The sequence below is a fragment of the Pseudomonas sp. W2Oct36 genome (genome assembly GCF_041060465.1).
Classification (GTDB): domain Bacteria; phylum Pseudomonadota; class Gammaproteobacteria; order Pseudomonadales; family Pseudomonadaceae; genus Aquipseudomonas; species Aquipseudomonas graminis_B.
Genome location: NZ_JAUERW010000005.1, coordinates 229,075 through 327,087, shown reverse-complemented (window position 1 = coordinate 327,087; position 98,013 = coordinate 229,075). Strand labels below are relative to the sequence as shown.

Annotated in this window: 87 protein-coding genes, 4 tRNA genes and 1 riboswitch (1 of these 92 only partly in view); of the genes, 54 read left to right on the top strand and 37 right to left on the bottom strand. The window is 61.0% G+C overall.

What is annotated here, in order from left to right; genetic code table 11:
• Positions 1-430 precede the first annotated feature (430 nt).
• Positions 431-718 (top strand): hypothetical protein, encoded by a 288-nt coding sequence (locus QWI18_RS10750; protein WP_065986884.1) that lies wholly within the window; start codon positions 431-433, stop codon positions 716-718.
• Positions 719-1,116: 398 nt separating this feature from the next.
• On the opposite strand, the gene QWI18_RS10745 is transcribed toward QWI18_RS10750, so the two are convergent.
• Entirely contained in the window at positions 1,117-1,275 is a 159-nt protein-coding gene (locus QWI18_RS10745) for a DUF3309 family protein (protein WP_092410703.1), read from the bottom strand.
• Positions 1,276-1,722: 447 nt separating this feature from the next.
• On the opposite strand from QWI18_RS10745, the gene QWI18_RS10740 reads away from it, so the two are divergent.
• From QWI18_RS10740 to csrA (QWI18_RS10730), 3 genes are all read left to right on the top strand, one after another.
• Positions 1,723-2,535 carry an SDR family oxidoreductase gene (locus tag QWI18_RS10740; RefSeq protein ID WP_369318808.1) on the top strand — a complete coding sequence of 271 codons (813 nt, stop codon included), beginning with the start codon at positions 1,723-1,725 and terminating at the stop codon, positions 2,533-2,535.
• Positions 2,536-2,607: 72 nt separating this feature from the next.
• Positions 2,608-2,940: a YnfA family protein gene (locus tag QWI18_RS10735; protein WP_074890245.1), complete on the top strand. Its 333-nt coding sequence runs from the start codon at positions 2,608-2,610 to the stop codon at positions 2,938-2,940.
• Positions 2,941-3,141: 201 nt separating this feature from the next.
• Positions 3,142-3,339, top strand: coding sequence for a carbon storage regulator CsrA (gene csrA / locus QWI18_RS10730; protein ID WP_065986888.1), 198 nt, complete (start codon positions 3,142-3,144; stop codon positions 3,337-3,339).
• A 1-nt stretch (position 3,340) separates the two neighbouring features.
• Here the strand turns inward: csrA (QWI18_RS10730) and QWI18_RS10725 are convergent, their stop codons facing one another.
• From QWI18_RS10725 to mnmC, 9 genes are all read right to left on the bottom strand, one after another.
• The gene (locus QWI18_RS10725; RefSeq protein WP_192135470.1) at positions 3,341-3,571 is read right to left on the bottom strand and encodes a YheU family protein; all 231 of its coding nucleotides are present in this window, start codon (positions 3,569-3,571) and stop codon (positions 3,341-3,343) included.
• Positions 3,572-3,635: 64 nt separating this feature from the next.
• Complete coding sequence (locus tag QWI18_RS10720; protein WP_065986892.1) at positions 3,636-4,820, bottom strand: osmoprotectant NAGGN system M42 family peptidase; 1,185 nt, start codon at positions 4,818-4,820, stop codon at positions 3,636-3,638.
• Positions 4,821-4,912: 92 nt separating this feature from the next.
• On the bottom strand, positions 4,913-6,661 hold the full coding sequence (ngg, locus tag QWI18_RS10715) for an N-acetylglutaminylglutamine synthetase (RefSeq protein ID WP_192135468.1): 1,749 nt from the start codon (positions 6,659-6,661) through the stop codon (positions 4,913-4,915).
• Between the two features lie 3 nt (positions 6,662-6,664).
• The gene (locus tag QWI18_RS10710) at positions 6,665-8,437 is read right to left on the bottom strand and encodes an N-acetylglutaminylglutamine amidotransferase (RefSeq protein WP_065986895.1); all 1,773 of its coding nucleotides are present in this window, start codon (positions 8,435-8,437) and stop codon (positions 6,665-6,667) included.
• Positions 8,438-8,871: 434 nt separating this feature from the next.
• Complete coding sequence (locus QWI18_RS10705; protein WP_065986897.1) at positions 8,872-9,099, bottom strand: hypothetical protein; 228 nt, start codon at positions 9,097-9,099, stop codon at positions 8,872-8,874.
• 135 nt (positions 9,100-9,234) lie between these two features.
• Complete coding sequence (locus QWI18_RS10700) at positions 9,235-10,353, bottom strand: lipocalin-like domain-containing protein (RefSeq protein WP_192135466.1); 1,119 nt, start codon at positions 10,351-10,353, stop codon at positions 9,235-9,237.
• Complete coding sequence (locus QWI18_RS10695) at positions 10,343-12,823, bottom strand: FtsX-like permease family protein (RefSeq protein ID WP_192135464.1); 2,481 nt, start codon at positions 12,821-12,823, stop codon at positions 10,343-10,345. Before QWI18_RS10695 ends, QWI18_RS10700 begins: the two co-directional genes overlap by 11 nt.
• A 1-nt stretch (position 12,824) precedes the next feature.
• Positions 12,825-13,493 carry an ABC transporter ATP-binding protein gene (locus QWI18_RS10690; RefSeq protein WP_065986903.1) on the bottom strand — a complete coding sequence of 223 codons (669 nt, stop codon included), beginning with the start codon at positions 13,491-13,493 and terminating at the stop codon, positions 12,825-12,827.
• Between the two features lie 148 nt (positions 13,494-13,641).
• Positions 13,642-15,657, bottom strand: a complete 2,016-nt coding sequence (gene mnmC / locus QWI18_RS10685; protein ID WP_296306108.1) for a bifunctional tRNA (5-methylaminomethyl-2-thiouridine)(34)-methyltransferase MnmD/FAD-dependent 5-carboxymethylaminomethyl-2-thiouridine(34) oxidoreductase MnmC — start codon at positions 15,655-15,657, stop codon at positions 13,642-13,644.
• A gap of 136 nt (positions 15,658-15,793) precedes the next feature.
• On the opposite strand from mnmC, the gene QWI18_RS10680 reads away from it, so the two are divergent.
• Entirely contained in the window at positions 15,794-20,092 is a 4,299-nt protein-coding gene (locus QWI18_RS10680; RefSeq protein ID WP_369318807.1) for a DUF6543 domain-containing protein, read from the top strand.
• A gap of 157 nt (positions 20,093-20,249) precedes the next feature.
• Complete coding sequence (gene pap, locus QWI18_RS10675; RefSeq protein ID WP_065986909.1) at positions 20,250-21,752, top strand: polyphosphate:AMP phosphotransferase; 1,503 nt, start codon at positions 20,250-20,252, stop codon at positions 21,750-21,752.
• A 75-nt stretch (positions 21,753-21,827) separates the two neighbouring features.
• On the opposite strand, the gene QWI18_RS10670 is transcribed toward pap, so the two are convergent.
• On the bottom strand, positions 21,828-22,415 hold the full coding sequence (locus QWI18_RS10670; RefSeq protein WP_192135458.1) for a YecA family protein: 588 nt from the start codon (positions 22,413-22,415) through the stop codon (positions 21,828-21,830).
• A 210-nt stretch (positions 22,416-22,625) separates the two neighbouring features.
• Between QWI18_RS10670 and recQ the strand changes: the two genes are divergently transcribed.
• The 5 genes from recQ to QWI18_RS10645 all read left to right on the top strand — a co-directional run bounded on the left by recQ (position 22,626) and on the right by QWI18_RS10645 (position 29,091).
• The gene (gene recQ / locus QWI18_RS10665; protein WP_192135456.1) at positions 22,626-24,752 is read left to right on the top strand and encodes a DNA helicase RecQ; all 2,127 of its coding nucleotides are present in this window, start codon (positions 22,626-22,628) and stop codon (positions 24,750-24,752) included.
• A 182-nt stretch (positions 24,753-24,934) separates the two neighbouring features.
• A complete protein-coding gene (locus tag QWI18_RS10660) occupies positions 24,935-25,369 on the top strand; it encodes a MarR family transcriptional regulator (RefSeq protein WP_065986915.1) in 435 nt (144 codons plus the stop codon).
• Positions 25,370-25,512: 143 nt separating this feature from the next.
• Positions 25,513-27,852: a FimV/HubP family polar landmark protein gene (locus tag QWI18_RS10655; RefSeq protein ID WP_369318806.1), complete on the top strand. Its 2,340-nt coding sequence runs from the start codon at positions 25,513-25,515 to the stop codon at positions 27,850-27,852.
• A 3-nt stretch (positions 27,853-27,855) separates the two neighbouring features.
• Positions 27,856-28,152 (top strand): SelT/SelW/SelH family protein, encoded by a 297-nt coding sequence (locus QWI18_RS10650; RefSeq protein ID WP_065986919.1) that lies wholly within the window; start codon positions 27,856-27,858, stop codon positions 28,150-28,152.
• Between the two features lie 120 nt (positions 28,153-28,272).
• Positions 28,273-29,091, top strand: coding sequence for a UDP-2,3-diacylglucosamine diphosphatase (locus tag QWI18_RS10645; protein ID WP_065986920.1), 819 nt, complete (start codon positions 28,273-28,275; stop codon positions 29,089-29,091).
• A 64-nt stretch (positions 29,092-29,155) separates the two neighbouring features.
• On the opposite strand, the gene QWI18_RS10640 is transcribed toward QWI18_RS10645, so the two are convergent.
• The gene (locus tag QWI18_RS10640) at positions 29,156-29,467 is read right to left on the bottom strand and encodes an Mpo1-like protein (protein WP_369318805.1); all 312 of its coding nucleotides are present in this window, start codon (positions 29,465-29,467) and stop codon (positions 29,156-29,158) included.
• A gap of 106 nt (positions 29,468-29,573) precedes the next feature.
• Positions 29,574-31,028 carry a TrkH family potassium uptake protein gene (locus tag QWI18_RS10635; protein ID WP_065986924.1) on the bottom strand — a complete coding sequence of 485 codons (1,455 nt, stop codon included), beginning with the start codon at positions 31,026-31,028 and terminating at the stop codon, positions 29,574-29,576.
• Between the two features lie 174 nt (positions 31,029-31,202).
• Between QWI18_RS10635 and QWI18_RS10630 the strand changes: the two genes are divergently transcribed.
• Positions 31,203-31,763, top strand: a complete 561-nt coding sequence (locus QWI18_RS10630) for an NAD(P)H nitroreductase (RefSeq protein WP_065986926.1) — start codon at positions 31,203-31,205, stop codon at positions 31,761-31,763.
• A gap of 175 nt (positions 31,764-31,938) precedes the next feature.
• Here QWI18_RS10630 and QWI18_RS10625 read toward each other — a convergent pair whose 3' ends face one another.
• From QWI18_RS10625 to QWI18_RS10605, 5 genes are all read right to left on the bottom strand, one after another.
• Positions 31,939-33,276 (bottom strand): HAMP domain-containing sensor histidine kinase, encoded by a 1,338-nt coding sequence (locus QWI18_RS10625; protein WP_192135451.1) that lies wholly within the window; start codon positions 33,274-33,276, stop codon positions 31,939-31,941.
• A 93-nt stretch (positions 33,277-33,369) separates the two neighbouring features.
• Positions 33,370-33,813, bottom strand: coding sequence for a Spy/CpxP family protein refolding chaperone (locus QWI18_RS10620; protein WP_369318804.1), 444 nt, complete (start codon positions 33,811-33,813; stop codon positions 33,370-33,372).
• A gap of 255 nt (positions 33,814-34,068) precedes the next feature.
• Entirely contained in the window at positions 34,069-34,746 is a 678-nt protein-coding gene (locus QWI18_RS10615; protein WP_065986934.1) for a response regulator transcription factor, read from the bottom strand.
• 271 nt (positions 34,747-35,017) lie between these two features.
• Positions 35,018-35,317 carry a YciI family protein gene (locus QWI18_RS10610; protein WP_192135447.1) on the bottom strand — a complete coding sequence of 100 codons (300 nt, stop codon included), beginning with the start codon at positions 35,315-35,317 and terminating at the stop codon, positions 35,018-35,020.
• A 1-nt stretch (position 35,318) separates the two neighbouring features.
• Positions 35,319-35,927, bottom strand: coding sequence for a septation protein A (locus tag QWI18_RS10605; RefSeq protein ID WP_192135445.1), 609 nt, complete (start codon positions 35,925-35,927; stop codon positions 35,319-35,321).
• A 65-nt stretch (positions 35,928-35,992) separates the two neighbouring features.
• Here QWI18_RS10605 and QWI18_RS10600 point away from each other — a divergent pair, with 65 nt between their 5' ends.
• The 6 genes from QWI18_RS10600 (at position 35,993) to rluB (ending at position 40,851) form a co-directional block, all read left to right on the top strand.
• Positions 35,993-36,853: a PHP domain-containing protein gene (locus tag QWI18_RS10600; protein WP_192135444.1), complete on the top strand. Its 861-nt coding sequence runs from the start codon at positions 35,993-35,995 to the stop codon at positions 36,851-36,853.
• Between the two features lie 13 nt (positions 36,854-36,866).
• Positions 36,867-37,499, top strand: a complete 633-nt coding sequence (locus QWI18_RS10595; RefSeq protein ID WP_108121457.1) for an L-threonylcarbamoyladenylate synthase — start codon at positions 36,867-36,869, stop codon at positions 37,497-37,499.
• Between the two features lie 140 nt (positions 37,500-37,639).
• A complete protein-coding gene (locus QWI18_RS10590) occupies positions 37,640-38,338 on the top strand; it encodes a ScpA family protein (protein ID WP_163022142.1) in 699 nt (232 codons plus the stop codon).
• Between the two features lie 17 nt (positions 38,339-38,355).
• Complete coding sequence (gene scpB / locus QWI18_RS10585) at positions 38,356-39,147, top strand: SMC-Scp complex subunit ScpB (RefSeq protein WP_369318803.1); 792 nt, start codon at positions 38,356-38,358, stop codon at positions 39,145-39,147.
• Between the two features lie 54 nt (positions 39,148-39,201).
• A complete protein-coding gene (locus QWI18_RS10580) occupies positions 39,202-39,396 on the top strand; it encodes a DUF1289 domain-containing protein (protein WP_065986946.1) in 195 nt (64 codons plus the stop codon).
• A 207-nt stretch (positions 39,397-39,603) separates the two neighbouring features.
• Positions 39,604-40,851 carry a 23S rRNA pseudouridine(2605) synthase RluB gene (gene rluB, locus QWI18_RS10575; protein WP_065986948.1) on the top strand — a complete coding sequence of 416 codons (1,248 nt, stop codon included), beginning with the start codon at positions 39,604-39,606 and terminating at the stop codon, positions 40,849-40,851.
• Between the two features lie 83 nt (positions 40,852-40,934).
• Here the strand turns inward: rluB and QWI18_RS10570 are convergent, their stop codons facing one another.
• Positions 40,935-41,903 carry a leucyl aminopeptidase gene (locus QWI18_RS10570; protein WP_296306113.1) on the bottom strand — a complete coding sequence of 323 codons (969 nt, stop codon included), beginning with the start codon at positions 41,901-41,903 and terminating at the stop codon, positions 40,935-40,937.
• Positions 41,904-41,973: 70 nt separating this feature from the next.
• Positions 41,974-42,111 (bottom strand): hypothetical protein, encoded by a 138-nt coding sequence (locus QWI18_RS10565; protein ID WP_163022139.1) that lies wholly within the window; start codon positions 42,109-42,111, stop codon positions 41,974-41,976.
• 516 nt (positions 42,112-42,627) lie between these two features.
• Here QWI18_RS10565 and QWI18_RS10560 point away from each other — a divergent pair.
• Together QWI18_RS10560 and arfB are read left to right on the top strand one after the other, a co-directional pair.
• Positions 42,628-44,052 carry an amino acid permease gene (locus tag QWI18_RS10560; RefSeq protein WP_369318802.1) on the top strand — a complete coding sequence of 475 codons (1,425 nt, stop codon included), beginning with the start codon at positions 42,628-42,630 and terminating at the stop codon, positions 44,050-44,052.
• A gap of 52 nt (positions 44,053-44,104) precedes the next feature.
• Positions 44,105-44,518 (top strand): alternative ribosome rescue aminoacyl-tRNA hydrolase ArfB, encoded by a 414-nt coding sequence (gene arfB / locus QWI18_RS10555; RefSeq protein WP_065986956.1) that lies wholly within the window; start codon positions 44,105-44,107, stop codon positions 44,516-44,518.
• A 15-nt stretch (positions 44,519-44,533) separates the two neighbouring features.
• On the opposite strand, the gene QWI18_RS10550 is transcribed toward arfB, so the two are convergent.
• From QWI18_RS10550 to phhA, 5 genes are all read right to left on the bottom strand, one after another.
• Complete coding sequence (locus tag QWI18_RS10550; protein ID WP_369318801.1) at positions 44,534-45,748, bottom strand: MFS transporter; 1,215 nt, start codon at positions 45,746-45,748, stop codon at positions 44,534-44,536.
• Between the two features lie 263 nt (positions 45,749-46,011).
• Positions 46,012-46,149: a hypothetical protein gene (locus tag QWI18_RS10545; RefSeq protein WP_166650518.1), complete on the bottom strand. Its 138-nt coding sequence runs from the start codon at positions 46,147-46,149 to the stop codon at positions 46,012-46,014.
• 180 nt (positions 46,150-46,329) lie between these two features.
• Complete coding sequence (locus tag QWI18_RS10540) at positions 46,330-47,526, bottom strand: amino acid aminotransferase (RefSeq protein ID WP_369318800.1); 1,197 nt, start codon at positions 47,524-47,526, stop codon at positions 46,330-46,332.
• A gap of 1 nt (position 47,527) precedes the next feature.
• Positions 47,528-47,884 (bottom strand): 4a-hydroxytetrahydrobiopterin dehydratase, encoded by a 357-nt coding sequence (locus tag QWI18_RS10535; protein ID WP_065986962.1) that lies wholly within the window; start codon positions 47,882-47,884, stop codon positions 47,528-47,530.
• Between the two features lie 52 nt (positions 47,885-47,936).
• Complete coding sequence (phhA, locus tag QWI18_RS10530; RefSeq protein ID WP_369318799.1) at positions 47,937-48,725, bottom strand: phenylalanine 4-monooxygenase; 789 nt, start codon at positions 48,723-48,725, stop codon at positions 47,937-47,939.
• 272 nt (positions 48,726-48,997) lie between these two features.
• Between phhA and QWI18_RS10525 the strand changes: the two genes are divergently transcribed.
• Positions 48,998-50,551, top strand: coding sequence for a sigma-54-dependent transcriptional regulator (locus tag QWI18_RS10525; RefSeq protein WP_369318798.1), 1,554 nt, complete (start codon positions 48,998-49,000; stop codon positions 50,549-50,551).
• Positions 50,552-50,715: 164 nt separating this feature from the next.
• Here the strand turns inward: QWI18_RS10525 and QWI18_RS10520 are convergent, their stop codons facing one another.
• Positions 50,716-50,982, bottom strand: coding sequence for a DUF2790 domain-containing protein (locus QWI18_RS10520; protein ID WP_065986968.1), 267 nt, complete (start codon positions 50,980-50,982; stop codon positions 50,716-50,718).
• A 447-nt stretch (positions 50,983-51,429) separates the two neighbouring features.
• Here QWI18_RS10520 and acs point away from each other — a divergent pair, with 447 nt between their 5' ends.
• The 14 genes from acs (at position 51,430) to astE (ending at position 68,098) form a co-directional block, all read left to right on the top strand.
• On the top strand, positions 51,430-53,385 hold the full coding sequence (gene acs, locus QWI18_RS10515) for an acetate--CoA ligase (RefSeq protein WP_065986974.1): 1,956 nt from the start codon (positions 51,430-51,432) through the stop codon (positions 53,383-53,385).
• A gap of 1,311 nt (positions 53,386-54,696) precedes the next feature.
• The gene (locus QWI18_RS10510) at positions 54,697-55,473 is read left to right on the top strand and encodes an ABC transporter substrate-binding protein (protein ID WP_065986206.1); all 777 of its coding nucleotides are present in this window, start codon (positions 54,697-54,699) and stop codon (positions 55,471-55,473) included.
• Positions 55,474-55,564: 91 nt separating this feature from the next.
• Entirely contained in the window at positions 55,565-56,254 is a 690-nt protein-coding gene (locus tag QWI18_RS10505; RefSeq protein ID WP_065986205.1) for an ABC transporter permease, read from the top strand.
• Entirely contained in the window at positions 56,251-56,949 is a 699-nt protein-coding gene (locus QWI18_RS10500; RefSeq protein ID WP_065986204.1) for an ABC transporter permease, read from the top strand. The genes QWI18_RS10505 and QWI18_RS10500 overlap by 4 nt, the downstream gene beginning before the upstream one ends.
• Before the next feature lies 1 nt (position 56,950).
• Complete coding sequence (locus QWI18_RS10495; protein ID WP_369318797.1) at positions 56,951-58,063, top strand: succinylglutamate desuccinylase/aspartoacylase family protein; 1,113 nt, start codon at positions 56,951-56,953, stop codon at positions 58,061-58,063.
• Between the two features lie 21 nt (positions 58,064-58,084).
• Entirely contained in the window at positions 58,085-58,849 is a 765-nt protein-coding gene (locus tag QWI18_RS10490) for an ABC transporter ATP-binding protein (protein WP_074890334.1), read from the top strand.
• A gap of 149 nt (positions 58,850-58,998) precedes the next feature.
• Positions 58,999-59,982 carry a transcriptional regulator ArgR gene (gene argR, locus QWI18_RS10485; protein ID WP_369318796.1) on the top strand — a complete coding sequence of 328 codons (984 nt, stop codon included), beginning with the start codon at positions 58,999-59,001 and terminating at the stop codon, positions 59,980-59,982.
• 224 nt (positions 59,983-60,206) lie between these two features.
• A complete protein-coding gene (locus tag QWI18_RS10480) occupies positions 60,207-61,427 on the top strand; it encodes an aspartate aminotransferase family protein (RefSeq protein ID WP_369318795.1) in 1,221 nt (406 codons plus the stop codon).
• 209 nt (positions 61,428-61,636) lie between these two features.
• A complete protein-coding gene (gene aruF, locus QWI18_RS10475; protein ID WP_065986199.1) occupies positions 61,637-62,668 on the top strand; it encodes an arginine/ornithine succinyltransferase subunit alpha in 1,032 nt (343 codons plus the stop codon).
• A 123-nt stretch (positions 62,669-62,791) separates the two neighbouring features.
• Entirely contained in the window at positions 62,792-63,817 is a 1,026-nt protein-coding gene (gene astA / locus QWI18_RS10470) for an arginine N-succinyltransferase (protein WP_369318794.1), read from the top strand.
• Positions 63,814-65,283, top strand: coding sequence for a succinylglutamate-semialdehyde dehydrogenase (gene astD / locus QWI18_RS10465; RefSeq protein ID WP_369318793.1), 1,470 nt, complete (start codon positions 63,814-63,816; stop codon positions 65,281-65,283). Before astA ends, astD begins: the two co-directional genes overlap by 4 nt.
• 70 nt (positions 65,284-65,353) lie before the next feature.
• Positions 65,354-66,700: an N-succinylarginine dihydrolase gene (gene astB / locus QWI18_RS10460; RefSeq protein ID WP_369318792.1), complete on the top strand. Its 1,347-nt coding sequence runs from the start codon at positions 65,354-65,356 to the stop codon at positions 66,698-66,700.
• A 76-nt stretch (positions 66,701-66,776) separates the two neighbouring features.
• The gene (locus QWI18_RS10455) at positions 66,777-67,070 is read left to right on the top strand and encodes a topoisomerase II (protein ID WP_065986195.1); all 294 of its coding nucleotides are present in this window, start codon (positions 66,777-66,779) and stop codon (positions 67,068-67,070) included.
• Positions 67,071-67,090: 20 nt separating this feature from the next.
• A complete protein-coding gene (astE, locus tag QWI18_RS10450; RefSeq protein WP_369318791.1) occupies positions 67,091-68,098 on the top strand; it encodes a succinylglutamate desuccinylase in 1,008 nt (335 codons plus the stop codon).
• Positions 68,099-68,283: 185 nt separating this feature from the next.
• On the opposite strand, the gene QWI18_RS10445 is transcribed toward astE, so the two are convergent.
• Positions 68,284-68,778 carry a 6,7-dimethyl-8-ribityllumazine synthase gene (locus QWI18_RS10445; protein ID WP_065986193.1) on the bottom strand — a complete coding sequence of 165 codons (495 nt, stop codon included), beginning with the start codon at positions 68,776-68,778 and terminating at the stop codon, positions 68,284-68,286.
• Positions 68,779-68,903: 125 nt separating this feature from the next.
• Positions 68,904-69,063: riboswitch (FMN riboswitch) on the bottom strand.
• A gap of 183 nt (positions 69,064-69,246) precedes the next feature.
• Here QWI18_RS10445 and ltaE point away from each other — a divergent pair.
• The 7 genes from ltaE (at position 69,247) to QWI18_RS10410 (ending at position 75,261) form a co-directional block, all read left to right on the top strand.
• Complete coding sequence (ltaE, locus tag QWI18_RS10440) at positions 69,247-70,251, top strand: low-specificity L-threonine aldolase (protein ID WP_369318790.1); 1,005 nt, start codon at positions 69,247-69,249, stop codon at positions 70,249-70,251.
• A 142-nt stretch (positions 70,252-70,393) separates the two neighbouring features.
• A complete protein-coding gene (gene alaS, locus QWI18_RS10435) occupies positions 70,394-73,015 on the top strand; it encodes an alanine--tRNA ligase (protein WP_369318789.1) in 2,622 nt (873 codons plus the stop codon).
• 90 nt (positions 73,016-73,105) lie between these two features.
• Positions 73,106-74,338: an aspartate kinase gene (locus QWI18_RS10430; protein WP_065986190.1), complete on the top strand. Its 1,233-nt coding sequence runs from the start codon at positions 73,106-73,108 to the stop codon at positions 74,336-74,338.
• A gap of 181 nt (positions 74,339-74,519) precedes the next feature.
• A complete protein-coding gene (gene csrA / locus QWI18_RS10425; protein ID WP_037013733.1) occupies positions 74,520-74,708 on the top strand; it encodes a carbon storage regulator CsrA in 189 nt (62 codons plus the stop codon).
• A gap of 62 nt (positions 74,709-74,770) precedes the next feature.
• Positions 74,771-74,861: transfer RNA gene (locus QWI18_RS10420), tRNA-Ser, on the top strand.
• A 107-nt stretch (positions 74,862-74,968) separates the two neighbouring features.
• Positions 74,969-75,045 (top strand) — tRNA-Arg (locus QWI18_RS10415).
• Positions 75,046-75,184: 139 nt separating this feature from the next.
• Positions 75,185-75,261 (top strand) — tRNA-Arg (locus tag QWI18_RS10410).
• A gap of 41 nt (positions 75,262-75,302) precedes the next feature.
• Here QWI18_RS10410 and QWI18_RS10405 read toward each other — a convergent pair.
• Positions 75,303-75,788: a cell envelope protein SmpA gene (locus QWI18_RS10405; protein ID WP_369318788.1), complete on the bottom strand. Its 486-nt coding sequence runs from the start codon at positions 75,786-75,788 to the stop codon at positions 75,303-75,305.
• 320 nt (positions 75,789-76,108) lie between these two features.
• Between QWI18_RS10405 and mgtE the strand changes: the two genes are divergently transcribed.
• Complete coding sequence (mgtE, locus tag QWI18_RS10400; protein ID WP_065986188.1) at positions 76,109-77,551, top strand: magnesium transporter; 1,443 nt, start codon at positions 76,109-76,111, stop codon at positions 77,549-77,551.
• Between the two features lie 146 nt (positions 77,552-77,697).
• On the opposite strand, the gene QWI18_RS10395 is transcribed toward mgtE, so the two are convergent.
• The 3 genes from QWI18_RS10395 to QWI18_RS10385 all read right to left on the bottom strand — a co-directional run bounded on the left by QWI18_RS10395 (position 77,698) and on the right by QWI18_RS10385 (position 78,987).
• The gene (locus QWI18_RS10395; RefSeq protein WP_065986187.1) at positions 77,698-78,024 is read right to left on the bottom strand and encodes an Arc family DNA-binding protein; all 327 of its coding nucleotides are present in this window, start codon (positions 78,022-78,024) and stop codon (positions 77,698-77,700) included.
• Positions 78,025-78,477: 453 nt separating this feature from the next.
• Positions 78,478-78,663: a PA3371 family protein gene (locus QWI18_RS10390; protein ID WP_192135415.1), complete on the bottom strand. Its 186-nt coding sequence runs from the start codon at positions 78,661-78,663 to the stop codon at positions 78,478-78,480.
• 75 nt (positions 78,664-78,738) lie between these two features.
• Positions 78,739-78,987: a hypothetical protein gene (locus QWI18_RS10385; RefSeq protein WP_369318787.1), complete on the bottom strand. Its 249-nt coding sequence runs from the start codon at positions 78,985-78,987 to the stop codon at positions 78,739-78,741.
• A gap of 285 nt (positions 78,988-79,272) precedes the next feature.
• On the opposite strand from QWI18_RS10385, the gene QWI18_RS10380 reads away from it, so the two are divergent.
• Positions 79,273-79,344 (top strand) — tRNA-Arg (locus QWI18_RS10380).
• 75 nt (positions 79,345-79,419) lie between these two features.
• On the opposite strand, the gene QWI18_RS10375 is transcribed toward QWI18_RS10380, so the two are convergent.
• From QWI18_RS10375 to QWI18_RS10360, 4 genes are all read right to left on the bottom strand, one after another.
• Positions 79,420-80,895: a diguanylate cyclase gene (locus QWI18_RS10375; RefSeq protein ID WP_369318810.1), complete on the bottom strand. Its 1,476-nt coding sequence runs from the start codon at positions 80,893-80,895 to the stop codon at positions 79,420-79,422.
• 125 nt (positions 80,896-81,020) lie between these two features.
• A complete protein-coding gene (locus tag QWI18_RS10370) occupies positions 81,021-81,617 on the bottom strand; it encodes a chemotaxis protein CheB (RefSeq protein ID WP_296308207.1) in 597 nt (198 codons plus the stop codon).
• A 204-nt stretch (positions 81,618-81,821) separates the two neighbouring features.
• Positions 81,822-83,462, bottom strand: a complete 1,641-nt coding sequence (gene mqo / locus QWI18_RS10365; RefSeq protein ID WP_065986182.1) for a malate dehydrogenase (quinone) — start codon at positions 83,460-83,462, stop codon at positions 81,822-81,824.
• A 378-nt stretch (positions 83,463-83,840) separates the two neighbouring features.
• Positions 83,841-85,481 (bottom strand): methyl-accepting chemotaxis protein, encoded by a 1,641-nt coding sequence (locus QWI18_RS10360; protein ID WP_192135410.1) that lies wholly within the window; start codon positions 85,479-85,481, stop codon positions 83,841-83,843.
• Positions 85,482-85,790: 309 nt separating this feature from the next.
• On the opposite strand from QWI18_RS10360, the gene QWI18_RS10355 reads away from it, so the two are divergent.
• Positions 85,791-87,395, top strand: a complete 1,605-nt coding sequence (locus QWI18_RS10355) for a response regulator (protein WP_065986180.1) — start codon at positions 85,791-85,793, stop codon at positions 87,393-87,395.
• Positions 87,392-88,084, top strand: a complete 693-nt coding sequence (locus tag QWI18_RS10350) for a sensor histidine kinase KdpD (RefSeq protein ID WP_065986179.1) — start codon at positions 87,392-87,394, stop codon at positions 88,082-88,084. The genes QWI18_RS10355 and QWI18_RS10350 overlap by 4 nt, the downstream gene beginning before the upstream one ends.
• A gap of 89 nt (positions 88,085-88,173) precedes the next feature.
• On the opposite strand, the gene QWI18_RS10345 is transcribed toward QWI18_RS10350, so the two are convergent.
• Entirely contained in the window at positions 88,174-88,896 is a 723-nt protein-coding gene (locus tag QWI18_RS10345; protein ID WP_065986178.1) for a FadR/GntR family transcriptional regulator, read from the bottom strand.
• A gap of 118 nt (positions 88,897-89,014) precedes the next feature.
• A complete protein-coding gene (locus QWI18_RS10340; protein WP_065986177.1) occupies positions 89,015-90,757 on the bottom strand; it encodes an IlvD/Edd family dehydratase in 1,743 nt (580 codons plus the stop codon).
• 230 nt (positions 90,758-90,987) lie between these two features.
• Here QWI18_RS10340 and QWI18_RS10335 point away from each other — a divergent pair, with 230 nt between their 5' ends.
• The 8 genes from QWI18_RS10335 to QWI18_RS10300 form a co-directional block, all read left to right on the top strand.
• On the top strand, positions 90,988-92,304 hold the full coding sequence (locus QWI18_RS10335) for an MFS transporter (RefSeq protein ID WP_065986176.1): 1,317 nt from the start codon (positions 90,988-90,990) through the stop codon (positions 92,302-92,304).
• 51 nt (positions 92,305-92,355) lie between these two features.
• Positions 92,356-93,348 (top strand): AraD1 family protein, encoded by a 993-nt coding sequence (gene araD1, locus QWI18_RS10330; RefSeq protein ID WP_369318786.1) that lies wholly within the window; start codon positions 92,356-92,358, stop codon positions 93,346-93,348.
• Between the two features lie 176 nt (positions 93,349-93,524).
• Positions 93,525-94,850, top strand: a complete 1,326-nt coding sequence (locus tag QWI18_RS10325) for an MFS transporter (protein ID WP_065986174.1) — start codon at positions 93,525-93,527, stop codon at positions 94,848-94,850.
• A gap of 83 nt (positions 94,851-94,933) precedes the next feature.
• Positions 94,934-95,233: a DUF5629 family protein gene (locus QWI18_RS10320; protein WP_192135403.1), complete on the top strand. Its 300-nt coding sequence runs from the start codon at positions 94,934-94,936 to the stop codon at positions 95,231-95,233.
• A 283-nt stretch (positions 95,234-95,516) separates the two neighbouring features.
• Positions 95,517-96,686 (top strand): lactonase family protein, encoded by a 1,170-nt coding sequence (locus tag QWI18_RS10315; RefSeq protein ID WP_369318785.1) that lies wholly within the window; start codon positions 95,517-95,519, stop codon positions 96,684-96,686.
• A gap of 196 nt (positions 96,687-96,882) precedes the next feature.
• Entirely contained in the window at positions 96,883-97,065 is a 183-nt protein-coding gene (locus QWI18_RS10310; protein ID WP_065986171.1) for a hypothetical protein, read from the top strand.
• A gap of 564 nt (positions 97,066-97,629) precedes the next feature.
• Positions 97,630-97,821 carry a hypothetical protein gene (locus QWI18_RS10305; RefSeq protein WP_369318784.1) on the top strand — a complete coding sequence of 64 codons (192 nt, stop codon included), beginning with the start codon at positions 97,630-97,632 and terminating at the stop codon, positions 97,819-97,821.
• 17 nt (positions 97,822-97,838) lie between these two features.
• Positions 97,839-98,013, top strand: the 5' portion of a protein-coding gene (locus QWI18_RS10300; protein WP_369318783.1) for a hypothetical protein. The gene runs 35 nt beyond the window's last position; 175 of the gene's 210 nt are visible here — the first part of the coding sequence; its start codon is at positions 97,839-97,841; its stop codon lies off the right edge, out of view.

The window sequence follows — 98,013 nt, the reverse complement described above, 5'->3', positions numbered from 1 at the left end:
CCCTCACTCCGGTCTCGCTCCGTGGGCCCGCGCCGAACGGACATCCATGTCCTGACGGCGCTCTCGCGGCATCCATGCCGCTCGGCCCACTCCGCGAGACCTGCGTTCAGCCTGCACCCAAGTCGCGTTTGGTGGTGACTGGGCTTTTTGTGTAGGAAGAGCAAGATCACAAGCGCGTCCGGTGTAGGACCGGCTTTAGCCGGGAAGAGGCCGGTTTGATCACCAAACGTTTTACTGAATGCCCGCGCTGCTTTAGTGGGACCGGCTTTAGCCGGGAAGGGGCCAGTTCAGGCGCGGGTAAATCTGAGGCAGATGTCATTTTTGCGATCAGTGCTTAAAAAAGATTGAACCGCTTTTACGCCGGTTCGCCTAATGATCAGCGTGTGGAGATTCCCACAGGCCTTGTGCTAATACCGGCACTCTTCGAGAGGTGGTTAACGTGGCTAAAGACGACAAGAAAACCAAAGGTGAAGCTTCGAAAGCCAGCAAGGATTTGAAGGACAAAAAGTCCTCTCCGGAAAAGAAATCAGCGGCGGCCTCGACTCTTTCTAAGTCTTCTGAAAAGAAAGACACCAAGAAAGACACCAAGAAAGCGGCTGAACCAAAGAAAGCCGCTGAGCCAAAGAAGGCGGCAAAGAAAGCTGACAGCAAGCCAGAAAAGGCCAAGAAATCAGACAAGGCAGAAAAGGCCGACAAGCCTGCAAAAAAGAAAAAGTGATGCCCGCTATCTGCTAGGGCGTTACGCCCTAGCTTCCTCAGAACGTCCTGTTCAATTGCTGTAAATCCTCCCTCCCGCTGATTTCCTCCACGCCCAGTGGCTGCCGCTGACGGGCGAACGCAAGTTTCTGAATTGTTAGTGTTCAAACCGACCCATTCCCGGCTAAAGCCGGTCCCACTAAAAAGCACACCGCGTACACCCTGTGGGACCGGCTTCAGCCGGGAAGCCGTTGCCGTTGTCGTTGCTTTTGATCTTCATGCGCAAAAAGCTCAGACATTGCCAATCGCGACTTGGGTGCAGGCCGAACGAACAATCTGCCCCTAGGCAGATCGGCCCCTAAAAAAAACACAAAAAAAACCGCGCCTGAGCGCGGTTCTTTTTTAATGTCAGCCTGGCAGTTAAATCCTGCCCAGCAACACCAATATCAGCAGGATCACCAGGATCGTACCGATGATGCCCGACGGACCGTAGCCCCAGCTTCTGGAGTGCGGGAATACCGGAAGTCCACCGATCAACAGCAGGATGAGGATGATGATCAGAATTGTGCCGATGCCCATGACGAGTTCCTTCTAGTGTTCTTGGAAGATGGCTATGCAACTCAAGACGTTGCCTCTCAGGCGAGTCATTGTGCTGCTTGATGAATCCGACTGTCGCTTTAATCAAAAGGTTCTGAGCGGCGGAAATAAAAATTAACACCTGCGGAAAAATCTATATAAATCATGGGTTTGAAATTTTAGCAAGACAATTTATCGCATCAGATTTTGATTAAAAATGCGCAAAAAGTGCCTGGCTTAGTGTGGAACGAACCTGCAACTAACTGGTCGCCAAGTTTGATATAACACGCTGCGCTTTAATCAACCCGCAGACCGAATACATCCAAAAGAGTGACCATCCATTCAAAGAATCGGTTTGCCTCTCATATTCAGCGACCTGATGAAGGGTTTGTCGGACAATCCACCTGTTTACACTCTGGCTACTTCTTCGTAACCGACAGGGCGTCTGCTATGCACAATCGCATCATGATCACCGGCGCAGGGTCCGGGCTGGGACGCGAGATCGCGCTGCGCTGGGCGCGCGAAGGGTGGCAGCTGGCGCTGTCGGATGTCAGTGACAGCGGCCTTCAGGAAACCCTGCGCCTGGTGCGCGAAGGAGGGGGGGACGGTTTCGTTCAGCGCTGTGACGTGCGGGACTACAGCCAGCTCACCGCGTTCGCCCAGGCCTGCGAACAGAAACTCGGCGGCATCGATGTGATCGTCAACAACGCCGGCGTCGCTTCAGGCGGATTCTTTGGCGAATTGTCGCTGGAGGATTGGGAGTGGCAGATCGCGATTAACCTGATGGGGGTGGTCAAGGGCTGCAAAGCGTTTTTGCCGCTGCTGGAACAGAGCAAGGGCAAGATCATCAACATCGCCTCCATGGCGGCGTTGATGCAGGGGCCGGCGATGAGCAATTACAACGTCGCCAAGGCGGGGGTGGTTGCGCTGTCGGAGAGCCTGCTGATCGAGCTGCGCCAGCAGGAAATCAGCGTGCATGTGGTGTGTCCGTCGTTCTTCCAGACCAATTTGCTGGATTCCTTTCGCGGCCCCACGCCGGCGATGAAAGCCCAGGTCGGCAAGTTGCTGGAGAGTTCGCCCATCAGCGCGACGGACATCGCCGATTACATCTACCAGCAGGTGGCCAGTGGGGAGTTCATGATCCTGCCCCATGAGCAAGGGCGAATGGCCTGGCAGCTCAAGCAGAAAAATCCTCAGTTGCTGTACGACGAGATGGCCACTATGGCGGAGAAGATGCGCGCCAAGGCGAAGTCCGGAAGCTGAGCCAGACATTCTGAACGGGTCTTTTCTGATAGGGTGGCCGGCACTTTCCGGCTGCCCAAGACGAGGCTCATTGTGCTCAATTACCTGTGGTTTTTCCTCGCCGCGCTGTTCGAGATCGCCGGGTGTTATGCCTTCTGGATGTGGCTGCGCCAGGGCAAGAGCGCGCTGTGGGTGATTCCGGCGCTGATCAGCCTGACGCTGTTCGCCGTGCTGTTGACCCGGGTCGAAGCCACGTATGCCGGGCGCGCCTACGCAGCCTACGGTGGCATCTACATCATTGCTTCCATTGCCTGGCTGGGCGTTATCGAACGTGTCCGCCCGTTGACGTCCGACTGGATCGGCGTTGGCCTGTGCGTGATCGGCGCGACCATCATCCTGCTCGGCCCGCGCTGGTCAGCCGCCTGATGCGCCGTGCCTGAGGCACAACCTGACGTCTGCCGTACCTTTCTCCGACCCGTGGGCCGGAAATGTCCAAGTGCGTAGGAAGCGTCTGTCGGCCATGTTCTTGAAGGGATGAAGGGCGTTACTGATTTTGCTCTGGCGCATTGAAGCGCGGGGACCTGAGCGTCAACCTGCTTCCTCGGTTACAGCCAAGGAGTAGGACGTATGCTGGTATTGACGCGGGAAATCGGAGAGACCTTCAACATTGGCGATGACATCACCGTGAAGGTGCTGGGCATCACCGGCAATCAGGTGCGCCTGGGAATCGATGCGCCGCAGAGCATCAGGATTCATCGGGCAGAAGTTATCCGACGGATCGCCTCGCGGCTGCAGCACCTCGCCAACCGGTTGCCGGGCAGGTGACCTATTCCTCGAAATATTCCTTTGGCACGTCATACTTGAGCATCAGCTGACATTGCTGGCTGTCCATGTCGAAAAAAATCACTGCCTGACCTTTGCTCAGCGCATGGCGCACCCGCAATACGCGGGTTTCGAGGGGGGTGTCGTCGCCGTTGTCAGTACCGTCGCGGGTCACGAAATCCTCGATCAGGCGCGTCAGGGTGTCGGCTTCGAGTTGGTCGTAAGGGATCAGCATAGGTTTCTCGGCCATCACAAAAAGTACACGGGGCGGCGATGCTATCGCGCCCCGTGCGGGCAGGCTACCGCTGCCCCACCAATGTATCCACCGACGGCACACGAGTGTCGCTTTCCATCTGCGCGTCGTGCTCCAGCTGATGGCTGAAGTTCTCCAGCGATGCGTTGGACGGATGCGCGTCGCTGGCAAACACTGGCGGGCTCATGATGTAGGCGGTGAGCAGACGGCTCAGCGTGCTCAAGCTGTCGATGTGGGTGCGTTCGTAACCATGGGTCGCGTCGCAGCCGAACGCCAGCAGGGCGGTGCGCGTGTCGTAACCGGCAGTGATCGCCGAGTGCGCGTCGCTGTAGTAATAGCGGAACAGGTCGCGGCGTACGGACAGTTCGTTTTGCTCGCCCAGGCGCAGCAAATGGCGTGACAGGTGATAGTCGTAGGGGCCGCCGGAATCCTGCATCGCCACGCTGACCGCGTGTTCGCTGGAGTGCTGGCCGGGGGCAACGGGGGCGATGTCGATACCGACGAACTCGCTGACGTCCCACGGCAGGCTGCCCGCAGCGCCGCTGCCGGTTTCTTCGGTAATGGTGAACAGCGGGTGGCAATCGATCAGGGGCTCGACGCCGCTGTCGACGATGGCTTTGAGCGCCGCGAGCAGAGCGGCGACGCCGGCCTTGTCGTCCAGATGGCGCGCGCTGATATGCCCGCTGTCGGTGAACTCGGGCAACGGGTCAAATGCCACGAAGTCGCCGATGTTGATGCCCACCGATTCACAATCCGCGCGGGTCGCGCTGTAGGCGTCCAGGCGCACTTCGACGTGGTCCCAACTGATGGGCATCGTGTCGACGGCCGTGTTGAACGCGTGCCCGGAGGCCATCAATGGCAGCACGCTGCCGCGAATCACGCCATTGTCGGTGAACACGCTGACGCGGCTGCCTTCGGCAAAGCGGCTGGACCAGCAACCGACCGGGGCCAGACCCAGCCGGCCGTTGTCTTTGACTTCGCGAACGCTGGCACCGATGGTGTCCAGGTGCGCGGAGACGGCGCGGTCGGGACTGTTCTGTTTACCTTTCAACGTGGCGCGGATGGTGCCGCGGCGGGTCAGCTCGAACGGGATGCCCAGTTCTTCCAGGCGCTCGGCGACGTAGCGCACGATGGTGTCGGTGAAACCGGTGGGGCTCGGGATCGCGAGCATTTCCAGCAGGACTTTCTGCAGGTAATTCAGATCCGGTTCATGGATGTTTGCAGTCGTCATAGGAACCTCAGTGTGGGGCGCTGAATGACCTGATAGCGGGCTCGCTGGCGGATTCGATCCGCCTGCAAGCTCACTGCTACAGGAATGGCGCCTTAGCCATGGGCAGGCTGGCTGTGGGGAAACAATAGATCGACGAAGCGCTCGGCCGTCGGTTGTGGCTCGTGATTGGCCAGACCGCAGCGCTCGTTCGCTTCGATGAATACGTACTCCGGCTGATCGGCGGCGGGGACCATCAGGTCCAGGCCGACCACCGGGATATCGAGGGCGCGCGCGGCGCGTACTGCGGCGTCCTTCAGTACCGGGTGAAGAATCGCGGTGACGTCTTCCAGACAGCCGCCGGTGTGCAGGTTCGCGGTACGTCGCACGGCCAGGCGCTGATCGGCCGGTAATACACTGTCGAAGCTGAACCCCGCTTCTTCAACGGTGCGGTGGGTTTCATCGTCCACCGGGATCTTGCTCTCGCCGTCGGTAGCGGCAGACCGTCGCCGGCTCTGGGCCTCGATCAATTGGCCGACGGTGTGACGGCCATCGCCGATGATCTCGGCGGGCCGACGGATCGCGGCGGCGACCACGTCGAATCCGATCACGACGATGCGCAGGTCCAGGCCTTCATGGAAGCTCTCGAGCAGCACACGACTGTCGAACTGGCGAGCACGCTCGACTGCTGCCTGGACGTCTTCGATGGTGCGCAGGTCCACGGCCACGCCCTGACCCTGCTCACCGTCGACCGGTTTGACCACGACGCGCTGATGTTCTTCAAGAAACGCCAGGTTATCGTCGCCATTGCCGGCCAGCTGCTGCACCGGCACTGCCAGACCTGCGGCCTTCAGCGTTTTCTGGGTCATGCGTTTGTCCTGACACAGCGTCATGCTGACCGCGGTGGTCAGGTCGCTCAGTGACTCCCGGCAACGCACGCGGCGACTGCCATGAATCAGCGTGAACAGCCCGGCTTCCGCGTCATCCACCTGCACCTCGATGCCGCGGCGATGGGCTTCTTCTACGATGATCCGGGCATAGGGGTTGAAGTCCGCCTGGGGGCCGGGGCCGAGAAACAGCTTCTCGTTGATGCCGTTTTTACGCTTGATGGCGAAGGTCGGCAGGTTGCGGAACCCCAGCTTGGCGTAAAGGCTCTTTGCCTGCTGATTATCATGCAGCACCGACAGATCCAGGTACGCCAGACCCCGGCTCTGGAAGTGCTCGACCAGATGACGCACGAGCACTTCGCCGACACCGGGCCGTGTGCATTGCGGATCAACCGCCAGACACCACAGGCTGCTGCCATTTTCGGGATCGTTGAAAGCCTTTTGGTGATTCAAGCCCATCACGCTGCCGATCACGGCATTGGTGGCCTCGTCTTCCGCGATCCAGTAAACCGGGCCGCCGTGATGACGCGGTGTCAGCAGGTTGGGGTCGATGGGCAACATGCCACGGGCGATGTACAGGTTGTTGATCGACGTCCAGTCTCCCTCGCTTTGTGCCCGGCGAATCCTGAAGCCACGAAACACGCGCTGGGCCGGGCGGTAATCGCTGAACCACAGGCGCAGGGTGTCCGACGGATCGAGAAACAGCTGTTGCGGCGATTGCGCCAGCACCTGTTGCGGGGCAGCGACGTATAAAGCGATGTCGCGCTCGCCCTGCTTTTCGTTGATCAAATCCTGCGCGAGAGAGGCCGGGTCAGGGTAGGTATGGCCAATCAGCAGCCGTCCCCAGCCGCAATGCAGAGCCAGCGGTTCTGTCTCAGGCGTGCTGCCGTCTTCGGCAAGGCGAGCCTGCAAGCGTTCGTACGACGGCGCCTGGCCGCGCAACAAGCGCTGGTTGTGAATCGAAGCGTTGGCTTTCATCGGTCAGAGTCCTTGTTCGCTGAGCCAGAGGTTCAGCGCTGCAAGCTGCCACAGCTTGGAGCCGCGCAGTGGCGTCAATTGACCCTGCGGATCTGTCAGCAGTTTGTCGAGCATGACCGGGTTGAACAGCCCGCGGTTCTGGCTTGGATCGAGCAGCAGATCGCGCACCCAGTTGAGCGTGTTGCCTTCCAGGTGCTTGAGGCCCGGTACCGGGAAATAACCTTTTTTGCGATCAATGACTTCTGACGGGATCACCAGGCGCGCGGCTTCTTTGAGCACTTGCTTGCCGCCGTCCGGCAATTTGAAGCGGCCGGGAACGCGGGCAGACAGCTCGACCAGTCGATAGTCCAGAAACGGGGTGCGCGCTTCGAGGCCCCAGGCCATGGTCATGTTGTCGACGCGCTTGACCGGGTCATCCACCAGCATGACAGTGCTGTCCAGTCGCAGGGCTTTGTCCACTGCGGCATCAGCGCCCGGCATCGCGAAGTGCTCGCGCACGAAATCACCGGCTGCGTCATTCGCTGTCAGCCACTTCGGCGTAACGGTTTCGGCGTATTCGGCGTAGCTGCGGTCGAAGAACGCATCGCGATAGGCCCCATAGGGGTCGCTGGCGCCGTCCACTTGCGGGTACCAGTGGTAACCGGCGAACAACTCGTCCGCGCCCTGACCGCTCTGAACCACCTTGCAATGCTTGGCGACTTCGCGGGACAGCAGATAAAACGCGATGCAGTCGTGGCTGACCATCGGCTCGCTCATCGCACGGAACGCGGCGGGCAGTTGCTCGATGATCTCGCTTTCCTTGATGCGCAACTGATGATGGTTGGTGCCGTAGTGTTTGGCGATGAGGTCCGAATACTGAAACTCATCGCCGCGTTCGCCGCCGGCATCCTGGAAGCCGATGGAGAAGGTCGACAGATCCTTAACGCCCACTTCGCGGAGCAAACCGACCAGCATGCTCGAGTCAACGCCACCGGACAGCAGCACGCCGACGTCCACCGCAGCGCGTTGACGGATGGCAACGGCTTCGCGCGTGCTGTCGAGCACACGGTCGCGCCAGTCTTCAAGGGTCAGATTCGCTTCGTCGGCGTGCGGGCCATAGGGCAGCGTCCACCAGACTTTCTGCTCAACCTTGCCTTCGGCACTGACGCGCATCCACGACGCCGGCGGCAGTTTTTCAACCCCCGCCAGCAGGGTGCGCGGTGCAGGCACTACGGCGTGGAAGTTCAGGTAATGGTTGAGTGCGATCGGGTCGAGCATCGGGCTGATGTCGCCGCCTTTCAGCAGCGCCGGCAGGGCAGAAGCAAAACGCAGGCGCTTGTCGGTGCGCGACAGATACAGCGGCTTCACACCAAGACGGTCGCGGGCAATGAACAGGCTTCTGTTGTCGCGCTCCCAGATGGCGAACGCGAACATGCCGTTGAGCTTGGGCAGCATGTCGGCGCCCCAGGCGTGATAGCCCTTGAGCAGCACTTCGGTGTCGCCGCCGGAATGGAACTGATAGCCGAGGCCTTCGAGTTCGGCACGCAGTTCCGGGAAGTTGTAGATGGCGCCGTTGAAGGCCAGGGACAGGCCCAGGTGACTGTCGATCATCGGCTGCGCCGATCCGTCCGACAGGTCCATGATCTTCAAGCGACGATGGCCGAGGGCAACCGGCCCCTGGCTGTGAAATCCCCACGCATCCGGGCCGCGAGCCGCGAGATGATGGGTGATACGTTCTACTGCGGCGAGATCCGCAGGTTGATTGTCAAAGCGTAGTTCGCCAGCTAATCCGCACATCTGTCCTAAACCCTTTATGTTTTCGGCGTGTTTGGCGTTACTGGGATTGCGCGGCGATGAAGGCCGGGTTCACACCGGGCATCAGGCACGTGGTTGCGTACGTATGGCGCGTTTCGTACATCCTGCGCTGTCAAATCCCAAGCTTGCGCAATGCACTCAGCCAGTAACGTTTGGGCCCTGTCCCGGCGTGGATATACAGCCCTGACCTGAGCCCACTTCCTTATGGCGCAGACACATCATCAGGGCGCGCTGCCGTCAGCGGCCTAGCTTTATCGAGTACCGGCAGGCGTGGATCGTTCAATAAAAACATTGCAGGCGAGGGAGGTGTGCCCGGGTTTTCAATCACTGACGACGTTTTTCGTGGGGTGTCGACTCGCTCATAGGTCCAAGAAGCATCCCCACGTCATGTCTTGGGAGCGCATACCTCGCCCGAGTCAACGCGAGCGGTTGGCGATCCGTAAAGCAGCGCTTTTGATGTACTTCACCGAGTTGGCAAGGTTACCGGCATGACTTTCGAGGAGCATGAGGTCCTCTTGTCGACACACAACTCTCTGAGCCTTCAGGTAGATGGCATGACCTTCGAGAAATTGCGACAGAGAGTCAAAGTAAGCCGCCGAATCTTCGAGATCCAGCTGCATATCTTTCAAGCTTAATGTAGGCATTGAGGCTCCAGACGCTATTGAAGCAGGCGTCCTGGCCTGACGGGGTTGGGCTATCGGGTTCACTGTCCGATTCTTTGTTTATCGGCAGCGACGAAGAAACTTTAGAGGCTTATCAGGGTCTGTCGCGGCGGCGTGTCAGTAGCCCGTCATCTCCAGATACCCCACGCCCTCGTGGCTGCCGCTTATGGTCACCGGTCCCTCCCAGTAGGGAATTTGCAAGTTCATCCACGCCTGTGGGTTGAGCGCTTCGACGGCGATGTCCACGGCCTTGGACGGGATTTTCACCGACCAGCGTGTGGGCATGTCGCGGCCTTCAACGTCAGTGGTGTCTTCGGGTGCCAGCGCTATGTCTGCCGCCGCCAGTTGTTCGGTGCTGCCGTCGGCGTTGATCCACGTCCCGGTCAGGTACGGCTCGCCGTCCTTCTGCCGCATGCGGTAGAGCATGACTTCGGCACCATCCCCCAGGTGCAGCGAGAACCAGTCCCAACCCGTTTGATTATCGGTGAGCGGCTGACTGCTCCACTCCCGATCCAGCCATGCAGGCCCGGACACCTGGTAGGTTTTGCCGTCGATCTCGATGCTGCCATTCGCCTGAAAGAACGGCTGGCTGTAGTAGTACGACGCTTGCCCCTGCTCGGACTTCTGGCTAAAGCCCTGTTTACCTTGCAGCACCAAAGGCTTGGTGGCTTTCAGGCGCAGGCGGTAGTTGAACTGTGGCCCGCTGGCCTGCAGCTGCATATCCGCCAGCGGGTCATCGCTGGCGGACTGGCTGGTGAAGGACCAGTCGTCGATCCAGGCCGCGAACGGCGCCAGTGTCACGCCGGCCTGCTGCACGCCGCCACGGGCATAGCGTTCCGCTGCGAAGTGCTCGTCCTGGGAGGTCACCGCCGCGTGTCCCATCCACAGGTTGCGGTTGCTCCATCCAGCCCCATCGCCCTGCAGACCTTTTGCGCGGGGCAGGGCGTTGCGAAACAGCGTCCATTGCACGCCGAACGACTGGCCGTCGGCATCCTTCAGATTGGCGGTGACGTACCACCACTCGATGCGGAAATCAGCGTGGGGGCCGTGATCGTCGGGAAACTCGAACCGCTTGCCCGGCGTTACCCGTGCGTAACTTGAGGCGTCGTCGGCAAGGCCGGCGAAGCCTTTTTCTTCTTCGGGTTTGTCGTCGCAGCCGCTCAGCAGCAGACCGAGCATCAGCAGGGCGACGATCTGCAGGCGAACGGTGATCAGGGGCAGGGCTTTAACCTTCATTGGCGAAAGTCCTCAGCAAATCAGCGGGGCGGGTGCGGTACAGGCGGTAGAGCGGCCAGGCCGACGCCAGCAGTGTGGCGAGCATTGCCAGCAGCGTCAGGCGCACCAGCTGCATAGGGAACACTTGCAGTGGCAGGCGCCAACCGAACGCTTGCACGTTGATCACGGCGTCCAGGCACCAGGCCAGCAACAGCCCCAGCGGAATTGCGAGCACCAGTGTCAGCACCGCCAGAAGCCAGGTCTGCGCCAGATTAAGCAGCATCAATTGCTGCCGCGTCACACCCAGCGCCCATAACGGCGCCAGTTGCGCGAGGCGGCTTTGGCTCTGGGTCAGCAGACTGATGAACAAGGCAACTCCGGCCACCATCAACGTCAGGCTGTTCAACGCAGCCGTGGCGGCGAATGTGCGTTCGAAGACTTGTTGCGACCAGGCCTTGAGCTGGATCTGATCGACGATGCGGTTGTCGTCGATGGTGAATTTGTTGTGCAGCACCCGCAGCAGTTGCGGGATGGCGCGGGGATCGATGCGCAGATTGAAGCGGTTGGGTGTCAGCTGCGGCCAATGCTTGAGAAGGTGCTCGGCGTTCACCAGCACGTGGCCCTTGGGATTGCCGTAATCGGCATAAATGCCAACGACGCGCAGCGGCCACGGCCCGTCGGGCGCGGGCAGTTTTACTTCATCGCCAACGCTGACGTCCAGGCGGCGGGCCAGTTGTTCGCTGAGCATCAGCGTGTCTTCCTGCGCCAGTTGCTTCCAGGCATCACCGCTTGCCGACTCCAGCAGCGGCCAGTGCTGGCGGTAGTGCGGATGATCGATCACCCCATACAGCTCGGCCGGCCAGCCCTTCAGTTGCAACGAAACCTGCCAGTTGGGCAGCACGGCCGACGTCAGCGGCTGCTGGCTCAGCCATTGCTGCAGCGGCGCGGCTTGCGCCGGGTTCTGCGGATTGATGTACAGCTCGGCGCTGAGGCGTTGTTCCAGCCAGTGGGTGAACGTCTGGCGGAAGCCCGACGTCATGCTGCCCGCGCCGATGTTTGCTGCCATTGCCAGCAGCAAGGCCATCAGCGCCAGGCTCAGGGCCGGCAATTGCTGCCGGCAGTCAGCGAGAAACCACTGACCCAGCACCGAACGGCTCCTGCCCAGCAGTGCGTCGAGCAGCAGATTAAGCAGCACCGGCAGCCCCAGCGCCGCGCTCAACAACAGGCTCGCCATCAGCACGAAGCCCAGTGCCAGGCTGTCGCCAAACAGCGCGGCCGATATGGCAATCAACGCCGATATTCCGGCCACCCAGCCCTGGCGTCGCAGCCATTTGGAATGGGTTTCATGCCACGCCTGGGCATTGGCCAGCGCCAGCAAAGGCAGGCGCGCAGCACGCAGCAGGCTGCTGGCCCCCGCGAGAAATGCGCCGAGCAGACTGACGCCCAGACCGCTCAGCCACCACCAGACGCTAAGGTTCAGGTGGCCGGCGACTTCAGCGCCGTACAGCCCGCGCAGACTCGCCGCCACGTCCGGCAACAGCGCGCTCGCCAGCCAGTAACCGCTGATGACACCTGCTATGCCGCCGAGCAGGGCCAGCACGCCGAGCTCGACCACCAGACTCACCATCAACCCGCGTGCGCTGACCCCGCAGGCGCGCAGGTTGCGCAGCAGCCCGCGACGCTGTTCCAGCGCGAGACCAATGGCGGCATGGACGATGAACAGTCCGACCACGAACGAAAGGAAACCCAGTGCGTCGAGGTTCAGGTGGAAGCTTTCGGTAAGCCTGCCCAGATCGTTGTCTTCGCCACTTTTGCGCAGCACCAGCTCGCCATTCAGCTCGGCCGGCAGGGCGGGGGCGTTATCCGCAAAGTCCTTTGGCAGCACCAGCCGCGAGATCTGATCCGGCTGGTTGAGCAGTTGCTGAGCGAAGCCTATGTCCATGAGCAGTACGCCCGGCGCCATGTCGGTTTTCGCGCGCAATGGCGGCAGTACCTTTCCGGAGTCGGTGACCGGCTGCTGGCCTTCATGGAGACCGAGGGCGGCAAGGGTCTGCGGTGAAATCCAGGTGGTGCCGGGAGGGGTGAAGAAGTCGACGATCTGCGCGGTGTCCAGGGATTGCCCTGCCAGCGCGGTGTTCACCGGCAGCGAGACCGGCTCGATGCCGAGCACGGTCAGACGTTGCTCCGGCGCCTCTTTGAGGGCGACGCGCCCGCGCAGTGCGGGAGAGACCGGCCATCCGGCCCGGCGCAGGGTTACGAACAGGTCCTGGGAAAAGTTGGCGCCGTTGGGCGAGACCAGAATCTTCTGCGGCTCGCCGCCGATCATCTGGCTGGCCTTGGCGTAGCTTTCACGGGCCTGACTGTTCAGCGCCTGCACCCCGGTCAGCAGGCTGGTTGCCAGCCACAGGCCGGTCAGCACGCTGAAAAACTGCACGGGGTGGCGCCGCCAGTGGCTCAGCAGCGCTTTCAAGGTCCAGTAGAAGACAGGCATTTCAGCGTTCGCCTTCGCTGACCAGACGACCCAGGTGCAGCACGGCCTGACGCTGCAATCGTGCCGCCACCCTCGGGCTGTGGGTGACCATCAACAGGCTGGTGGTGCTGTCGGCCAGAAGGTCCAGCAGCAGTTGCAGCACTTCATCGCTCGTGGCTTCGTCAAGGTTGCCGGTGGGTTCGTCAGCGAGCAGCAGGGCGGGGCGCGAAGCAAGGGCGCGTCCGATCGCAACGCGCTGTTGCTGGCCGCCCGAGAGTTGTTCGGGATAGCGCCTGAGCAGCGCGCCCAGGCCCAGCCGCTCAGTCAGTTCGGCCTGCCATTCAGGCTGGTAGCGCCCGGCCAGACGCGCCTGAAATGCCAGGTTGTCTTCTACCTTCAGACTGCCGATCAGGTTGAACTGCTGGAACACCAGACCGACTTCCGTGCGCCGCCAGTTGGCCAGTTGCGCCTCGTTCATCTGATCCAGACGCTGTCCGGCAATCTCGATGCTGCCCGTGTCCACATTGTCCAGCCCGGCCACCAGATGCAGAAGCGTGCTCTTGCCGCTGCCCGACTCACCCATCAACGCGAGGCTGCCACCCTGATCCAGTTGCAGGTCCGCGCCACGCAAAACGGCCAAAGGGCCCTGGGCCGTGGCATAGCTCTTGAACACACCCTGGACTTGCAGCATCGACACGCACCTGATTGAAGGGATGGGCTGGAGGATAACGGTTTGACCGGAGCCGATGTAGCCGGCGAAGCAGTGGATCTTCGGCAGGACAAAGAAGTTGCGTCGGATAGCGATGACGGGCGCGGGACACCCGATACCGCAGGCTTTGCTATTTCCCGCGAATCAGCCCTCGCAGCGCGAACCGATTGGGATGACAGGCTTCGGCCACGGTTCGCGGCAGGGGCAAGGGTTCGTTATCCAGCCAGGCGGCGATCAGTTCGCCGGACAGCGGCGCAGTGATAAGGCCGCGTGAACCGTGACCGCTGTTGACATACAAACCGTCCAGCCATGGGCATTCGGTATCCGGCGTCTGGCGCGCGTCCTTGCGCAGCACGGCGTACGTCTCAAGGAATGCCGCCCGGTCCGCCAGTGGCCCGACAATGGGCAGGTAATCCGGGCTGGTGCAGCGAAATGCGGCGCGACCTTGCAGGTCCTCGGCGGGCAAACCATTGGCGTTCAGCCGCTCGGTCAGGTCCTCGGAGATTTCCCGCAGCAGCTCGAGATTGCCGAGATGTTCGGCCGTACTCGGCGTCAGGTCATCGCTGTTGAAGGCGAAGCTTGCGCCCAGCGTGTGTTCGTCGCCGCGTGCAGGCGCCACGTAACCCTCGGCGCAGACGACAGTCTTCAAGGCCTGGCTGTCGGGCGTGGCAGCCAGTCGGGTGATTTGCCCCCGAATACGCTTGAGTGGAAGGTCAGCGCTGGCCGGGAAGCGTTTGATCTCGGCCGCGCCCGCCAACACGACGACTGGAGCAGAAGCCAGCAGACGCTCGCCATCCCACGCCTGCCACAGCGGCCCGTCCCGCCGCAGCTCGATCGCATCGTTGTGAGTCAGCAGCTTGATGTTGCTTGCGCTGGCCTGATCACGACACAACGCCGGTGGGTGCACCCAGCCGCCTTGTGGGTAAAACAAGCCGCCGCTCTTCAACACGATACCGGCCCGCAACTCGGCGTCAGCCCGGTCCAGTACATGCAGCAGATCGTCGGGGAACGCCTCAGCCAGTTGCGCCTGACGCGCCTGCTCTTTGTCGTCGAAGGCCAGTTGCAGCACGCCGCAATCGTCCCAGTCGATGCCCCGTTGCAGGCGCTCCAGCAAGCGTCGGGTGTGACCGAACCCGCTCAGGATCAGCTGCGACAACGCAGTGCCATGGGCCGACAGTTTCAGGTAAAGCACGCCTTGTGGATTGCCCGATGCTTCTTGCGCCAGATCACCATGGCGCTCCAGAAGACTGACGTGCCAACCGCGCGCCGCCAGGCTCGCCGCCGTGGCGCACCCGGCCAGCCCTGCGCCAATCACCAATGCTGTGCGAGGGGTGTCTGGTGAACGGGGCAGTAGACGTGGCAGGGAACTGGGCCGGGCAAACCAGGGCTTGGCGCGCGGAGGCGTTGGCACGTCTTCAGGCCATGCGATGAAGCGGCCTTTGAGTACCTCCCACTTATGCCCGATGCCCGGCACGCGCTTCATTTTGAAACCGGCTGCGTTCAGTGCCCGGCGCACCCAGCCGGTGCTGGTAAAAGTGCCGATGGTCGAGCCCGGTGCCGCCAGCCGTGCCAGCTCGGCGAATAGCTCGGGTGTCCACATTTCCGGGTTTTTCGCGGGCGCGAAACCGTCGAGAAACCAGGCGTCGATCTGTCCGTCGAGTTGCGGCAGCATGTCCAGCGCGTCACCGATCAGCAAGGTCAGCGTGACGCGCCCGCCATCGAACACCAACCGCTGAAAGCCCTGATGCACCGCCACGTACCGGCCCAGCAATTGATCCGCCAGCACCTTGAGCTCGGGCCACAAATTCAGCGCGCGCTCCAGATCAGCACGGCTCAGCGGGTATTTTTCGACGCTGACGAAATGCAGCCGTGCATCTGCGACTGCGTTGGCGTGGAACAGCTGCCAGGCGCACAGGAAATTCAGCCCGGTGCCAAAGCCGGTCTCACCGATTACCAGCCGCCCGCCCGCCGGCAAAGCGGCAAAGCGTTCGGGCAGCTCGTTCTGGGTCAGGAACACATGGCGGGTTTCATCCAGGCCCGACTGGGTCGAGAAATAGACGTCGGAGAACACCCGCGAATGCGGATTGCCGTGTTCGTCCCAGTCAATCTGGGCGTTGGCGATCTGGGTGTGGTCAGTGGTGATCATGTTCGGCTCGGGGCGGGCAAGGTGGCGATGTTACTCCAGCGTCCGGTGGGCGGTGCACTACATATGTATGCCACTTTGCGGGCGCGTTCCTGTTTATCTATGCGCCTTTGATCACACGCAGAAACAAGGACGTCACATGAACACCGCCAGTCTGGCTCTCACTGCTTCATTCATTCGGAACACGCTGCCGCAATGGTTTATCCAGGCGACGCCGGCGATGCGCGACGCGCTGCGCCGGGACATGACCTTCGCGCAAGCGGCCCGCGAACACCTCAATCAGGTTCTCCTGCGCATTCAGGACTTGCCGTCGTTTGCGGGGCCGTTGCTGACTCAGGCCCTCGACACCGAATTCGGTCCGGGTCTGGATGTCGACCGTGACCACTTCTTTCACGCCAGATTCCAGCGTGACTGGCTGACAGGTCGCGCCTCGCCTCAGGGTTCCAGCACGCGTCCGCTGCTGGCCGCTGCGCTGCAGAATTTCGAAGAGGTCGAAGCGACGGACGCTGATCGCGAAAGCACCTCGGCTATCATTGGCGGCGCGTCGGATGCGCCGGCGGGGACGGAAAACGTTCATCCCTTGGGTGTCAGCCCCGGTCGCTTCATCGAGCTGTGCCGCCGGCTTGATCTGGGCGGCCAGTATCAGCGGCACCTGCACCATGTACTGCACCCCGTCGCGAGGCCGGACGTGCCAGATAGCCTGGACAGCGATGACATCAAGGCGCGCATGATCGAGCACGCCCGTCTGGCCTTGCGGGTCGATTCCCACATCGCACGCCTCAAGGGCTCCATTGATGAGGCCCAGTACCAGATGCTGCTTCAAGTCAATGCCTACGGGCCTGCGGATCAGGTGTCTAGCCTGCAACTGCTGGGCTGCCGGTTGCGCGACGCGTTGGTGTTCAAAGCCGCCGGTCAGACGCGTTGCGTGGTTTACCTGCCAGGCGAGCCTGATGGTGCGATTCAGTCCCATGCATCCCTGGAAGATTTCACACAGGCACTGAGGACCAAACTGCGTTCCGAGGTGTATCAGCGCTACTTTGATCGCTTTATTCCCCAGCGCAGCAAGTCGGCTTTCTTCAAGCGTCTGCACGAACGACTGGCGCCCCATGTCCTGCACAGCGTCGCCCGTGGCGACGGTTTTCACCGACAGCTGATCAGCGTTTCCGAGGTGGATCAGACTGCTTTTCTCGATCTGGAAGCCATCGAGGTGGGCGGCGCATTGGGTGATGTTTTCTACCTGTATCAGATGCTGCGACTGAAGGACGACGCTCGCGTACTCGCGGTCCCTACCGATGACGAGGACCAGAAGACCCGGGAGCAACGCCTCGCTGACTGGCTCGACTACGGCATGGACGCGCTGAATGTTGCCGCGCTGTTCGTTCCCGGTCTGGGTGAAGTCATGATGGTGGTCGCGGGTGCGCAGTTGCTCGACGAGACCTTCGAAGGCATTGAAGCGTGGCGCCATGGTGACATGGATGAGGCGTTGGATCACTTGGGGAGTGTCGCGCAAAACCTGGCATTCATAGGCGCGCTGGGTGCCGCGGGCGCGGCGACGGGCGCAATGGCCGCAGAATCCGCTGGGTCGCAGCCTCCGTCGTTCATCAAACGCAGCCTTCCGGCCCGGGACGCTGCAGGTCGTCTGCGCCTGACTGACGTAGGCACGGCCCTGCGCCGTCTGCACCCCGAACTCGCAGACATCGACGAACCATCCGTCAGCCGGATAATGGCAGTGAGCGGCGTCGACGAAGAGTGTCTGGCCGCATTGCACATCAGTCAGCAACCCGCGCCCGCAGCGCTGATCGACACTGCCAAGCGGTTTCGGCTCAGTCAGCAGGCGGCCGACTCTGCCCAGGCCCTGGACGCGGCATACCTCGCCAGCGAGCAGTCGAACGACCCGCTGATTGCACTGCTGAGACGCGATTTCCCGTCGCTCACCCTGGCTTCCAGCCAGGCTCTGATCGCTGAGGCCGGTGCCGAGCAGCGGCTGGCCATGCTGGACACCCGGCGCATCCCGCTGGAAATGGCCGGAAAGGTACGCGGGCATTTGCGTCAGACCCGCATGAGCCGCGCGCTGGAAGGCTTTTTCCTGACCCCCAGCACCGCCAATGACGATCTTCAGCGCCTGACGTTGCGCAGCCTCGCGACGTTCCCGGGATGGCCCGCGGACGTGCGCATTGAGATACGAAGCGGCGACGCTACCGGTGCGTTACTTGACAGCATCGGCGCCGAGAATGCCACCCGGCAACGTGTGTTGATCAAGGGTGACAAAGGCTTTCAGGTAGAGGCCGCTGAGGCATCGGAGAAAAAAGGCAGTCTGTTTTCCGCGCTGTTGCGCGCGCTGCCCGAGAGCAGTCGCCAGGCGATGGGGCTCAACGACCCGCAGACCGGCGTGCGCGCTTTCAAGCGCCGTGTCTTCAACTGGGTTCGGTCGCAACCGAAATGGGCGGCCGAGCAGTTGGGGCAATGGACGTTACCCACCGAGTTCAGGCCGCCGCAGCGTTTACTGGACGGGCGCATCGGTTATCCACTCAGCGGACGCGGGTTGCCTGTGGCCGAAGGTGCGATTCAACAGCAATTGCTCCAGGCAATGACGCACCTCTATCCGGAAAGTGTCGAGCTGGCGGATCAGCTGCGGGCCATGGCCCGGCGCGGGCGATCACTGGAGCAATTGCTGGCCGCGACGCACGCCCGTGCGGCCGCCTATGACCAGCTGCACATGAGCCTGATCGCCTGGGCGGAGGCCGACGATATCAGCGTGCTGCTCAATGACGGTGAACGGCTGGCGCGGCGCCGGGTGGCCAACGTGCTGGGTCGGGCGTGGCGTTACAGCCATGGGGATGCCCCCCGGGGGTCGCGCTGGCTGACACTGGAGCACCTGGTGATTCCGGAATTGCCGCCGTTGCATAGTTTCTATGCCGACATCACGCAGATCGACCTCAATAACGTTCAGTTTCATACTTCCGGGGCAAATGCGTTTCTGGCCAACTTTCCGAATGTCACTCACCTGAACGTGCGCGGCAGTTTGGCCGCGCTGCCGGACGGATTGTCTCAGCTGCACTCCCTGCAGCACCTGTCGCTGGAAAATTTGTCGTGGACGCTGGACCAGCCCGCCATGAACACGTTGATGGATATACTTGCGCTGGACTCGCTGAGCCTGGCTGGCAGCCGTCTGGGCGACTTCACCGACACCAGCCGCCTGCGCCTCTCGACCCTGTGGATCAACAACACGGGCCTCACTCAATGGCCGGAATGGACCCATACGCTGGGGCTGGGCGAGCTGGACATCAGTGACAACCACATTACCGAGGTCGCCGCCGAAGTCATCGAGAACCCGCAGGACCATGGCCGCCATACAGTGATCTACGCCTACAACAACCCGTTCACCCACCAGTCGCTCGAGGATTACTGGCGCAACGATACTGGCTACGGTCATCGCTACCAGCTCGACTACGATTTTCCCGAAGACATTCGCGAGATCCACGTCGAAGGCGCGCCGATGGACACAGAGTCCGAGGTATCGGATGACGAAGGCGAGTCTCATGGCCACCGCGCCGGTGCAAGCGCCGGTGCTGCCAGACCCTCCGCTCAGGTGTGGTTGCGCCCGGGTGAGGATGTGCTGAATCAGCGGTTGCTCGCGGCGTGGACTCAGGTTGAACACGCCGCCGACGCGCCTCATCTGCTGGTGCTGTTGCAGCGGCTGAGAGAAACCCCGGATTTCCGCCAGTTCCACGCCGAGCTTGCCAGTGAGGTGCTCACCGTTCTGGAAACGGCCGCGCAGGATGCGGTGTTGCGCGGGCAGATCGAGGTCATGGCCAACGACCGTCTGTTTGGCGCCAACCAGACCTGTCAGGACGGGGCACGGCTGATCTTCAGTGATATTCAAGTGGCGGTATACAGCCATGGATCGCTGCGGGATGTCGCAGAAAGTCAGCGCACGGACGCGTTGCTGGGGGTGATTCGTCAGCTCTTTCGCCTCAATGAAGTGCAGGCGATCGCGGATGCGGAGATTGCCCGGCGCGAAAGTCTGGGGATGGCGCTGGATCATGCCGAGGTGCGACTGGCGTACCGGGTCGGACTGGCGGACGACCTCGGGCTGCCCGGTCAGCCTTACCGGATGGTCTGGGCGCGCCTGGCAGCGGTTGACCGTGGTGCGTTGCTGGAGGCTCGGGGTCGTGTGCTGGAAGCAGAGCGTAGCCCGGCTTTTCTGCAGTTTGCCGTCGACAATCAACAGTGGAACGCGCGACTGCGATCCGGCCACGAGTCAGCCCTCGCGTCGGCCACCGCGTCAGTGCGCGCGCGCATGGCAGCGCTGGAAGAACATCCGCCAGCTGATCCCGACGAGTACCACCGACAAGGTCTGGCACTCATCGCCGAGCGCGATGGGGCTGAAGCACTGATGCTCAGGCAGTTGACGGATCTGTACCGCGCGGGCTGGTAATTGGCTGAACGAGGTGGCGCCGCCGCGGTGCCGCCTCGCTTCTCCTGCAACCGAATGTTTCCCGCAGCAGTGATCCATCGCAGCGGTTGGCGGTCATAACCTGCATCGGCGCTGCCTGCCGCCTGCTAGTCTTGACCGATCCTGAAGGGAGCCTTGAATGTTCGAATCCGCTGAAATCGGCCACACCATCGACGACGAAACCTATGACGCTGAAGTTCCGGCCCTGCGCGAAGCGCTGCTGGAGGCTCAGTACGAACTGCATGAGCAAGGCAAGCGCCAGATCATCGTATTGATCAATGGCATCGAAGGCGCCGGCAAGGGCGAGACCGTCAAGTTGCTCAACGACTGGATGGACCCGCGCTACATCGAAGTGCGCACCTTCGATCAGCAAACCGATGAAGAACTGGCCCATCCACCGGTCTGGCGCTACTGGCGCCAGTTGCCGCCGAAGGGCCGGATCGGCGTGTTTTTCGGGAACTGGTACAGCCAGATGATCCAGGGCCGGGTGCACAAGCAGTTCAAGGACCCGGTGCTGGATCAGGCCATCAACGGCGCCGAGCGACTGGAAAAGATGCTGGTCGACGAAGGCGCCGTAATTTTCAAATTCTGGTTTCATCTGTCCAAGCGGCAGATGAAGCTGCGCCTCAAAACCCTCAAGGATGACCCGCTGCACAGTTGGCGCATCAGCCCGCTGGACTGGCAGCAGTCGAAGACCTACGACCGCTTCGTGCGTTTTGGCGAGCGCGTGCTGCGCCGAACCAGTCGCGACTATGCGCCTTGGCACGTCATCGAAGGCGTCGACCCGAACTACCGCAGCCTGACCGTCGGCCGGTTGCTGCTAGAAGGTTTGCAAAACGCCCTGAAGACGCCTGAAGGGGCAACCCATCTTGTCGGACTCGGCCCTTTGCCTAACAACAGCAATGAGCTGAGCCTGCTCGACAATCTCGATATGACCCTGGCGCTGGAAAAAGACGATTACGACGAGCAACTGATCACCGAGCAGGCGCGGCTTTCGGGGCTCATGCGCGACAAACGCATGCGCCGTCACTCATTGGTGGCGGTGTTCGAGGGCAACGATGCAGCGGGCAAGGGCGGTGCTATCAAACGTGTCGCCGGCGCGCTCGATCCAAGGCAGTACCACATCGTGCCGATCGCCGCGCCCAGTCAGGATGAACTGGCTCAGCCTTATCTGTGGCGGTTCTGGCGCCAGATTCCGGCGCGGGGAAAATTCACCGTGTTCGATCGATCATGGTACGGACGGGTGCTGGTCGAGCGGGTCGAAGGCTTCTGCTCCGAGGCTGACTGGTTAAGGGCCTACAGCGAGATCAACGACTTCGAAGAGCAGCTCACCGACTTCGGGGTTGTGGTGGTGAAGTTCTGGCTGGCGATCGACGACAAAACCCAACTGGAGCGTTTTCAGGCGAGGGAGAAGGTACCGTTCAAACGCCACAAAATCACCGAGGATGACTGGCGTAACCGCAGCAAGTGGCCGCTGTATCGCGAGGCAGTGAGTGACATGGTGGATCGCACCAGCACTGAAATCGCGCCGTGGACGCTGGTCGAGGCCAACGACAAACGCTGGGCGCGGGTCAAGGTACTGCGCACGATCAACGAAGCGATCGAGGCGGCATTCAAGAAGAGTGACAAGAAACACAAGTAGCGGGGAAGGGGGCGTACGAGCCGGCGTCGGCTCGTACGTTTCTCCTGCGCTAACGCCGAGACTTGATGGTCGGGCTTAGTGATGGCGCGGCTTGAGGATAGCCGGCTTTTCATCCGGGGCTTGCAGCAGCAGGTACAGCGCGGTCAGCGCTTCCGGGATCTGCACGATCATGTCGTCCATCAGGTTGGCGTCAGCGGCGATGTCGGCGAACTCTGGCTGTTCATCGAACAGACCGGAACCGACCATGATCGGCAGCAACATCTCGCTGACTTCCTCTTCGTCGTTCTCGAACCAGGCCGACTCGCGCAGGAACACGCCTTCCATAAAACCGATGCACCAGCCACGCAGCTCGGAGTCATCGGGGTCATCGCCCAGGTCCAGATCGCACGGCAATTCGAACTCCTCGTCCGATGCCAGCTGGCGAGCGATGTGCGCCTTGAGCTGGATCAGGGTGGATTCGATTTCCTCGTGTTGCGCCTCGTCGGCGTAGTGCGGAGGCTCGGCGAACAGTGCGTCGATCCACTCGCGATCAGGAACGGTTTCGGCGCAAATGGACAGCGCGGTGAGATAGCCGTGGGCGGCTACGTAGTCCAGCGCTTCGTCATGCAGCTCATCGGCATCGAGGAAGGCTTGCAGGCGGTGTAATTGCTCAGCGAAGGACATTGACAGACTACCTTGGGAATAAACGATGCTGAATTCTAGGCCCTGAGGGCGCCCGGCGCCAGCGGCGAGGCCACTGGAATCGGTATTCCGGTAAATTTCGACCGCCGGTGTCACCGCGGTCCAATCTGTCGGAGCGCTCCGGTATACTGCCGCGCTTTGCGATTTCCACAGCGATTCTCGACCGCTGTTGCGGCACCATCCGGGGTATTTATGCTCGACCAGGCTCAACGCGTACTTAAAGACATCTTCGGCTACGACAGCTTCCGTGGTCGCCAGGGTGCCATTATCGAGCGCGTGGCCAGTGGCGGTGATGCACTGGTGCTGATGCCCACCGGCGGCGGCAAATCCCTGTGTTTCCAGGTGCCGGGCCTGTTGCGCGACGGCCTTGCGGTCGTGGTTTCGCCGCTCATCGCGCTGATGGACGATCAGGTGGCAACGCTGGAAGAACTCGGTGTTTCAGCCGCCGCGTTGAACTCCACGCTCAGCGCCGAGCAGCAGCGCGACCTCGCTAACCGCATTCGTCTGGGCGAAATCAAGATGCTGTATCTGGCACCGGAACGTCTGGTCCAGCCGCGCATGCTGTCGTTTCTGCAAAACCTCAAGATCGCCCTGTTCGCCATCGACGAAGCCCACTGTGTGTCGCAATGGGGTCATGATTTCCGTCCTGAATACCTGCAGCTGGGCCAACTGGCCGAGCTGTTTCCGGACGTGCCGCGTATCGCACTGACCGCCACGGCCGACAAGCGCACCCGTGAAGAGATCGTCGAGCGTCTGCACCTGCAGAACGCCGAGCGCTTTTTATCGAGCTTCGACCGCCCGAATATTTTTTACCGCATCGTGCCCAAGGAACAGCCACGCAAGCAGTTGCTGGCATTTCTGTCCGAGCGGCGCAGCGACGCCGGCATCGTGTATTGCCTGTCGCGCAAGAAGGTCGAAGAGACCGCGGCGTTCCTCAGCGACAACGGTTACCCGGCCCTGCCGTACCACGCCGGCTTGCCCATCGAGACCCGCTCCGGCAATCAACGGCGCTTCCTTAATGAGGAAGGCCTGATCATGGTCGCCACGATCGCGTTCGGCATGGGCATCGACAAGCCCAACGTGCGCTTCGTGGCGCACATGGATCTGCCCAAATCGCTGGAAGCCTATTACCAGGAGACTGGCCGGGCAGGGCGGGACGGTCTGCCGGCCGATGCGTGGATGGCGTACGGTCTGCAAGACGTTTTAATGCTCAAGCAGATGCTGCAGAACTCCGAAGGCGACGAGCGTCACAAGCGCGTCGAGCAGCACAAGCTCGACGCCATGCTGGCGCTGTGTGAAGAAACCCGCTGCCGGCGTCAGTCGCTGCTCGCCTACTTCGACGAAATCATGCCCAACCCTTGCGGGCACTGTGACAACTGCGTCGACGGCGTGCAGACCTGGGACGCCACCGAACCCGCGAGACAGGCGCTTTCAGCGATCTATCGAACCGGCCAGCGCTACGGCGTCGGCCATCTGGTCGACGTGTTGCTGGGCAAGGAAAACGACAAGGTTCAAAGCTTCGGTCATCAGAAGCTGGCGGTGTTCGGTGTCGGCAAGAGCCGCAGCGAAGGCGAATGGCGTTCATTGTTCCGACAGCTGGTGGCGCGAGGTCTGGCCGACATCGATCTGGAAGGCTACGGCGGTCTGCGCCTGAGTGACACCTGCCGACCGCTGTTGCGTGGCGAAGTCACCTTGCAGCTGCGCCGTGACCTGAAGCCGCAGACCACCGCGAAAGCCTCCGGCAGCCCGGCGAGTCAGCTGGTGCGCGGCGAAGAGCGCGAGCAGTGGGAAGCGCTGCGTGCTTTGCGGCGCAAGCTGGCCGAAGAACATGGCGTGCCGCCTTACGTCATCTTTCCGGATTCGACCCTGCTGGAAATGCTCCGCAGCCAGCCGGTGACCATGGCCGAAATGGGCCGGGTCAGCGGTGTGGGCGCTCGCAAGCTGGAGCGTTACGGCGAGGCGTTCCTCGAAGTGCTCGGCGGTGCAGCACCGGCGCCGCGTGTCGTCACCGATGTACGGCACGAACTCATCAGCCTCGCCCGCGCCGGTATGACGCCGATGCAAATCGCCGGGCAACTGCAGTGCTCGGAGAAGAACGTCTACACGATGCTCGCCGAGGCGATTGGCAAACAGCAGCTTTCCCTGGATCAGGCGCTGGATTTGCCCGAGGACCTGATGACCGAGATTCAGGATGCGTTTCTCGACGGCGAAGGCGAGCTGCCCCCCGTTGCCGCTATTGCCGAACTGTTTACCGGGCGCGTACCCGAGGGCGTGCTGTATTGTGTGCGGGCGGCGTTGCAGTCGGAGTTTGAGGTTTGACCCGTCGCAACCTCGGCAGGCAGCACACTCAAATAATCCCAAGCAACCCGAAGGCCTACCCGCCGCATCCCGGCACCTCCTCGCCGCTGCGACGAATCACCACGCCCGGGCGCTTGCCTCATCACTGTCTCCATGGTTAGCTGCCTATTAATTAGGATTCGCCTTTAACCATCGAGTTACCTATGCCGTTAACCGAAGAACATCGCTTTGGCATGCAACTGGCCCATATGTCCCGGGGATGGCGCGCGGAGCTGGATCGCCGGCTGGCTGATCTGGGATTGTCCCAGGCGCGCTGGCTGGTGTTACTGCATCTGGCTCGTTTCAAAACGCCACCCACCCAGCGCGAACTCGCCCAGAGCGTGGGCGTTGAAGGCCCGACCCTGGCCCGTCTGCTGGACAGCCTGGAAAATCAGGGACTGGTGCTTCGGCAGGCGGTGCTCGAAGATCGTCGGGCGAAAAAGATCGTCCTCTGTGACACCGCGCGTCCGCTGATCGAGAAAATCGAAACCATCGCCACCGCCTTGCGCCACGAGTTGTTTGCCGGCATCGACGAAGAAGAATTGCTCATGTGCATGCGCGTTCATTCGAAAATCCTCGCCAATCTCGAAAAATCCTGAAAACCGCGCGAACGCCTGCGACAAATACATTGATGCGGGCGAAACATCCTGTTCTATTTGCACCCATACTGATGCTGCCCGGATGACGTGTCCGGGCATACCGAATGTGCAGGGAAGCCTGCCTCGTCTTCGAAAGGGTTCGCATGCTGAAGAGTTTTCAGGCCGGTAGTCGTCGTGAAGGGGGTGCGCCTCTTCGCGTTCAGTCGGGTCTTCGTTCGGGTTTGCTCGTCATCGGGCTCGCCTCGGCCGCGTTGCTGCACAGCTCCGTGGCGGCTGCGCTGGGTCTGGGCGATATCAGCCTGCATTCTGCGTTGGGGCAACCCTTTAACGCCGATGTCGAATTGATTGAAGCGGGTGGGATGAGTCCCGAGGAAATGGTCGTCGGGCTCGCGCCGCCCGAAGCCTTTGCCAAGGCTGGCGTGGAGCGCGTGTTCTTTCTCAACGACCTGCGTTTCACTCCGGTGATCCGTGGCAACCGCAGCGTGATTCACATCGAATCCCACAAGGCGGTCACCGAGCCGTATCTGAATTTCCTCGTCAGGCTGGTACGGCCGAACGGCGACCAGCTGCATGAATACACCGTGCTGCTTGATCCGCCGACATCGCCGACCGGGCTCGCCGCGACGCGCAGCCGTACTCAATCGCCAGCGGCCAGCGCGAAGAATGATGATTCGCGTCTGCCGGTCGCGCCGCCCCAGGCTCGACAGGGCAAGCACTACACGGTCGTGTCCGGCGACACGCTGGCGGGTATTGCCCGGCAGGTACAGGCGCCGGGCAGCAAGACCTCTTCTGCCGAGTTGATAAAAGGCGTGGTGGCGCTCAATCCGCAAGCGTTTCCCAATGGTGAGCGCAGCCAGTTGAAGGTCGGTCATAGCCTGTTGCTGCCGGACAACGCCGTTGAACCGAAGACCGCCAATGGGTCTGCAGCAGGCAGCGGCACCTCAGCCGCAGCCTCCGCCCCGACGCCTGCCTCGGCGAAGCAGAACGCCAGCGATCAGTTGTCGGCGGCGGCGCTGGAAAACCAGCAGTTGAACAACACGCTGGACGACCTCAAGCAGCAAGTCCAGACATCCACCGTCGAAGAGGCCGACAAGGACAAGCAGATCATCGAACTGCAGACCCAACTCGCCGAACTCAAGGCCCAATCGGCCAAGCCTGTGGCGGCGCCAGTTGCTCCCGCCCCCTCGACGGTGGCGACGACTCCAGCGGAGACGACGGCGGCAACGCCGGCTGCACCCGCTCCGGTAGCCACTCCCGTACAAGCGCCGGTGCCGGTTGCCGCCGAGGATGACTTCCCCTGGACGTCGGTTCTGGCAGCGCTGTTGGTGATATTGCTGCTCCTCGCGCTGGCTTGGTCTGTGCGCCGCAACCGGATCAAAAATCAGCTGGCCCTCGAGCCTGTGCCGGCGGAACCGGTGGTCAGGTCTGCGGCCACGGTCACCCCGGTCTTCGAAGTGCCGGCGGTCACCCCGGCGCGTCCGGCTTCGTCAGCACCTGCCGGCCAACGTCTGGCCGGTGCCGCCACTGACGCCCTGGATGGCGCGAGCATTTACATCGCCTACGGTCGCTTCGCCGAAGCACTGGCCATCCTGCGTGATGCGTTGGGCAAACAGCCCGAGCGCACCGATGTTCGCCTGCGCATTCTCGAACTGCTCGGCGAGCAGGGCGACATCGATGCGTATGACGAAGAAGAACGCGTGCTCCTGAGTCAGGGCGTCGACGCGCAGAAGCTTCAGGATATTCGCAATCGTTACCCGAAACTGAAGCCCGAGCCCGTGGTGCCCGCAGCGCCGTCCGCGCCAGTCGCGTCGCCAGCCATGACCTCGGCCGCAGCCTCCGCCGCGGCCCTGGGTGCTGCCGCGGTGCTGGCCAGCCAAACAGCCTCGGCCAGTCAGGCATCAGAAGAACCGCCGGCGCTCAGCCTGACGGAACCCACCCAGTTGGACGAAAATGCGGCCGCATCATTGAACCCGGTCGACCCTGCCGACGATTTCCAGCTCAACCTCGACGACCTCTCCATGGACGCCGACTGGGATCTGGTTGATCCGTTCGACAGCACGCCCGCCCCGCGCAAGCCCGCGCCTGTACTTGAAGCCGAACCTGAACTCGACACTTCATTCTCGTCCGACCTCACGCAGCTGCCCGAGGTGTTCGAGATGCCCGATGAGCAGTTCCTCAGCGACTTCGCCGAAGAGGAAACGCCGCCGGAAATGGACGTTCAGTTCGAGGCCGGTCCGGCAGTCATTGTGCAGAGCAACAGCGATCTGCTGGACGACGCTTTTCTCGACAGTTTCATGATCGAGGAGGGCGGCTTCGATCTGCTGAGTCTGGACGAAGAGCCGCTGAGCAAGATCAATGAGGCGCAGGTGCTGATCGATGAAGGCAATGTCGACGAGGCCCGTCGGCTGTTGCAGGAAGTGATCGACGGCTCCGACGACGGCCCGCAGCAAACCGCCCGTGATTTGCTGGCAGGGTTGGGCTGACCGATGTCTGCCAAGCCTGAAATCACCATCACCTACTGCACACAGTGCCAATGGCTGTTGCGCGCCGCCTGGCTGGCTCAGGAATTATTGAGCACCTTCACCGATGATCTCGGCAAGGTGTCATTGATCCCCGGCACCGGCGGTGTATTCCGCATCACCTGCGACGACGTGCAGATCTGGGAGCGCAAGGCCGACGGCGGGTTTCCCGAGGCCAAGGTGCTCAAGCAGCGCGTGCGTGACCAGATCGATCCGGCCCGGGACCTGGGGCACAACGATCGTCACGCCGGCCTGGATACCTGAGCGCGCATCGGGTCTGGGAAAGTGTTAATCGATATGTCGTGTCATCAAAGCTAAACACCGCCGTCATGTTCATATCACCGACCACGTCCACGCTTGGGAAAACCAAAGTGGAGGTGGTCCATGAGCATTGCCGAGAGCGTGAAACCCAGTCGTAAACAACGTGTCCGGACCTTGTGGATCTCTGACGTGCATCTGGGAACCCGCGACTGCCAGGCCGAACACCTCTCCGGATTTCTCAAGCAATACCACGCCGACAAGGTGTACCTGGTGGGCGACATCATCGACGGCTGGAAGATGCGCGGCGGCATGTACTGGCCGCAAGCCCACACCAACGTCATCCGCCGTCTGCTGACCATGAGCAAGCGCGGCACCGAAGTCATTTACGTCACCGGCAACCACGACGAATTCCTGCGCCGCTATTCAAAACTCATTCTAGGCAACATCCAACTGGTCGATGAAGCTGTGCATCTGACCGCCGATGGTCGTCGTCTGCTGGTGATCCACGGTGACCAGTTCGACGTCATTACGCGCTACCACCGCTGGCTGGCGTTTCTTGGCGATTCGGCCTACGAATTCACCCTGACCCTCAACCGCTGGCTCAACCACTGGCGCGCCAAATACGGCTACGGCTATTGGTCGCTGTCGGCGTACCTGAAGCACAAGGTCAAGACTGCGGTGAATTTCATCAGCGATTTCGAGGAAGCCATCGCCCATGAGTGCGTCAAGCGCGGGCTGGACGGGGTGGTGTGCGGGCACATTCACCACGCCGAAATCCGTCAGGTGGGCGGCGTGGAATACCTCAACTGCGGCGACTGGGTGGAGTCCTGCACGGCGTTGATCGAGCACTGGGATGGCACGATCGAGCTGTTCCGGTTGGCCGATGCCCACGTCAAAGCCAAAAGCCCGGAAACAGCGCAGCCCGTGGGCGAGACGGTCTGAGCAGGCAGCTTTTACTCAAACCGTGGGGCAGCAAGGCGTCATGCGCGACGCCGACGAGTGCCGGTCAAAACGGTACTTTGCCCCTGAGCATGTCTCTGTACATGACGAAATCACCGAGCAGGCTGTAGAACGGATGCTTGAACGTGGCCGGACGGTTCTTCTCGAAAAAGAAGTGGCCGATCCAGGCGGAGGTGTAGCCCGCCAAGGGCAGTACCCACAACAATGTCCAGTGAGCGCTGAGCACGGCGAATGCCAGAATCAGGATGACCAGACTCGTGCCGATGAAATGCAAGCGTCGGCACGTGCTGTCCCGATGTTCGTGCAGATAATACGGATAGAAGTCTTCGAATCGGTCGAAACGCTTCACTGTTTCCACAAGGCTATGCTCCGGGCAGGGTATTGGTTGAGCTTAGTCGAGCCCCCACTGCCCGCCGCGACATTTCTCGGGGCTACGCAGCTGACGTTGCCCGGCCCGCAGTGTTCTAGTGCCGCCAGAACGCCGGTATGCACAGCACCAGCACCGTGATGATTTCCAGCCGACCGAGCAGCATGCCCAGTGACAGAATCCACTTGGCGGCATCCGGCAGCGTCGAGAAATTACCCGCCGGCCCGATGGTTTCACCGAGCCCCGGCCCCACCCCTGACACGGTGCTGGCGGCGCCCGTCAGCGCAGTCATCCAGTCCAGCCCCAGCAGCGACAGCATCAGCGCGATCAGGCAGATGGTGAAGGTGAAGAAAAACGAGAAGGTCAGAATCGAACGCACGATCTCGTCGTCCAGCCGGTGACCGTTGTACTTCTGCTTGATCACCGCGCGCGGGTGGATCAGCTGGTGCAGGTTGGCGCGCAGCAGGATGTAGGCGACCTGAAAGCGGAAGATCTTCACGCCGCCCGCCGTTGACCCTGAGCATCCCCCGATGAACCCCAGGTAGAAAAACAGCATCAGCGCGAAGTTGCCCCACAGGCTGTAGTCCCCCAGGGCGAAACCAGTGGTCGTCACCACCGAGGTCACGTTCAGCGCGACATGGCGCAACGCGTCGTACCACGGCAGATCGGTCGTCGCCCAGTACCAGGCGGTCATCACCAGCCACATCACCAGCAGCAGGACGAGAAAACCCTGCACCTGTTGATCCTTGAGCAGCGCCCCGCGATTGCCCCGCAGCGTCGCCACATAGAGAGTGAACGGCAGGGCGCCGAGGATCATCACCACGATGGCCACCCAATGCACGGCGGGCTGCGGCCATTTCGCCAGTGACTGATCCGAGGTGGAGAACCCTCCGGTCGATATCGCCGACATCGCGTGATTGATGGCGTCGAACAGGCTCATGCCCGCCCACCAGAACGCCAGCGTGCCCAGCACGGTGATGCCGAGGTAAACAAGCACGATGAATTTGGCGACCATGTGCGAACGCGGCATGACTTTTTCGGAACGGTCCGACGACTCGGTCTGAAACAGGCGCATACCGCCGATGCGCAACAGCGGGAGAATCGCCACGGCCATGCCGATGAAGCCGATGCCGCCGAGCCAGTGCAGCAGCGATCGCCAGATCAGGATGCCGGGGGACATGGTGTCCAGACCGCTGAGCACGGTGGAGCCCGTCGCGGTGATGCCGGACATGCTTTCGAAGAAGGAGTCGGTGTAGCTGATGTGTTGGGTGAGCAGAAACGGCAGCGCCGCGAAGATGCAGACGATGACCCAGCTGCTGACCGTCAGCAGGTACATGTCCCGGGGCCGCAGGTGTACGTGTTCAGGTCGGCCCTGGCCCACCAGCGCCAGCCCGGACACGAAGGTAATCAGGCTCGACCACAGAAACGACGGCATGTCGGCGGTGCGGTGGAAGATCATCAGGGTGATCATCGGCACGACCATGGCGATGGCCAGGGTAATCAGGAAGATGCCGATAATGAAACCGATGATGCGGAGAGTCGGCAACGCCATGCAGTCGCTCTGATCAGGTAGTGAGAGGGCGGCCATTCTACTCGCGAGCCCGTTGGTGTAAACCGAGGCATTTCCGAGAGTGTTGTAAGTAATTGCCCCGGTTAATCGTTATTGAAGTTCAAGACTGCACCGAGGGCACTACAATGGCCCGTCATTTTTCCTGGAGACGACTTAATGGAAGCGCTCGACGTATTGCTTAATCGCGTGTCCGTGCCCCGCTTGATCGAACCCGCCCCGGACGCCGAGCAACGCGAGATCCTCTTCGGCGCAGCCCTGCGCGCGCCTGACCATGGCGTCTTGCGGCCTTATCGATTTCTGACCGTCGAAGGCGACGCACGCAACCGCATGGGCGAACTGCTGGCCCAGGCATTGATCGACAAAGGCGGCGATGTTGAGGCCAAAGCGCTGGACAAGGCCCGTAACGGACCGTTGCGCGCGCCCTTGGTGGTCGTGGTCATCGCCAAGTTGACTGACCACTTCAAAGTGCCGAAAAAGGAACAAGTGATCACCGCAGGGTGCGCTGCCCACGGCATCCTCCTGGCCGCTTATGCGATGGGCATTGGCGCGGTCTGGCGCTCGGGGGATTTGTCCTACTCCCGCCACGTCGCCGAAGGGCTGGGGCTGACAGCCGAAGAAGAAGTCGTCGGCTTTCTGTACCTCGGCACGCCGCAAAATCCGCCGCGTGAACCCGCGAAGCCGGAGGTTGCTGGTTTTGTGAGCGCGTGGGAGGGGTAACAAACTGGTTTCATCCCGCTATAAGCGCCGGCCCCGATCTGTAGGACTGGCTTTAGCCGGGAAGGCATTAAGCGTTACACCGCAAAACTGAGGTGTACAGACAGGCCTCTTCCCGGCTGAAGCCGGTCCTACCAGTCACCGCACCCATTCAGCCGGAGCGGCTGCGAACAGGGAATCAACCGTGCAAAGCGGTTAACTCGCGCGGCACGACGATGCTGGCCACGAATCCGCCCTGCGGGTGATTGCCCAGCACCAGCGTTCCGCCGTGCTTCTCGGCGGCGCGTTTGGCAATGGCCAGGCCGAGCCCGTAGCCCGGCGCAGTCTGGTTGGGCGCGCGATAGAACGGCTCGCCCAACTGCGCCAGATGCTCCGGATTGGCGCCGGGGCCATGGTCCCGCACGGTGAGCCGCCATTCATCCCCCTCAAGGGTTGCGCTCAACTCGATCGGCTGACCCACCGGATTGAAGCGCAGCGCGTTGCGCAGCAGGTTATCCAGCGCCCGTTCCAGCACGCTTGGCCAGCCCTGCAACTGCACCCCTGGCTGCACCGACACCGAAACCGTCTGCTCGCCGCCGCCCATCTCCGTCTCGGCCTGCAGATGATGCAAAAGTCCCGACACATCCACCGCCGTGGCGCTGCCCATGTCGGCGTCCAGTCGTGCCAGCGCCAGAATTTCGCTGATCAACTCTTCCAGCCGGTCGCACTCACGGGTCAGGCGCGGCCACAGCTTGTCGCGCTCCACCGGTTCTGCGCGTTCGGCGAGGGCCAGGGCAATCCGCAGCCGCGCCAGGGGAGAGCGCAGTTCATGGGAAACGTCGCGAAGCAGCTGGCGCTGGCTGCTGATCTGACTTTGCAGGCGGGCACCCATGCGGTTGAAGTCGTTCGCCAGCACGCCAAATTCATCACGGCGGTTGGCCAGTTGCGCCAGGCTGTTTTGCTGGTAGGTGGTCTGGCCGAGGTCATGCACCGCGCCGCGCAGACGGCTTAGCGGGCGGGTGATCGACAGCGTCACCATCAGGCTGAACAACGTCAGCACCACCAGCGCGATGCCCAGCGCGCTCAGCGGCCAGACCAGACTGTCGCGGTGCCACGCGTCCAGCTCCGGATGTGGGATCCGGTAAATCAGCAGGTAGGTTTCACCGGTTTTTTCACTGGTGTATTCGGAGGTCAGTCGCCGCCACGGCAGTGGTCGTGTGTCGTCATTCTGCCGCTCTTCAAAAGCCGCCGCGCGGGGCGGGAAGGTGCCGGGAATCACCGCTTCGCCGCTGTCGTTGAGCACCTGAACGTCGATGTGGTATTTGCGCTTGAGGTCTTGCAGATAATCCTGGGCGGATTTCTCGCCTTTGTCCTCGTACAACTCGACCCACTTCTGCGGCAAGTTGTGCAGGCCGGGATGACGGCTGAGAATCCAGGCGTCCTGATTGAGGACATGGCCCATCAGGATCGACAGGCCCGCTACCAACGCGATCGCAAGCCAGAAGCTCGCCAGGATTCTCCAGAACAATGAACGCACGTGCTGCCCTCGACCCGGTGTGTCAAAAAGAAAACCCGACACGCCGGGGAGCGTGTCGGGTTGGGGGAAGTGTAATGCCGCGCCAGCAGGCAGTTACTGGGTTTTTTGCGCTTTCTGCGCTTTCCACGCTTCGAACTCGGCGCGATCCGCACGGCGCTGGGCTTCATCCTTCTGGATCTGGTCGAAGGTCTTCTGTTGCTCTGGCGTCAGCAGGGCGCGGATGCCGGACTGGGTTTTGGCCCGGGCAGCTTCCTGTTCATCCATCATCGCCTTCTGGTCGGCGGGCGACAGCTTGGCCAGGTACTTCTGGGTGATCTCGGAGCGGCCGCGCCACTGATCGCCCATCATCTGGTCGACTTGCTGACGTTGTTCCGGGGTCAGGTTGAGTCTTTCCATCGGGCCGTGGCGATGATGCATGCCAGGTCCTTCAAAGCCAGGACCGCCAGGGCCACCCATAGGGCCAGCTTCTGGAGTCATGGCCATTGCAACGGTAGGCAGGGCTGCGGCGAACATCAAAGCCATCAAAGTCTTGCGCATGGTGAATCTCCTTGTCTCGATTTCGGCTCTGTGCCGGTTGAGGCCAGTTTAGGGAGATCAAGGTCAAGCGAGGTCAGGCGTCGGTAAAGCTTGGGTAAAGGCGGTGCGTTCCGATGTTTACGTAAGGGGCAATTGCCGAGTGCGCGCCCAGCTGTAAGCGGCAAGCCACAAGCTTCAAGCCAAAAAGCAGTCCGGCGTCGCTGCCGATGCTGTTGCTTGTGCTGTCGCTGTTGCTTGCAGCTTGCAGCTGCCTCGTCAGAGGCTGTAATAATACCCGCGGCTGCGCAGGGCAACGATGCGCGGGCGGCCGTCGGCGTGGGGGCCGATCTTCTTGCGCAGGTTGCTGACGTGCATATCAAGGCTGCGGTCGTAGAGGGTCAGTTTGCGGCCCAGGGCCAGTTGCGCCAGCTCCTGCTTTTCCAGCGGTTCACCGGGCTGGCCGAGCAAGGCCTCAAGCAGACGCGCTTCGGAGACTGTCAGGGTGAATTCCTGCTCGTCAATCGTGACCACGCCCCGTGCGGGACTGAAGCACAGATCACCCAGTTCGATTTGCGACGATACCGCCGTCGGATGGCTACGGCGCAGCACCGCGCGCAGACGCGCTGTCAGTTCGCGAGGATCGCAGGGCTTGGCCAGATAATCATCGGCGCCCAGCTCCAGACCCAGAATGCGGTCCAGCGGTTCGCCGCGCGCCGAGAGCATCAGCACGGGAAGGTCGGGGTGATCGGTGCGCAATTGTTTGAGCACTTCCAGACCGCTGCCGTCGGGGAGCATCACGTCCAGCACCACCGCAGCGGGTGCGGATTCGGCAAGCGCTTTGCGCGCGCTCTGGCCATCGTGGCAGGCACGCACTGCGAACCCTTCCTGACTCAACCAACTGCTCAGGAGCTCACACAGCTCCTGGTCATCATCAATAAGTAACAGCTCGCTCATGACTCACTCATTTAGCCATTGCCGACGACGTCGACGCCGGCCGCTGGCAAAGATACCGCACTGGAGGGCCACCCTGGCTGCGTGACCCCTCGTGACAAACCATTATTGTTCGGTCAATACCCACAAGGCATGACCGCCCGTGCCTCTTTGAGCCGCAGTCAAAGCCTTTGGTTCTAGCAACTTATCGGCAGGGCAGTGCGTAGGGTGAACTTCAGAGGGCGGGTGAAGGCGGTCCGGCCCGGTGTACAGAGCCGGGCGCCTGACAGACGTTTCAGGGCAGGACTTGCTTGAACGGTTTGACGATCACGTCAGCGTAGACACCCGCTGCCACATAGGGATCCGCCTCAGCCCAGGCCTGGGCGTCCTTGAGGGACTCGAATTCGGCGACGATCAGGCTGCCGGTAAACCCTGCAGTGCCCGGGTCGACGCTGTCTACCGCAGGCATCGGGCCGGCGAGGACGATGCGCCCTTCGGCCTTCATTGCGTTCAGGCGCTCAAGGTGCGCAGGGCGCGCGGCCAGGCGTTTTTCCAGCGAGTTGGCGACGTCGGTTGCCACGATTGCATAAAGCATGTCAGTCCTCTCTTTTTTTGTTTGTTGGCTGGGTTGACGGATCGGTGTCATGGATGTGGCGAGCCAGGTAGATGCCCTGGCCGACCAGGAACAGCAGGGTCATGCCCAGGCTGCCGAACACCTTGAAGTCGACCCAGAATTCTTGATAGGTAAACGCCACATAGAGATTGGCCGCGCCGCAGAACAGGAAGAACACGATCCAGGCGATGTTCAGTTTGGTCCAGACCGCCTGCGGCAGGGTCAGCGCGTGGCCCATGATGCGTTGAATCAACAGACGATCGCCGATGAAGTGACTGCCGGCGAAGATCAGCGCGAAGACCCAGTTCACCACCGGGGCTTTCCACTTGAGGAAGGTTTCGCTGTGGAACGCCAGGGTCAGGCTACCGAACACGAGGCAGGCAATCAGCGTCAGCCACTGACTTTTTTCCAGTTTGCCCTGACGGACATAGAGGACGCCGTAAACCACGAGGGAACTGGCGATCAGCATCGCGGTGGCGCTGTAAATCCCGCCTACCATGAAGCTGTGGCCAAGGACATCGACGGCTTGCGGGCTGATTTTGTAAACGATGAAGAACAGGATGAGCGGGATGAAGTCGATGAATTGTTTCACAGTAAGAGCCAGAAGCTGGATGTGACGGCATAATAACAAACATCAATGACTGCGAAAGCGCCCCTATGAACGTCGATCTGCACTGCCACAGCACCGCTTCCGATGGCGCCCTTGCGCCCGCGGTACTCGTCGCGCGTGCCCACGAGCACGGCGTGAAAGTCCTCGCACTCACCGACCACGACACCCTCGAAGGCCTCGCCGAGGCCCGTGCTGCGGCGCTTGCGCTGGGTATGCAGCTGATCGACGGCATCGAATTGTCCTGCACCTGGGGCGGTGCCACCATCCATGTGCTGGGCTATGGGTTCGATGTGGACGCCCCGCAATTGCGTGAGGCGATCGAGCAATTGCACACCGGCCGCTGGTTGCGGGCCGAAGAAATAAGCCGCAAGTTGGCGATGAAAGGTATGCCCGGCGCGCTCGAAGGTGCGCGTGCGGTGCAGCAGGCGCTGGGCGACAGCGGTAATGCGCCGGCCCGGCCGCACTTTGCCGACTTTCTGGTCAACCAGGGGTTCGTCAAGGACCGCGCCGAAGCGTTCCGCAAATGGCTCGGTGCGGGCAAGCTGGGCGACGTCAAGCAACACTGGCCGACCCTTGAGCAAACGGTGGCGACCCTGCGCGCCGCCGGGGCGTGGGTCAGCCTCGCGCACCCTTCGCATTACGATTTCACCCGCAGCAAGCGTCGCAAGCTGGTCGCCGACTTCATTCAGGCCGGCGGCCACGCCATAGAAGTGGTCAACGGCCTGCAGCCTGCCGATCAGGTCGGCAGTCTGGCGATTCTGGCCCGTGAGTTCGGTCTGCTGGTCAGTGCCGGCAGTGATTTTCATGCCCCAGGCGCATGGTCTGAAATCGGCGTTTATCGCCCATTGCCCGAAGACCTGCCGCCCCTTTGGTGTCGGTTCAAACATGACCAGCCTACTGCCGTCTGAACAGGAAATTACCGTGAGTCAATTTTTCCAGGTCCACCCGGAAAACCCGCAAGCGCGCCTGATCAAGCAGGCCGTGGAAATCATCCGGGCGGGCGGTCTGGTGGTTTATCCCACCGATTCGTCCTACGCATTGGGTTGCCAGATGGGCGACAAGACGGCCGTCGAGCGCATCCGTCGCCTGCGTCAACTCGATGACAAACACAATTTCACGCTGATGTGCAGCGATCTGTCCCAGCTGGGATTGTTCGCCAAGGTCGACACGGCGGCGTTTCGCGTGCTCAAGGCGCACACGCCGGGGCCGTACACCTTCATTCTCGGCGCCACACGTGACGTACCGCGTCTGGTCCTGCACCCCAAGCGGCGCACCATTGGCCTGCGCGTGCCGGGTCATCCCATCGCGCAGGCGCTGTTGCAGGAACTGGGTGAGCCGCTGATGAGCGTCAGCCTGATCATGCCGGGCGAGACCATTCCGATGAGTGACCCTTACGAGATGCGCGGGATTCTCGAGCATCAGGTGGACCTGATCATCGACGCCGGCGAGGGCGGCATCTCGGCCTCGACCGTGGTCAACCTGACCGATGGCGAGCCCCAGGTGGTGCGTGTGGGTTGCGGCGATCCGACGCCGTTCGGGGTCGAAGTCGAGTGACCGAGGCGCAAACGCTGGATGTTCAGACCGGCGCTCAGCCCGACCCGCAGGCCAACGCCCAGCAAGAGCTGCCGTTTGCCATGGTCTACGGTCAGGCCGTCACACAGATGCCGGTCGACCTGTACATCCCGCCGGATGCGCTGGAAGTGTTCCTCGAAGCTTTCGAGGGCCCGCTGGACCTGCTCCTTTACCTGATTCGCAAACAGAACATCAATATCCTCGACATCCCCGTGGCGGAAATCACCCGCCAGTACATGGGCTATGTCGAGCTGATGAAAACCGTGCGCCTGGAACTCGCCGCCGAGTATCTGGTGATGGCGGCCATGCTCGCCGAGATCAAATCGCGCATGTTGCTGCCGCGCTCGGAAATGGCCGAGGAGGAAGAGGGCGATCCCCGCGCCGAACTGATCCGTCGCTTGCAGCAGTACGAGCGGTTCAAGGCAGCGGCAGAAGGCATCGATCAACTGTCCCGCGTGGGCCGCGATGTACTGGTGCCCCGGCTGGAGGCGCCCGAAGCGCGGGTGCGCAAGTTGTTGCCGGACGTCGCCCTCGAAGAGCTGTTGATGTCGATGGCCGACGTGCTGCGCCGTGGCGACATGTTCGAAAGTCACCAGGTCAGCCGCGAAGCGCTGTCCACCCGCGAGCGCATGAGTGATGTGCTGGAGCGCTTGAAAGGCGCGGGTTTCGTGCCCTTCGCCGAGCTGTTCACGGCAGAAGAGGGGCGGCTGGGCGTGGTGGTGACGTTCATGGCGGTGCTGGAACTGGTCAAGGAGCAACTGGTGGAGCTGGTGCAAAACGAAGCCTTCGCCGTTATTCATGTGCGGGCGCGAGCCGAATAAAGAGCAAGAGCTGATCAATGAACCTGAATGAACCCCGCGATCTGGCGCCGTTGCTCGAAGCGTTTCTGCTCGCCTCCGGAAAACCGCAGTCCCTGGAGCGTCTCTACGAGCTCTTCGAAGAGGGCGAGCGGCCCGAACCGCCGGTGTTCAAAAAGGCGCTGACGTTGCTGGGCAAGTCCTGCGACAACCGCGCCTTTGAGCTGAAAGAAGTCGCCACCGGCTATCGCTTGCAGATCCGCGAAAAGTTTGCGCCCTGGGTCGGGCGTCTGTGGGAAGAACGCCCGCAGCGTTATTCGCGCGCCCTCCTGGAAACCATGGCGCTGATCGCCTATCGCCAGCCGATCACCCGGGGCGAGATCGAGGACGTGCGTGGCGTCGCGGTCAACACCAACATCGTCAAGACCCTGATGGAGCGCGAATGGATCAGGATCGTCGGCTACCGCGACGTGCCCGGCAAACCCGCGATGTTCGCCACCACCAAAGCCTTTCTTGATCACTTCAACCTGAAAAGCCTCGACGAACTGCCGCCACTGGCCGATCTGCGCGAGATGGAAACCGAGCCGGTGCTTGAATTCGACGACGCACCTGTGCCCGCGCACTTGCAGGCGTTGGCCGATGCCAGCCTGCCACTCGATGCTGACGCAGAGCCTGAGGCGCCCCGGGATGAGACCAGTTTCCGCAGCTTGTTGGCCGAGCTGGATACCATGGAGCAGGGCCTGAAAATCGACTTCGACGATTTATTGCTCGATGAGGCCGATAAAGAGTCTGAATTGGAAGAACCGCCGCAGGACGATGAAGATCCGCGGTGACGAACGCTGTGGCAGGACGATGGGCAGCGCCCAATTCCTCATTCAGGCGAACCCATGAGCACCAAGAATCCCTGCATCAGCCTCTGCAAATTCGACGATGATATTTGCCTGGGCTGTGGTCGCAGCAAGCGCGAGATCAAATCCTGGAAGAAGATGGAGAAGGACGAAAAGCGTTCGGTGCTCGCCGAATCGGCGCTGCGGCTGATCAAGCTCAAGGGCGCCAGTCGGCGGAAAAAGAAGTCAGCCTGAATTTTTCATCTAGTCTCTGATGCGCAACGCGCGTCAGGCGCGTATGATTCGCGACCTTTTGGCGATCCACACGCGCCAGGGATTTCAGTTTTCCGCCCGTTCCGCCTCAGAGCTGTTCTGATCCGGAGCCGCTTTCGTCCAGAGAGCCGGGCCACAGGCCATGCCCACTCGCGCATGCCCTGATTCGACACACCGGGAGGTGCCCAGATGAGTGAACAAGACAAGCAAGATAAAGAGATCGGCCCAGCAGGCGAAAAACTGCAGAAGGTCCTGGCGCGCATCGGCGTCGGTTCCCGTCGCGACGTTGAAGCCTGGATTGGCGAAGGCCGCATCAAGGTCAACGGCGTTCAGGCCACTCTGGGTCAGCGCGTCGACCTGCACGACGCCATTACGGTCGACGGTCGCGTGATCCGCCGCGAAGAAGCCGCCGAAACCGTTCGCCGCGTCGTCATGTACAACAAGCCGGACGGTGAAATCTGCACCCGTGACGACCCTGAAGGCCGTCCGACCGTGTTTGATCGCCTGCCGCGTCCGAAAGAAGGCCGCTGGATCAACATCGGTCGTCTGGACATCAACACCACCGGGTTGCTGATGTTCACCACCGACGGTGAACTGGCCAACCGCCTGATGCACCCTTCGTTCGAAATGGACCGCGAGTACGCCGTGCGCGTCCGTGGCGAAGTCGACGACGACATGCTGGCGCGCCTGAAGGCTGGCGTGGTGCTGGAAGACGGTCCGGCGCGTTTCACCGACATTCAGCAGGCGCCGGGTGGCGAAGGCTTCAACCACTGGTACCACTGCGTGGTCATGGAAGGCCGCAACCGCGAAGTTCGTCGGTTGTGGGAATCCCAGGGTTTGGTGGTCAGCCGTCTGAAGCGCGTGCGTTTCGGTCCGGTGTTCCTCAATTCCGACCTGCCGATGGGTCGCTGGCGCGAAATGAGTCAGCAGGAAGTCGACATCCTCAGCGCCGAGGTCGGCCTGACGCCGGTCGCGATGCCGCAGATGACCGCCAAGACCAAAGACAAGCTGGAGCGTTTGCAGCGCCAGTCTTCCCGTCCGTTGGGCAAAGGCGAACGTGTGCGTCAGGTTCGTCCGGCCAAAGATGCAGTGTCTTCGGACCGTCCGGCCCGTGAGCCACGTCTGGCGGATGGCGAGCGCCCGGCGCGCAAGCCTGCGGAAAACGGTCGTCCGGCGCGCACCCCGCGTCCGGCTATCGGTGGTCGTGGCGACACTGCCCGTGGCGGCAATCCACGTGGCGACAGCGCGCGTAGCGAAAACGGTCGCGGCACGCCGGTCGCGGAACGCCCGAGCGACATGAACAAGCGTCCCGCCAAGCCGAAGCCTTCGCGTCCCGGCATCGGTCTGGTGGACGACAAGACCCCGTCCGGCAAACGCCGCGGCCCGCCAAGCGGCACTGGTCAGCGCCCGGGCTTTGGTCGTCGCAAGCCCGAGTAATGGCCTTGTGAAGCAGTAATCGCGGTCTGAAGTACAAAAAATGCCAGTCGAGAGACTGGCGTTTTTTTATGCGCGCTTGGGAGTCAGACGACGTAGGCAGTCCCGTCGAACACCACGCGCTTGTCCACGGCCAGTGAGCCGCTGTTGAAAATCAGGTCCATGTGGTGGCTGCCTTTGGCACCGCCACCCAGACCCAGATGCAGTCCGCAATGGCGCTCTTCGAACCCTGCATTGCGCGCGTACAGCTGGCTGACACCTTCGTTGGTGCCGATCCCCAGTTCTTCGATGCGCCGGTTCGAGGGATTGGCGTCCAGGTATTTATTGAAGTCGTGCTCCAGCCCCGGCACGTCGGTGGCAATGCGGGTGATGGTGGAGTTCTCGATCCACAATTCCAGTGGCGACTCGATGATCCCGTACTTGCGCGCGAAGGGGATGGTGCTGAGGAACGTCCCGAGGAACCGCACATGACCGTTAATGGATTCGCTGTGGGTGGCGATCTCACCCGGTGCCAGGTCGTAATTACCGACGCCGTTGATGTTGGTCCACTTCTTCAATTCGCGCAGCGGCGCCTCGAAGTACGAGCCGTGATCGTCGCTGAAGCTGAGGGTCTCGCCTTCGTTCATGGTGTCGATCAACGCCGCATTCAACTGCGCGATGCGCTCGGGTTCAACGCTGAACGTGTCGTAGAAATAATCGCCGTAATCTTTGAACAGCAAAGACTTTTTCCACTGCGCCGACATCACCTCTTGCAGCTGACGAATGAACGGCGGTCCCTCGGCGCGGGGATTGGGCAGCGTTGAGGAATCGTAGAACAGGACGAAGAGATCGGAGTCGGTGATGGCCTCTGATAGCTCGCCGACCGGGGTAGTGTCCAGCGGCAATGTGCTGAACCGGAAGACATCCCGCGCCGTCGAGCTCTCGGCGATGCCCTCGATGAGACGGCTGTATTCCGCGGTGTGTGCCAGTAAGACGTGGGGGGTGTGAATGCCGGTGACGGCGGGATGGTGTTGCAGGTAGTAGAGGAAATGTTCGATTGCGCTGCTGTTATCCATAGTGCGCTCCGCATCCGGATGCTCGAAACAAGAGGGCGAACGCGTTAGCCACGTTCGCCCTTCAGCTGTTTTAGAACGGCCACATCGCGGTGCCAAACGGCACCACAGCGTCAGCCTGCATCATCTCCACAGCGGCATCATGAGTCGGTGCTTCAAACCAATCGTCCAATTGCAGTTCTTCTTCCAGAGCCAGTTCAACTGTTTGCATAGGTGAATCTCCTGAGAATGACGTACTTGCCGAATGCAGCGAGGACGAAAGGCATCGCCTTAACTCCTCGTCGTGGAAGCACACTGACCTTCGTGGCCAGCAAGCACTGAAAAAACTAGTGCAATAGTCAGACTGTTGCAAAATAAAAATTACCCCGAAAATGCTGGCATTTTGCCTGACCTGCCGAAACTTGCAGCGAAAACAACGTCGCGGGACGTTTGATTTCTGCGAATTATTTTTGCGACAAAATTGTGTCGGAGGTTGGTATAGAACAGCTTCCCGGCTGAAGCCGGTCCTACAAAAGCACCGGTCGAATTAGGTGGGACCGGCTTCAGCCGGGAATTCTTCGCCGCCAAACGCCATGTGAGCGGTGTACAATGCGCGCCCGTTTTTTCTGTGATCCACCGGCGTATGGACGCCAACCCCTCGGGGTTACCCACTCCGTTTCCCTCCGCCGCGTCATGAGCGCGTCGGGTTCGATTCCGTCACAGACAAGCGCGCCAAGGTGGTTTGCCAATGAGTGAAAACATGTCCCATTCGGGTGACTTGAAGCGTGGTCTGAAGAACCGTCACATCCAGCTGATCGCCCTCGGCGGCGCGATCGGCACCGGCCTGTTTCTGGGCTCGGCAGGGGTGCTGAAGTCCGCAGGCCCGTCGATGATCCTTGGCTACGCCGTCTGCGGCTTCATTGCTTTCATGATCATGCGACAGCTCGGCGAGATGATCGTCGAAGAGCCGGTGGCCGGGTCGTTCAGCCATTTCGCCCACAATTACTGGGGCGGTTTTGCCGGCTTTCTGTCGGGCTGGAACTGCTGGGTCCTCTACATTCTGGTGGGCATGTCCGAACTGACCGCCGTCGGCAAATACATCCAGTACTGGTGGCCGGAAGTCCCGGCATGGGCCTCGGCGGCCGTGTTCTTCGTGATGATCAACGTCATCAACCTGGCCAACGTAAAAGTCTTCGGCGAGGCTGAATTCTGGTTCGCGATCATCAAGGTGGTGGCGATTTTCGGGATGATCGCCCTGGGCAGCTATCTGCTGGTCAGCGGCGAGGGTGGCCCACAAGCGTCGGTCAGCAACCTGTGGGATCGGGGCGGGTTTTTCCCCCATGGCGTGAGCGGGCTGGTCATGGCGCTGGCGTTCATCATGTTCTCGTTCGGCGGGCTGGAAATGCTTGGCTTCACCGCAGCCGAGGCGGACCAGCCGCGGACCATCATTCCCAAGGCGATCAATCAGGTCATTTATCGGATTCTGATTTTCTACATCGGCTCGCTGGTGGTGCTGCTGTCGCTGACGCCGTGGGACGCCTTGCTGATTGACCTCAATGCGTCCGGCGATGCCTACAGCGGCAGCCCGTTCGTGCATGTGTTCTCGATGCTGGGCAGCACGACGGCGGCGCATATTCTCAACTTCGTCGTGCTGACGGCGGCCTTGTCGGTCTACAACAGCGGCACCTATTGCAACGCGCGCATGCTGTTCGGCATGGCCGAGCAAGGCGATGCGCCGCAGTCACTGGCGCGGGTCGATGGCCGGGGTGTTCCGGTGCGAGCGATTCTGGTGTCGGCGGCGGTGACGCTGATTGCCGTGCTGCTCAACTACCTGATGCCGCAAAACGCCCTTGAGCTGCTGATGTCCCTGGTGGTCGCCACTCTGGTCATAAACTGGGCGATGATCAGCTATTCGCACCTCAAGTTCCGCCAGCACCTGACCCGGGTCGGCCAGCAGCCGCTGTTCAAGGCGCTGTGGTACCCGTACGGCAACTACGTCTGTCTGGCGTTTGTGGTGCTGATTCTGGTCATCATGCTGATGATCCCCGGTATCCGGATTTCGGTGTACGCGATCCCGATCTGGCTGGCGGCGATGTGGGTGTTTTACGTGATCAAGAACAAGCGCCGGGCCAACAGTGAGTCAATGGCCCAGCGGACGTCGATCATCAAATAAGGCGAGAGCCGCCGGTGACGTCGCGGCGGCTTCGACCAGGAACTGGATTGCCATGCTGATCATCTCCAACAACATCCATCTGCCGGACAGCGACGTCGAGCTGACCGCCATCCGTGCCCAGGGTGCGGGTGGTCAGAACGTCAACAAGGTGTCCAGCGCCATGCACCTGCGCTTCGACATCAACGCCTCGTCGCTGCCGCCGTTCTACAAGGAACGCCTGCTGGCGCTGCGTGACAGCCGCATCACCAGCGACGGCGTGCTGGTGATCAAGGCGCAGCAATACCGGACGCAGGAGCAGAACCGTGCCGATGCGCTGGAACGCCTGAGCGAGCTGATCATCAGTGCGGGGAAGGTGGAGAAGAAGCGCCGGCCGACCAAGCCGACCCTGGGCTCGAAGACCCGCCGGCTGGAATCGAAAACCAAGCGCGGGTCGATCAAGGCAGGGCGGGGCAAGGTCGATTTTTGAGTGTCGCTTGCGGGATCAGCTGGCGACCGGCTTGTCTCGCGTCCTTTTCGCGTGCTTGTAGAGATACACGCTTAGCCCGAGGCCGCTCAGTGACGCCAGCGCGGCAAACAGGAAGATCGACGCGAAGCCAAAACCAGCCGCCACGGCGCCCGCCACCGGCCCGGTGATTCCCAGTGACAGGTCGATGAAAAGCGAATAAGCCCCCACCGCCGCACCGCGACTGGCCGGCGGCACCAGGTTCACCGCTTCGACGCCCAGTGCCGGGAACACCAGCGAGAAGCCGAAGCCGGTCAGCGCCGCACCGGCCAACGCCAGATTCGGGTTGGGCGCCAGCCACAGCAGCAGCAAGCCCAACGTCTCCACCGACAGGCAGGCAATCGCCACGCGGAAGCCGCCGATGCGATTGATCAGGTTGCCGAACAGCAGGCGTGCACCGATGAAGCAGGCGCCGAACAGGCTCAGGCACAACACCGCATTTGGCCAGGTGTGGCTGGCGTAATACAGCGTGATAAACGTTGCGATGGTGCCGAAGCCGATTGACCCCAGCGCCAGCCCGGTGCCGTGGGGCAGCACGCGGCCCAGCACGTGCAGGAAGGGCAAGCGCTCGCCATGCACCAGCGGCGCCGGGGTTTTCTTCCAGGCCAGGGAAATCCCCAGCGCCGCCAACAGCATGATGCTGACGCCCATGCTCCACAGCCCCAACACATTGACCAACAACACCCCCACCGGCGCGCCGATGGCCAGGGCGCCGTAGCTGGCGATGCCGTTCCATGAAATCACTTTGGCCGTATTGGCAGCGCCGACGCGGCCGATGCCCCAGCCGATCGAGCCGGAGCCAACCAGGCTTTCAGCGCTGCCGAGCACCAGCCGCCCTACAAACAGGCTGATCAGGCTGATCATTGGCCAGGCGTCGAGCCAGTCGGCGAGGAGCATGAACACGCCGCTCAACCCGCAGCCGAACAGGCCGATGATTACCGCTTTTTTCGGGCCTCGGGTGTCGATGAATCGCCCGGCAAAGGGCCGGCTGAGGAGGGTCGCGAGGTATTGCACGCTGATCACCAGCCCGGCAGCGACCGCGCCGAAGCCAAGGTCGGTGTGCACATAACCTGGCAATACGGCCAGCGGGATACCGATGTTCAGGTAGCCGATGAAGGTGAAAAGGACGATGGAAACAACCTGCAGCGTGACAGCCATAGGACGTTGAGGGGCAGCGCTCGAAGCGTCTGGCATGGGCATAGATCCACGGTTACGACGGAAAAAGAATAGCGAGGGGGCAATCGGGTTGAAGCGTAGACGCTTGAATCCGCGCGAGGGCACATGATAGCGAGGCACGGCGGTTCATGGCAGTGGCGGATGGGTGGATCTGAGTTCGGGGTCAGGCAGGGGTGGAACCTGTCGCGAATGATTCAGCCCTTATGGAAATACACCTTGAAGACGCTCTTCCGTAGGGGCTGAAAATTTAGCGGCTGAAAAATCAGTGGCTAAACAGGCCTTTAGCGCGGGCTTTGGGCTTTGCTGCTGTCGTTGCGTTTACCGCTGGCTTTCATCTCGATCGGCTGACCGAGTTCCTGGCGGGCTGCTGCACTTTGCTGATTCTGGCTTGGGAAGGGGAAGTTCGGGATTTCATGCATATCGTCGCTCCTCACAAGTGTGTTGCGGCTGAATTGAACAGCGCGTCCGAGAACGCTCAGGGAGGATACAGCAGTACAAATGACAATCAGACTTTTAAATGCGGGCCGCTGGTCATGTAGTGAGGATGGGTTCCTGCAACATGCGCGCGGCCCTTTAAAAGCGTCGACTCGGTGAGCGCCTCAGTCCTTGCAAACCGCCGCAAACGCCGCTGCCAGTTCATCCAGTCGCGTGGCGTCAATCCCCGCAACGTTGGCTCGACCCGCCGCCACCATGTACACGCTATGCTCGTTTCGCAGACGCGCGACCTGGTCGTCGTTCATGCCAGTGTAGGAAAACATGCCGCGCTGCACGCCAATGTGGGCGAAACGTTCACCCAGACCCAGCGGCGTGAGTGCCTCGACCAGCCCGACCCGAAGTTGCGCAATGCGGCAGCGCATCTCCTCAACCTCTCCAGCCCACAGGGCCTTCAATTCAGGATCGCCCAAAATTTCGGCCACCACGGCGGCGCCATGATCCGGCGGGTTCGACCACAGATTACGGGCCGTCGCCGACAGCTGACTGCGCACGTCCATCAGCTTCTCTGTGGTGTCAGCACAGACGAGCAAGGCGCCGGTGCGCTCGCGGTACAGACCGAAGTTTTTCGAGCAGGAACTGGTGATCAGCAGCTCAGGCAGCTCGCCGGCAAACAGGCGAACCGCCCAGGCGTCCTCCTCGAGACCGTCGCCAAAACCCTGGTAGGCGAAGTCGATCAGCGGCAGCAGGTTGCGTTGCTTGACGATTTCCAGCACCGCGTGCCAGTCATCACGGGACAGGTCAAACCCGGTCGGGTTGTGACAGCACGCGTGCAGCAGGACAACGTCGCCCTCGGGAATGGTTTTCAACGTCTCCAGCATGGCCGGCACGTTGAGCTGATTGTCGCGGCCCACGTAGGGGTAGTGACTGACCTTCAGGCCCGCCGCCGCATAGATGGTTTCGTGAATCGGCCAGGTCGGATCGCTCAACCAGATGCCCTTGCCCGGCAGGCAGTGGGCAATGAAGTCTGCGCTTAACCTCAGCGCGCCGGTGCCGCCGGGTGTCTGGGTGGCGCCGACGCGTTTGCTGGCGATCAGCGGCGAGTCGGCGCCCATGACCAGTTCACAGATCAGCGTGCCGAAACGCGGTTCGCCATGGCCACCGATGTAACTCTTGGTGGGCTGCGAGTCGACCAGTCGCTGCTCGGCGATTTTCACCGCTTGGGGGATGGTGGTCAGGCCCTGCGCATCTTTATAGACGCCCACGCCCAGGTCGAACTTGTTCGGATTCGGGTCTTTGGCGTAGGCCTGAATCAGGCCCAGGATGGGATCGTCCGGTACGCGCTGAATCTGTGAGAAATGCATTTTACTTACGGCCCTCGGCGCTTTTGGCCACCTCGTCTGTGCGGGAGGCCATGATGAAATCGTTGCGGTGCAGCCCTTTGATGGAGTGGCTCCACCAGGTCACGGTCACTTTGCCCCATTCGGTCAGCAGACCCGGGTGGTGACCTTCGGCCTCGGCAATTTCGCCGACAGCGTTGGTAAACGCCAGCGCAAATTTGAAATTCTTGAACAGGAAGACTTTTTCCAGTTGCATGACGCTGTCACGCACTTCGATGTTCCAGTCCGGGATCTGCTTGAGCAAATCCGGCAGCTCGGCGTCACTGACTTGCGGGGCGTCGGCGCGGCAGGCTTCGCACTGGGATTGGTTGAGAGCGGTCATTGAAAGATTCCTTGATCGGGTTCGGGCTGCTTTTTTCGGGGCGGCTGTTGTTTTAAGCGGCTTTATTTTTCGGTGGAAATTTCGGCGCGTGCAGCCCCAGTTCAGCCGCCGTGCGGGCCATGTCCATGATGTCCTCATGGGCAAGGTCAAACAGGCGCTTGAGGTCTGGCAGTACAAAATACACTGGCTGCAGAATGTCGATGCGATAGGGCGTGCGCATGGCTTCAATCGGGTCGAAGGGCTGATGTTCGGGGGTCGATGACACGCTGTAAACGGTTTCCTTGGGCGAAGAGAGGATGCCGCCGCCGTAGATCTTGCGCCCTTGTGGCGTGTCGACCAGGCCGAATTCGATGGTCATCCAGTAGAGGCGGGCAAGATACACGCGCTGCTCTTTGCTGGCTGCCAGACCGAGCTTGCCGTAGGTGTGGGTAAATTCTGCAAACCACGGGTTGGTCAGCAACGGGCAGTGTCCGAAGACCTCGTGAAAGATGTCGGGCTCTTGCAGGTAGTCGAGTTCTTCTTCGCTGCGAATGAACGTGGCGACCGGAAATCGCTTGCTCGCCAGCAACTCGAAGAAGGTTTGAAAAGGGATCAGCGCCGGCACGCGCTCGACTTGCCAACCCGTGGCTGCCCCCAGCACGCGGTTGATTTCGCCGAGCTGCGGAATACGGTCGTGGGGCAGGGCGAGCTGCTCGATGCCATCCAGATACTCCTGACACGCGCGGCCTTCGACCACCTTGAGCTGGCGGTTGATGAGGGTGTTCCAGATTCTGTGTTCGGCGTCGGAGTAATCAATGAAACCGGTGGCGTCCGGCTCGCGTGCGACGTACTGCGTACTCATGGGGCTCTCCTGATGGTTTTTTCTTATATGGAGCAATGCGATATAGGGATGAACCTGATGGGCCTATTGATAGCTGATTTGGCGCTTCCGGACGCGGGGCTTTCGCTCGATGTGCCTGAAACGTTACGACAATTCGTAAAGAAAACGTGACGATCCCATGGACAGGCTCGCATGTAATTGCCGCGCGGTCGCCTCCGGCCCTTGCGCTGTAACGTATTCTTGACGATAAACTTGAACGAACCCGAAATCGATGCCACGTCCGCGAGCTCTCCATGCGTATCAAAGTCCATTGTCAGAACCGCGTTGGCATCCTGCGCGACATCCTTGAGCTGCTGGTGGCCTACGGCGTCAACGTCTCCGGTGGCGAAGTGGGAGGTGAGCATGGCGATGCCATCTATCTGCGTTGCCCGAACCTGATCAATCTGCAGTTCCAGGCGCTGGTGCCGAAATTCGAGACCATAGCCGGGGTATTCGGCGTCAAGCGTGTGGGATTAATGCCCAGCGAACGTCGGCATATGGAGCTCAATGCCTTGCTTGGCGCCCTTGAGTTTCCCGTGCTGTCCATCGACATGGGCGGCTCCATCGTGGCGGCCAACCGCGCTGCGGCGCAGTTGCTGGGCGTGCGGGTCGATGAGGTGCCGGGCATCCCGCTGTCCCGTTACGCCGAGGACTTTGACCTGCCGCAATTGGTGCGGGCCAACCGCTCGCGCATCAATGGCCTGCGCGTGAAGGTGAAGGGCGACATTTTTCTCGCGGACATCGCACCCCTGCAATCCGAGCACGAAGACAGCGAAGCCATGGCCGGTGCCGTGCTGACACTGCACCGGGCCGACCGGGTCGGCGAGCACATCTATAACGTGCGCAAGCAGGAGTTGCGCGGTTTCGACAGCATTTTTCAGAGTTCGAAGGTGATGGCGGCGGTGGTTCGGGAGGCCCGGCGCATGGCCCCGCTGGATGCGCCGTTGCTGATCGAAGGCGAGACCGGCACCGGCAAGGAATTGCTGGCGCGGGCTTGTCATCTCGCCAGCCCGCGCGGTCAGTCGCCGATGATGGCGCTCAACTGCGCGGGGTTTTCCGAATCCATGGCCGAGACCGAGCTCTTCGGCTACGGCCCCGGTGCGTTTGAAGGTGCGCGCGTTGAAGGCAAGTTGGGGCTGCTCGAATTGACCTCGGGCGGCACGTTGTTTCTCGACGGCGTCGCGGAAATGAGCGCGCGGTTGCAGGCGAAACTGCTGCGCTATCTGCAGGAAGGTTGCTTTCGACGGGTAGGCAGCGACGAAGAGGTGTATCTGGACGTGCGGATCATCTGCGCCACCCAAGTGGACCTGTCCGAACTCTGCGCCCGGGGTGAATTCCGCCAGGACCTCTACCACCGGCTTAACGTGTTGTCCCTGCACATTCCGCCCCTGCGCGAGTGCATGGACGGTCTCGCGCCGCTGGTGGAGCATTTTCTCGATCAGGCCAGTCGGCAGATCGGCTGCACCTTGCCTCGGCTGGCGCCCGCGGCCATGGAACGTCTCAGCCAATACCACTGGCCCGGCAATGTCCGGCAGTTGGAGAATGTCCTGTTTCAGGCGGTTTCGTTGTGCGACGGCAAACGAGTGAACGCCGAACATATTCGCCTGCCGGATTACGGCGTGCGCCAACCCTTGGGCGACTTTTCTCTGGAAGGCGGATTGGAAGATATTGTCGGGCGATTCGAGAAAGCAGTACTTGAACAGTTATATGCAGCACACCCGAGCAGCCGGTTATTAGGCAAGCGACTGGGTATTTCCCATACAACGGTGGCCAATAAGTTGAAGCACTATGGAATAGGTCAACGTTGAACGATGTGCTGATTAACTACAGGGGAGTGATCGGAGTGGCGGTCCACCTTGCCCGCGAGTGACTCAGACAGATAACAGCCAGATAAACGGATACAACGCATTACGTGAGCAAGCACGCTTCTTTAAATAAGTCGCGCGCCCAACTCAACGAAACAGATGGCTGATCAGCCGTTGCTGCAACCGTTACCCATGACCTGATACTCAAGCACGTGGCGTTTGCCCTGCGAGTCTTCGTAAGTCATGTGCTGGGGGACGACCTGGCAGACGTCCGGCACGTCATCCACCGAAATGACCTTCGCGATATCCAGCTTGGTGGAGTAGGTATATTCCTCGACACGCTGTTGCTGGGCGGCCACTTTCGCGCCGGATTCTTCTGCCATTGCCATGGCGCTGAAACCACAAAGAGCCATTACAACCAGTGCAGCTTTCATTACTCGTTTCCTCTAAGTTGCTTCATTCACACTGCGGCGCAGAAAGTGCGGTCGACAGGGTGCACAGAATCCTTGTGGGGCTCTGAGTGAAGCGAATGATGACCGGGTGGGTTAGTTGATCGATGTCCAGCGTGGGGGCCGTTGTTAATCAATCAGTTGCCGTGTTGGCGGAACGGATTCTATGCCCCTCTCCGGAATTCATATAGAAACCATTTTGATAAAGTCTATTGAGCAAATCGGCAACAATCGTCGTATGCAGGTTGTTCGCAGGCGCCCCATGGGTTCTTTGGTCGTAGCCGAGACATGAAGATTTGCCTGAAGCCGGGCACGTCACCTGCTTTCGGCGCTATGCTCGGGAGCGGTAAGACCATCGTCGAATGGCCTTTGCAGCCGTCGGCGGATACAACAGGGTCATAAAACAACAACATTTCCACCGAGGTAAGAAAGATGAGTGCGGCTTCCCTGTACCCCGTCCGCCCTGAAGTGGCAGCCAATACGCTGACTGACGAGGCGACCTACAAGGCGATGTACCAGCAGTCGGTGGTCAACCCCGATGGCTTCTGGCGCGAGCAAGCCCAGCGCCTTGACTGGATCAAGCCATTCACCACCGTCAAACAGACCTCCTTCGACGACCACCGCGTCGACATCAAGTGGTTCGCCGACGGCACCCTGAACGTTTCCTACAACTGCCTCGACCGCCATCTGGCCGAGCGCGGTGATTCAATTGCGATCATCTGGGAAGGCGACGATCCTTCCGAGAGCCGCAACATTACCTATCGCGAACTGCACGAAGAAGTCTGCAAGTTCGCCAACGCGCTGCGCGGGCAGGATGTCCACCGCGGCGACGTCGTCACTATCTATATGCCGATGATCCCGGAAGCCGTTGTGGCCATGCTGGCCTGCGCGCGTATCGGTGCGATTCACTCGGTAGTATTCGGTGGTTTCTCCCCGGAAGCACTGGCCGGTCGCATCATCGACTGCAAATCGAAGGTGGTGATCACCGCAGACGAAGGGCTGCGTGGCGGCAAGAAAACGCCCATGAAGGCCAACGTCGACCGTGCGCTGACCAACCCGGAAACGGCGAGCGTACAAAAGGTCATCGTGTGCAAGCGCACCGGCGGCGATATCGAGTGGAACCGTCATCGCGACATCTGGTACCACTCGCTGCTGGACGTGGCCTCAAGCACCTGCGCGCCGAAAGAAATGGGCGCCGAAGAATCGCTGTTCATCCTTTACACCTCCGGCTCCACCGGCAAGCCGAAGGGCGTGTTGCACACCACAGCGGGCTATCTGCTGTACGCCGCGCTGACCCACGAGCGTGTGTTCGATTACCGTCCGGGCGAAGTGTACTGGTGCACCGCCGACGTCGGCTGGGTTACCGGCCACAGCTATATCGTCTACGGACCGCTGGCCAACGGCGCCACCACGCTGCTGTTCGAAGGCGTGCCGAACTACCCGGACATCACTCGCGTGTCGAAAATCGTCGACAAGCACAAGGTCAACATCCTCTACACCGCGCCGACCGCCATCCGCGCCATGATGGCCGAGGGCACCAAAGCCGTAGAAGGCGCCGACGGTTCGAGCCTGCGCCTGTTGGGTTCGGTTGGCGAGCCGATCAACCCGGAAGCCTGGAACTGGTACTACAACACCGTCGGCAACAAGAATTGCCCGATTGTGGACACCTGGTGGCAGACCGAGACCGGCGGCATCCTGATCAGCCCGTTGCCTGGCGCTATTGCCTTGAAGCCGGGTTCGGCGACCCGTCCGTTCTTCGGCGTGATCCCGGCGCTGGTGGATAACCTGGGCAACCTCATCGAAGGCGCGGCGGAGGGCAATCTGGTGATTCTCGACTCGTGGCCGGGTCAGTCCCGCAGCCTGTATGGCGACCACGACCGTTTCGTCGACACCTACTTCAAGACCTTCCGCGGTATGTATTTCACCGGTGATGGCGCCCGTCGTGACGAAGACGGTTACTACTGGATCACTGGCCGCGTCGATGACGTGCTGAACGTGTCCGGCCACCGCATGGGCACCGCCGAAATCGAGAGCGCGATGGTGGCTCACCCGAAAGTCGCCGAAGCGGCCGTCGTGGGCGTGCCTCACGATCTGAAGGGGCAGGGCATCTACGTTTACGTCACCCTCAATGGCGGTGAAGTGCCGGACGAGGCGCTGCGCATCGAGTTGCGTAACTGGGTGCGCAAGGAGATCGGTCCGATCGCCTCGCCGGATGTGATTCAGTGGGCGCCGGGCCTGCCGAAGACCCGTTCCGGCAAGATCATGCGCCGTATCCTGCGCAAGATCGCCACCGGGGAGTACGACGCGCTGGGCGATATCTCTACGCTTGCTGACCCGAGTGTGGTGGCGCATCTGGTGGAGACGCACAAGACCATGACTGCTGCCTGACGGTCGTGTTTCAGGGGCGACAATCGCTAAGATCAAGAGCGTCTGCCTAAAGGCAGACGTTTCGCCTTCGGCGAGTTACTTGGAAAAGCACCCCAAGTAACCAAGGGTGCCTGCTCCTGGTTGGGCCCTTCCTTCGTCGGGTTCCTTCACTCCGGTCTCGCTCCGTGGGCTCGCGCCGAACGGACATCCATGTCCTGACGGCGCTCTCGCCGCATCCATGCGGCTCGGCCCACTCCGCGAGACCTACGTTCAGCCTGCACCCAAGTCGCGATTGGTGTCGTCTGGAACTCTTGTGTTCGAAGATCAAGATCAACAGCTTCCCGGCTGAAGCCGGTTCTACAGGTGCGCGCGGTCTGTTAGTGGGACCGGCTTTAGCCGGGAAGAGGCCAGTCTAGGCGCCAACAATTTTGCTGATCGCACCCCCTCCCTGTGGGAGCGAGCTTGCTCGCGAATGCTGTATTCCAAACACCAGATATTCGATGGATGTACCAACCCCTTCGTGAGCAAGCTCACTCCCACAAGTCCATGGCGACTCATCTGCCCTCGATCCGTCCTCTATCTGTTCTTGATCTGCTTTTGATCTTCATGCGCAAAAGAGGTTCTAACACCGCCAATCGCGACTTGGGTGCAGGCTGAACGCAGACGACGCGGAGTGGGTCGAGCCGCATGGATGCGGCGAGAGCGCCGTCAGGACATGGATGTCCGTTCGGCGCGGGCCCACGGAGCGTCGTCGGAGTGAGGGTATTCCGACGCAGGAGGAACCCAACCAGGAGCACAAGCCCTTGGTTACTTGGGGCTTTATCAAGTAACTCGCCGAAGGCGAAACAGTCCGCCCCCAGGCGGACGCTCTTGACCTTCACGTTTCCCAGACTCAGGAATCGGGAAATATCGATTTGTTACCGCACATCCGCCCCGGTAACCTCCCCCCCCGCTGTGGGGCGTTTGCACCCGAAAACAAAGCATTTCATCGCCCCGAATCAACCCGCTCCCACGCTGGACTTGCCGGATCATAAGGCTTTGCCAATAATGGGCGCGTTATTTGCTTCGCTGATAGGTTTGCCAACTCTGGCCCTTGCATAAAGCTTTTTGGATGTCAATTAGCCTGAATACGATTTCATGCGCTTCTGTAACTAGTTGTCGCATTGAAGAAATATCGACTTTCAGCCTGCCGCTAAAATGCCGACCACTCGCCGAAGGCTAGTCGGGTCCAGAGACCCGCCGGCACCTCGCGTCGCAATTTCTGATTCCTCCTGTTCATTGAGCGCCTCGCTCACTGCCATTTGTCGCGTTATACCGATGGAGTTCCAAGAAATGAAAAAGCTCATGCTGCTGGGTGCGCTGGCACTGACCGTATTGGCACAGCCCGTATTCGCCGATGAAAAGCCCATGAAGATCGGCATCGAAGCGGCATACCCTCCGTTTGCCTCCAAGGCACCGGACGGCAGCATCGTCGGCTTCGACTACGACATCGGCAACGCCCTGTGCGAAGAGATGAAGGTCAAGTGCGTATGGGTCGAGCAGGAATTCGACGGCCTGATCCCTGCGCTGAAAGTGCGCAAGATCGACGCCATCCTGTCCTCTATGTCCATCACCGAAGACCGCAAGAAGTCCGTCGACTTCACCAACAAGTACTACAACACCCCGGCCCGCCTGGTCATGAAGCAGGGCACCGTCGTCAGCGATGGCATGACCGAACTCAAGGGCAAGAACATCGGCGTGCAGCGTGGCTCGATCCACGAGCGTTTCGCCCGCGAAGTCCTGGCCCCGCTGGGTGCTGAAATCAAGCCGTACAGCTCGCAGAACGAAGTCTATCTGGACATCGGCGCCGGTCGTCTCGATGGCACCGTGGCCGACGCCACCCTCCTGCAGGACGGCTTCCTGAACACCGAATCCGGCAAAGGCTACGCGTTCGTCGGCCCGGCCTTCACCGACGTCAACTACTTCGGCGACGGCGTCGGCATTGCCGTGCGCAAAGGCGACAAGGCTGATCTGGACAAGCTCAACGCAGCCATCGCGGCCATTCGTGCCAACGGCAAATACAAAGCCATTCAAGACAAGTACTTCGACTTCGACATCTACGGCAAGTAACGTGGTTTGAAGCCGTCAATGGCGCAAGCAGCCGGTCACCGTACCGACTGATTGCGCCATTTTTCTATCCCGCGCTTGAGGGCCAAACAACATGTTGAAAGGTTACGGAGCCGTCATCCTCGACGGTGCATGGCTGACCTTGCAGCTCGCTCTGTGCTCCATGGCGCTGGCGATCGTGCTCGGCCTGATCGGCGTGGCATTGCGGCTGTCGCCGGTGCGATGGCTGGCATGGCTGGGCGATCTGTATTCCACCGTGATCCGCGGCATTCCCGATCTGGTGCTGATCCTGCTGATTTTCTACGGCGGTCAGGACCTGCTCAACCGCATCGCGCCGCTGCTCGGTCACGACGACTACATCGACCTGAACCCGCTGGTGGCCGGCATCGGCACGCTGGGTTTCATTTTTGGCGCGTACCTGTCGGAGACCTTCCGCGGCGCGTTCATGGCCATCCCGAAAGGGCAGGCCGAAGCGGGCATGGCCTACGGCATGAGCAGTGGCCGGGTGTTCTTCCGCATTCTGGTGCCGCAGATGATTCGCCTGGCGATCCCCGGGTTCACCAATAACTGGCTGGTACTGACCAAGGCCACCGCGCTGATTTCCGTGGTCGGTCTGCAGGACATGATGTTCAAGGCCAAGCAGGCGGCCGATGCCACCCGCGAACCCTTCACTTTCTTCCTCGCAGTCGCGGCCATGTACCTGGTGATCACCAGTGTCTCGCTGCTGGTACTGCGCTACATCGAAAAACGTTACTCGGCCGGCGTAAGGGTGGCAGACCTATGATTTTCGACTACAACGTCGTCTGGGAAAGCCTGCCGCTGTACGTCGGCGGCCTGCTGATCACCCTCAAACTGCTCGCGCTGTCACTGTTCTTCGGCCTGCTCGCCGCACTGCCGCTTGGCCTGATGCGCGTGTCGAAAATCGCCTGGGTCAATCTGCTGGCGTGGAGCTACACCTACGTCATTCGCGGCACGCCGATGCTGGTGCAGTTGTTCCTTATCTACTACGGGCTCGCGCAATTCGAAGCAGTGCGTGAAAGCATTCTGTGGCCGTGGCTGTCGAGCGCGACCTTTTGCGCGTGCCTGGCCTTCGCCATCAACACCAGCGCCTACACCGCTGAAATCATCGCCGGCAGCCTGAAGTCCACGCCGCCGGGCGAGATCGAGGCGGCGCGGGCGATGGGCATGTCGAAAGCCAAGATGTACCGCCGCATTCTGCTGCCGTCGGCCCTGCGCCGGGCGCTGCCGCAGTACAGCAACGAAGTGATCATGATGCTGCAGACCACCAGTCTGGCGTCCATCGTCACGTTGATGGACATCACTGGTGCGGCGCGCGCGGTCAACGCGCAGTTCTACCTGCCGTTCGAGGCCTACATCACCGCAGGCGTTTTCTACCTGTGCCTGACGTTCATTCTGGTGAAACTGTTCAAGCTGGCCGAGCGCCGCTGGCTCAGTTACCTCGCTCCGAGGAAGCACTGATATGCAGCGCATCGATCACGATTTGCCGTGGGGTAACCTCGGCACCCAGCGCACCTTGAGTGTGTTCCGATTCGGGCAGGGCGAGCGCAAGGCCTACATTCAGGCCAGCCTGCACGCCGATGAGTTGCCGGGCATGCGCACCGCCTGGGAATTGAAAAAACGCCTGACACAGCTGGAAGAGCAGAGCCTGCTCAAAGGCGTCATCGAGCTGGTGCCGGTCGCCAACCCGATCGGTCTGGGCCAGTTGCTGCAGGGCAACCATCAGGGCCGTTTCGAGTACGGCAGCGGCAAGAACTTCAACCGCGATTTCACCGAACTCAGCGAGCCAGTTGCCTTGGCGCTGGCGGGCAAGCTCGGCGACGCCCCCCACGCCAACATCAAGCTGATTCGTCAGGCCATGGCCGACGTGCTCGAGCAATTGCCGCCTGCCGGCAGCGAGCTGGCCGGCATGCAGCGCGTTTTGCTCAGTCATGCCTGCAGCGCCGACGTGGTGCTGGACCTGCATTGCGACACCGACGCCTCGCTGCACATGTACGCCTTGCCCCAGCACTGGCCCCAATGGCGTTCGCTGTCGGCGCATCTGGGGGTGACCGTTGCGCTGCTGGCCGAAGATTCCGGCGGCAGCTCGTTCGACGAAGCCTGTTCGCTGCCGTGGCTGCGTTTGTCCAAGCACTTCCCGGACGCGCAGATTCCGCTGGCCTGCCTGGCCACCACCCTGGAGCTGGGCGGTCAGCTCAACACCGGCAAGGCCGAAGCCGAGGCCTACGCCGAAGGCATTCTGGCGTTTCTGGCCGAGCAGGGCCTGATCGGCGGCGAGTGGCCGCAACCGGTCCATGAGGCTTGTGAGGGCATGCCCTTCGAAGGCACCGAAATGATTTATGCGCCCCATCCCGGCGTGCTGACGTTTTTACGTCCGGCGGGAGCCTGGGTCGAACCCGGCGAACCGCTGTTCGAGGTCATTGACCCGTTGACCGATCGCGCCACCACCGTCTGTGCCGGTACGGCCGGGGTGCTGTTCGCCATCGAAAAACTGCGATACGCCCAGCCGGGCTTCTGGATGGCCAAAGTGGCCGGCCGCACGCCGTTGCGCAGCGGCCGCCTGCTCAGTGACTGATTACTTGTGAGAACCGACATCATGAACAAACTGGAAGTCCAGGACCTGCACAAGTGCTATGGCAGTCACGAAGTGCTCAAAGGCGTTTCGCTGACCGCCAGAGCCGGCGATGTCATCAGCATCATCGGCTCCAGCGGGTCGGGTAAAAGCACCTTTCTGCGCTGCATTAACTTGCTGGAGCAGCCAAAATCCGGCCGCATCCTGCTCAACAACGAAGAGCTCAAGCTGGTCTCCAACAAGAACGGCGGCTTGAAGGCGGCGGACCCCAAACAGCTGCAGCGCATGCGTTCGCGCCTGTCGATGGTGTTTCAGCACTTCAACCTGTGGTCGCACATGACCGCGATGGAAAACATCATCGAAGCGCCGGTGCACGTCCTGGGCGTGCCGAAGAAAGAAGCGCTGGAAAAGGCCGAACATTACCTGAACAAGGTCGGTGTCTATCACCGCAAGGACGCTTACCCGGGGCACATGTCCGGCGGCGAACAGCAGCGCGTGGCGATTGCCCGGGCGCTGGCCGTGGAACCGGAAGTCATGCTGTTTGACGAACCAACGTCCGCCCTCGACCCCGAGCTGGTCGGCGACGTGCTGAAAGTCATGCAGGCGCTGGCTCAGGAAGGCCGAACCATGGTGGTGGTGACCCACGAAATGGGCTTCGCCCGTGAAGTGTCGAACCAGCTGATCTTCCTGCACAAGGGCCTGGTCGAAGAGTCCGGCAACCCCCGTGAAGTGCTGGTTAATCCGAAATCCGAGCGTCTGCAGCAGTTCCTGTCCGGCAGTTTGAAGTAACCCGCCCGCCACGTGAGAGCGGTGCGTTTTGCATCAGAACGGTTCATGCTGCGCGTCATCCAGACCGCAGCCATTGACTGCAGGTTACAGAATCCCATCGCATGCCAGGCGTGCGACCCCTTTTAGCGACACGTTTCGGACTGCACGCCATGACTGCCCATCGAATCGGATTTCTCATCTGGCCCGGCACCAAAGCCTTGACCCTGGCGCTGGCAGAGGAAGCCCTGCGTGTTGCTCAGCGCGTTCACCCCGAAGTGGTTTACGAACTGTCGTTTCTGCAGGCCGAGCCGCTCGTTGACGCTGCCGGTTGGCAGCTGCCGGGCGAGCCGTGGGTCGGTCGTCTGGAAGGGTTTCAGAAGCTGTTTCTGCTGGCCGACGAGCCGCCGGCGCCGATGTCTTCGGCCCTCGGTGGCGCGCTCAAACAACTGGTTCGTGCCGGTTGCGTGATCGGTGGATTGTCGGCGGGCGTGTACCCGCTGGCGCAGTTGGGTCTGCTCGACGGTTACCGTGCCGCGGTGCACTGGCGCTGGCAGGATGATTTCGCCGAGCGCTTCCCAAAGGTCATTGCCACCAGTCATTTGTTCGACTGGGATCGTGATCGCCTGACCGCCTGCGGCGGGATGTCGGTGCTGGATCTGTTGCTGGCGGTGCTGGCCCGTGATCACGGCGCCGAACTGGCCGGCGCGGTGTCGGAAGAACTGGTGGTAGAGCGCATCCGTGAAGGCGGCGAGCGGCAGCGGATTCCATTGCAAAACCGTCTCGGTTCCAGCCACCCGAAGCTGACCCAGGCGGTGCTGTTGATGGAAGCCAACATCGAAGAACCGCTGACCACCGACGAAATCGCCCAGCACGTGTGCGTGTCGCGCCGTCAGTTGGAGCGCATCTTCAAGCAGTACCTCAATCGCGTGCCGAGCCAGTACTACCTCGAACTGCGCCTGAACAAGGCCCGACAGATGCTGATGCAGACCAGCAAATCGATCATTCAGATCGGCCTGTCCTGCGGGTTCTCCTCAGGGCCGCATTTCTCCAGCGCCTACCGCAACTTCTTCGGCGCCACCCCCCGCGAAGACCGCAACCAGCGCCGCAGCAGCAGCCCGTTCGAATTGTCCTCGGTGCCCGCCGAGCGCGGCTGAATATTCAGCTTGGCCGGTTTCGAATCAGCACTGCTCCAGGCGCACGCCACCGGTTAAACTGCGCCTTTGTGACGCAATTTGTCGCATTGCCGAAAACCCCGTAAAAAGCCGGTTTGGCGCTATAAGAAGTTGTCGCTTGGCGGCAAGGCCCGGCCCGAATCAGTCCTTACAATCCTTCCATCGCTCGCCTGTCCCAGGCAGGCGTTCCTCTTCAGGAGACTCCGATGTCCGTTGAGCAAGTACCGGTGCAACGTGCCGATTTCGACCAGGTGATGGTTCCCAACTATGCCCCGGCAGCGTTTATCCCCGTGCGCGGTCAGGGCTCTCGCGTCTGGGATCAGTCGGGTCGTGAACTGATTGATTTCTCCGGCGGCATCGCGGTCAACGTGCTGGGCCACGCGCACCCTGCGCTGGTCGGCGCGCTGACCGAACAGGCCAACAAGCTGTGGCACGTTTCCAACGTCTTCACCAACGAACCGGCGCTGCGCTTCGCCAAAAAGCTGGTCGACGCCACTTTCGCCGACCGCGTCTTCTTCTGTAACTCCGGCGCTGAAGCCAACGAAGCTGCGTTCAAGCTGGCCCGCCGCGTTTCCCACGATCTGTATGGCCCGGACAAGTACGAAATCGTCGCAGCCCTGAACAGCTTCCACGGTCGCACCCTGTTCACCGTGAGCGTCGGCGGTCAGCCGAAATACTCCGACGGCTTCGGCCCGAAAATCACTGGCATTACCCACGTCCCGTTCAATGACCTCGACGCGCTGAAAGCCGCCGTCTCGGACAAGACCTGCGCGGTGGTGCTGGAGCCGATCCAGGGCGAGGGCGGCGTACTGCCTGCCGAACTCGACTACCTGCAAGGCGCGCGCAAGTTGTGTGACGACCACAACGCGCTGCTGGTCTTCGACGAAGTCCAGAGCGGCATGGGCCGCAGCGGTCACCTGTTTGCGTACATGCATTACGGCGTGACGCCGGACATTCTCTCCAGCGCGAAAAGCATCGGCGGCGGCTTCCCGATGGCGGCCATGCTGACCACCGAAAAACTCGCCAAGCACCTGGCCGTTGGCGTTCACGGCACCACCTACGGCGGCAACCCGCTGGCGTGCGCGGTGGGCGAGGCGGTCATCGACGTGATCAACACCCCGGAAGTGCTGGCCGGCGTGAAGGCCAAGCATGAACGGTTCAAGGCCCGTCTGGAGACGATCGGTCAGCAGTACGGCGTGTTCAGCCAGGTGCGCGGCATGGGTCTGTTGATCGGCTGCGTGTTGACCGAGGCCTGGAAGGGCAAGGCCAAGGACTTCTTCAACGCCGCCGAGCAGGAAGGCGTCATGGTGCTTCAGGCCGGTCCCGATGTGGTGCGTTTCGCGCCGAGTCTGGTGGTTGAAGACGCCGACATCGAGGAAGGCCTGAACCGTTTCGAACGGGCGGTCGCCAAGCTGACCGGGGCGTAAGTCCTTCGGTCGACCGGGACACACCCTTTGGCTGATTGGCGTACGCCTTCCCTGTAGGAGTGAGCTTGCTCGCGATAGCGTTGTGTCAGATGCAGATGCCTCGCTGGACCACCGCTATCGCGAGCAAGCTCACTCCTACGAGTTGTAGCCAGACAGACCTTTTTTATTGCCGTTAAACCGGCCCGATTTTTTTCTCAAGGAGTGACACCATGCTGGTGATGCGCCCCGCGCAAATGGCGGATCTGAGCGAGGTTCAACGACTCGCGGCAGACAGCCCGATTGGTGTCACGTCCCTGCCGGATGACGCTGGACGTCTGGGTGACAAGATTGCCGCGTCCGAAGCCTCGTTCTCGGCGGAAGTCAGTTTCAACGGCGAAGAGACCTACTTCTTTGTCCTCGAAGACACAGAAGCAGGCCGTCTGGTGGGCTGTTCCGGGATCGTCGCTTCGGCGGGCTATTCCGAGCCGTTCTACAGCTTTCGCAACGAAACCTTCGTCCACGCCTCCCGCGAACTGAAGATCCACAACAAGATTCATGTGCTTTCGCAGTGCCACGACCTCACGGGCAACAGCCTACTGACCAGCTTCTACGTGCTGCCTGAACTGGTTGGCACGCTGTGGTCCGAGCTCAACTCCCGCGGCCGTTTGCTGTTCGTCGCCAGCCACCCGGAGCGCTTCGCCGATTCAGTGGTCACCGAAATCGTCGGTTACAGCGACGACCACGGCGACTCGCCGTTCTGGGACGCCATCGGGCGCAACTTCTTCGACATCAACTACGCCGAAGCCGAGCGCCTGTGCGGGCTGAAAAGCCGGACCTTCCTCGCCGAGCTGATGCCCCATTACCCGATCTACGTGCCGCTGCTGCCCGATGAAGCGCAAGAAGCCATGGGCCAAGTCCATCCGCGTGCGCAGATCACCTTCGATATCCTGATGCGCGAAGGCTTCGAGACCGACCATTACATCGACATCTTCGACGGCGGGCCGACCCTCCACGCGCGGGTGTCCGGCATTCGCTCCATCGCCCAGAGCCGCGTCGTGCCGGTCAAGGTCGACACGGTCAGCACCGGTGATGCGGTCAAGGGTGGCCGACCTTATCTGGTTTCCAATGGCCAGCTGCAGGATTACCGCGCCGTGATGCTGGAGCTGGACTGGGTGCCCGGCAAACCGGTGGCCCTGAGCCTGGCCGCGGCCGAAGCGCTGGGCGTCGGCGAAGGCGCCAGTGTGCGTATCGTCGCGGTCTGACAACCGGGTCATGTTGGGTTGAGATGAGTTGACGGCGACCGGTGCTGCAGTGGCAGGCCGACGCCGTAAAGCAGGTTAGCGAGTTCGCCGGGGGTTGCAGAACCCACGGCTTGAGGAGAAAGCATGATCGTTCGTCCCGTACGCAGCAGTGACCTTCCGGCGCTGATCGAGCTGGCGCGCAGCACCGGCGCAGGCCTGACCACCTTGCCGGCCAATGAAGAGCGTCTGGCGCACCGGGTCGGCTGGGCCGAGAAAACCTTCCGTGGCGAGGCCGGGCGGGGCGACGCCGACTACCTGTTCGTGCTCGAAGATGACGACGAAAAAGTCGTGGGCATTTCAGCCGTAGCTGGGGCCGTAGGGCTGCGCGAGCCCTGGTACAACTACCGGGTGGGCCTGACGGTCAGCGCCTCCCAAGAGCTGAACATCTACCGCGAGATCCCGACGCTGTTCCTGGCCAACGACCTCACCGGCAACTCCGAGCTGTGCTCGCTGTTCCTCCACGCCGATTACCGCAATGGCCTCAACGGCCGGTTGCTGTCCAAGGCGCGGATGCTGTTCATTGCCGAATTCCCGGAGCTGTTCGGCACCAAGACCATCGCGGAAATGCGCGGCATCTCCGACGAGCAGGGCCACTCGCCGTTCTGGGAAAGCCTGGGCCGGCACTTCTTCAAAATGGAATTCAGTCAGGCGGACTACCTCACCGGTGTCGGTAACCGCGCTTTTATTGCCGAGCTGATGCCGAAGTTTCCGCTGTACAGCTGCTTCCTCTCGGAGGCCGCGCGCGAGGTCATCGGCCGCGTACACGTCAGCACCGAACCGGCGCTGGCCATGCTCAAGGCCGAAGGCTTCAGCTATCAGGGTTACGTCGACATCTTCGACGCAGGCCCCGCTATCGAGTGTGAGACCAGCAAGATCCGCGCAGTCCGTGACAGCCAGGCCCTGGTGCTGGCGGTCGGGACGCCGGGTGACGATGCGACGCCGTTCCTTATTCATAACCGCAAGCGCGAAGACTGCCGCGTGACCGCTGCGCCGGCGCGTTTCGCCGCCGGCACCCTGGTGGTCGACCCGCAGACGGCCAAGCGCTTGCGCCTCAGCGCCGGTGATCAGGTTCGCGCCGTGCCGCTGTCGCCTGCCCGGGAGGGTATTTGATGAACACCTTGTATATCGGCGGTGCCTGGCAGGACGGCCAGGGCGACGCATTCAATTCCCTGAACCCGGTGACCCAGCAGGTGATCTGGTCCGGCAAAAGCGCAACGGCTGAACAGGTCGGCGCGGCGGTCAAATCGGCTCGTCAGGCGTTTCCGGCCTGGGCGACGCGCAGCCTGAACGAGCGCATCGGCGTGCTCGAAGCCTTCGCTGCTGCGCTGAAGAGCCGTGCCGATGAAATCGCCCGTTGCATCGGTGAGGAAACCGGCAAGCCGCTGTGGGAATCGGCGACTGAAGTGACCAGCATGGCTAACAAAGTCGCGATCTCGATTCAGAGCTACCGCGAGCGGACGGGCGAGAAGAGCGGCCCCCTGGGCGACGCCACCGCTGTGCTGCGCCACAAGCCCCACGGCGTGGTGGCGGTGTTCGGGCCTTACAACTTCCCGGGGCACTTGCCTAACGGGCACATCGTCCCGGCGTTGCTGGCGGGCAACACCGTGGTGTTCAAGCCCAGCGAACTGACGCCCAAAGTCGCCGAACTGACCGTGCAATGCTGGATCGAAGCAGGTCTGCCGGCGGGCGTGCTCAATCTGCTGCAAGGTGCCCGTGACACCGGTATCGCGCTGGCCGGCCATTCAGGCATCGACGGGTTGTTCTTCACCGGTTCGAGCCGCACTGGCAATTCGCTGCATCAACAGTTCGCCGGCCGTCCGGACAAGATTCTTGCCCTGGAGATGGGTGGCAACAACCCGCTGGTGGTCGATCAGGTCGCCGATGTCGATGCCGCGGTCTACACCGTGATTCAGTCGGCCTTTATTTCCGCCGGCCAGCGCTGCACCTGCGCCCGCCGTCTGCTGGTGCCCGAAGGGGCGTGGGGCGATGCATTCCTGGCGCGGCTGGTTGAGGTGACATCGACCCTTCAGGTCGGCGCCTTCGATCAACAACCTGCGCCGTTCATGGGTTCGGTGATTTCCCTTGCCGCTGCCCGTGCGCTGCTTGATGCCCAGGAAGTGATGCTGGCCAACGGCGCGATTGCCCTGCTCGAAATGACCCAGCCTGGCGCGCAGTCGGCGCTGCTGACCCCGGGCATCATCGACGTCAGTGACGTGGCTGATCGCGAGGATGAGGAATTGTTCGGGCCGCTGTTGCAGGTCATTCGCTACGCTGATTTCGACGCCGCGATCGAAGAGGCCAACGCCACGCAGTACGGGCTGGCGGCGGGGCTGTTGTCGGACTCCCAGGCGCGCTATCAACAGTTCTGGCTGCAGAGCCGCGCGGGTATCGTGAACTGGAACAAGCAGCTGACCGGCGCGGCCAGTACCGCACCGTTCGGCGGTGTCGGCGCCTCCGGTAACCATCGCGCCAGCGCCTATTACGCGGCGGATTATTGCGCGTACCCGGTGGCCTCGCTGGAGACGGAAACCCTGGCACTGCCTGCCAGCCTGACGCCCGGCATTACCCTGAATTGAGCGCGCTCCTTGATAGCGCAGCGCACGTCGAAGAACGTGCACATAAAAACAGATCCACGGAGCCTCACCGATGAAATCCTGTGAAGTCAACTTTGACGGTCTAGTGGGCCCGACCCACAACTACGGTGGGCTGTCCTACGGCAACGTTGCGTCCCAGAACAACTGCCAGCAATCCTCCAACCCGCGCGAGGCCGCTTTGCAGGGGCTGGCCAAAATGAAAGCGCTGATGGAGATGGGGTTCACCCAGGGCGTACTGGCCCCCCAGGAACGCCCCGACGTGGCCGGTCTTCGCAAGCTGGGCTTCAGCGGCAGCGACGCACAGGTGATCGAGCGCGCCGCCAAAGAGTCGATGCCGCTGCTGGCCGCCAGTTGCTCAGCGTCGAGCATGTGGGTGGCCAATGCCGCCACGGTCAGCCCGAGCGCCGACACCGACGACGGCCGCGTGCATTTCACCGCCGCCAACCTCAACTGCAAATACCACCGAAGCATCGAGCACCCGACCACCAGCCGTGTCCTCGGCGCGATGTTCGCTGATCAGCAGCATTTCGCCCACCACGCGGCGCTGCCTGCCGTCGCCCAGTTCGGCGACGAAGGTGCGGCCAATCACACGCGCTTTTGTCGCAGCTACGGAGAGCCCGGCGTCGAATTTTTCGTCTTCGGCCGCGCCGCGTTCGACAGCCGTTTCCCTGCACCGCAGAAATACCCGGCCCGTCAGACCCTCGAAGCGTCCCAGGCCGTTGCGCGTCTGCATGGCCTGAGCGCCGACGGCGTGGTCTTCGCCCAGCAGAACCCGGCGGTGATTGATCAGGGCGTGTTCCACAACGACGTGATCTCGGTCGGCAACGGTGAAGTCCTGTTCTATCACGAGGACGCCTTCCTCAACACCGAGCCCATGCTCGCCGAACTGCACAACAAGCTCGGTCAACGCGGCGGTCGCTTCCAGGCCATCTGCGTGCCGCGCAGTGAAGTGGCCGTGGAAGACGCGGTGCGTTCGTACCTGTTCAACAGCCAGTTGCTGTCCCGCGCCGACGGTTCGATGCTGCTGATCGTGCCGGAAGAGTGCCGCAGCAACGAGCGCGTGTGGCATTACTTGCAGCGCCTGCTGGCGGACGACAGCCCGATCCGCGAGGTCAAGGTGTTCGACCTCAAGCAGAGCATGCAGAACGGCGGCGGCCCGGCGTGCCTGCGTCTTCGCGTGGCGCTGAATGAAACCGAACTGGCGGCGGTCAATCCAGGCGTTATCATGACCGCGCCGCTGTACGACACGCTGACGCAGTGGGTCGACAAGCACTATCGCGACCGCATGAGCGACAGTGATCTGGCCGATCCGCAATTGCTGACCGAATGCCGTACGGCGCTGGACGAACTGACGCAGCACCTGAAACTGGGCGCGGTCTATCCTTTCCAGATCAACTGATGCACCCCATCCGTTACGCCTGCGCCCAAACGGTGTCAGGCGACGATGTTTTTGCTTTTAAAGAGAGAGTTTTGCCATGACCGACGCGCTGCGTTTGATCCTTGAAGACACCGACGGCACTCAGCTGGAAACGTCCTGCACCCGTCTTGCCGTTATCTGGCAGGGCAAAGAGGTCTGGATTCAACAGGATGGCCGTGGCCAGTTGCTGATCGGCGTGGACGTCGAAGAAGGCGATGCCGAATACGCCAACCTGCTGCTGCGTCCATTGGCGACCAACCTGGTCAGCCTGCAGCTGGAAATGGAACCGGCTGACATGAGCGGCGACGACGAAGAAGGCCACGTGCACGGTCCCGACTGCACCCACGACTAAGCCTGCGCAGGAAGCTCCCCATGCTCGCCCTCGGCAAACTGCTTGAACTGACCCTCGCGGGTCGCGAACCCGCGGAAAAAACTCAGCTGACCGTCGACGGCGTTCGCATGCGCTGGCTCGCTGAAGGGGCGCTGGAAGTCCGGCCTCCCGAAGCGCGGGACAATGGCACCGACCTGCTGCTGTCCGCCGGCATCCACGGCAATGAAACCGCGCCGATCGAACTGCTCGACACGCTGATTCACGCCATCGCCCGGGGCGAACTCAAGCCTCGCGCGCGTATTCTGTTCCTGTTTGGCAACCCCGAAGCGATGCGTCGCGGCGAGCGATACGTCGAGCAGGACGTCAACCGGCTGTTCAATGGCCGTCATGAGCACAGCGGCGGCAGCGAAGCCTTGCGCGCCTGCGAACTCGAGCGTCTGGCCGCCAGCTTTTTCAACATTCCGGACCGCTACCGCCTGCACTACGACCTGCACACGGCGATTCGCGGTTCGAAGATCGAGCAGTTCGCGCTGTACCCGTGGAAGGAAGGTCGCGCCCATTCCCGCCGCGAACTCGCCCGGCTGCGGACGGCCGGCATGGAAGCGGTGCTGCTGCAGAACAAGTCATCGATCGTGTTCAGCGCCTACACCTACGACAAGCTCGACGCCGAAGCCTTCACCCTGGAGCTGGGCAAGGCGCGCCCGTTCGGGCAGAACCAGCAGGTCAATCTCGACAAACTGAAAACCTGCCTCGAACACCTGATCGCCGGCACCGAAGCCGATGAGCCTGCGGATCTGAACGGCTTGCAGCTGTTCAGCGTGGCCCGGGAGATCATCAAGCACAGCGACGCCTTCCAGCTGCACTTGCCGGCGGACATCGAGAACTTCTCGGAGCTGGAAAAAGGCTACGTGCTGGCCGAAGATTTGGCCGATTCACGCTGGGTGATAGAAGAGGAGGGCGCCCGGATCATCTTCCCCAACCCGAACGTCAAAAACGGGCTGCGCGCGGGGATTCTGATCGTGCCGGCGACTGACGAGACATTGGTCTGATGCCGGTCATGCTGGCCTCTTCCCGACTGAAGCCGGTCCCACTCAGGTAGCGCCAGCATTCAATGAAGTGCGTGGCGATCAAACCGGGCTCTTCCCGGCTAAAACCAGTCCTACAATGGGAACGCGGTAGGTCCGTAGGACCGGCTTCAGCCGGGAAGCAGTTGATCTGGATCTTCGGATGCAAATCACCCCGCCGCTTTCTGCACCTCACCCACCCGACGCACCGCACGCAATTTAGTCAGTGTGTCCGCGCAGGTCTTGGCCGCTTCCTGGCCCTTGTGCACGAAGTGATCGAAAAAGAACTTCTGGTGCTCTTCACCGGCGTGGAAGTGGTGCGGGGTCAGCACGACCGAGAACACCGGCACTTCGGTTTCCAGCTGAACCTGCATCAGCGCACTGATCACCGATTGCGCGACGAACTCATGGCGATAGATGCCGCCGTCGACCACCAGACCAGCCGCCACGACGCCGCCATAGCGACCTGACTTGGCCAGCAACTTGGCGTGAAGCGGGATTTCAAACGCGCCGCCGACCTCGAAGAAATCGATGTCGGTCTCGGCGTAACCGTGTTGCGCCATCTCGGCGACAAAGCCCTTGCGCGCCTGATCGACGATTTCCTTGTGCCAGCAGGCTTGAATGAAGGCGATGCGCTCGTGAGCGTGAATGGCGGTAGGTTGCATGTGTTCTGACTCCTGTTTAATAAAAAAACAGGGCGTTTTGGATCGAATGGGATGCCAGGGTACGTGCAAAACCGTCCTCGACGCCAAGCGCCTGAACCCGTCTCGAAACGATCCTGCTGTGCCAGTCCCGTTCTCTCTTCATCCGGACTATGACCGTCGGCCCCGGGATCACACCGAGTCTGCTGACCTTGCATCGCGCATAAGCTCGCTGCAAGCGCTCGCGGGCTAGACGCATTGCGCGCCATTACCGCCGGTGGGGAATTGCACCCCGCCCTGAGAACGTTGCCAACGGTTTTTTCCGTCGGCGTGCAGTTTGTAACATAGATTCCCGCGATCCGCTTGGAGCCTTTTTGATGGTTTTCATCAGCTTTTCTTATAAGGCGTCTTGGCATTCCTGCCTCAAGCCTTGATTATCGATGCCCCGGGCCTCAGAACTGAGGCTCGACCCTTACCAGTGGGAGCTTCATCGTGGCGGTTATCGATCTGCGCAGTGACACCGTGACCCAACCCTCTGCCGGCATGCGCGACGCCATGGCCAGCGCGCCCCTTGGCGATGACGTGTATGGCGAAGACCCGACGGTCAATCGCCTGGAGTCGTGGCTGGCGGAACGTCTGGGTTATGCCGCCGCGCTGTTCGTGCCGACCGGCACCATGAGCAACCTGCTCGGCCTGATGGCCCACTGCGAGCGCGGCGACGAATACATCGTCGGACAGCAGGCGCACACCTACAAATACGAAGGCGGCGGGGCGGCGGTGCTCGGCTCGATTCAGCCTCAGCCCCTGGACAACCAGACGGACGGATCGCTGGACCTGGATCAGGTGGCCGCCGCCATCAAGGCCGACGACTTCCATTTCGCCCGCACCCGCTTGCTGGCCCTGGAAAACACCATGCAGGGCAAGGTCCTGCCAATGGAGTACCTCTCGGCGGCCCGGGCATTCACCCGCGAAAAAGGCCTGAGCCTGCACCTCGACGGCGCGCGCCTGTACAACGCCTCCGTCAAGCTGGGCGTGGACGTGGGGGAAATCACCCGGCATTTCGATTCGGTGTCGGTGTGCCTGTCCAAAGGGCTCGGCGCGCCGGTCGGCTCGGTGCTGTGCGGCTCAAGCGAGTTCATCGCCAAGGCGCGGCGCCTGCGCAAGATGGTCGGCGGCGGCATGCGTCAGGCCGGGATGCTGGCAGCGGCGGGTTTATACGCGCTGGAGCATCAGGTCGAGCGGCTGGCCGACGATCACGCCAATGCCACCGCCCTCGGCAAGGCCCTCGCGGACCTCGGTTTTGACGTCGAGCCGGTGCAGACCAACATGGTCTACGTGCAGATCGGCGATCGTGCCCCGTCGCTAAAGGCCCTGTGTGCCGAGCGCGGTATCGTGCTCAGTGCTGCGCCGCGGTTGCGCATGGTCACCCATCTGGATGTGACGTCTGCGCATCTGGACAAGGTGGTGGCGGCCTTTGCCGAATTTGGCGTTCGCTGATCGTGTGATCAGCCCGATTGCCGGTTTCTATCGAATAACACGCTGTACCGAGCGTACAACGCCTATATAATGCGGCCCTTTGCCGTCGCTGCGTCGAATGACGCTATGCATGTGCCAGGCCGCAGTTTCCGTGGAAGAACCTATGAAAAGCGCAGAAATCCGTGAAGCCTTCCTTCGCTTCTTCGAAGAGCAAGGCCACACCCGAGTCGCCTCCAGCTCCCTGATCCCGGGCAACGACCCGACCCTGCTGTTTACCAACGCAGGCATGAACCAGTTCAAGGATTGCTTCCTCGGCCAGGAAAAACGGGCCTACACCCGCGCCGTCAGCAGCCAGAAGTGCGTGCGTGCCGGTGGCAAGCACAACGACCTGGAAAACGTCGGCTACACCGCGCGCCACCACACCTTTTTCGAAATGCTGGGCAACTTCAGCTTCGGCGACTATTTCAAGCGCGACGCAATCACCTACGCCTGGACCTTCCTCACCGGCGTGCTGAACCTGCCCAAGGAAAAACTCTGGGTCACCGTTTACGCCTCGGACGACGAAGCCTACGACATCTGGACCCAAGAGATCGGCGTGCCGGCCGAGCGCATGGTTCGCATCGGTGACAACAAGGGCGCGCCCTACGCCTCCGACAACTTCTGGACCATGGGCGACACCGGCCCGTGCGGTCCTTGCACCGAGATCTTCTACGACCACGGCGCCGACATCTGGGGTGGCCCGCCGGGTTCGCCGGAAGAAGACGGCGACCGTTACATCGAGATCTGGAACAACGTGTTCATGCAGTTCAACCGCACGGCCGACGGCGTTCTGCACCCGCTGCCAGCGCCATCGGTGGACACCGGCATGGGCCTCGAGCGCGTCAGCGCCGTGCTGCAACACGTCAATTCCAACTATGAAATCGACCTGTTCCAGAGCCTGTTGGCCGCCGCTGCCAAAGCCATCGGCTGCAGCAACGACAATCAGGCGTCCCTGAAAGTCGTCGCCGACCATATTCGTTCATGCGGCTTCCTGATTGCCGACGGCGTGCTGCCGTCCAACGAAGGCCGTGGCTACGTGCTGCGCCGCATCATTCGTCGCGCCTGCCGTCACGGCAACAAGCTGGGCGCCAAGGGCAGCTTCTTCTATCAGATCGTGGCTGCACTGGTCGCCGAAATGGGCGAAGCCTTCCCCGAACTGAAAAACCAGCAGGCGCACATCGAGCGCGTGCTGAAGGCTGAAGAAGAGCAGTTCGCCAAGACCCTGGAGCAAGGCTTGAAGATCCTCGAGCAGGATCTCGCTGAGCTCAAGGGCACCATCGTCCCTGGCGACGTGGTGTTCAAGCTCTACGACACCTACGGTTTCCCGATGGACCTCACCGGCGACATCGCTCGCGAACGCAGCCTGACCCTCGACGAGGCGGGTTTCGAGCGTGAGATGGATGCCCAGCGTGAACGAGCGCGCTCCGCCAGCTCCTTCGGCATGGACTACAACAGCCTGGTGAAGGTCGATGTGGCCACGCAGTTCACCGGCTATAAAGCCACTGCAGGCGAGGCAAAGGTCGTCGCGCTGTACAAAGACGGCCTCGCGGTCGAGCAATTGAGCGAAGGCGAGGACGGCGTGGTCATCCTCGACCAGACGCCTTTCTACGCAGAGTCCGGCGGCCAGATCGGTGACAGCGGTTACCTGACTGCCGGCGGCGAAGTGCGCTTCGACGTGAGCGACACCACCAAGACCGGCGGCGCGTTCCTGCACCACGGTGTTCAAGTGTCGGGCAGCCTGAAAGTAGGCACCACCGTCAGCACCGACGTCGCCGCCGAAGTTCGTCAGGCCACATCGCTGAACCACTCCGCCACGCACTTGCTCCACGCCGCGTTGCGTCAGGTGCTGGGCGAACACGTTCAGCAGAAAGGTTCACTGGTCGACAGTCAGCGCCTGCGTTTCGACTTCAGCCACTTCGAAGCCATCAAGCCCGAGCAGATCAAGGCGCTTGAAGACATCGTCAACGCCGAAGTGCGCAAGAACACGGCCGTCGAGACTGAAGAGACCGACATTGAGACCGCCAAGCAGAAGGGCGCCATGGCGCTGTTCGGCGAGAAGTACGGCGACAGCGTCCGCGTGCTGAGCATGGGCGGCGGTTTCTCGGTGGAACTGTGCGGCGGCATTCACGCCAACCGCACCGGCGACATCGCGCTGTTCAAGATCATCAGCGAAAGCGGTGTGGCCGCCGGCGTGCGCCGTATCGAAGCGGTGACCGGCGCTGTGGCGCTGGAATACCTGAACGCGGCTGAAGAACAACTGAAGGAAGCCGCGAACCTGGTCAAAGGCAATCGCGACAACGTTCTGGACAAGCTGTCGGCGGTGCTGGAACGCAACCGTCTGCTGGAAAAGCAGCTGGAACAACTGCAGGCCAAGGCGGCCAGTGCTGCGGGCGACGACCTGTCGGGCTCGGCAGTGGACGTCAAAGGCGTCAAAGTCCTCGCTGCCCGTCTCGACGGTCAGGATGGCAAGGCGCTGCTGGCCCTGGTTGATCAACTGAAGAACAAGCTCGGCCGCGCAGTGATCCTGCTCGGCGGGGTGCATGAAGACAAGGTCGTGCTGGTGGCAGGCGTCACCAAAGACCTGACTGGCCAACTCAAAGCCGGTGATTTGATGAAGCAAGCGGCTGCCGCGGTAGGCGGTAAAGGCGGCGGTCGTCCTGACATGGCGCAAGGCGGTGGTGTTGATGCTGCCGGACTCGAAGCAGCGCTGGCACTGGCTGTTCCGTTCGCCGAACAAGGTATTTAAGTCGACCCACCCGGGGCCCGTCGTTCGGGCTCCGGCGCTTCGCGGTTTGAATGATAACGGGCGCCCTTCATGGGCTGAGGCGGCTTTGAGATGGCTTTAATCGTACAAAAGTTTGGCGGCACCTCGGTGGGCTCGGTCGAGCGCATCGAACAGGTGGCCGACAAGGTCAAGAAATTCCGCGATGCGGGCGATGATCTGGTGGTCGTGCTGTCGGCCATGAGCGGCGAAACCAATCGCCTGATCGAACTCGCCCGGCAGATCAGCGATCAGCCGGTGCCACGCGAGCTGGACGTCATCGTTTCCACCGGCGAGCAGGTCACCATCGCTCTGCTGGCCATGGCGCTGATCAAGCGTGGCGTGCCGGCTGTTTCGTACACCGGTAATCAGGTCCGCATCCTGACCGACAGCGCCCATAACAAGGCGCGTATCCTCCAGATCGACGATCAGAAAATTCGCGCTGACCTGAAGGCCGGTCGTGTGGTGGTGGTCGCCGGTTTCCAGGGCGTCGACGAAGACGGCAACATCACGACCCTGGGTCGTGGCGGTTCCGACACCACCGGCGTGGCGCTCGCTGCAGCGTTGAAAGCCGATGAGTGCCAGATCTACACCGACGTCGATGGCGTTTATACGACGGATCCGCGTGTTGTCTCGCAGGCCCAGCGTCTGGACAAGATCACCTTCGAAGAAATGCTGGAGATGGCGAGCTTAGGCTCCAAGGTCCTGCAGATCCGCGCGGTCGAATTCGCCGGCAAGTACAACGTCCCGCTGCGCGTACTGCACAGCTTCAAGGAGGGTCCAGGCACCCTCATTACCATTGATGAAGAGGAATCCATGGAACAGCCGATCATTTCGGGCATCGCCTTCAACCGCGACGAAGCCAAGCTGACCATCCGTGGCGTGCCAGACACCCCGGGCGTTGCGTTCAAGATTCTCGGCCCGATCAGCGGCGCGAACATCGAAGTCGACATGATCGTGCAGAATGTGTCGCACGATAACACCACCGATTTCACCTTCACCGTACACCGCAATGATTACCAGGCGGCGCTGCAGGTTCTGCAGAACACGGCCAACGAAATCGGCGCCCGTGAAGTCATTGGCGACACCAAAATCGCCAAGGTTTCCATCGTCGGTGTCGGCATGCGTTCCCACGCCGGTGTGGCCAGTCGCATGTTTGAAGCGCTGGCCAAGGAGAGCATCAACATCCAGATGATCTCGACGTCCGAAATCAAGGTCTCGGTAGTGATCGAAGAGAAGTACCTGGAGCTGGCCGTGCGCGCGCTGCACACTGCCTTCGAACTCGACGCACCACGTCAGGGCGAGTAAGCCTTGGGCAGGGGGCGCGGTTTCGGTCGCGCCTTCCGATACTGAATGTGGGCAATAAACTGTTCTTTTTCCGGCGCTGGTCGATACTGAGACATAGACCTGCGGCCGCTTCCGGCTCGGGCCCCTGCCGTTTGTCTATGCAGACTGTTGTCCCTTGAATGCAAGCGGTAAGGAGATAGGTATGCTGATTCTGACTCGGCGGTGCGCGGAAAGTCTGATCATTGGTGATGGTGAAATCACCGTGACCGTGCTCGGCGTTAAAGGCAATCAAGTACGCCTTGGGGTCAACGCGCCCAAGGAAGTGGCTGTTCATCGCGAAGAGATTTACCTGCGTATAAAGAAAGAGAAGGACGAAGAACCAAGCCATTAATTTTTATTGAATTTTTGGTTTGCAAACGGGGAAAAGGCTGGTTATTATACGCCCCGTGTTGCGGAGAGCTGGCCGAGTGGCCGAAGGCGCTCCCCTGCTAAGGGAGTACACCTCAAAAGGGTGTCGGGGGTTCGAATCCCCCGTTCTCCGCCATTATTTGCGTAGTACGTTGTAATCTGGCTTGATCGGTAAGTTGTTGAATTTACTAGAAAAAGTGCTTGACCAAGAGATTTGACGGCCTATAATGCGCGGCAACAAATGCACTCGTAGCTCAGCTGGATAGAGTACTCGGCTACGAACCGAGCGGTCACAGGTTCGAATCCTGTCGAGTGCACCATTTAAGCGTTGTTTGTAGTGATACGAACAGCAGTCTTAAGTTAGAAAGAGCCTGGCTTCAACAGGTCTTCGGAAGAACCACTCACTTCCAGAAGTAAAATGCGATACCCAGAGGTGAACTGGTTTAAAAAGCGCCATATGCACTCGTAGCTCAGCTGGATAGAGTACTCGGCTACGAACCGAGCGGTCACAGGTTCGAATCCTGTCGAGTGCACCATAAAACGGAAAGCCCGCATGCAAATGCGGGCTTTTTGCTTTCTAGCGTTTGCCTTTTACGCAACCGTGTTCATCGAATGACACCTGTCGGCTGCGCCCCTTCTTCTCCTCATATACATACCGGACTTCAGCGTTACGGCTGACGATCTTGTCCGGTCGCCCCAGCAAACTTTCCACGTCACGTTTGCTCATCCCCGTTGGCGTCTGCTGATTGATGATCGCCTTTCGGCGCTGCTCCGCACTCAGGACATTGCCGCAACCGTCATCTCGCTGGCCCACAACCACCACTTCGTTGCTTTTGCGTTTTTGCAGGGTGTCCGCGATTGCAGGCGGAGGAGTGGGAGTGAAGGTCATGCCCGATGCTGGATTGATACCCTGTGGGGTCATGGCTTGACCGTTGGGGCAACTCAGTGTGGTGAATGTCACGCTGCCGCTTTGATCCTCGCAGCGATTAACGATGGTGGCGCCTGCGCCGAGTGGCAAAAACAGCACCAGGGTGATGAGGAGCTCTCCAGTGTTGCGCGGCATCGCAATGTCTTCCCTGACCCAAGTGCGGAAAGGGTAGCGGTGAAGGTTTCTCACGGCGAGCGAGTTTTGTTCACCGGATGTGACGAGGGGGTAGGAGTGAATTCGTCAGCGTTAACATTGCGTTGCAACCGATTGTTTCACGTTGAATTTTTAGCCTCCCGCCACGGCAAGCGGTGTATGATTGCGCCCGTCAGCCCCGCCGGGGCTTGTGGACTACCTCCATGGACTTACCCAGTAGCATCTCAACACTAAGTTTCACCAATCAAGAATCGACTGATTGATCTTCTGGCGGGTTCCACTGCTGGGAGTGGAGTTCGCCTATGACCCAAATCGAAGTAAAAAAGACGCAGGAAAGCCTTCAGGATCGTCTCGCCCAAGTCATCGACTTGCTGCAACGTCAGCGCATCGTCGAAGACCTGACACACCGTCAGGAAGGCCAGCACCAGGATCGTGTCGAGAACCTCGTTCACCGGCAGAACCTCGTCGAGCTGCAGCGTAAGCTCGACGACCTGCACTCTGCCGACGTTGCCTACATTCTCGAAGCACTTCCCCTCGAAGACCGTCTGACGGTCTGGCAGTTGGTGAAGGCCGAGCGTGACGGCGACATCCTTCTTGAAGTGTCGGACTCCGTTCGGGAGACCCTGATCGCCGACATGGACGATCACGAGCTGCTTGCGGCCGCCAAGGAAATGGACGCCGACGAGCTGGCCGACCTTGCACCAGAGCTGCCGCGTGATGTTGTCCATGAGCTGATGGAGGCGCTGGACAGCCAGCAGCGTGAGCGCGTGCGCTCGGCCTTGTCCTACGACGAGGAGCAGGTAGGCGCCCTCATGGACTTCGAGATGGTGACCATCCGGGAGGATGTCAGCCTGGAAGTCGTTCTGCGTTATCTGCGCCGCCTCAAAGAGCTGCCCGGTCACACTGACAAACTGTTCGTGGTCGACTCCGATGGCGTCCTCAAGGGCGTGCTGCCCATCAAGCGTTTGCTGGTCAACGACCCGGAGAAGCAGGTGTCGGAGGTCATGGCCAGTGATCCCGTGAGCTTCCATCCTGACGGCGATGCGTATGAAGCCGCCCAGGCGTTCGAACGTTATGACTTGATTTCTTCCCCGGTGGTCGACAAGAACGGCAAGCTGATCGGCCGTCTGACCATCGATGAAATGGTCGATCTCATCCGTGAGGAGAGCGAGACCGAAGTGCTCAACATGGCGGGTCTGCGCGAAGAAGAAGACATCTTCGCCTCGGTCTGGCGTTCACTGCGCAACCGCTGGTCCTGGCTGGCGGTCAACCTGATTACCGCCTTTCTTGCGTCGCGGGTAATCGGCCTGTTCGAAGGCTCCATCGAGAAGCTGGTGGCGCTGGCGGCGTTGATGCCGATCGTGGCGGGGATTGGCGGCAACTCGGGCAATCAGACCATCACGATGATTGTCCGGGCCATGGCCCTCGATCAGGTGAACACCGGCAACACCTCACGGCTGATGCGCAAGGAGCTGGCCGTCGCGCTCATCAACGGTCTTGTGTGGGGTGGCGTGATCGGGATCGTCGCTTACTTGCTGTACCACAGCTGGTCTCTCGGCGTGGTGATGACCGTCGCCATGACATTGAATCTGCTGTTGGCAGCATTGATGGGCGTGCTGATTCCCATGACCCTTTCTCGGCTGGGTCGCGATCCGGCGATGGGCGCCAGTGTGATGATCACGGCCATGACCGACAGCGGCGGGTTCTTTATCTTTCTGGGGTTGGCCACCGTGTTTTTGCTCTGACCCCCACGCTTCACCCAAAACCGCCTTCAGGGCGGTTTTTTAATGTGCGCGATGCCGCTTAATGGGTTGGAAGCTATGAATTCATCAAGTTTCAGGCACAAAAAAGCCAGCAGTGTGCTGGCTTTAAAGTCTCTGGTTTAAACGACTTATTCGTCGTCGTTTGCCAGGCTAGTGTCATGGGCAATCAACGAAACCAGTGCGTTCTGCTGGCGGTGAGCCAACTGACGGAAACGCTGCAGCAGCTCGCGTTCGTGGAGCGAAAGCTCCGGACTGTCCAGACGCAGACTCGGCTCATCACCCAGTGCGCCTTCCTGAATCAGACTCTGCTCAATACGCGCAATGATTTCCGAGTTCATGCTGCGGTGGTGCTGTTTGGCGACGTCCGCAATACGCTCGCGCATGCCTTCCGGTAGGCGAACTACGAACTTGTCAGCTGTGCGACTGGAATAATTGGCCTGTTTCATAGGGCTCATATATTTAACCGAATTAGTTCAAAGAGAGAGGCGGTTTCTACATTAGGCCGCAGATGTCATGCTCTGACTGTCTTTTGGCCGAAATGTTCAACCAGCCCGCATAAAGGATCGCCATCCTGCACCAACGTGTCGATTCCTTGGCGTCAAATGTGTGACAAATATTGAACTACATAAAGGCTTTTAGCCAGCACCAATTATCCGAAATGCGTCCTGGTTTGCAAAGTGAAACTCTGATCACCCTTGCAGTGCTGGGCAAACGCCGTGATGGCAATCTGTCTTCATCGTAGAGGGAGACTGGGGATAATACGAGGAGGCATTCAAGAAAGAGACGAAGGGTTCATTGCGCCCTTGTCGCTGTAGCGTAAGCCTAAGCCCACAGAGACAGGGTATCCGGCGTCGTATGTTTGGCGACTTGATGCGCCAGCAAGTGCTGGCGAAGGGTCGGGGCTTGGGTTAACGCAAAACCGGGTCAAACTTGATACGGCGACCCACAAACAGCGCTGCAACGAACAGGCTGGCGAAAATTGCTGCGGCTGCTTTCGCCAGGGTACTCATGGTTTCCATTGACGGAGCCAGCAGTTGGTCAGTGGCGAGGGCCATGACGGCCAGGATCAGAAACGAAATTGCTGCTTTGGACATGGCTGCTCTCTAATGGGGTGCTCTCTCACGGAAAGCGGGTCGAAGCCGTTGTGGTAGCTGATCAGCACCCGCTGTTCAGAACACCCAGCGCTCCGAGCGACTCACCGGCACGGCTTCTTCACTGTCATGGGCCAGAATGGCTTCCGTGCCCTGGCTTGGCATGACTGCGAACCGTGGCGTCTGTAGTATGAGGTGATGAGGCTGAGCCTGAACCGCGATGCTCTCTGATTTCACGGTCTCTGACGTGCTGCCATCGTTCTGGAAGTGGAAGGCGACCAATGCGACAAGCGCGGCAGCATTGAGCAGGGACAGTGTCATGTTCATCTCGGGTACCTTCGCTTGGACGGCGTTCAGAGGGGTGATTCGCGAAGAGTATGTTGCAGTCTGCATGCCAACCCTTAGTCCAAAGAAATGCTATAAAAATCAACAGGATAATTAGGATTTTCAGGATTGTAGGGTTGCGTTTTGCAATAAGGCCCATGGCCATCGTTGCATTCTGCACGATAGCCCTATGATGTGAGCGAGAGGCAGCGTCTTACAGCACCCATTGATAATGACGACATGACAAGCCAGCGCCTTGTCGTTAAGATGCACGCCGTCCGATTTGGTGTCCTCTTAGTTCAACGGATAGAACGAGCCCCTCCTAAGGGCTAGATGCAGGTTCGATTCCTGCAGGGGACATATCTGACTCGCTTTACTCCCGCCCGAACACCTGTCTCACATCTCGCCCACCCGCCAGTCAACCCGAGCTGTCATTCATGCCTGCGCGCTCGCCTGTGGGTACTGATCCGCGTACCACCGATTGCGGCCATTATTTTTCGCGTAGTAAAGATAGGCATCCGCCGCTTTGATCATGCCGGCAGGCGTCGTGTCTTCCCGCGCAGGGAACCTGACCGTCACGCCTGCGCTTGCGGTGACGATCTTTTCAGGATGATCGGCGTGCTCCAGCGCGAGCGCCCGGATGGCCTGCAGGATGTCCTCCACGAGGCGGCCCGCGCCCTGGAGGTCGGTATCCGGAAGCAGCACGGTGAATTCCTCGCCACCGTAGCGAACGGCGAGGTCCGCAGGCCGCTTCAACACGCCGCTGATGGCTTGGGCGACCTGCTGGAGACAGTCGTCACCCGACGCATGGCCGTAGCGGTCGTTGAAGCGCTTGAAGTAGTCGATATCAAGCATGATCAAGGCGAGGGGGTAGCGCTGTCGTTTTGCCCGGCCGATCTCGGTTTCGAGGGTCATGTCGAGGCGACGCCGGTTGCCCAGTCTGGTCAGGCTGTCGGTCAGGGCCATGTCTCTGACGGCCTGATGGGCGAGGCGAATCTCGCTCTCCATGGCCATCCGTCCGCGCAGCTGGGTGAGCACGATGAAGGCAAATCCGATAAAGCCGGCGACCAGGACCAGCAGCACAAGTCCGGACTTGAGCAGATCACGACGCCACGGCCCGACGAAGGATTCTCTCGACAGCCCGGCAGCGACCACCAGCGGATAACTCGACAGCGCACGAAATCCGTACAACCGGTACGTGCCGTCCACCACGGCTTTGATCTCGACGATCCCTTCGTTGACGGTCGGCAGGTAGCGTTTGAAGATCTCGCTGTGAGCCAGGCTTTGCCCCACGACGGAATGAATGAACGGGCGTCTGACCAGAATGGTCCCGTCTCGCATCGCCAGCACCAGCGCACCGCGATCATCAATCTTGAAGTCGCCGTAATAATCCATGAAGTAGCTGAGTTTGATGGTCCCCAGCAGCACACCTGCGAACGAGCCATCAGCGTTATTCAGCCTTCGGGAGACCGGAATGATCAGCTCGCCGGTGGAGCGGCTTTTGACCACGTTGCTGATGCGCACACGGCGATCGGTGTGGGTGCGGTGATAGTTGAAATAGTCACGGTCGGCGTTGTTTGCGGTGTCCGGGGTGACGTCCTTGTCGGTGACGATCCATCGCCCGTCGGCGCCATAGATGAAAAGCCCGTGGAGCTGAGGCATGAGCTTCGATTGCTCCGCCATCAGTGTGTGGATGCGCGGAACGTTGATAGCGGCCAAGCCATCGCCCTCCACCCGCTCGCCCAGGGCGTAGGTAAGGATGTCGACTTGCCGGATGGCGTCCTCGGCGTGCTGCGCGGTGGCACGGGCCAGGTTGGTGACCGAGTCTCGGGCGAAGTCGTAGGCGTGGGTGTAATCGCGCCAGGCGCGCCACCCCTCGACCGAAAGGAACGTCATCAGCACCATGATCATGAACGCGAGGGTCAGGCGAAACACGGCTGTATTGCGCCCCGGCCCCAAGTCCAATAGATCGAAGGCGCCTGACGGCGGCGGATGCTGTTCGCCTCCTGGCATGCTCTCTGGCCTCCTGTGATATGTCAGCTGTTGACGGTGCGGACCGCTTTGGTCAGCGCGTCCGCCATTTCTTCCGCACTCAGCTGAGGGCTCAAAATAGTTTTTCGCATCGTCTCAATCGGCATGCTGGGCACCGGCGCTTCCTCGGGACGCTGTACGAAACTCAACCCGCCAGCGTTCCTGACCTCTACCGCGCCATCCGAACCGTCGGAGTCGCCGCCTGACAGCACCAGGCTGATCACCCGCTCGCGGAACACTTCGGCAGCCGTGGTGAACAGGCGATCGGCGGCAGGACGTGCGAGGTGTACCTTGGGGCCGTCGTCGAGATGAATGATCCCGGGCGAGACGATCTCCAGATGCCGGTCCGCAGGAGCCAGATACACACGGCCCGGCAGTACCGGTTCGCCTTCTTTTCCGTAGTCCACAGGCAGCGTCGAGTACCGAGCGAGCACAGACGCCAGGTAGTCCGGACCTAATGGGTGGGTGTGAATCACGATGAGCACGGCAGCGGGAAAATCCGCCGGCAGCTTGGCGAGGAGGTGACGGAGGGCCTCGGGGGCGCCTCGTGAACCTGCGATGACGACAACATCCCTCAGCACTTGCGTGTTTGTAGCGTCCATACCGTTGCCCCTCACTGGTTCTATAGGGTGGACACAACGCAAGCGCTTGCCGTTCATTTTCACGTCATCAGCGGCCGACGAATTCCTCGGGCAATTCGCGCGTCACTCGACGGGATCAATGGGCAATAAAAAAGCCACGAGACGCGGAGTCTCGTGGCTTTCGTGATCAGCGGCATCGGAATCGATGCAACCGGTCAGGCGTTGTTACAGCGCCATGTCGCTGGCGGGCTTGCTTTCAGCAGGCTTGCCCGGCGCGGCAGTGCTGGTGCCGACGCTCTGATCGAGCACAGGCGGCTTGCCCAGTTGCAGCACTTCGGCGGTGTAGTTCCACTCTTGTTGAACAGCGGCTGGCGAGTCATTCAGCTTGGTGCCATAGCTCGGCACGATCTGATGGATCTTCGCTTGCCACTCAGGCGTCGCGACCTGGGTTTTGAAGAGCTTCTCCAGGACATTCATCATGATCGGTGCAGCAGTCGATGCGCCTGGCGATGCGCCCAGCAGGGCAGCGATGGTACCGTCCTGGGAAGAAACCACTTCGGTGCCCAGTTTCAGCACGCCGCCCTTGTCCGCGTCACGCTTGATGATCTGCACGCGCTGACCGGCTTGCCACAGGCGCCAGTCTTCTTTCTTGGCGTGCGGGAAGTATTCCTGCAGCGCTTTGAAGCGGTCGTCGTCAGACAGCATCAGCTGACCGGCGAGGTACTCGACCAGCGGGTACTGCTCCACGCCCACCTTGGTCATCGGCCAGATGTTGTGGGTGGTCATGCTGCTGAACAGGTCGAAGTACGAACCTTCTTTCAGGAACTTGGTAGAGAAGGTGGCGAACGGGCCAAACAGGATGACACGCTTGCCGTCCAGCACGCGGGTGTCCAGGTGCGGAACCGACATGGGCGGCGCGCCGGTGGAGGCGATGCCGTAAGCCTTGGCCATGTGCTGCATGGCCACGGTCGGGTTCTCGGTCACCAGGAACGAACCGCCAACCGGGAAGCCTGCATACTCCTGAGCTTCGGGAATGCCGGATTTCTGCAGCAGCTTCAATGCCCCGCCGCCTGCACCGATGAACAGGAACTTGGCGTCGGTACCGGTGGTGGTGCCGTCTTTCAGGTTCTTGTATTCAACGTGCCACGAGCCGTCGTCGTTGCGGGTGATGTCGTTGACTTCGCTGGACAGCTTCAAATCGAAGTTGGGACGGGTCTGCAGGTACGACACGTACTGACGGGTGACTTCACCCCAGTTCACGTCGGTGCCGATTGGCGTCCAGGTGGTCGCCAGCTTCTGCGAAGGATCACGGCCTTCCATCATCAGCGGGACCCACTTGGCGATCTGCGCCGGGTCTTCGGAGTACTGCATCGGGCGGAACAGCGGGCTGGCTTGCAGCGCGTCATAACGCTTTTTCAGGAATTTGATGTTGTCATCGCCCCACACAAAGCTCATGTGCGGTGTGGTGTTGATGAACGAAGGCGGGTTCTTCAGGACGTTCTGGCGGACCTGCCAGGACAGAAACTGACGGGTGACCTGGAAGGCTTCGTTGATCTCGATGGCTTTGGAGATATTGACCTTGCCGTCTTTGTCTTCAGGCGTGTAGTTCAGCTCGGCGAGACCGGAGTGACCGGTGCCGGCGTTGTTCCAGCCGTTGGAGCTTTCTTCGGCGACGGCGTCGAGGCGCTCGACCATTTCCATCGACCAGCTTGGTTCGAGTTCATTGAGCCAGACGCCCAGGGTCGAACTCATGATGCCGCCGCCGATCAGCAGGACATCGACTTTCTTGCTCTCTGCGGCGTGGGCTTGCAGGAAGGTGGCCGAAATCGCGAGGCCCAGTAGAGCGGTGCTCGTTTTCTTGAACATCGAATCATCCAATAGATAGAAAGTTATCCGCCTGCCGCATTCGTCGCGCAACGTCCTGCAGTGCCGGGCGCCATCGTGCGGCGCGAACGTCAGACAGGCTTCGCTCTCGGAAAACGAGGAGGAAGGGTCAAGAGGCCAGTCAACAGGTCGACCTCGTGTTCTATGTCCCTCGGCGCTGTGCTTTTTATTCGGTCATTGGAATCAGCAGCTTGAGTAAACATCATCCACCGCAGGACCTGGTCATCAGGTCCATCCCCTGCGGCGGGCGGGGATTGTACCCGAAATGTCATTTTCGACAAATCGAGTGTCAAATTAGTCAATACGCCATTTTGTCTCAGGGGGACGATTGGCTGGCCTGGCGCCGAAACGCCAAGCCGGTTACAGCGTGAATTTGCCCACCATGCCGTGGAACGACACGGCCAGTCGCGACAACGCCTGACTCGACGCGCTGGTCTGATTGGCGCCTGCCGCGGTCTGCGTCGACAGGTCCTGAATGTTCACCAGATTGCGGTCTACCTCGCGAGCCACTTGCGCCTGTTCCTCGGCCGCGCTGGCGATCACCAGATTACGTTCGTTCATCTGGCTGACGCCTTCGCTGATGCGCTCCAGTGCCCGGCCGGCTTCGGTGGCCAGTGACTGGGTATGCACGGCGATTGCCTGGCTCTTGCCCATGGCCTGCACGGCTTCGTCGGCGCCATTGCGCACCTTGGTGATCATTGATTCGATTTCGCCGGTGGAGGTCTGGGTGCGGTGGGCGAGGGCACGTACTTCGTCCGCCACCACCGCAAAGCCTCGACCCTGCTCGCCGGCGCGGGCGGCTTCAATGGCCGCGTTGAGCGCCAGCAGGTTGGTCTGCTCGGCAATCCCGCGGATCACGTCGAGCACTTTGGTGATGTCGCGGATCTGCCCGGCCAGCGCTCCGACTCGCTCGGTCGATTCGGTGATTTCCACGGTCATGGTGTTCATCGCGGTGACAGCCTGCTGCACTTGTTGCTGACCCTTGATGGCGTCTTCGGAAGTCTGCGCAGACACCTGCGACGCGCTGGCGGCGTTACGCGCCACTTCTTCCACCGCGGCGGTCATCTCGTTGACGGCCGTGGCGGCCTGCTGGATTTCATCGTTCTGACGCATCAGCCCGCGGGTGCTGTCGTCGGTCACCATGGTCAGCTCTTCAGCCGCAGAAGCCAGCTGATCCGAGGCGGTGGCGATCTGCTGAACCGTGCCTTTGAGGCTGCCCTGCATGGTGGACAGCGCCTTGAGCAACTGCCCGGTTTCGTCCTGGCCGCCGACGTGGATGGGCTGACTCAGATCGCCGGCCGCCACTCGAGTGGCGCTTGCCACCGATTGATAGATCGGCCGGGTGATCATGCGCGTGACGATCAGCCCCAGCGCAATGGCGCACACCACCGCGATCAGCGAACCGATGATCAGAATCCACGTCACCTGGGTGTCGGTTTCAACCCCGGCCTGTGCCTGCTCGTTGGCCTGGCGCAGATTGGATTCGATCATGATTTTCAATTCGCCCATGGTCTTGCGATAGCTGGGCGTCACGCTGGTCGCGGCCAGTTTGCTGGCTTGCTCCAGGTCTCCGCTCTGCGCCACAGACAGCGCATTGAGGGCGGCGCTGATGTAAGCGGCCCAGTCGCGTTCGAAGTCATCGCCTGCGGCTTTTTCATCCGGATCGAGCGGCGTGGCGCGGTAGGTCTTGAAGTCCGTCTCGGCCTGGGCCTGGTTTTCTTTCAGTGACTGGATCGCGGCGTTGATGTCGTCAGGGTTGGCTTTGAGCGCGCTCAGTCCGATGGCCTTGAAAAAGTCGCGGTTGGTGGCGATGACGTTGGCCTTGACCGAATCGACCTTGGCGATCGACACCAGGTTGTCGCTCACCGTATTTTCAAACAGCTCGTACAGGCGCGAGATACCGCTCTGTCCCAGCACACCCACCACTACAGTGATCAGCGCACACAGGCAGAACGCCGAAAGGAGCTTGGTCTTCAATTTCAGATCGGTCAGCCAGGACATAGGGCGCACTCGGAGAGGGTGGGGTTGTGGCTGTTGGCTACGCGTTGCATGACTGGATATCGGCGGGACGCCCGAGGACTTTACCCATTCTCCTACGCTTCCTTGGGCGTTGATCCTCCGTCGCAACGGAGCGTGCGCGTCACTTTTCCAGCGCTGGGTGCCTAAGCTTTGCTCCGCTGCCGCCGATAACTCGGACAAGTGGCGTCATGCCGCAACTCTATTGGCCGTCTCTACCCCGACGTCGGGAACGAGACCGCCGCTCTTGCAAGTGCCTCAGGGCCGAATTTTTATCCGGTGACAGGAATCTCGATGCTGGCGTGGAACCAAAAAAACTTTCTGATCGTCGACGATTTTTCCGACTTCCGCAGTTCGGTCCGATCGATGCTGCGCGAGTTGGGGGTCAAGGTGGTGGACACCGCCGACACCGGCGAGGAGGCGTTGAAGATGTGCGCGCAGAAGCGCTACGACTTCGTTCTCCACGACTTCAATCTGGGCGACGGCAAGAAGAACGGCCAACAGGTGCTCGAAGACCTGATGACCGATCGGCTGATCAGTCATGAAAGTGTGTTCGTCATGGTCACCGCCGAAAACAGCCAGGCGATGGTGATGAGTGCGCTGGAGTGGGAGCCGGATGCCTACCTGACCAAGCCGTTCAACCGCGCGAGCCTGGCTCAGCGTCTGGAGAAGATCGTCCAGCGCAAGACGTTGCTCAAGCCGATTTTGCAGGCGCTGGACCGTGGCAATCCGACCGAGGTGCTGAACGCCTGCGTCGCACTGACCCAACAGGAACCCCGCTTCGCGCCGCTTTGCCTGCGCTATAAAGCCGACGCCTTGCGTGACCTCAATCAGCACGAGCCGCTGGAAGCCTTTCTCAAGTCGATCCTCGCTGATCGTCCGCAACCCTGGGCCTATGCGGCGTTGGGCAAACTGTTGTTCAAGCGTGGGCGCCATGCTGAAGCGCAGACCGTTTACGAAGAAGCCATTCGCGCCTTCAATGCCATGCCGGTGCTGTATGACGGGCTGGCGGATGTGCTGGTGGCCACCGGCGATAGCAAGCGTGCGCAAAAGATGCTGGAAGAAGCGGTGCGCTTATCGCCTTATGCCGTGCGCCGTCAGCGTCTGCTGGGCAAGCTGGCGCTGGAAAACGAGGACTTCGACGGCGCTTCAAAGGCGTATCGTCAAGCCGTTTCCCAGGGCCAGTTTTCCCGCTTCAAAGACCCGGAAACCAACCTGGGTTTTGCTCAGGCCCTGATCAGCCGTGGCGGCGAACGCGGCCTGGATGCGCGCACCCGCGTGGAGATCAACCAGACCCTGACCGAAGTGGCCAAGGAAAACGGCAACGACGCCGGCCTGCAAGTGCGCGCGCGTCTGATGAAAGCCACCAGCGTCGCGTCCTCCGACCCTGAAATGGCCGCCAAGCTGACCGAGCAGGCGATGGAGCGGCTCGAGGGCATGGAGCAGTTTCTGAGCGCCGATGCGGCACTGGCAGTGGCTTCGCAGCTCAAGGCCCTCGGCCAGGAAGACGCTGGCGCGGGCATTCTGAAAAGCTGTGCCGAAATTTACGGTGACGACCCGCAGGTCATGCAGAACATCGCCAGGCAGACCGACGATCCTGAAATTCTGGGCGCGGGCAAGGCGGCCATCGATTTCAACATTCAGGGCATTCGCTGTTACCGCGCCGGCAAGCTCGGCGAGGCGCAGGACCTGTTCCGCCAGGGCCTGGCACTGCAACCGAAGAACATCAGTATCGCGCTGAACATGGCGCAGTCGCTGCTGCACATGGGCGTTCATAACCTCGACGCGGCGAGCCTGGCGGAATGTCAGAACAGTCTGAAGATGGTGGGCAAGATGCCGGAAAGCGACGCTCGCTTCGAACGTTTCCAGAAACTGCGGCTCAGGGCTTTCGGCGAATGAAAGATCAGGATCTCGGGCTCGACTTCTCGATGGTGATTGCTTCCACCGTCCATGACATGAAGAACTCGCTGGGGTCGTTGATCCAGGCCCACGGCCAGTGGGTCAAGCAGCTTCCCGAGGCCTGTCGGGGTACGCCGGATCAGGGCGTCATCGACTACGAGTTCGCTCATCTCAACGGCATGCTCGTGCAGTTGCTGGGGCTGTACAAGCTGGGCGTGAACCAGTTGCCGTTGCGCCCGGATTATCACGAGCTGGATGACTTCATCGAAGCGCAGCTGGCTTTCCATCAGGAGGTGCTCGTCAGCCGCGGCATCACGGCCCGCTATGCGGTGGACGATTTCGGTCTGCCGGGGTTCTTTGATCGGGAGCTGGTGGGGTCGGTGGTGTCCAACGTGGTCATCAACGCCATTCGTTTTGCGCGCAGTGAAGTGCTGATCACGGCAGGCCAGGTCGGCGAGCAGCTGGTGATCAGCATCAACGACGACGGCCCGGGGTTTCCTGCGCGCATGATCGAGGAGCACACCGACTACGTGCTGGGCATTAACCAGAACAGCGGCAGCACAGGGCTGGGTTTGTATTTCGCGGCGAACATCGCCAAGCAGCACCAGCGAAAAGGCGTCCCCGGCCACATCGAAATTACCAACGGCGGCGAGCTGGGCGGCGGGTTGTTCAGCATTTATCTGCCCTGAGATTGCGTGCGCTTTGCTGCGGTCGAGAGCAGATCAAAGGCTTCCCGGCTAAAGCCGGTCCTACGAAGTGCACGCGTCGTTTTGTGGCGTTAAAGCTTCACGCCTTGCCCCAACACCACATTCAGCGCGTTGCGTGCATCGTCCAGTTGCACCAGCGTGGCGTGATGGGCACCCAGCGCATCGCGGTTTTCGATGGCGGTGAGGATCGCACGATGACGGGGCAGGGCCAGTTCGTGCAGGTTCGGGCGCTTGTTGGAATGCTTCAACGCCTCGCGCAGTGCCAGCGACAGCATGTTGCACAAGTGCGCGAGCAGGTCGTTGTGGGTGGCGTCGGCAATGCGGCTGTGGAAATCGAGGTCCGGTTGCAGCACGTCCTCGACGGTGGGCGCGGCGGCCATGCGGTCGTAGGCTTCGCCGATGGACGCAAGGTCTTCGGGGGTCGCGTGTTGCGCAGCGAGCGCGGCGGCAGCCGGTTCGATGATGCTGCGCACGCTGGTGAGCAGGGCGAAAAATTCATTCTGCGGCGAGCTTTGCATCAGCCAGTGCAGCACGTCCGGATCAAGAATGTGCCACTCCCGGCGCGGCTTGACCACCGTGCCCACCCTCGGCCGGGAATACACCAGCCCTTTGGCGACCAACACCCGCGTGGCTTCGCGCAGCACCGGACGACTGACGGCATATTCTTCACAAAGCAAGGCTTCGGCGGGGAGTTTGTCATCAGGCTTGAAGCGGCCCGAGACAATCTGCATGCCGATGTCCTGGACAATGCGCGAGTGCATGCTTTTACGGTCGGAGGGCTTACGGTAATCCATGGGGCGCGGGGCAATCCTGAGCGGTGAATGCGGCGCATCATAGCATTGGCGACAGAGCGCAAGGGTGGACTCTGCCTCCACCTGTAGGGGCGTGGCGCATTCAATCAATGGCTCCTAATCAATGGGAATGCCGTGGCACTTCCGAGCCGCGCATACCCACCAGGAAGTCAAAATCGCAACCCTGATCCGCCTGCATCACATGGTCGATGTACAGCTGACGGTATCCGCCGATCAACAACTGTGGCGGCGCTTGCCAATCGGCCAGGCGCGCGGTCAGTTCCGCTTCCGGAATGTCCAGGTGCAAACGGCCGGTCGCGCAATCCAGTTCGATGAAATCACCTTCCTGCACCACCGCCAGCGGACCTCCGGCTGCGGCCTCGGGCGCCACGTGCAAAACCACCGTCCCATAGGCCGTGCCGCTCATGCGTGCATCGGAAATCCGCACCATGTCGGTCACGCCCTGGGCCAGCAGCTTGGCCGGCAGGCCCATATTGCCGACTTCGGCCATGCCTGGATAACCCTTCGGCCCGCAGTTCTTCATCACGAGGATGCTGCTGGCGTCGACGTCCAGATCCGGATCGTTGATGCGTGCCTTGTACATGTCGAAGTTTTCGAACACCACCGCCCGACCCCGGTGCTTCATCAGCGCAGGCGTGGCGGCGGATGGCTTGAGCACCGCGCCCAGTGGCGCAAGGTTGCCGCGCAGCACGCAGATGCCGCCGTCGGCGACCAGCGGATTGTCGATGGCGCGGATGACTTCATCGTCGCCATAGATTGGCGAGTTCTGCACGTTTTCCCACAGCGTCTTGCCGTTGGCAGTCAAGGCGTCGGGATGGGGGATAAGATTATTCTCGCCCAGACGACGCAATACGGCCGGCAAGCCACCGGCGTAGTAGAACTCTTCCATCAGGAAGCGCCCGGAAGGCTGCAGGTCCACCAGCGTTGGCGTGCCGCGACCGATACGGGTCCAGTCGTCCAGCTCCAGGTCCACGCCGATGCGACCGGCAATGGCCTTGAGGTGGATCACCGCGTTGGTCGAGCCGCCGATGGCCGCGTTGACGCGGATGGCGTTTTCAAAAGCTTCGCGGGTCAGGATTTTTGACAGGCGCAGGTCTTCGTTGACCATCTGAACAGCCCGCATGCCGGACATGTGCGCCAGTACGTAACGGCGCGAATCCACCGCAGGAATCGCAGCGTTGTGCGGCAGTGAGGTGCCCAGCGCTTCGGCCATGCAGGCCATTGTCGAAGCAGTGCCCATGGTGTTGCAGGTGCCGGCCGAGCGCGACATGCCCGATTCGGCGGAAAGGAATTCGTCGAGGCTGATTTGCCCGGCTTTGTAGGATTCGTGCATCTGCCAGACGATGGTGCCGGCGCCGATGTCCTTGCCTTTGTGTTTGCCGTTGAGCATCGGCCCGCCGGTGACGACGATGGCCGGGATGTCACAGCTGGCAGCGCCCATCAACAGGGCAGGGGTGGTCTTGTCGCATCCGGTCAGCAGCACAACGCCGTCGATGGGATTGCCGCGGATCGCTTCTTCGACGTCCATGCTCGCCAGGTTGCGGGTCAGCATGGCGGTCGGGCGCAGGTTCGATTCGCCGTTGGAGAAGACCGGGAATTCAACCGGGAAACCACCGGCTTCGATCACGCCGCGTTTGACGTGTTCGGCGATGGTGCGGAAGTGGGCGTTGCAGGGCGTGAGTTCGGACCAGGTGTTGCAGATGCCGATGATCGGCTTGCCCTGGAACTGGTGGTCGGCGATGCCTTGGTTCTTCATCCAGCTGCGGTACATGAAGCCGTTCTTGTCGGCGGTACCGAACCACTGGGCGGAGCGCAGCACGGGTTTCTTATTGGAATCAGACATAAATCAGCACTCTTATTGTAAGGCTTTATTTGTAAGACTAAAGGCTGCAGGTGCTGACTAAAATAGGCCGAAAATGTCACGAGTGGAAGAGTTGTAACCTTAAATAGTAATACTATATAGTCGATCTCAACCGAGGGACGACCCTGCCGGCTTCACCCGCAGCAATGCGCACACGAAGGCAGAGGCGATCCCCGCAGGCTTCCATAACAAAAACAATGAGGACCGCATCCATGAGCCAGGAACTCAGGCTTATTCGTCGCATCACCCTGAAACTCATTCCCTTCCTGATCCTGCTCTACCTGATCGCTTACGTGGATCGCTCAGCCGTCGGTTTCGCCAAGCTGCACATGGGCGCGGACGTCGGCATCGGCGACGCGGCCTATGGCATGGGTGCCGGCCTGTTCTTCATCGGCTACTTCCTGCTGGAAATCCCCAGCAACCTGATGCTCGAACGCTTCGGCGCGCGGCGCTGGTTCGCGCGGATCATGGTCACCTGGGGCGTCATCACCATGGGCATGGCCTTTATCCAGGGCCCGACCAGCTTCTATGTCATGCGCTTCTTGCTTGGCGCTGCCGAAGCTGGGTTCTTCCCGGGCGTTCTGTACTACATCACCCAATGGTTCCCGGTCCGCCATCGCGGCAAGATCCTTGGCCTGTTCATCCTTTCCCAACCCATCGCGATGATGATCACCGGCCCGATTTCCGGTGGTTTGCTGGGCCTGGAAGGGGTGGCCGGACTGCACGGCTGGCAGTGGCTGTTTCTGTGCATCGGCGCGCCGGCGATTCTGCTGACCCTGCCGGTGCTGCGCTGGCTGCCTGACGGCCCGAAAGACGTGAAATGGATGGACCCGGTCGAGAAGCAATGGCTCGCTGGCGAGCTGAAAAAGGACCTGGAAGAATACGGCCAGACCCGCCATGGCAATCCGCTGCACGCGCTGAAAGACAAACGCGTCCTGCTCCTGGCGCTGTTCTATCTCCCTGTGACCCTGAGCATTTATGGCCTCGGCCTGTGGTTGCCGACGCTGATCAAACAGTTTGGCGGCAGTGATCTGACCACGGGCTTCATTTCTGCCGTGCCCTACATTTTCGGCATCGTCGGCCTGTTAATCGTGCCGCGCAGCTCCGACCGGCTCAATGACCGCTATGGCCACTTGGCGGTGCTGTATGTGATCGGCGCCATCGGTTTGTTTCTCAGCGCGTACCTGACGGTTCCGGTGCTGCAACTGGCGGCGCTGTCGCTGGTGGCGTTCTCGCTGTTTTCCTGCACCGCGGTGTTCTGGACCTTGCCCGGTCGATTCTTCGCCGGGGCCAGTGCGGCGGCGGGCATTGCGCTGATCAACTCGGTGGGCAATCTTGGCGGCTACATCGGCCCCTTCGTCATCGGCTGGCTGAAAGAACTGACCGGCAATCTGGCCAGCGGCTTGTACTTCCTCTCAGGCGTCATGATCTGCGGGCTGATCCTGACCGGTGTGGTCTACCGCGTTCTGGAACGCAAGCACGTGTTGCCCGAATCGAAATTTGCCGCCAGCGCGCGCGGCTCTCGTTAACCGCAGGCCGCTCCGTGGAGCGGCCGTGTAGACCCCAAACAGGAGAACCCCATGCATTTAGTACAGTTCGAGCTGGGCAATGGCCAGCGTCGCGTCGGTCTGGTGGACGGTCCGCTGGTGCGCGAAATCCAGGGCGCGACCAGCACCCGTGAGCTGGCCCTGGCGGCCATCGAAAATCACATCTCCCTCGCCGAGCAGGTCGATAGCCTGGGCCTGGGTGACAATCACGATTACTCGCAGCTGCGCGCCGATTTGATGATTCTGCCGCCGCTGGACCATCCGGATCCGGCCCACTTGCTGGTCAGCGGCACGGGCCTGACGCACTTGGGCAGTGCCTCGGCGCGGGACAAAATGCACCAGCAAGGCAATGACGAAGCGGGCATGACCGACACCATGCGTATCTTCAAATGGGGCCTGGAAGGCGGCAAGCCGGCGGCCGGTCAGCCGGGCGTGCAGCCGGAGTGGTTCTACAAGGGCGACGGCAGCATCGTCATTCGTCCGGGCGAGTCGTTCCCGCAGCCTCCCTTTTCCGAAGACGCTGGCGAAGAGCCCGAGCTGAGCGGCCTGTACGTGATTGGTCACGACGGCAAGCCTTACCGTTTGGGTTTCGCCATCGGCAACGAATTCTCCGATCACGTCATGGAGCGCAAGAACTACCTGTATCTCGCCCATTCCAAACTGCGCGCCTGCTCGTTCGGGCCGGAGCTGCGGGTTGGCGATCTGCCGCAGAACCTGGCGGGCACCAGCCGCATCCACCGTGACGGCCAGGTGCTGTGGGAGAAGGAATTTCTCAGCGGCGAGGCCAACATGTGCCACAGCCTGGAAAACCTTGAGTACCACCACTTTAAATACGCCCAGTTCCTGCGGCCGGGCGACGTCCACGTGCATTTCTTCGGCACCGCGACGCTGTCGTTTGCCGACGGCATCAAGACCCGGCCGGGGGACAAGTTCGAAATCAGCCAGCATGAATTTGGCGCGCCGTTGATCAACGGTATTGCACCGGCCGAGGCCGTTTTCCAGCCGGGTGGCATCAAGCAACTTTGATGCCTCGCCGCTCTGCAGAAAACCTGTAGGAGTGAGCTTGCTCGCGATGCGGTCTCCAGCCACTGAGAGGGGGCACCGGAATCACGCCATCGCGAGCAAGCTCACTCCTACAGTTGCTTGCCTGCTAGCGGCTGCGCTCGATACGACACCCAAAAAAACAATACGAGGTGCGACCCATGACCGCCACTGCCATCCCGCTGGAACGGGTCGATGTCGACGCGCTCGAGGACAGCATTTATCGAAAGGTGAGCTGGCGAATCGTGCCGTTGTTCATCGCCTGTTTCCTGTTTGCCTACCTGGACCGCGTCAACATCAGCTTCGCCAAATTGCAGATGGCCAGCGATCTGGGCTTCAGCGAAACCGTTTACGGCTTGGGCGCGAGCCTGTTCTTCGTCGGCTACTTCCTGTTCGAAGTGCCGAGTAACGTGCTGCTGCACAAGATCGGCGCGCGGATCTGGATTGCACGGATCATGGTGTCGTGGGGCATCGCGTCCGCGTGCATGATGTTCGTGCAGACCGAGTTCTGGTTCTACACGCTGCGCTTTCTTATCGGCGTGATGGAGGCGGGCTTTGTCCCCGGCGTGCTGTATTTCTTCACCCAGTGGTATCCGGGCTCACGTCGGGCGCGGGTGAACTCCTACTTCAAAAGCTCCATCTGCCTGTGCGGGATTGTCGGCGGTCCGATTGCCGGGCTGATCCTCGGTCACTTCGATGGCGTTATGGGCCTGGCCGGCTGGCGCTGGCTGTTCCTGATCGAAGGCATCCCGTCCATCTTGCTCGGCGGCGTGGTGTTCTGGCTGGTCAAGGACCGTATCGAAGACGCCACCTGGCTCAGTGATCAGGAGAAACAGGTGGTGCTGGCGCGGATGGCGAAAGAGGCCAAACCCGTCGTCAAACAGACCGTGAAAGACATCTGGAAGCACCCGACCACCTATGTGATGTCAGGCATTTACCTGTGCCTGGTCATGGCGCTGACCGGGCTGTTGTTCTGGATGCCGCAGCTGATCAAAACTGCCGGTGTGATCGATACGCTGAACATCGGCCTGCTGACGGTGATTCCGTATGTGGGCGCGGTGATCGGCAATCTGCTGATCGGCGCCAGCTCCGACCGCCACGGCGAGCGCCGCTGGCACATGGCGGGCTGCGCAACGCTGACGGCTGCGGGCTATCTGGTGTGTGCGTTGTTTCCCGGGCAACTCCTGCCGCTGATGATCGGCATGACCATGATCATGACCGGCATCATCGCCTGGATGCCGATCTTCTGGACCATTCCGCCGCGCTTCCTTACCGGTATCGCTGCGGCGGCGGGCATCGCGCTGATCAACTCCCTCGGGCAACTGGGCGGGATCATCGCGCCTTTCATGGTTGGCCGCATCAAGGACCTCACGGGCACGGCGACGCCTGCGCTGTTTGCGTTGTTCGCCGTCAGCGTGCTGGCTATCGCGCTGATCGTCTGGGGCATCCCGGCGCGCTACTACGCCAGGGAAGCGGTTCAGGACTGACTTCGCTCTCTAACGACGCCGAAGCCACTGCTTCGGCGTCTTTTCACCTATCATTCGCGCTTTCACTGATGCGAACGACTGCCATGACCTCGACACCTCAATCCCTGCGCACTGAACTCCAGAACGCGCTGACCGCCCACAGCATGCTGGAAATCGACGGCCTGCACGCCTTCGAATTTACCCTCGACGACATGCTCCAGATCGAAAGCATGGACGGCCGCGAGCGCAAGGTCTGGCGCTTCTCGCTGGCGCAGATCGACGCCGCCGAATTTGATGCCGAATTGCAAAGCTGGGTCGTTAACGACGGCAACGCCGACCACCGCATCGTGGTGCTCAATGGCATCTCGGCGAGTGATGAGGACGAAGAGGGCGAGCAGGAGTAACCGCGTACTGTTGCACTGCAGAGTGAATATCGAGGGGACTAATATCGAGGGGACTGATTTATTTACTGTATCGAGGGGACTGATTTATTTACAACGCTTCACCGTAAATCAATCTGTCCCCGGGCATGCGGCGGTCAACCGTAAATCAATCCAACCCTGGCAAGCCTCATGCCCTCGCAGTTTCACAGCCCCCAGTCGGCAACTACTTTCCGCAATCCGCTGTCATAGCCGGAGACCCCCGCGCGCACGCCGCGCCAACAACTCCAAGAAGAGAACACCCCAAATGACTCCCAGACTTCTGCCGTGGTTAGCGCTCGCCAGCAGCCTTTCCGCGCTCTCTGCTCAGGCCAAACCCATGACTGATTACGACGTACTGGTGGGTTCCTACACCGCCGGCGCCAGCGAAGGCATCTACCGACTCGGTTTCAACACCCAAACCGGTCAGCTCGACGCCAAACCGCGTCAGGTGATCAACACTGAAAACCCGTCCTGGCTGACCCTCTCCAAGGACCAGCGCCACCTTTTCGCGGTCAACGAAAACGGGCCGGGCCAGACTGACGTCGTCGGCAAAGTCAGCAGCTACGCCATCGACCCCAAGACCCACGCGGTGTCGTTCCTCAATCAGGTCGAAACCAAAAGTGAGGAGCCGACCCATTCCAGCCTGAGCCTGGACGGCCGTTTCCTCTTCGTCGCCAACTACGCCGTGAACCCCGATCCGGGTGGCCTGCTGGCGGTAGTGCCGGTCGGCAAGGACGGCAAACTGGCGCCGGTGGTGCAGACCGCCACCCACGAAGCGAGCAAGGTCAATCCGGAGCGTCAGGCTTCATCCCACGTCCACGCCGCGGTACCGACGCCGGATGGCAAGTACCTGATCGCGATGGACTTGGGCGCCGACAAGATGTTCGTCTTCAACTACGACGCCAAGAAGCCCCAGCCGCTGCAAGCCGCGAAAGTGCCTTCGGTCGATCTGCCAGCGGGCAGCGGTCCGCGTCACCTGACCTTCAGCAAAGACGGCAAGCACGCTTGGCTGACGATGGAAATGACGGCGCAAGTGGCGGTGTTTGACTACCACGACGGCGTGTTCAAGCAGACCCAACTGGTGGACCTCGCCAACAAGGAAGGTCAGCAAAACCGCGCTGCCGGTGGCCTGCATACCTCGCCGGACGGCAAATTCCTCTACGTTGCCAACCGTGGCGAAGTGAATGAGTTGCTGGTGTTCAGCATTAATGCTGCCAACGGCCAGCTCAAGGAAATCCAGCGCCGCGCCGTGGAAGGCAAGGAACCGCGCGAATTCGCCTTCGACCCGAGCGGCCACTTTGTGCTGATCGCCAACCAGAAGAGCAACCAGATCGTGACCGTTCGCTTTGACCCGAAAACCGGCCTGCTGGGCGACACCGTGCAGAAAGTCGACTTCGATTCGCCGTCCGACTTTCATTTCCTCACGGCCAAGTAATCCCCGAACAAGCACCTCAGCGACACTTTGACGCAGGCTCAGCCCTTGGTTCTCAAGGGCTCCGGGCCTGTATCAATTCAGGTGATAAGGGCTAGTGGCAGAAAAGATTTTTTCCAGAACATCCTCGGGCGTAACTTTCATTCCACGGCCACGACGGTCAAGACTTGAAACGATACGCCACAGCGAGGTACCCACCATGAACTTCAATCTCTTCTCCATCATCGCCGCGTCCGCCATCTCCGCCACTGTTGCATTGCCCGCCAGTGCCAGTGTTGAAGCGACCGACAAGAAAGTCAGTTCGACCCAGAGTTACACCCCGAAGTACCTGCAACAAAGCGCCAACTTCTACGCCGCTCTGGATCACAAGATTCAACAATGAACAGCACTTCGAAGTGAATCCATTCCCCGTTAACGAACGTATCGTTGCCGGGGAATGGATTTGTAAGAACCTGATAAGAGCTGCAACTGTTTGATCACCGGAAAACGCTTTCGCGAGCAACTTCGTCTTCTACAGGTTGATGCGACCCACTGACCACTGCGTGTCAGGCCCTGCATCAAGTGCCGGCGAACTTGTTCGCGAAAGCGTTGATTTCCTCCCCTTTGGTCCCTGTCTGCTGGATAAGCGATGGGGATTTTTTGTGGGCTGGATTCAAGGGGCGACGCCCGGTTTCCAACAGCAGGCACCGATCATGTGGCAGCGAGCTTGCTCGCGAAGACTGCATTTCAGCCTCTGGAGATTTGGTGGATGTCCCAGCCTATTCGCGAGCAAGCTCGCTCCCACTTGGATTGATGTCAATAGGACCAATGCGTTGGTCTATCAAGCTGATTAACTTCTTGAATAATCAACACCATCGATCTTTTGAATCGCCAGCCATCGTTTTTTAATAAATATCACTTCAAGCATTCTGGGGGCCTGAAACAGACACGTCCCGGAGCTTCAAACATGGCCACTGCCATTCTCACTTCAATCAAACACGGCGCTTATACCGCCATCGCGTTGTATGTTGTTTTCATCGCAGTGGTCACCGTCATCAGCACGAACCCACCACTCAATGCCCCGTCGCAGATGTCGACGCAAACAGCATCCGTTGAACTCAATCGCGCGGCAGTTCAGTCCCTGGGGCGTGCGTCGTGAAAGGCGCGAACTTTTGGGTGATTGTGTTTTTTGCGCTCATCAACAACGGCTGCTCATTGCTCGGCCATGGCGAAGGTTCAGTGGGGGGTGTGGCGCGCAGCATGGCGTTCAAGACCGAGGTCGCTGAAGCGGTCGAGATGCAGCGCTCGCAGAAACTCAACACCGGCAATCCGCCGCCACGGCACAGCGAGA

What these genes read in the sequence shown, in the direction of transcription:
- QWI18_RS10745 (WP_092410703.1), bottom strand. Translation starts at nt 1,275, where the DNA reads ATGGGCATCGGCACAATTCTGATCATCATCCTCATCCTGCTGTTGATC.
- QWI18_RS10740 (WP_369318808.1), top strand. Translation starts at nt 1,723, where the DNA reads ATGCACAATCGCATCATGATCACCGGCGCAGGGTCCGGGCTGGGACGC.
- csrA (WP_065986888.1), top strand. Translation starts at nt 3,142, where the DNA reads ATGCTGGTATTGACGCGGGAAATCGGAGAGACCTTCAACATTGGCGAT.
- QWI18_RS10725 (WP_192135470.1), bottom strand. Translation starts at nt 3,571, where the DNA reads ATGCTGATCCCTTACGACCAACTCGAAGCCGACACCCTGACGCGCCTG.
- QWI18_RS10720 (WP_065986892.1), bottom strand. Translation starts at nt 4,820, where the DNA reads ATGACGACTGCAAACATCCATGAACCGGATCTGAATTACCTGCAGAAA.
- ngg (WP_192135468.1), bottom strand. Translation starts at nt 6,661, where the DNA reads ATGAAAGCCAACGCTTCGATTCACAACCAGCGCTTGTTGCGCGGCCAG.
- QWI18_RS10710 (WP_065986895.1), bottom strand. Translation starts at nt 8,437, where the DNA reads ATGTGCGGATTAGCTGGCGAACTACGCTTTGACAATCAACCTGCGGAT.
- QWI18_RS10705 (WP_065986897.1), bottom strand. Translation starts at nt 9,099, where the DNA reads ATGCCTACATTAAGCTTGAAAGATATGCAGCTGGATCTCGAAGATTCG.
- QWI18_RS10700 (WP_192135466.1), bottom strand. Translation starts at nt 10,353, where the DNA reads ATGAAGGTTAAAGCCCTGCCCCTGATCACCGTTCGCCTGCAGATCGTC.
- QWI18_RS10695 (WP_192135464.1), bottom strand. Translation starts at nt 12,823, where the DNA reads ATGCCTGTCTTCTACTGGACCTTGAAAGCGCTGCTGAGCCACTGGCGG.
- QWI18_RS10690 (WP_065986903.1), bottom strand. Translation starts at nt 13,493, where the DNA reads ATGCTGCAAGTCCAGGGTGTGTTCAAGAGCTATGCCACGGCCCAGGGC.
- mnmC (WP_296306108.1), bottom strand. Translation starts at nt 15,657, where the DNA reads ATGATCACCACTGACCACACCCAGATCGCCAACGCCCAGATTGACTGG.
- QWI18_RS10680 (WP_369318807.1), top strand. Translation starts at nt 15,794, where the DNA reads ATGAACACCGCCAGTCTGGCTCTCACTGCTTCATTCATTCGGAACACG.
- pap (WP_065986909.1), top strand. Translation starts at nt 20,250, where the DNA reads ATGTTCGAATCCGCTGAAATCGGCCACACCATCGACGACGAAACCTAT.
- QWI18_RS10670 (WP_192135458.1), bottom strand. Translation starts at nt 22,415, where the DNA reads ATGTCCTTCGCTGAGCAATTACACCGCCTGCAAGCCTTCCTCGATGCC.
- recQ (WP_192135456.1), top strand. Translation starts at nt 22,626, where the DNA reads ATGCTCGACCAGGCTCAACGCGTACTTAAAGACATCTTCGGCTACGAC.
- QWI18_RS10660 (WP_065986915.1), top strand. Translation starts at nt 24,935, where the DNA reads ATGCCGTTAACCGAAGAACATCGCTTTGGCATGCAACTGGCCCATATG.
- QWI18_RS10655 (WP_369318806.1), top strand. Translation starts at nt 25,513, where the DNA reads ATGCTGAAGAGTTTTCAGGCCGGTAGTCGTCGTGAAGGGGGTGCGCCT.
- QWI18_RS10650 (WP_065986919.1), top strand. Translation starts at nt 27,856, where the DNA reads ATGTCTGCCAAGCCTGAAATCACCATCACCTACTGCACACAGTGCCAA.
- QWI18_RS10645 (WP_065986920.1), top strand. Translation starts at nt 28,273, where the DNA reads ATGAGCATTGCCGAGAGCGTGAAACCCAGTCGTAAACAACGTGTCCGG.
- QWI18_RS10635 (WP_065986924.1), bottom strand. Translation starts at nt 31,028, where the DNA reads ATGGCGTTGCCGACTCTCCGCATCATCGGTTTCATTATCGGCATCTTC.
- QWI18_RS10630 (WP_065986926.1), top strand. Translation starts at nt 31,203, where the DNA reads ATGGAAGCGCTCGACGTATTGCTTAATCGCGTGTCCGTGCCCCGCTTG.
- QWI18_RS10620 (WP_369318804.1), bottom strand. Translation starts at nt 33,813, where the DNA reads ATGCGCAAGACTTTGATGGCTTTGATGTTCGCCGCAGCCCTGCCTACC.
- QWI18_RS10615 (WP_065986934.1), bottom strand. Translation starts at nt 34,746, where the DNA reads ATGAGCGAGCTGTTACTTATTGATGATGACCAGGAGCTGTGTGAGCTC.
- QWI18_RS10610 (WP_192135447.1), bottom strand. Translation starts at nt 35,317, where the DNA reads ATGCTTTATGCAATCGTGGCAACCGACGTCGCCAACTCGCTGGAAAAA.
- QWI18_RS10600 (WP_192135444.1), top strand. Translation starts at nt 35,993, where the DNA reads ATGAACGTCGATCTGCACTGCCACAGCACCGCTTCCGATGGCGCCCTT.
- scpB (WP_369318803.1), top strand. Translation starts at nt 38,356, where the DNA reads ATGAACCTGAATGAACCCCGCGATCTGGCGCCGTTGCTCGAAGCGTTT.
- QWI18_RS10580 (WP_065986946.1), top strand. Translation starts at nt 39,202, where the DNA reads ATGAGCACCAAGAATCCCTGCATCAGCCTCTGCAAATTCGACGATGAT.
- rluB (WP_065986948.1), top strand. Translation starts at nt 39,604, where the DNA reads ATGAGTGAACAAGACAAGCAAGATAAAGAGATCGGCCCAGCAGGCGAA.
- QWI18_RS10570 (WP_296306113.1), bottom strand. Translation starts at nt 41,903, where the DNA reads ATGGATAACAGCAGCGCAATCGAACATTTCCTCTACTACCTGCAACAC.
- QWI18_RS10565 (WP_163022139.1), bottom strand. Translation starts at nt 42,111, where the DNA reads ATGCAAACAGTTGAACTGGCTCTGGAAGAAGAACTGCAATTGGACGAT.
- QWI18_RS10560 (WP_369318802.1), top strand. Translation starts at nt 42,628, where the DNA reads ATGAGTGAAAACATGTCCCATTCGGGTGACTTGAAGCGTGGTCTGAAG.
- arfB (WP_065986956.1), top strand. Translation starts at nt 44,105, where the DNA reads ATGCTGATCATCTCCAACAACATCCATCTGCCGGACAGCGACGTCGAG.
- QWI18_RS10550 (WP_369318801.1), bottom strand. Translation starts at nt 45,748, where the DNA reads ATGCCAGACGCTTCGAGCGCTGCCCCTCAACGTCCTATGGCTGTCACG.
- QWI18_RS10545 (WP_166650518.1), bottom strand. Translation starts at nt 46,149, where the DNA reads ATGCATGAAATCCCGAACTTCCCCTTCCCAAGCCAGAATCAGCAAAGT.
- QWI18_RS10540 (WP_369318800.1), bottom strand. Translation starts at nt 47,526, where the DNA reads ATGCATTTCTCACAGATTCAGCGCGTACCGGACGATCCCATCCTGGGC.
- QWI18_RS10535 (WP_065986962.1), bottom strand. Translation starts at nt 47,884, where the DNA reads ATGACCGCTCTCAACCAATCCCAGTGCGAAGCCTGCCGCGCCGACGCC.
- phhA (WP_369318799.1), bottom strand. Translation starts at nt 48,725, where the DNA reads ATGAGTACGCAGTACGTCGCACGCGAGCCGGACGCCACCGGTTTCATT.
- QWI18_RS10525 (WP_369318798.1), top strand. Translation starts at nt 48,998, where the DNA reads ATGCGTATCAAAGTCCATTGTCAGAACCGCGTTGGCATCCTGCGCGAC.
- QWI18_RS10520 (WP_065986968.1), bottom strand. Translation starts at nt 50,982, where the DNA reads ATGAAAGCTGCACTGGTTGTAATGGCTCTTTGTGGTTTCAGCGCCATG.
- acs (WP_065986974.1), top strand. Translation starts at nt 51,430, where the DNA reads ATGAGTGCGGCTTCCCTGTACCCCGTCCGCCCTGAAGTGGCAGCCAAT.
- QWI18_RS10510 (WP_065986206.1), top strand. Translation starts at nt 54,697, where the DNA reads ATGAAAAAGCTCATGCTGCTGGGTGCGCTGGCACTGACCGTATTGGCA.
- QWI18_RS10505 (WP_065986205.1), top strand. Translation starts at nt 55,565, where the DNA reads ATGTTGAAAGGTTACGGAGCCGTCATCCTCGACGGTGCATGGCTGACC.
- QWI18_RS10500 (WP_065986204.1), top strand. Translation starts at nt 56,251, where the DNA reads ATGATTTTCGACTACAACGTCGTCTGGGAAAGCCTGCCGCTGTACGTC.
- QWI18_RS10495 (WP_369318797.1), top strand. Translation starts at nt 56,951, where the DNA reads ATGCAGCGCATCGATCACGATTTGCCGTGGGGTAACCTCGGCACCCAG.
- QWI18_RS10490 (WP_074890334.1), top strand. Translation starts at nt 58,085, where the DNA reads ATGAACAAACTGGAAGTCCAGGACCTGCACAAGTGCTATGGCAGTCAC.
- argR (WP_369318796.1), top strand. Translation starts at nt 58,999, where the DNA reads ATGACTGCCCATCGAATCGGATTTCTCATCTGGCCCGGCACCAAAGCC.
- QWI18_RS10480 (WP_369318795.1), top strand. Translation starts at nt 60,207, where the DNA reads ATGTCCGTTGAGCAAGTACCGGTGCAACGTGCCGATTTCGACCAGGTG.
- aruF (WP_065986199.1), top strand. Translation starts at nt 61,637, where the DNA reads ATGCTGGTGATGCGCCCCGCGCAAATGGCGGATCTGAGCGAGGTTCAA.
- astA (WP_369318794.1), top strand. Translation starts at nt 62,792, where the DNA reads ATGATCGTTCGTCCCGTACGCAGCAGTGACCTTCCGGCGCTGATCGAG.
- astB (WP_369318792.1), top strand. Translation starts at nt 65,354, where the DNA reads ATGAAATCCTGTGAAGTCAACTTTGACGGTCTAGTGGGCCCGACCCAC.
- QWI18_RS10455 (WP_065986195.1), top strand. Translation starts at nt 66,777, where the DNA reads ATGACCGACGCGCTGCGTTTGATCCTTGAAGACACCGACGGCACTCAG.
- astE (WP_369318791.1), top strand. Translation starts at nt 67,091, where the DNA reads ATGCTCGCCCTCGGCAAACTGCTTGAACTGACCCTCGCGGGTCGCGAA.
- QWI18_RS10445 (WP_065986193.1), bottom strand. Translation starts at nt 68,778, where the DNA reads ATGCAACCTACCGCCATTCACGCTCACGAGCGCATCGCCTTCATTCAA.
- alaS (WP_369318789.1), top strand. Translation starts at nt 70,394, where the DNA reads ATGAAAAGCGCAGAAATCCGTGAAGCCTTCCTTCGCTTCTTCGAAGAG.
- QWI18_RS10430 (WP_065986190.1), top strand. Translation starts at nt 73,106, where the DNA reads ATGGCTTTAATCGTACAAAAGTTTGGCGGCACCTCGGTGGGCTCGGTC.
- csrA (WP_037013733.1), top strand. Translation starts at nt 74,520, where the DNA reads ATGCTGATTCTGACTCGGCGGTGCGCGGAAAGTCTGATCATTGGTGAT.
- QWI18_RS10405 (WP_369318788.1), bottom strand. Translation starts at nt 75,788, where the DNA reads ATGCCGCGCAACACTGGAGAGCTCCTCATCACCCTGGTGCTGTTTTTG.
- mgtE (WP_065986188.1), top strand. Translation starts at nt 76,109, where the DNA reads ATGACCCAAATCGAAGTAAAAAAGACGCAGGAAAGCCTTCAGGATCGT.
- QWI18_RS10395 (WP_065986187.1), bottom strand. Translation starts at nt 78,024, where the DNA reads ATGAGCCCTATGAAACAGGCCAATTATTCCAGTCGCACAGCTGACAAG.
- QWI18_RS10390 (WP_192135415.1), bottom strand. Translation starts at nt 78,663, where the DNA reads ATGTCCAAAGCAGCAATTTCGTTTCTGATCCTGGCCGTCATGGCCCTC.
- QWI18_RS10385 (WP_369318787.1), bottom strand. Translation starts at nt 78,987, where the DNA reads ATGAACATGACACTGTCCCTGCTCAATGCTGCCGCGCTTGTCGCATTG.
- QWI18_RS10375 (WP_369318810.1), bottom strand. Translation starts at nt 80,895, where the DNA reads ATGATCATGGTGCTGATGACGTTCCTTTCGGTCGAGGGGTGGCGCGCC.
- QWI18_RS10370 (WP_296308207.1), bottom strand. Translation starts at nt 81,617, where the DNA reads ATGGACGCTACAAACACGCAAGTGCTGAGGGATGTTGTCGTCATCGCA.
- mqo (WP_065986182.1), bottom strand. Translation starts at nt 83,462, where the DNA reads ATGTTCAAGAAAACGAGCACCGCTCTACTGGGCCTCGCGATTTCGGCC.
- QWI18_RS10360 (WP_192135410.1), bottom strand. Translation starts at nt 85,481, where the DNA reads ATGTCCTGGCTGACCGATCTGAAATTGAAGACCAAGCTCCTTTCGGCG.
- QWI18_RS10355 (WP_065986180.1), top strand. Translation starts at nt 85,791, where the DNA reads ATGCTGGCGTGGAACCAAAAAAACTTTCTGATCGTCGACGATTTTTCC.
- QWI18_RS10350 (WP_065986179.1), top strand. Translation starts at nt 87,392, where the DNA reads ATGAAAGATCAGGATCTCGGGCTCGACTTCTCGATGGTGATTGCTTCC.
- QWI18_RS10345 (WP_065986178.1), bottom strand. Translation starts at nt 88,896, where the DNA reads ATGGATTACCGTAAGCCCTCCGACCGTAAAAGCATGCACTCGCGCATT.
- QWI18_RS10340 (WP_065986177.1), bottom strand. Translation starts at nt 90,757, where the DNA reads ATGTCTGATTCCAATAAGAAACCCGTGCTGCGCTCCGCCCAGTGGTTC.
- QWI18_RS10335 (WP_065986176.1), top strand. Translation starts at nt 90,988, where the DNA reads ATGAGCCAGGAACTCAGGCTTATTCGTCGCATCACCCTGAAACTCATT.
- araD1 (WP_369318786.1), top strand. Translation starts at nt 92,356, where the DNA reads ATGCATTTAGTACAGTTCGAGCTGGGCAATGGCCAGCGTCGCGTCGGT.
- QWI18_RS10325 (WP_065986174.1), top strand. Translation starts at nt 93,525, where the DNA reads ATGACCGCCACTGCCATCCCGCTGGAACGGGTCGATGTCGACGCGCTC.
- QWI18_RS10320 (WP_192135403.1), top strand. Translation starts at nt 94,934, where the DNA reads ATGACCTCGACACCTCAATCCCTGCGCACTGAACTCCAGAACGCGCTG.
- QWI18_RS10315 (WP_369318785.1), top strand. Translation starts at nt 95,517, where the DNA reads ATGACTCCCAGACTTCTGCCGTGGTTAGCGCTCGCCAGCAGCCTTTCC.
- QWI18_RS10310 (WP_065986171.1), top strand. Translation starts at nt 96,883, where the DNA reads ATGAACTTCAATCTCTTCTCCATCATCGCCGCGTCCGCCATCTCCGCC.
- QWI18_RS10305 (WP_369318784.1), top strand. Translation starts at nt 97,630, where the DNA reads ATGGCCACTGCCATTCTCACTTCAATCAAACACGGCGCTTATACCGCC.